This is a genomic window from Streptomyces sp. NPDC087901 (assembly GCF_044742205.1).
In the GTDB taxonomy this organism is placed as follows: domain Bacteria; phylum Actinomycetota; class Actinomycetes; order Streptomycetales; family Streptomycetaceae; genus Streptomyces.
On sequence record NZ_JBIUUC010000005.1, the window covers coordinates 510,882 to 625,649 of the forward strand.

Genomic DNA, 114,768 nt, shown 5'->3' on the forward strand with positions numbered 1-114,768 from the left:
GTTGATCGCGGTGACCCAGACGGAGCTGACGCCGATGGCCGGGAGCACGCTGTTGATGGAGGTGAGCAGGAGGGCGCCGAGGGCGGCGCCGTAGACGGTTCCGGAGCCTCCGGTGAAGGCGACGCCGCCGACGACGACGGCGCTGACCACGGTGAGTTCGTATCCGTTGCCGGTGGCGGAGTCGACGTTGCCGAAGCGGGCGAGGTAGAGGGCTCCCGCGAGGCCGGCGAGTGCGCCGCAGAGCACGTAGGCCGTCATGATCCGGGCCCGGACGGGAATGCCCGCGAGGCGGGCGGCCTCGGGGCTGGAACCGAGGGCGTAGAGGTCGCGCCCGCTGTGGTAGCTGCGCAGGTAGTAGGCGACGGCAGCCAGTACGACGATGGCGAGCAGAGCGAGATAGGGCAGCACCCAGATGCCGTCGTGGCCGAAGTCGACGAAACCGGCGGGCAGGGCGTCGGCGGTGATCTGGCGGGAGCCGACCCAGATCGAGTCGATGCCGCGGACGATGTAGAGCGTGCCCAGGGTGACGACGAGTGCGGGCACCTTGCCCAGGCTCACCAGGGCTCCGTTGAGGACACCGAAGAGCGCGCCGAGGCCGACGGCGAGCAGGACCGCGACCAGTGGATTGCCACCGTCCTGGAGATAAGTCCCGGCGGCGAAGGCGGAGATGCCGAGGACGGAGCCGACCGACAGGTCCACGTTGCGGGTGATCACCACCACCGCCTGGCCGACGGCGACCAGAACCAGAATGGTCGCGTTCAGCAGCAGGTCCTTGATGCCCTGCTCGGACAGGAACTCGGTGTTGGAGAGCTGGGTCACGCCGAGCATCACGACAAGCACGAGGGCCACGGCCAGCTCGCGGGCCTTGAACACCTTGTCGACGAGCCGTCGCGACGCGACGGACTCGGGTGCGGGCTTTGGCCGTACCGGGTCAGCAGTCATGGTCATGCTGCGGTCCTTCCTCGGTCGGCACGGCCGGTCGCCGCCGCCATCACTGTCTCCTCGGTCGCCTCGGACCTGGGGATCTCAGCGGTCAGCCTTCCTTCGTGCATCACGAGCACCCGGTCTGCCATGCCGAGAATCTCCGGGAGGTCGGAGGAGATCATCAGCACCGCGACCCCCTCGGCGGCCAGCGAGGAGAGCAGTCGGTGCACTTCGGCCTTGGTGCCGACGTCGATCCCGCGGGTCGGCTCATCCACGATCAGCACCTGCGGGGCGGTGGCCAGCCACTTGGCGAGGACGACCTTCTGCTGATTTCCGCCAGACAGCGTGCCGACGACATCGGCGAGCCTGGCGTACTTGACCTGCAGCTTGACCGCCCAGTCCACCGCACGACTGCGTTCGGCGGCACGGTTCATCAGACCGCCGCGTGTGGTTGTGGCGAAACCGGTCAGACCTATGTTCCGCTCGATGGACATGTCCATCACCAGGCCCTGGGCCCGGCGGTCCTCGGGTACGAGGGCGAGACCCGCGGCCATCGCCAAGCTCGGGGCGCCGGTTCGCAGTTTCCGGCCGAGGACCTCGACCTCGCCGCCGTCGAACCGGTCGACGCCGAACACGGCGCGGGCCACTTCACTGCGGCCGGCCCCGACGAGGCCCGCGAGGCCGACGATCTCGCCTCGCCGGACTTCGAAGGAGACGTCCGTGAACACACCCTCCCGGGTCAACCGGCGGACGCTGAGAGCCACTTCGCCGATCTCCGTGCTCTGCTTCGGATAGAGCTCGTCCAGGTCGCGGCCGACCATGCGACGTACGAGGTCGTCCTCGCTCAGGTCTTCGAGCGGCTCAGTGGAGATCCAGGCGCCGTCGCGCAAGGTCGTGACGCGCTGGCAGAGCGCGAAGATCTCCTCCAGGCGGTGGGAGATGAACAGCACTGCCGCACCCTCCGCACGAAGGGTCCTGACGACGCCGAACAGGCGGGCGACCTCGCTGCCGGTGAGGGCTGCGGTCGGCTCGTCCATGATCAGGACGCGCGCGTCGAAGGAGAGGGCCTTGGCGATCTCGACCAGCTGCTGGTCGGCGATCGACAGCCCGCGCGCCGGCTGATCGGGGTCGAGGTCGACGCCCAGGCGTTCGAACAGGTCGGCCGCGGCCTGCCGGACCGCACGGTGGTCCACCCGTCCGAGGGAGCGTCTCGGCTGCCGGCCCACGAAGATGTTCTCCGCGACGGACAGGTCCGGGAAGAGCGTCGGTTCCTGGTAGATCACAGCGACACCTGCGTCACGGGCGTCGGCCGGACCGTGGAACTCGACAGGCTCACCGTCCAGCAGAACCGTGCCCGTGTCGGGGCGGTGCACACCGGCGAGCGCCTTGATCAGGGTCGACTTGCCGGCGCCGTTCTCGCCCGCGAGGGCATGTGCCTCGCCGGCGTAAAGCCGCAGGGACACACCGCGCAACGCCCGGACGGCACCGAAGGACTTGCTCACCCCCTCCAGCGCGAGTACCGGAGTCGTCTCCGGTTCGGGGTGCGTCATGGCTGCTCTCCCGTGCTTGTGCCGAGCAGAGGGCTCGACATGAAATGTTTCAGTGGAGTTGCCGGGAAGCTAGCCCCGTCCCGACGAACACGTCAAGGGGTGTTCCGCCATGGACATCACGAAACATCGCCGGGCCGGAGAAAACGTTGTCATGCCTTACTGGAGTGCAGGGGCAAGGCCGTTGAGACAGCCCTCGCCCCAATGACGACACGATCCGGTAACACGCCCCTCGCCCGGTGGAAGCCCTTGACGACCCCGACGCCGACGGTTAACTTCACCTCACAGGATGAATCGATTCATCACACAGGCCGCTGATGCTCGGGGCGCCCGCACATCCCGCAATGGACATACCTGATGGCGCACCTGATGTCGCCACAGTGAAGGCCCCGCCCACCGGCATGCGGATCGAGGCCACTTACCGGGGCTACGAATTCCCTGGGCTACGAAAACGAACGAGCGGCCATGCGGTCGGCAGCGCGGCCGGGGAGGAACTCCCGGCCCGGAGCCGCCGCCTGTCACCGGCCGCCGCTCTGTCCATCAGCGGCCCACTCCCCCAGCAGGACTCCACACCGTGGCCGGGCGGAGGTCCGCCCGGGGACAAGGCGCGTGAGCTGACGCCGCGCACGCCGGAGCCCCGGGACACGAGGTCCCGGGGCCCAGGCATTGCCCTGATGAGGGACGCAGGGGGATCCGGCCCCCGGCCTTGCCCCTTATGTGGGCCCGCAGGGCTGTACGGGCAGAGCGGCCAGACGGCGGTGCAGATAGCCGCCGCCCCATGCCAGTTCATCCACCGGCACTACCGGGATCAGGCGGTGCCAGCGGCCGAGAATGCTGGTCAGGGCCACCGTGAGCTCCAGCCGGGCCAGCGCCGATCCGGGGCAGTAGTGCGGGCCCAGACCGAAGCTCAGGTGTCGGCTCGCGGTGTTCCGGTCCGGGTCCAGCGTCTCCGGGTCGGCATGGCAGCGCGGGTCGTGATTGGCCGCCACCACGGACAGCAGGACACCGCTGCCCGCCGGAACGACCGTCTCTCCGAACCGGATGTCCTCCAGAGCCACTCTCTTGGTGCTGAAGGGCCCCGGGGTGTCCCAGCGCAGCAGCTCGTCCACCGCGCGCGGGATCCGCCGCGGCTCGTCCCGCAGGGAACGCTGCACGTCCTGGTGGTCCAGCAGCGCCACCACGCTCATGCCGATCGCCTGCACCGTGCTGTCGAAGCCGGCCAGCAGCAGCATCGCCAGGAGTGAGGCCACTTCGTCCTCGCTCGCCCCGCCCTGCTCGCGCCATGCGGCGAGCACGCGGGAGACGACGTCGTCACCCGGAGCGGTACCACGGAGGGCCATCTTGCCGCGGACGAAGGCGTCGATACGGGCAACGCTCTCCTCGACCGTGGCAGCGGTGCAACCCGTCTTGTCCGCGAGGCACGCCACCGGCCCGTACAAAGCGGCTCGTTCCTCCTCCGGCACGTCGAAGACCTCGCACAGAGACCGGAAGGCGAGCGGGCGCGCGAAGGCGTCCATCAGCTCGACAGGCCCGTCGCCGCGGGCCGAGTCGGCCGCGTCGAGGAGTTCGGCGGCGGCTCCCTCGATCCGTTCGCGGTGGGCGGCCATGCGCGCCGGGGTCAGAGCCGGTGTCGCGAGGCGGCGGATCCGCGTGTGGTCGGGCGGGTCGTAGTTGACCAGCGTCAGGTCGAGTGCGCGTCTGCGCACGCCGGGGTCGGGAACGCGGCCGCCACTCAAAGAGAGCCGGGGATCCAGCAAGCCGGCCCGCACGTCCTCGGCCCGGGTCACGAGCCATGCCGTCCGTCCGGCCGGAGTCCTGACCCGGGCCACCGGGCAGGACTCCCGGAGCGCGGCCAGCGCCTCGGCCGGCCGGGCCAGGAACGCGGCCCCGAGCGGTTCCGGCAACGGCTCCTGACCTGCCGGAGCGGGCGCGCCGGCCGTGACGGCGGGTTCGGTGTCCATGCGAAGGCGTCCTCTCGCGGTCGCGGAGTGTGCTGCCGCCACGCTAGGAACGGCCGGTTGCCCCTCGGTTCGCGCCCGGTGCGATTGCGGTATGCCTCCGGCCCCGCCGCACCTGTTCACCCGCGCCCCGACCAGGCGGATTCACCGCGGGACAACCGGCGGCGAACCGGTCCCGAACCCCCTGCTCCTAGCTTCCTGGCGGTCGGCGCAGTGCCGCCGTCCGTCGTCCCGATCGCCCGTCGTATGGAGGACCATCATGGCCGAGAACGTCGAGCCCAACGAGACCCCCGCCGAGGACGCCCCCGAGGTGGTCGCGCACGTCGAGTCGCCTGTCGGCTGGTGCGGGATCCACCAGGAGGTGGCCGAAGAGCCCGAGGTGATCGCCCACTCCGAGGCGCCCGTCGGCTGGTGTGGTGTGCACCAGGAGGCGACCGAGACCGAGGAGCCCGAGGTGATCGCGCACTCCGAGGAGGGCGAGGACACCCCGTGGTGCGGCGTCCACCAGGAGCAGAACGCCTGATCCGGTCAACTGACCGGCCCTCCTCGGCCGCGGCGGCGCACGACGCCGCTGCGGCCGGGGGCGGCCGTCGGCCATCCCTCTTCTGCCACCGCCCCGACCCGGAGGTTGCCGTGCCCGGTACGCAGTCTGTCGCCGTCCCCACCGCCGGGGCCCGTCTGATCCGCGCCGACAGGGGGTGGTGGTTCCTGGGCGCCGGCGGATACGCGCTGATGCGGCCCGGCCAGGTGGAACCGGACGGCGCCCTGCGGCCCTCGGCCGAACGCTATCTGCGCGACGCGGGTCTCTACGACGCACGGCCCTACACCTCGTACTCGCTCACCGTCCTGACCAGCACGGACTGCAACCTCGGTTGTGGCTACTGCTTCCAGAACACCGCGCAGGATCCGAAGGGCGGCAGCCGGCCGCCGCGGATCCAGCACGCCCGCCTGACCCCCGAAGCCGTCGGACAGGTCCTGGACTTCACCCGCGAGCGCATGGACGCGGCGGGTATGGACCGGCTGGCGCTCCTGCTGTTCGGCGGCGAGCCGCTGCTCAACCCGCGGGGCTGCCGCGACCTGCTGACCCGAGCGGGGGAGCTGGGCACACTCACCGCGTCGATGACGTCCAACGGCACCCTGCTCACCCCGCTGATCGCCAAGGAGCTCAACGCGGCGGGCCTCGGTTCCGTCCAAGTGACCTTCGACGGCGACCGGGCCGACCACGACTCCATCCGGGTCAAGCGCTCCGGGGGCGGCACCTTCGACGTCATCGTCTCCAACATCGCGCGCGCCATCGAGAAGACCTCCCTGCGCTGGATGCTGCGGGTCAACGTCTCGCATCTCAACCGGAACGGCGTGGACGAACTGGTCGAACGCCTCGGCGCGCGCCTCGATCCGGCTCGCTGCGGCATCCACTTCGCACGCGTCGGCGATGTCGGCGTCGGCTATGCGAACAACCTGATGCACGAGGACGGCCTCGTCTCGGACTTCGTCCGCTGGCACGCCCGCGCGCTGGAGCTCGGCTTCACGGTGGCCCGTCCGCGCGCCCATGTCCCCTGCCAGGCCTGCTCCTTCAGCGACGGACAGTACGGCGCGGTCATCAACGCCGACGGCGTCCTCGCCAGTTGCTGGGAGACCGCGGGCAAGCCCGGGATGGAGGTCGGCACCGTCACCGACGGCTATCTGAGTGCCGAGCAGACGGAAGGCCGCTGGGTCAGCTGCCACGACCACTACCAGTACGACGAGGAGGCGGCCGTCCGCGCCACCTTCCAGGACCGGGTCGACGCCGGTGTCCTGGACTGCCTCAACGCCGTCGGACGGCTGGGATGAAGAGCGCCGGCATCCTGCGCACCAACCCCGACTTCCGCCGCTACTGGCTCAGTTCGACACTGTCCACCCTGGGATCGCAGCTGTCGCTGCTGGCCTTTCCCCTGCTCGTCCTGTCCATCGGCGGGGGCGCCGCGCAGGCCGGCACGGTGGCGACCTGCTCGATGGTGACCCGGACGCTGCTGCGCCTGCCTGCCGGTCATCTCGCCGACCGGTTCGACCGGCGGATGATCATGGTCGGGACCGATCTGGTGCGGCTGGTGGCGCTGGCCAGCATTCCGCTGGCGTCGGGAATGGGAGAGCTCGGCCAGGCACATCTGCTCTGTGTGGCGATCGTGGAGGGCACGGCCACCGCGCTCTTCTCACCCGCGGCCACGATCGCCGTGCGCGACGTGGTGCCGGAGAAGGACCTCACCGACGCGCTGAGCCGCAGTCAGACCGCCATGGCGTCGAGTTCGCTGATCGGGCCGTTCCTCGGCGGCTGGCTGTTCACCCTGGATCCGATCCTGCCGTTCGCGGTCGACGCGGCCTCCTACGGCGTGTCCGCCGTGCTGTTGCTGCGGATGGGTATCCGGCCCGCGCAGAAGGTCGCGGACAGCGAGCGCGACAACCGGCTCACGGCCGGGCTGCGTTGGCTCACGCACCAGCGGGCGCTGCTGGCCGCGCTGCTCTTCGCCGCGGGCATCAACATCGTCTCGGCGGCGGCACAGACGACCATGGTCGTCTCCCTGCGCCAGAGCGGCGCCGGGGGGACGGCGATCGGAGCGGTGATGGCCTGCGCGGGCATCGGGGGGCTCCTGGGCGCGGCCGCGGCACCGTGGCTGATCAAGAGGAACCCGGCCGGCCGGCTGTTCCTGCTCATCGGCGCCGTCTGGGCACTCGGCCTCGCCGTCTTCTCCGGGACCACGCACCCCTGGGTGATCGGTCCGGTGCTGGTCGTGGTCGTCTTCTTCAGCCCGCCGGCGGGCATCGTGGTCGGCCGCGCGATGCTGGTGCTCGCGCCCCGGGACCTTCTCGGCCGGGTCAGCACCGCGACCGGGCTGCTGATGGCCGGTCTCGCCTCCGCCGGACCGATCCTGGCAGGCTCCTTCGTGGATTCCATGGGAGGGAGCCGCACCTGGCTGATCCTGGCCGGCGCCGCCGCGGTGGTCACGGTGCTCTCGTCGGTGCCCCTGCTGCGCGAGACCAGCCTGGACGCCACCGCCACCGGCGACAGCGACAGCGACAGCGACAGCGACAGCAACAGCAACAGCGGCAGCGGCAGCGGCAGCGGCAGCGGCAGCGGCAGCGGCAGCGGCAGCGGCAGCGGCAGCGGCAGCGGCAGCGGGAAGAACGGCGGCGACCCGGACGGCGTTACGCCTTCCGAGCGGCCCGACCTCCCCTCCCCCGCCGGTGCGGGCCGCGCCGAGCGGACGACGGACGAATCGCCCACCGAGCGGGCGGCCCAGGGCGATGCCGGGCCTGCGGGGCTGGTCCGAACGCCTCCCGCACCGCACCGCGGGACCGGCGGCAGCTGACCTCACCCTTCTCCCTTGTCCGACGTGACCGTCCTCCCTGGAGCGCCGCGATGACCGTGTCCCCGCCCCGCGACACCGGGCCGACGCCGGCCCGGCACGCCTACCCCCCCGCCCCGCGCAGCGGAGGGGTGGACCTCGTGCACGGACGGCCGGTGGCGGACCCCTACCGCTGGCTGGAGAATCCGCAGGACCCCGCCACCGCCGCGTGGAGCGCCGCCCAGGACCTGCTCTACGCCGAGGAGGAGGCGCGCTGGCCCGGCCGGGAGGCGCTGCGCCGACGGATCACGACACTGCTCGCCGGCGGCGGCAGCGGCCCGCCGGTACCGCGCGGCGCGCGGGAGTTCCACCTGCACAGGGAACCCGGGCATGAAGTGGCGGTGCTCGCCGTCCGTGAGGGCGCCCGGACACGGGTGCTGCTCGACCCGCTGGTGGCCGACCCCTCGGGTACGACGGTGCTGGACGCCTGGGAGCCGTCGTGGGAGGGCGACCTGGTGGCCGTTCAGCTGTCATCGGGCGGCACGGAGCAGTCGGTGCTGCGCGTCCTCGACACGGCGACCGGCGAGGTGGTGGACGGACCGGTGGACCGGGTCCGCCGTTCCCCCGTGGCGTGGCTGCCGGGCGGCCGGGCCTTCTACTACGTGCGCCGGCTACCGCCGGAGGAGACTCCCGGCGGGGCGGGCCGCCACCGCCGGGTGTATCTGCACACGGTCGGTACCCCGGCCGGCCGGGATACGGAGATCTTCGGCGCGGGGCGGCCGGAGACCCAGTACTACACCGTGGCCACCTCACCCGACGGCCGGCTCCTGGTCGTCGGTGCCAGTGAGGGCACCGCGCCGCGCACCGACCTGTGGACCGCCGACCTGACCCGGACCGGCCCGGCCCGGCCCGGACTTCGCCGCTTTCAGCACGGCACCGACGCCCGTACAGCCGTCCGTCTCCGGCCGGGCGGCGGACCGCTGCTGCTCAGGACGACGGCCGGGGCCCCTCGCGGCCGGATCGCCGCAGCCCGCCCCGACGCCACGGGCCCCGGCCACTGGCGCACCGTGGTCGGCGAGCAACCCGGCACCGTGCTCCAGGACTTCGCCGTTCTGGACGGTCCGGCACTGGACCGGCCGCTGCTGGTGGTCGTACGGACCCGGCACGCGGTCGGCGAGATGACCCTCCACGACGCCCGGACCGGTGTCCTCACCGGGGTCGTCACCCTGCCGGGTCGGGGAACGGTGACCAAACTGACGGTACGTCAGAACCCGGGGCACGAGGTGTGGTTCGCGTACACCGACCACATCACGCCCACCGTCGTCCTTCGCTACGACGCCACCACCGGACGTCTGGGTCCCTGGCCGGGCGGGCCGCCGGCCGTGTCGCCGGCGGAGGGCGTGCGCGTCACCCAGGAGGTCGTGCGCTCCCGCGACGGCACCGAGGTACGCATGTTCGTGATGTCCCCCGAGGGCCGTCCCGACCGGCCGCGCCCCGCCGTTCTCAGCGGTTACGGAGGCTTCGGCGCCTCGATGACTCCGGGTTTCACTCCGCAGGCCGTGCCCTGGGTGCGCGCCGGCGGGGTGTACGCGGTGGCCTGCGTGCGCGGCGGGGGCGAGGAGGGTGAGGAGTGGCACCGGGCCGGACGGCGCGAGCACAAGCACAACACCTTCGACGACTTCGACGCCGCCGCCGATCATCTGCTCGGTACCGGATGGGCCGCACCGGGCCGGCTCGGCCTTCTCGGCAGCTCCAACGGCGGTCTGCTGGCCGCCGCCGCGCTGACGCGCCGGCCGGAGGCCTATGCGGCCGTCGTGTGCGCGGCGCCCCTGCTCGACATGGTGCGCTACGAACTGTCGGGGATGGGGGCGAGCTGGCGTGACGAGTACGGGAGTGCCGAGGACCCCGCCGATTTCGCGCGGCTGCTCTCCTACTCCCCGTACCACCGGGTGCGCGAAGGCGCGCGCTACCCGGCCGTGCTGCTGGCCGTTTTCGACGGCGACACGCGCGTCGACCCCGCGCACGCCCGGAAGATGTGCGCCGCCCTGCAGTGGGCCGGTTCGAGTGACGGCCCGGTGGTGCTGCGGACCGAGCGCGGCGTCGGGCACGGCACACGCGGCGCCTCGCGCAGCGCCCGCCTGTACGCGGACGTGATGGCCTTCCTCGCCCACCACCTGGGCCTCGATCCGACGAGGGACGTCCTGGGATGAACGTACTTCTGTGCCCGCTGAACGACCCGGGCTACCTGTACCCGGCCCTCGCGGTGGGCCGGGAACTGCGCCGCCGAAGCCACACGGTCCATGTCCTCGCCGGGCCGCCGGCCGCGGCCGCGGTCACCGCGGCGGGCATGGAGACGTCGGCCGTCCCGGACGGCACCGCGCTGTCGGTGGCCCACTGGACGGTCCGGGGCCCCGAGCAGTACACGGCGGTGGCGCAGGCGGTGCGGCGACTGCGGCCCGACGTCCTGGTCACCTCCGTGCTCTGCCACGGCGCCTTGGTGGCCGCCGAGGCCGCCGGGCTGCCGGTGGTGGTCATCGGCCTGGCGGCACACCTGTGGCCCTACCGCGCCGGGCCGGCGGACGAGTGCGGCCGCGCGTGGCGGCTGGCGGAGACCCTGAAGCATCATGCGGCGGTACGGGAGACGGCCGGTCTCGGCCCCCGGCGTGACCGGTTCCCGGACACTCCACTGCTCGGCACCGCATTCCTGTTGCGCGGCCACCCCGCCATGGAGGTACCCGACGCCGAACTGCCCCCGGCCGTACGGCATGTCGGTCCCTGTTGGTGGGAGCCGGAACCCCCGGCGGCTGAGCCGCTGCCGGAATCCGGGTCCCTGGCGTACGTCCATCTCGGCCGTACCTTCGGCGGCACCAGCCTCTGGCCGCGCCTCAACGCGGCCTTCACCTCGGGCACGCACCGCGCCGTCGTGGAACTGGGGCGGTCGGGTGCCTCCGAGGCCGCGGCGGACGCCGACCTGATCGTGGGGCGCCGCCCCTGGATGGGTCCGCTCGTGGAGCGGGCCGACCTCGTCCTGACCAATGCGACGTCCGCCCCCGTCCTGGCCGCACTTCTGCACGGCAAGCCTCTGCTCGTCGCGCCCAACGGCTCGGAACAGCAAGTCCTCGCCGCCGGCTGTCTGCGAGCGGGCGTCGCCCGCAGGTTCCCGGAGCGCGGTGCTCCCGCGCCGGAGCTGCGCGCCGCGGTCGACGACACCGCCCGCGATCCCGAGTTGCGAGCACGCGTGGCGGAGGTCGGCGGCCTGCTCGCCGACGGCAAGAGCGAGACGCGTGCCGCCGACGCCGTGGAATCGGCGGCACGCTGAACCCCGGCCGCGCCGGGGGCCGGTGGCCCCCGGCGCTCATCCCTCGTGCGGGCCCTGGGGCGGCATCCCGTCGAGCAGCACTTCCCGCAGCGCGGTCACGAGCTCCAGGCTCCGCAGGCGGACCGCCGCCGGTGCCTCTTCGCGCCGGCGTTCCGTGACGACCGCGAGGGCCGCTGCGGCCTGGCGGGCGAAGAGGGCGAGCAGATCGAGTTCGGAGAGGCTGGACCGGGACTGCTCCACGGGGTCGAGCACTTCGAGCACGCCGAGAACCCGGTCGCGGTGGGCCAGCGGCGCCGCCATCAGCGCGTCCGGCACATATCCGGTCGATTTCGCGACGTCCCGTGCGAACCTGCCCTGTTTCCTCAGGTCGTCCGCGACCATCGGCTCGCCCGAGACGAGCACCCAGCCCGCCAGCCCCCGGCCGGCGGGGAACCGGGAGCCCACGAGGGACTCCTCGCCCTCCCCGGCCACCGCCTGGAAGACCAGCTCGTCGGCGTCCTCGTCGTGCAGCAGGACGGAGCTGGCCGCCGCGCCGAAGATGGCGCGCGCGGTCTCGACGACGGACTGCAGCAGATCGCGCTCGGCGCTGCCGGCCTGAGTCGCGGGGCCCACGTCGGTGGCGGGGACGAGGCCGTGGAACTGGCTCATGATTCACCTCGGGTTTCGGGTTCGCCGATGCGTACGTTCGCGGCGGAGAGGTAGAGCGCGTGCTTGATCTGGAAGGGCGTCAGCTTCGGCCGGCTGCCGAGCAGCCGTGCGCACATCCCGCTGATGAAGGGGGTGGCGAAGCTGTTCCCCGTGGTGCGGATGGTCCTGCCGCCCGTCCAGGCCACCTGCACGTTCTGACCGGGTGCGAAGAACTCCACAGGTGGTGCGGGGTTGTAGAGGAAGAGCCCGGAGTCGTCCTCCCGGTGCGTACCGACCGAGATGACCGACGAGAACCGCCAGGGGAAGCTCTCCACCGGAGTGTTGTGGGCCGACGCCACCAGCGTGGTGCCGGTGAAGAATGCCTGGTCGGCCAGGGACCTCAGGGTTTCGAGGAACTTCGGACGGGTCGTGGACAGGCTGAGGTTGACCACGTCGAAGCCTTGGTCGACGGCCCAGCGCAGCCCCGTGAGCAGGGCGTCGCCGCTGCCGGTGAAGCCCTCGCCCAGCACCCGCACGCTGTACAGATCGCAGCCCGGTGCCACGCGCCGGACGATTCCGGCGCACGCCGTTCCGTGCCCGCAGCCGTCGCCGGTGCCGTCGGGCAGCGGACCGCTGTCGACGACCCGCAGGGTGCCGTCGGGAGCAGGCGCCACCTCGTAGGAGCCCTGGACCGTGCCGACCGAGGGATGACCGCACTCCACCCCGGTGTCGACCACACACACGCGAACGCCTCCGCCGTCCGACCACGCCGAGGGGTCGGCGGGCAGCGCCTGCACCGTGTCGGCGAACATCGTAAGGTCCTCGGGGGCACGGTCGCGCAGGCTCCAGGTGAGCCCCCCTGCCGTCCCGGTGGTCATGAGGTTCCGCCTTTCCGCCCGGCCGGGCGTTCGGTGCTCCGGGCCGCGGCCGCGCTGTCGTCGGCGAACACGGCCGCGCGGTCCGCACCGAGTTGGTGTCCCTTGATGGTGAAGTGCCGTTGCGCCCTACGCGCCTCCCGCGCAGCGTCGCCGGGGAGATCCAGTGTGCGCAGGGTGTGCGCGCGGTCGAGGGCCGCGGTGCCGCGGACGACCGGGGAGTCCGTGTCACCGGCCGCGGCGGTCGCCCGGTCCGCGCAGGCGCGTGCGGCCACCGGCTCCCCGGCGAGGGCGAGGGCGCGGGCCCGCAGCCCGTGGGCGTCGGCGGACTCCGCCGGGGGCAGGCCGGACTCCTGGGGGTCCGGCAGGGCCAGCGCCTGTCCCGGCTCCCCCCGGTCCAGCAGGATGCGGGCCCGCTCGCGGGCGATTCCGGGCAGCGCACCGGTGACGCCGAGTTCACGTCCGGCGCGGGCGGCCTCGTCCAGGAGGGCGAGCCGGCGTTCCGGCGTACCGGTCAGGGCCTCGACCTCGGCGGCGAACAGCGGGACGAACAGCGCGCTTTCGGCGTAGCCGAGGCCGCCGGCGAGCCGCGCCGCCTCGGCCAGCCGTTCGTGCGCCTCGTCGTGTCGGCCCTGGAGGGCCAGGAGTACGGCCAGGGGGCAGGCCAGGGTGGCCCGGACGGTCGGACGGCCGGCGCCGTGGGCCGTCAGCAGTTCCTGGCAGCGGGCGACGGCACGCGCGACCGGGGTCGGGCCCCGCCACAGGGAGATGCCGACCGCGCCGAGCGCCAGGGCCCGTTCGGGTTCGGCGTCGGCGCGGCCGGCGTGGTCCAGCGCCCGGCTCAGCAGTGCCTCGGCCTCGGCGTGCCGTCCGCGCCGCTGGCGGTCCTGGGCGATGCGGACGCAGGCACGGGCGATGCCCTGGTCGTCGCCCGCCACCGTGAACAGGGCGAGCGCGGCCTCGGCCACGTCGGCCGCGGACCCGTGCCGGGGGTCGAGGGCGGTCAGAGCGAGCCGGGCGTGGGCGGCACCCAGCCGGTCACCGGCCCGGTCCGCCGTGTCGAGGGCCCCTGCCAGGAGTTCCCGGCCGCGCACCGGCTCGCCGCGGGCGACCTTCGTCTCGCCGAGCCGGCGGGCGGCCTCGGCGGCGGCGGGCTCGCCGGGGGCGGCCAGGTCCAGGCCCTGGGTGAGAAGGTCGTCGGCCCACGGCAGGTCGGAGCGGGCCAGGGCGGCCGCGCCGGCCCGGGTGAGCAGTCCTGCGGCGCGCGCACGCAGCACGTCGGTGTCGTCGTCGTGTATCCCCAGTTCGGTGAGCAGGCGATGGGCGCGGGCCAGGTGGGTGCCGACGGCAGCCTCACCCGCCTCGTGCCGGACGAGCACGCGGGCGGCGTGTTCGTGACGCCGGGCGCGCACCTTCTTGGCCATCCCGCGGTACGCGGTCTCCTGCACCAGGGCGCTGCCGAACCGCAGCACGGGGCTCGCGGTCCGGGTGCGGCCCCCGGCCTCGATGAGCCGCCGTCGCACGAGGCCGCGCAGCAGAACGTCGGCGGAATCCGGGGGGCCCGAGTCCTCGGCGGTGGCCAGTTCGGCCAGATCGGCGCGGTGGAAGTCGCGTCCCAGGACGGCGGCCAGTTGCAGCAGGGTCCGCTCCTCGGGAGGCAGCGCGTCGATGCGGGCGCCGAGCAGGGCGTGCACGGTGAGCGGCAGGTCGTCGCACTCGGCAGCCATGGCGGTCAGGTGCTCCAGGTACAGCGGATTGCCTTCGGCCCGGTCGAGGGCGCCCTCCAGCACTCCCTGCCGGTGGGCCGCCACCTCGACCAGCTCACCGGCGAGGACGGCGGCCTCCTCCCGGGTGAGCGGGGTGAGCATGAGTGACGCGGAACGCATCCGGCCGCTGCCCCAGCCGGGGTGGGTCTCCAGCAGCTCGGGACGCGCGGCGCACACCAGGGCGACGGCCGAGCGGTCGAGTTCGTCCAGCAGCCGGTCCGCCATGTCGAGCAGCGGCGCCGATGCCCAGTGGCAGTCGTCCAGCACGAGCACTACGGGCCGCTCCCTGGCCAGTCCGTCCAGCAGGCAGGCCAGCGCCATGAGGGTGTCGTCAGTGGAGGGGCTGGGTGTCCCGTCCGCGAGCAGACCGGTCCGCAGCAGGCGCAACGCCTGCTCCGCCTCCGCCCGCTCGTGCGCCGGCAGCCCTGCGAGCGCGGCATCCTCCCCGACGGCGGCGAGCACCTGGCGTACCGCTTCGGCGAGTGGTGCGAGGGTGCCGGTCTCGCCGTACGGACGGCACCGGCCCTCACCGTACGCCGGGCAGTCCCTCAGCCATTCGCGCAGCAGGCGCGTCTTGCCGAGCCCCGCCTCGCCGTAGACGGTCACCAGATGCGAACGGGGATCCGCCGTCAACTTACGTAACATCAGGCGGAGTTCGGCCAGCTCCTGCTCACGGCCGATGAAGGGGGTGTCGAAGCGGCGCACCCGCTCCGGGTCGTCCTCGTGCAGGGCGACCAGGCGGCGGGCCGGGACGGGGGCGCCGACCCCTTTGAGGGACAGCGATCCGGCGGATTCGGTGACCGCCGAGGGCCCGGCCGCGCGCAGGGTGGCGGGGCCGATCAGGATCTCGCCCGCGCCGGCATGCTGTTCGAGCCGGGCGCCGATGTTGACCACCTCGCCGGAGACCATGGCCTGCCGGGCGCCGGGGTCGACGCTCACCACGACCTCGCCGGTGTTCACCCCGATGCGGACGGCGAGCCGCACCCCGTGCTCCCGCTCCAGCTCGGCGTTGAGTCCGTCGAGGCCGGTGACCATGGCGCGGGCGGCGGCCAGGGCACGGTGGGCGTCGTCCTCGTGTCGTACGGGAACACCGAAGACCGCCATCACGGCGTCACCGATGAACTTCTCCACCGTGCCGCCGTGTTCCTCGATCCGTGCCCGCATCAGCGCGAAGTACCGAAGCGTCACCGTGCGCAGCGTCTCCGGGTCGAGCCGGCCGGACAGGGCCGTGGACCCGACGAGGTCACAGAAGACCACGGTCACCACCCGCCGTTCCTCGGCCGTGGCGGAACCGGCCGCGGCGACGCAGGCGGTTCCGCACCGGGGGCAGAAGGCCGCGCCGTCCGGCGGCGGTTCGGGGCACCGGGGGCAGCTCATCCGTGCGATCCCGGTCATCAGAACAACGCTCCGCCGGCGATCTCGCTGTGCGCCTGCACCTCCGGCTCGGCGGCGTCCAGCCGCTCCTTCAGGCCCAGCAGCAGGGTCAGTTCCTCCGCGCTGAGGTCCTGGAGCACCTCCCGCTGCTCGGGAGAGAGACTGTGCAGTGGGAACCCGGCGTCCTCCAGCACACGGAGGCGGTCGCGATCCTGCGCGTGCTCATTCATGGAGGCTCCCCGATAGGGTTGATGCCGCGGCGATGCGGTCGAACAGCTCAGCGAGGGTGGTGACCGTGTGCAGCGCGCTGACCGCGACCAGAGAGTGCTGCGCGCGGTCCAGAGGCAGTCGGCCGATCAGCCGGTCGAGGTCGGCGCTGTGCCCGTCGTCGAGGTCCGCGTGGAGGCGTACGGTCTCGAAAGCGGCCTGCGGCAGCCCGGTCTCACGCGCCAGCCGGCCGGCGAGCCCCGGAGCCGGTGCGTTGCCCTCCAGCACCGCGATGTAGCCGAGCAGGGCCACGGGATGGCTGTGCTCGATCCAGTAGTACTGCGCTCCCACCAGAGCGGCGACGCAGGCCGGCGGGGCGGTGTCGGTCAGCTCTCCCGGCGCGGTCCCGGCTGCCGCGGCGTCGGTGAGCAGCCAGTCGTCGTGGCCCCGTTCCTGTTCGGCGTGCGCCCGCAGGTACCGGGCGAGATGCGGCGCCACGGGGTCGCGCGTCAGCAGCTCACATCGGTCGGCGGCCCGCTCCATCAGGGGAACGGAGGCGCGGATCACCTGGTGCATGGCCCGCAGGTAGTGCCGGTACCGGCCGGGGAGCCCGGCGTCGGAGCGCCATATGCGGGCGGCGGCGGACCGCAGTACGGGCTGCACGAGCGACAGTTCGAGTCGCAGGCCCGCGACAGCAGTGGGGCTCATGCGGGACTCACCTCGTCTTCGGGCCCGCCGAGCAGCACGAGTGGCGCGTACGGTTCGCTTCCGTACCGCCGCAACAGCGCCACCGCCCCCGCGTCGCGTTGGAGCCGGGCGCCGAGCGCGTCCATCGCGCCGGCCGCCGGCCGGGACCCGGCCCGTGCGGCGGCTTCCAGGGCCGCGGGCCGCCCGGCCAGGGCGCGGCAGTTCGCACAGGACCCGACCCCGGCGGTACGGATGGTGCGCAGCACGGGCGACTCCTGGCAGCGGCGCCGTATCCGCGTCCAGCCGTCCACGGCGATGTGTCCCAGGCGAAGGTGTTCCGGCATGGGGCGGGTGTCCACCACACGCTGGTTGCAGCAGGCCGTGACCGTGCCGTCGAAGGCCACCACCGGCCAGGCCGCCATAGCGCAGGGAGCCGGCGGTCCCCCGGCGCCGTCGAGCGGGACCTCCCGCGCGGCCGCCCAGGCCGCCGCCCGCCCCACCGGCCGGACGTGATTGACCAGTACGGCCGCCCGGTCCCGGAACTCGGCCCGTATGGACGCGGTGATGTCCGCGAGATAGGGATCGTCCGCCGCATTACCCACCACGTGAAAACTGACGCCGATTCCGCTTTCCATGATGCGATGGACCGCACGGAAGGCCGCCGCGCGCGGTACTTCACGTTCATGGAATACGTCGATGCTCGCCGAGAAATGGGAGACGTGCCGAAGTGCGCGCATGATGCGGGCGGGTATCCGCCCGTCGGTCGCGAAGAACATGCCACTGAGCACCGACGTCCGCGTTCCGGCCGACGCGGCGAGTGACGAGAGATCGCCCACGAGCGCGGGCCGCAGCAGGGGCTCACCACCCGTGAGCATGAGCACCTCCGGACGGTCCCCGGGGGTGAAGCCGCCCACGAAACGGCGCAGCGCCTCGGCCGGGGTGTCCTCACCCCGCGGCCCCGACGACGTGGAGCAGTGGGCGCAGCTGAGCGGGCAGCGCCTGGTGAGGGTGGCGAGCAGCCCGGCAGCCGGCACCGGCCGCAGTTCGATGATCTCCGCCAGTCGCATCGCGTCACCTCCGTCGGTCACCGGGACATGCGGCGCCAGGGTGCGTGGGAGCGGTTCGGTCGCGGTTGGCACCCGGTTCGGTGCCGGTACACGGCGCATCGCGGCCCGGTGGCGCGGGGCCCGCACACGGCCTGACGATTCGCCTGGATATGCACGCATGTTCACCGTTTGTCCCGGCGGGTGCGTTGCTGCATGCACCTTGAGCCACCCCCGGGCCCATAGCCCCGCCATCCGCTTGTGACCATGCTGTGAAGAACAGAGGGAATTCCATCGAATTCCCGACGTATTCACGGCTCCTCGCGGATTCGCTCACCCCCCCGACCGCTCCCCGGAGGCTTTCGTGCACGCAATTGTTCTCTTCTCCCGGAACTCCGACGACACCGGCTGGGGAAGGGGCTGAGAGAAAATGACCGATACCTTCACGGAACGCCGCAACGGGCCGGCGGATCCCGGGATTCCGCGAGAGCGCGCAGGCGCCGGCGGCACAGGCGTCCTCGCCCCTCTGCGTCTTTCCCTCCTCGGTCCGCTGCGAGCGTCCCGCAACGATCTGCCGTTGCCTCTCGGTCCGCTGAAGCAGCGCCTCGTTCTGGCGGTCCTGCTCACCCGTCCGAACACGCCCGTGTCGCTGGAGGAGCTGACCGACGCCGTCTGGCCGGACGATCCGCCCCGCACCGCCCGCAAGAACCTCCAGGTGTACGTCTCGGCACTCCGCCGGGTGCTCGACCCCGACGACCTCGGCCGGCTGCGCCACGGTCCCGGCGGTTACGTCCTGCACCTCACCGCGGACGAGTGCGACAGCCTGCGGTTCGAGGAACTGGCCCGGCGCGGCGACGCCGAGGCACGCGCGGGCACTCCGAGCCGCGCTGCCCGGCTCTACCGCCAGGCCCTGGACCTGTGGCGGCATGACCCCTTCAGCGATCTCGCCGCCCGCGCCGATGTGCTGCGTGCCGCTGTCGAGCGGCAGCACGCCCGTCGGCTGGCCGTCTACGAGGCGTGGGCGGAGGCGCAGCTGGAGACCGGCGAGCCGGCTCCGGTGGCCGACACCGTGGACGAGATGGTGAGCCGCCACCCGCTGCGGGAGCGGCTGCGCGCCGCCCAGCTCACCGCGCTCCACCAGGTCGGGCGCCGGACGGAGGCACTGGCCGCCTACGACGAGTGCCGCCAGCAGCTCTCCCGGGAACTGGGCCTGGAACCCGGTGCGGCGCTGCAGCACGCCTACCGCTCCTTGCTGGAGGACGCGGCCCCGCCCCGGCCACGCGGCGGCCCCACCGGCTCGCGGCTGCTCCCGCCGGACCTCGCCGACTTCACCGGGCGGGCGCGGGAGCTGGAGGCCGTCACCGCGCAACTGGGCCGTGAGGGCGGACCGCCGGTACTGCTCACCGGCCCGGCAGGCGTTGGCAAGACGGCCCTGGCCGTGCGCGTCGCGCACCACCTTGCCGCGCGCTACCCCGACGGCGTGGTCGCTACCCGGCTCTGCGCCGAGGACGGTTCCGCACGTCCGTGGACATCGGTACTGGCCGAGCTGGCCCGTTCCCTGGGCTGCACCGAGCGGTTTCCCACCGACCGGGAGGAGGCAGCCACCGCCTGGCGCTCCTGGCTGTCCGGGCGCCGGATCCTGCTGCTGCTGGACGATGTTCCCGACGCCGCCGCCCTCGGCCCGCTGCTGCCGCCGTCGGGCCCCACCGCCGCGCTGGTCACCTCCAGGAGCCGGCTGCCCTGTCTGGAATCCGCGCACCGGACCGAACTTCCGCCCCTGTCCGCCGAGGAGGCCCTGGACCTGCTCGGCGGAATCATCGGCAGGACCCGGCTGGCGGCGGAGTACCCCGCCGCCGCACGCATCGCCACCGCAACCGGGCTCCTCCCGTTCGCCCTGCGGGCGGGCGGGAACCGGCTGTCCGTACTGCGCCACATGCCGCTCGGGCAGTACGCGGACCGTCTCGAACACCCTTTGGAGGCCTTGGACGAACTCGCGGCCGGCAGCCTCGGGGTCCGGGCCCGTCTCGCAGGCGCCTGGGCCCGGCTGACCGTTCCCGCCCGCAGCACCCTCCATGCCCTGGCCGCACTGCCGGACCCGGCCTTCTCCCTGTCCACCGCCGCCCACGCCCTGGGCCTCGACGGACGGAACGCGCAGCGCGCCCTGGAGGACCTGATCGACGCCGGTGTCCTGGCTCCGCCGCCCGGTCCCGACGTGGCCGCGCACGCAGCGGCGGGAGAGGAGGCCGTTCACTACGAACTGCCTTGGCTGACCCTGCTGTTCGCGCGAGAACAGGCGGCAGGTCCGGGAATGCGGTGCTAGGGCCACGTCAGCCCGGGCGTGCCCGGCCCGCGGCGGAACCAGGATCCGCTCCCCGGACCGGCCCGGCTCGGTCCGGAGCCGGCCGCCCGGCTCCGGGCCGAGCCGGGCGCAGGAAGCCGGGGCGGCCCGTGCCGCAGCGGGCGCGAACGGCAGGCGGCCACAGGCCGTTCTCTCCGGTGCGGTGGTCAGGCGCCGCCCGCGGCCGCCGCGGCAGGACCGGAGGACTGGACACGCGCCAGATAGCCGGCCTGGAAGCGGCTGGCCGCCCCCAGCTGCTCCATGATCTCGGCGATGTGCTTGCGGCAGGTTCGCAGCGACATGCCCAGCCGCCGGGCCACCATCTCGTCCTTCATCCCCTCCGCGAGCAGCCGCACGATGGCCTGCTTCACCTCGTCCCGCGCCGAACTCTCCGTCCAGGCAGGGTGGTAGGGCTCGGCCAGCGACCAGGTGTGGTCGAAGGTCGCGCACAGGTACGCCACCGTGGACGGCTCGTGGATGACGATGGCCGCGTCCAGGTCGTCCTGGTGCGGGATGAACACCGTCTCCTCGTCGAAGGCGACCATGCGGCCGAACAGTTCACTCATCGTCCTGATCTCGGCCCCCTCGTCGGTCATCCGCCGCGCGTACTCCTGCGTGGGCAGGTGGTAGCGGGCGGTGTGCTGGTACAACGTGCGCATCCGCACGCCGCGGCGCAGCATGTCCCGGTCCCGGATGAACGCCTGCTCCAGCAGCGTCGGGGAGCGGCCGCCGCCGGGGTGGCAGGTGCGGACCTCCTGCCGGCACCGCATGGTCGCCTCGGTGATCATGCCCACGACAGTCTTCAGGTCGGTGACCTCCGTGAGTGGCGCACGCCCCTGCCACCGGCGCCGTCCCTCCGCATAGAACGGTGCCAGGAGAGCCAGCTCGCCCCGCAGTTGGTCGATCTCGGCGAGCTGCCTGCGCAGCCCCGCCTCCTTCGGCGCGACCAGCGCGGCGATGGCCGCGTCAGGGGCCACCGGCACCAGCCGGTCGGAATCCTCGGGCAGGTACCGCAGCAGCAGCAGTTCGGTCAGCGTCACCACCGCCGAGGCCGCGCAGCCCTCCGGCAGCCCCAGTTTCGCGCCGAGCGTCTTCGCGTCGCACGATCCCTGATCACTCACCCACCGGAACACCCGGACGGCGTCCTCGGACAACTGCGCGCCCGACGCCGTCCGCCCGGCCGCTCCACGCAGACCCGCTAACTTGCCGTCCTCACCTATGCCGCCCATCCAACCCCCTCATCAGCCAGATGGCTCCACTCTCACCCATACAGATGTCTATTGTTCAGATGCGCGGTAGATATTCCCAGACCCCTGGAAGGAATCACCGTGGAACGAACCAAAGGGGCAATCACCCTGCTCCTGGGACTCGTCACGCTCCTCCTCAGGGGCCGGGTTCGCTTCCGGCGGCACCGTGCCGGTGGCGACGCGGGCACGGCCCGCGAGGTACTCAACCAACCTCCGCGACCGGTACGGAGCGACGATGACGACACGCCGAGCGTGCCCACGCCGCACTGGTGACCGACCCATGTCCGACGGGTTCCACCCCCAAGATCACCCGTGTCCCCGGAAGCCTCGATGACGAAGGCCGGATGCCTGCGCGACGGGCAGGGCGGGGGTGAACACCCTGTCGTCGCGCGGAAGAGCACACAGCACACCGGCCCGCGGTGACTGCTGAGTAGCTGAGTACCCGTACTCACAACGCCATGGCCTCTGTTGGGGAGAATGGCGGGCATGACCCGACGCACCAGGACGGCCTCAGTCACCCTGCTCTGTGTCTTCGCTCTGGCGAGCTGCGGGAAGAGCGCGGATGAGCTCTTCTCCAATCTCAACGGCACCCAGTCGTCCGATGCTTCGGACCACCGGACACCTGCGGGCGACGCCACCCCCGTGAATGAACCCCCTCACTACGGCGACACCAGCCGGGCCACGCAGCCGGATCGCCCGAGTGCGGCGGACGAACGGCGCGCGCACGAGAAGGCCGAGGAGATCCGGTCGGCTCTTCAGGACCTCAGGCGTCAGAATCGGATTGAACCCGCTCAGGTCCGGCCGGTGCTCGCACGGCTGGCTTCCTCCGCCCACCTGGCCGTGGAGAAGCGGCCCGGCCGGAGCGGCCAGGATCCCGCCCGGGGCAGCGTGTACGGAATCTGGATCGGCAAGTCCGCCTGCCTCACTGGCGCCGTCACACAGGAGCGCGTCTGGACCGAGGTCAACGGCCATTTCCCGGAGACTGGCTGCCTGCCCCCGGCATCCACGCACTGAGGCCGGAACGAACTGACCAGCAGCCCGGACTCTCACGTTCTGCCACCTTGCGCACGCATCCGCGACGGCGGAGTCTTCGGCCCTGCGGTCATCCCCCTCGACCCGTCGGGAACAATGCGACCCCGCGTATCCCAACGGTTGTCGCGAACGCGCGTTGCCCCGACGATGGGCAGGAATGCCGCTACGGACGGGAGGGCGAGTTGACGGATCCCTGGGTGGCTCTGGCCGCCGACGCGAACCCCGGTGCCCGGCTCGGTGAACTGCGCCATGCGCACGAGGTGTTCACTTCCGAGGGGCGGCTGGAGACACCGGTACGCTCCGTGGTGGGCCAGTCGTGGCGGCGCTCCGCTCGGGCGCGGGTCAGCCCGGACGGGGCGGCATCGGTCGAGCTCTGCGCGAACGAACTCGGGACGTACCGGGACACGCACCCCCTGGCTCGTGTCATGCCGATGATCCGCGAACTCATGGGCGCCTACGCCATGGACGGCGAACATCTGCTCGCGGTCTGCGATGCGCACGGCAGGCTGCTGTGGGTCGAGGGGCATGCCCGGGCCCGTCGGCGCGCCGAGCGGATGAACTTCGTGGAAGGCGCCCGCTGGGCCGAGTCGGAGGCCGGGACGAACGCACCCGGCACGGCACTCGCGGTCGACCGCCCGGTCCAGGTGTTCGCCGCCGAGCACTTCCTCCGGCCGGTTCAGCAGTGGACGTGCGCGGCCGCCCCGCTGCACGACCCGCACACGGGCCGGGTGCTCGGTGCCGTCGACATCACCGGCGGGAACGGGCTCGCACATCCGCACAGCCTGGCGTTCGTACACGCTGTGGCGCGCGCCGCCGAGTCCCAGCTCGCACTCGTCGCGCCGGGGCCCGCCGGTGGATCGGCACAGCTCTCCGCGCTCGGAAGCGACGAAGCGCTCCTGGTCCAGGGCGGGCGCAAGATCCGGCTCAGCAGACGCCACAGCGAGATCCTGGTGACGCTCGCCCTCCATCCGGAGGGCCTCGGCGGTGACGAACTGCTGATCGAGCTGTACGAGGACGAGTCCGTCCCTCCGGTGACGTTGCGGGCCGAACTCGCCCGCCTGCGACGGCTTCTGGGACCCGAGCTGCTGCGCTCGCGCCCGTACCGGCTGGGCGCGCCGGTCGACGCGGACTTCGACGCCGTCGTACGCCGCCTGGAGTCCGGGGCGGTGGCGGCAGCGCTCGGCAACTATGCGGGCCCCCTGTTGCCGCGTTCGCAGGCACCGGCGGTCGTCCGGCTGCGGCGCCGGATCATCGGCCAGCTGCGGGCCGCGCTGATCGCGCGGGGGGATCCGGGGTTGCTCGCCGACTGGGCGTACAGCCCGTGGGGTGCGGATGACCTCCCTGTCTGGCGGGCACTCGCGGCTGCGGCGCCCCCGGAGCGGCGTGCGGCACTACTGGCCAGGGCCCGGGCGCTCGACGCGGAGCAGCGCGCGTAGTGCCGCTCGCGGGAGCTCAGGGGGCGGTCCGCGCAACGGCGTTGCAACGTCGTGCTGCCTAGCCTCACGCCGAGGGCCGTCCAACGGCGGGCGGCCCCGGATCCGGGAGGCCACAGAAATGACCCGTTACGCCGCGCCGGGCACCGAGGGCGCCATCGTCTCGTACGAGTCCCGCTACGACCACTGGATCGGTGGCGCCTACGTTCCGCCGGCCCGTGGTCAGTACTTCGAGAACCCGAGCCCCGTCAACGGCCGTCCCTTCACGGAAGTCGCACGCGGCACCGAGGCCGACGTCGAGCGCGCCCTGGACGCCGCCCATGCGGCGGCTCCTGTCTGGGGGGCCGTGTCCGCGGGTGACCGTGCGACCGTCCTCAACCGGATCGCCGACCGCATGGAGGAGCACCTGGAGGAGCTGGCGGTCGCCGAGAGCTGGGAGAACGGCAAGCCGGTTCGCGAGACGCTGGCTGCGGACATTCCGCTGGCCATCGACCACTTCCGGTACTTCGCGGGTGCGCTGCGCGCCCAGGAGGGCTCGCTCAGCGAGATCGACGAGGACACCGTCGCGTATCACTTCCACGAGCCGCTGGGTGTGGTGGCTCAGATCATTCCGTGGAACTTCCCCATCCTTATGGCCGTCTGGAAGCTCGCCCCCGCGTTGGCTGCCGGGAACGCGGTGGTCCTCAAGCCCGCCGAGCAGACCCCCGCATCGATCCATGTGTGGATGAGCCTGGTGGCGGATCTGCTTCCCCCCGGCGTCGTCAACATCCTCAACGGCTTCGGCGCCGAGGCGGGCAAGCCGCTCGCCTCCAGTCCGCGGGTCGCGAAGATCGCCTTCACCGGTGAGACCACGACGGGGCGCCTGATCATGCAGTACGCCTCGGAGAACCTCAAGCCCGTCACACTGGAGCTGGGTGGCAAGTCGCCGAACCTCTTCTTCGACGACGTATGGGCGCTGGACGACGACTTCCGCGACAAGGCGCTCGAGGGCTTCACGATGTTCGCCCTCAACTCGGGCGAAGTGTGCACCTGTCCGTCGCGGGCACTGATCCAGCGCGGACATTACAGCGAGTTCCTCGAAGCAGGTATCGCCCGTACCGAACAGATCGTGCCCGGGCACCCGCTGGACACCGACACGATGATCGGGGCGCAGGCCTCCGACGAACAGCTGAAGAAGATCCTTTCGTACCTCGAGATCGGACAGCAGGAGGGCGCGAAGATCCTGACCGGTGGTCAGCGCATCGAGCACGGCGGCGAGTTGGCGGGCGGCTATTACGTCCAGCCGACGATCTTCGAAGGTGACAACCGTATGCGGATCTTCCAGGAGGAGATCTTCGGCCCCGTGCTCGCCGTGACGTCCTTCTCGGACTTCGACGAAGGGATCAGGACGGCGAACGACACGCTGTACGGGCTCGGCGCGGGCGTATGGACCCGGGACACCAACACCGCCTACCGGGCAGGCCGGGCCATCAAGGCGGGCAGGGTCTGGACGAACTGCTACCACGCCTATCCTGCGCACGCCGCTTTCGGCGGATACAAGCAGTCGGGCATCGGCAGGGAGAACCACAAGATGATGCTGGAGCACTACCAGCAGACGAAGAACCTCCTGGTCTCGTACGCACCGAAGAAGCTCGGCTTCTTCTAATGCTCTGACCGCGTACCTTCGCCGGGTTGAGCGGGTGTGAGGCCATGGATGCCGGCTACCTGGCCTCACAGGTATCCACCTATGCTCGGCTCGTGCAGCCGCTTTCCGACAGCAGCAATCCACTGATCACGGCGTTCCCAGCCGAGCTTGCAAGCGACGCCGAGGCAGTTCTGGCGGTGATGCCCGATTCTCGGCTCCCGCCGCATGCCTCGTTCTCCGTCGCTGTAGAGGGCCAGCATGTTTTGATCCCCGGGCGCCTCTACAACGACGAGCCGCCAACTGACGTGGTGGCGTCGCTTTCGTCGCGCCAACGGCAGCTTCTGCACTGCCTGTACTCAAGGCACTGCGACGGAGTGGTCAGACAGCGTCACCTGGAGAAGGTCGCTGGTTCCACGGACCCGTGGGTCGTCCCCTTCGTCGTGCAGCTGGCTGGCGAGTACGTCTTGGAGATCCTGGTCGTCATCTGCGACGAGCTCCGTGATCTCGCCACGCCCGGCACCTGCGGCCACCTCGCTTACGGGCAGTTCATCGTGGACAACCCTGCGTTCTTCGCGCGCACTCAACGGCGGGTCGTGAGCTACTGGAGCAGCTACTACCGGGGCACCTACGCGATTTTTCAGGGCTACCCGGGGTGCACTCTCCTTGACCTCCTACGGTCCGCTGCCTCCGACAGGGCAGGGCATCCCTGGCCCAACCTCGCTCCAGCCGGCGCCAGGGTGGACGGCTACTGCTAACCGTGCACGAGCTCGTTGGCGGGGTGGGTGCTAGTGCGGGCAGAGGGCCTCAGGCCTCCTCCGCTCACCTTCAGGGGTGAAAGTGAAGGTCTCGCGGAAAGGGCCGTCGCCGAATCGCACCGCGAGGAGCAGCGGCTGCTCGTGTTCGGGCGGCCAGGAGTCGGTTCCCGGAGCGCTGCCGTTCCACAGGTGGAAGACCACCATCGGCTGCTCCGTGTCCTCGCTGAGGTAGCCGAGGGTCTTCCCGTACAGCGGGTTGTCCCCTCCCAACAGGACAGATGGGGGCCCGAACGCCGCAGTCACGTCCGGCCACGTGCGGTCCTTCCCGGCCCACGGCCGCACGGAACTCTTGAGAGCCTCGTACTCGGCGGGAGTGAGGAGGCGGTCTGATTCCAGCCAGCCGCATCGCTGTGCGAACTCCGCGTACACCGAGGCCATGCCGTCGTCGTAGCTGCGCCCCGGGATCAACTCCCGGTAAGCCCCGATCACACCGGTGGCCGTGAGGGTTCGGCTGTCAATCCAAGCCTGCCGCTGGAGGGCAAAAGCCTCGGGCCGACGCTCGACGAACAACAGATTTCTGATCAGAACGTGCAATGAGACCTCGCCTCCGAACGTCTCAGGGGAACGAAGGACGTGATTGAACTGATCAATGAGGTGGGCGTGTATCTCAGGGGCGGTTGCAAGGGAGTCGACAGAAGTCACTCCACAGTGTTTCGCACATGAGGGCCGACCGGCCGGCCCAGAGCTTCTTCACCCACATCGCGAGAAGTCGGCCAAGGCAGTGGGGCGTTGATCTCAGCAGCAGAGGGCCGCGAGGGGTGGCTGTGACCAGCACATTCGATACACGCCCCAACTTGGCTCTGTCGGTGATCTTCGAGTTGCCGAGATGAGGTGCCCAGGGTGTGCCAGGACTTCGGCCGGGGGATGTCGTGCTGATCGAGGTAGGTTCACGCACCAGGCCGGCCTCCTTCAGCCGGGCCAGGGCGATGCGGCGACCGAAGCCACCGCGCGACCGTCAGGCGGCGGGCTGCCGACCCTGGTTGTCGAGGTGGCAGCGGGCGGTCAGGCGTCAGGGTCGACTTCGGGGTGCGTGAACCGCACGGGCTTGCCCAGCGACCGGGCGTAGGCGATTTCGGCTCGGGTGCTGTCTCCGATGTAGTCGCCGACTACGAGCACCTCATCAGCGAGCCGGATCTTCGCCCGGTGCAGATGGTCGAGTCGAACCTTCAGCGCCTCGGCCTCGACAGGATCGGACCAAAGTTCGTGCGGCGACTTCATGTCACAGCCCGGTTTGACGACGATCCTTCCGGCTTTGGTCTCCCACAGATCGGCCTCGTTCATCTCGGTCATGAAGCGGGTGGAGCCGCAGATCACGACGATACGCGGGAGGCTCAGCAGCTTCTTCGCGTCGGCGAGTCTCTCCTCGGGGGTGCGCAGTTGCGGGTACGACACTGGTTCCTCCTGGTGGTGTGGTCCAAGGGGGGCCTGTGGAGACGAGAGCGAGGGCGTCCAAGATCGTTTTTTGACGAACGACGTGGACACCCTCGCGACAGCACTCTATGCGACGACCGACGACATACTGAGGGAGCATCCCGACCTGGCGCCGTGGAGCCCGCCGGTCGGTATTACGCCCCGCCTGAGCGATGCCGAACTGGTCACCCTCGCCACGATGCAGGCCATACTCGGCTACACCTCCGAGGCCAAATGGCTCCGCCGTGCCCGTGCCCGCCTGCTCCGTTTCCTCCCCTACCCGCCCCAGCAGCCCGGCTGCAACAAGCGGCTGGGCAAAGCCGCCGGTCTGATGCGAAGCGTCAACCGGATCCTGGCCACCACCACCTCGGCGTGGAGCGACGACGTATGGGTCGCGGACTCCACCCGGTGGAATGCGGCCGCTCCCGCGAGTCCGTCGAACGCTCCGACCTGACAGGCTGGGCCGAATACGGCTACTGCGCCAGCCACAGCCGCTGCTTCTGGGGCCTGCGCCTGCACCTGGTCTGCACCCCTCAGGGCCTGCCCATCGCCTTCGCCCTGACCGGGGCCAAGGCCGCCGAACGCAGCCCTGACCGGGGCCAAGGCCGACGAACGCGAGCTGTCCGAGCATGGAGTCCAGTTGCTGTGATCTGCCTGGCATCGGCGCCGGATCGAGGCTTTTCCGTACCGGAACTCGGTGGAGATCCGGTACAGCCTCTGACTCGACCATGACGGGCCTGCTCGCTCCGGGCGGCGTGGGTGTACACGAAGGCGGCCGGCCAGATCGGTGGGGGCAGGACTCGCCGGCCTCGTCCCGTAGGGAAGACTGATTCCATGAGAGACATCGTCTTCACACGCAGGAGCGGCTGGATCCCGAACGTGATCCGCGAGGACGGTGAGCTGAAGCTGACGCTCGGTGCCGGGGCCGACGCCAACCACGACCCTCGCACGTTCACGTTCTCGATCGGGGAAGCCCATCTTGCGGTGATCCAGGAGGACCTGGCCAGACACCTGCTGTTGTGGAGCGCGGTCCTTCCGCTGTGCGACGCCGCCGGAACCCGGGGCCGGCTCGACGAGAACGCTGCCGTCGCGCTCCTGGACCCGATCCTCCTCTCCGCGCCCGCGGACGTCGACGCGCTCTTCCAGCGCATCCGGTGGGACAAGGGCCGGCTCATCGCCCATGGAGCTGACATCCATCTGCTCGAGCGCGGTCAGGTCTGCGCGGCGATGCGCGCGGCGACAGAGACGTCCAATGGGAAACGAGCTCAGGAGTACCACGCGGACCGCCGTCGCGCGGAGCGCGGACAAGCACTCGGTCCACTCGACGCCGCGATTCTGAGGTACACGGGCCAGTACCTGCACGGCGCGACGGTTCCGAGGCGGAGGCCCGATGCCGTCGACCCCGCGCTGCTGCCCGAGGTCATGCGTGTGATCACCGCCGCGGAGCAGGCGTGCGCCGGGATGCGGATCGGCCGCGATCCGCGACGGGGAAAACGCGCCACGGACAAGCGCGCCTGGGACCGGATGGCGACGGCGGTCGACGCGGCCGTGCGCCGTTCACACCCCGAGCTCGTCGATGACGCGGTGCGTACCGTGAGCTTCCTGATGTGCTCGGAGGCCGCGGACCACTCCAGGAACACGCCCATGGAGGATGACGAGGAGGCTGCCGGCGACCTCGCCGAACTCGGCGAGAGCGCGAGGAAGACGATCCTGTCGTTCACCGACGACAAGGGCGTCGAGAAGAAGTGGCTCTCGGACAGTCCCCGCACTGCCACCGCGGAGTTCTGGGAGTTCGTCGGCGATCGCTCTGCCGCGGACAACGAAGTGTTCACCATCGAGGACGAGGAGATGGGCGAAGGAATCCAGCTCCACTTCTACGCGGACTCCATCACCCGGGTCACGACGGTGCACGAGGGTGAAGGCGGGTCGGATCCGGAGTACCGGGTCGAGTACAGCCTGGTCGACGGGATCGGCGGGTACCGGAAACTGGTGAGCACCTTCGTCCGCGGCGGCTGCGCCGCACTCGGACAGCACGGCTCCTGGATGTCGGATGCCGCAGAGTTCGAGCGCGCGCGCCGACGGCGCGACGCCGACTGACGAGCTCGTGCACGGTGAGCGGTGCCGAGCTCGTCAGGCCCAGCCGGAGCCCGCGCACGCACCGTCGGACGGACCCTGCGAAAGAGCGGCTACACAATTCCGCGCACCGGCCGACGCAGCCGGCTGACTCGGCCGGCTGACTCGGCCGCATCGCTCGACCGGGACCCGGTTGGGCGCTTCTGCTGGTTCTGGGCCGGCACCGTAGAACGACCAACGGACTCGTACTACATCCTCTTCAACAGTCGCACGCTCGATGAGACCGGTGAAGCCGGGACGAACTCCTGCAACCGGTGCAGTCCCTCGGCCTCACGGCCGTCGATGCTCAGCCAGGAGCGGCCAGCGGCAAGGTGTGGGTGTGCGGCCCGACGACCGCGGCCGGTCGAAGATGCACGTCATCCGTGACCGCGACGGGCTGCCGATCTCAGTGGGTGTCTCCGGCGCCAACCTTCACGACAGCCAGGCTCCCGTCTGCACAGGATGCCGCTCCGCGAACTGGTCGTACGGGTGAGGGTTGGGAACTGAAGGTGTTGAGGGGCAGAAGAAGGGAGGGCGGGCTGCCGAGGATCCCGCGGAGCATGGATCCGCAGTGAGCCCGCGCTCTGCCGTTTCCGGCCGGGGCGCAGGCCGACGCGCGCATGTTCATGCTGGGTGGTGACACCCTCCGGGCGCTCAAGGTGATCGTGGATACGACGGGCTACGACCTACGCCAAGCCCGGGACATCGTGTATGCGCTGGTCCGGGCACGAACTGCTTGCGCGCAGACCGGCCCCGGGGCATCCGCCTCCACCTCCACCGGCAGCACGCCCGACCCCATCCCGGGCTGCCAGTTCGGCACGCTCAGCACCCCGATGACCTGCCGCTCGGCCCCCGCATACGCCGAGGCCACCCGCTCTCCCGCAGGCGGCGCCCTGCGGCATCGACCGTCACCGCGGAAGTCTGCGGCGTCAGCTCCGCGCGCACCTCGGCGACCGTCTCCCGCGCGAGCCGCAGACGCGCCAACCCCAACTTGGCGGAAACCGCATCGAGTTCGACCTCGAACTCCTCCACCCGCACCCGGGCGGCCGCCTCGCGCGCCTCCAACTCCTTGAACAGCGAACCCATCAGCGACCCTCCTCCGCCACCACGGTGGAGACGAACAGCCCTGGGCACAGCCCCGATCAGCGATCTCCCAGCTCGACGACCGCACGAGATCCTGAGCGTGGGGCCACCCCAGGCCACCAGGACCCTATAGCGCCGACAGGAAGTCGAGGACACGCCGGGTGAGCAGTTCAGCTGCGGCTTGGTCGTAGGAGGGCAGCGAGGATTCCGCGAACAGGTGCTGCTTGCCGGAGTAGAGGAACAGCTCGGCACGCTCAGTGGCGGCGGTCAGCTCCTTGGCGGCGTCGAGGTCGCCTTCGTCGGCGAAGAACGGGTCGGCGTCCATCCCGTGCACCTGGACCGGGACGTCGGCAGGCCAGGCCTGGCCGAACTCGGACACGGGGAGGCAGGAGTAGATCAGCAGGGCGCCCTTGGCGCCGGCGCGGGTCTGGGCCAGGCGCTGGGCGGGCATGACGCCGAGGGAGAAGCCCGCATAGACCACCTCGTCACCGAGCAGCGCGGCAGCGGCGACCCCTCGCTCCATGATGGTGCCGAACCCCGTGCGGCTCGCGTAGCCGATGCCCTCCTCCAGGGTCTCGAAGGTGTGCCCCTCGTACAGGTCCGGTGCGTGGACGGTGTGGCCTGCCTGACGGAGCTGCGCCGCGAAGGCTTCGATACCGGAAGTCAGTCCCTGAGCGTGGTGAAACAGCACAACCTCGGCCATGGCCTGCCTGCTTTCGACTCGCTGAATGATCCAAGTTTCTCGAACGATCGGCGATGCTAGTCTAATTCGACTATGTCGAGCAACACTCCGGACTACGACCTCGACGAGACGATCGAGCTCACCACCGCCGAGCAGGTGCGGGCCATCAGCGACCCCCTGCGCACCACGATCCTTGGCCTCCTCCAGGAGCGTGCCGCGACGGTCACTGAGCTCGCCGCCGCCGTCAGACGCCCGAAGAGCACCGTCGCGCATCACGTCGGGGTCCTGGCCAAAGCCGGTCTGCTGCGCGTGGTACGGACGCGCCGGGTCCGCGCGATCGAGGAGCGCTACTACGGCCGCACCGCGCGGATGTTTTTCGTCGGGCTGGGCCGACAAGCAGTCGGCGGCGCTCTGCCCCCGGACTTCAACGACTTCGAGGTGGCAACGAAAGAATCAGCCGCGGCATACGAGCTCGGGCAGGTCCGCCAATTCATCCGTCGGGCCCGGATCTCCGAGGGGCAAGCCGCCGAGTTCTGGGAGCGCGTGGAGCAGGTGATCCACGAGTTCGACACGCTGCCGCGTTCCGGCGAGACGGTCTACGGGTTCACCGTCGGCGTGTATCCCATCCCTGACTACCCGACCCTGCCGCCGACCCAGGACGGCTGTTGAGCTTCACTCGAAACGAACCGCACCCATCTCAATTGATGAGCCCGAGGTAGCTGAGGCGGCCCCGCCCGGGCGATCGCCAGGGAAGTCGTCGTCACCGGAAATGGTCGAATCGCCGGCGTGCAGAGCCCCTTCGGGACCCTTCCCTCTCACGTCAGCGCACTCCGTGGGGACGGTACTGGACACTGATCCGCGGCCCCCGGGCATGGGTGGTCTTGGGAATCGCGTGCTGCCATGTGCGCTGGCACGACCCGCCCATGACGATCAGGTCGCCGTGGCCCAGCGGCCTGCGCACGGTGTCGCCCCCGCGGCACGGCCGCAGGACCAGATCACGCGGGGCGCCCAGGGAGAGGATCGCCACCATCGTGTCCTGGTGGGAGCCACGTCCGGTCAGGTCGCCGTGCCAGGCGACGCTGTCGCGCCCGTCCCGGTAGTAGCAGAGTCCTGCCGTCGTGAAGGGCTCCCCCAGCTCGTCGGCGTAGTGGGCGGAGAGCGCGTCGCGGGCCTCGTCCAGAACGGGGCTGGGCAGTGTGTTCTCGCCTCGGTAGAACGCGAGCAGCCGTGGCACGTCGACCGTCCGGTCGTACATCTGCCGCCGCTCCGCCCGCCAGGGCACCTCCTCGGCAAGCGAGGCGAAGAGCTCGTCGGCGCCGCTCAGCCAGCCCGGCAGCAGGTCGATCCAGGCCCCGTCGCCGAGGACCGTCCTGCGCAGCCCGGTGAGACGGCCCAGCTGCGGGCGGTCGGCCTGATCGAACAGAGAACCCTGGAGATGAACGGACATGAGAACCAGCTTAGCGCGAATAGAACACTTGTTCACTATTCTGATCGCCGCGAGGAAGTAACCGGGCCCGCGTTGTGGCAAGAATCGTGCGGCTCGATCTCACCTGTCCCTGGCTCGGCCGCCGGGGCAGGTGAGATCGACCGGTGCGCCTCAGCGGGTCCGGTAGTGCGCGTAGATCAGTCCGCTGTCGAACGCACGCTCCTGGACCAGTTCGAGATCGAGGCGCACGCCGTCGGGGAAGAACCGCTTGCCGCCGCCGACCACACTCGTGGTGATGAACAGGTGGTACTCGTCCACCAAGCCGGCCGCGATCGCCTGGGCCGCGAGGTTCGGGCCATCTACGGTGAGGTCGGAATCAGCCTCGGCCTTGAGCCTGCGCACCGCGTCCGGGTCGAAGGTCCGCTCGATCCTGGTCTTCGCGCTGGACACCGAATCAAGCGTCGTGGAGTAGACGATCTTCTCCGCGGCCTGCCAGTCGCGGGCGTACTGCAGGATGTGCGGCGGCTGGTCGGGCTCGGTGTGCGCGGTCTCCCAGTAGACCATCGTCTCGTACATCCGTCGGCCGTAGAGGTACGTGCCGACGGGGCGGAACAGGTCACCGATGAAGGTATGCACCTCCTGGTCGTCGGCCCCGGTGCCAAGGCCGCCACCCGCCGCCTCGGCGTAGCCGTCGAGCGAGGTGATCATCGAGTAGATGAGCTTTGCCATGCGTCTCCTTCGGGTACGAGCGCGCCTGCCTGCCGGCGGTCCTGCAGGCTGTGACCTCCGCACGGCCCGGAACTCGTCGATCGACCGGCCGGCCGGCCGGTTCCGGACGGAGCACACCTCGTCGGCGGGCTGCCCCCGCGCTTGGTCCGTCGAACAGAGGGACGGAGCAGATCAGAGGCGCCGACCTCGCGCCCCGTGTTGCCGGATGGAGCCGTCAGGGCGAATCTGGCGTCACTGGTCACGCTCGTCCACGGCGTCGACGTGGCTCGGTTCGCCCCGCGACTCAGGACGCCCACACGGAGAAAGCCCGAGGCATGGCCCAATGGCTGTCACCTGAAGAGGTCGACGCAGTGACCACCTGGCTCGATCTGGCCGGTGTCTTCATCTGCGGTGTGCTCGGCGGCGTCGTAGCAAGAAACGAAGGGCTGGACCTCTTCGGCTATCTGGTCGTGGGAACGGTTTCCGGACTGGGTGGCGGGCTGATCCGCGACACACTTCTCCAGCACGGCACCCCCGTAGCCCTGACGGACGCAGCCTATCTGCCGACCGCCTTCGCGGGTGCCCTGCTCGCCTTCGTCCTTTCGGTGAACCAGGACCAGTGGGCCCGAGCCTTCACGGCCCTGGACGCCGCTGTTATCGGCTTCTGGTCCGTGGCCGGCGCCCAGAAGACGCTGACGGCCGGCCTCGGCTGGCTGCCTGCCGTGCTCCTGGGGACCATCACAGCAGTAGGTGGCGGCGCCGTACGCGACCTGCTGTTGAGGCGCGTCCCGGAGGTCTTCGGCGGTAACGGCCTCTACGCCACCGTGGCCGTCGCCGTTTCCGGCGTCTACGTGCTGTGCGCGGACCTCAATCACGCCACCCTCGGCATCGTCTGCGGCGTCTTGTTGGCCATGGGTTTCCGGCTTCTCGCCCACCGACGGAGCTGGTACCTGCCCCAAGGACTCTCGCTGGAACCCGGAACCCTCCTGGCAGCCGCACGCACCCCCACGCGCCAATGGCACCCGCACGAAAGGCCAAACCCCATGTCAGCACCGTCAGACCGCATCCTCGCAGGACTTCCCGGCATCCGCCGAGCCACCGAAGACTTCTACAAGGACCTGCACGCCCACCCCGAACTCGGCAACCACGAACACCGCACCGCTTCACGGATCGCGGAACTTCTGCGGAGCGCCCAGTACGAGGTGACCGAGAACATCGGCACCACCGGCGTCGTGGGTGTCATGGCCAACGGCGACGGCCCGACGGTGCTCCTGCGCGCGGACATGGACGCGTTGCCCGTTCACGAGGCCACGGGGCTGCCGTACGCCTCCACCGCCACCGTGACGGGAGACGACGGACAGGAGCAGCCGGTCATGCATGCCTGCGGCCACGACGTCCACGTCACCTGCCTGCTGGCCTTCGCGCAGCTCATGGCCGATGCCAAGGACGCGTGGCAGGGCACCGTCATTGCGCTCTTCCAGCCCTCGGAGGAGAACGGCGACGGTGCGGACGCCATGGTGGACGGCGGCCTCGCCGGCCTCGTCCCCAAGCCGGACGTCGCGCTCGCTCAGCACGTGCTGGTCTACCCGGCGGGCTACGTGGGGGTGAGACAGGGGTCCTTCCTGTCGGCCGCCGACAGCCTGCGCGTCACCCTGTACGGACGCGGTGCCCATGGTTCCATGCCGCAGGCCGCCGTGGATCCCGTCGTCATGGCGGCGATGTGCGTGGTACGGCTGCAGACCATCGTCTCGCGCGAGGTCGCAGCCACCACACCCGCAGTGATCACTGTCGGCAGCATCAAGGCCGGCACCGGTCCCAACATCATTCCGGACAGCGCCGTCATCGAACTCAACGTCCGCACCTACGACGACGCCACCCGTAAGCAGGTACTCGACGCCATCGGGCGATGTGTCAACGCCGAGGCGACCGCGTCGAACGCGCCCAAGGCGCCTCTGATCGAGCGGCTCAACGCGTTCCCCCCGAAGGTCAACGACGCCGGTGTCGCCGACCGCCTCGACAAAGCATTCCGCGCGCACTTCGGCGACGGCGCGCACACCATCGACCTCCAGACCGCCAGCGAGGACTTCAGCCGCATCCCCGATACCCTGGGTGCCCCCTACGCCTACTGGGGAATCGGCGGCATCGAGCCCGACACCTACCGGAAAGCCTCGGAGCAGGGCACCATCGCGCAGGACATTCCTGTCAACCACTCGCCGTTCTTCGCACCCGTCATTCAACCCACTCTGGACACCGGCATCACCGCACTCACGGTCGCAGCCCTCGCCTGGCTCGGCAACGAGGGCGACTGAAACTGGCCCACCGGCTGATGACCGCGAGATGTGCACGCCGCCCTGCGTCATCGGGGCCCCGCTTTCCACGGTAGCGACGAGGCGGCCGACCAGGGAGGTCTGCGTCAGGGATCGGTGTGCTGAGCACGCGGTCCTCCCGCCGGCCCGGGGCATGCTGAATTCGGGCAGTGCTGCTCTTTCGGCTGTCCGCGAGGCGGGCTTGGCCGGCTAGTTCTTCGGGGACAGCTCGTAGCGCACCGTCTGGGCGTGGATGAGTCCGTCGCGGATGACGAAGGTGTCGACTCCGTGCGCTGCTTGGTTGATCGCGGAGTCGGCCTTCCATTCGAGGAAGAGGATGTCGCCGCCGAACAGGGTGGTGTCCATTGTCCAGTCGGCGTTCGGGAGGTCTTTGAACAGTTGGGTGAAGTTGGCTCGGGCGCCTTCCTTGCCGTGCTGTACGCCGACCGGGGTGATGATCACCGCGGCGTCGGCGAAGTTGGCGACGAGCCCGTCCAGGTCCTCGGCCATCAGTGCCGCACCGTGGCTGGCGTAGACCTCTTCGGGGGTACGGATGCGTGCTGATTCGTTCGTCATGTGGATCACTTCGCTTTCTGTTCTCGGGGGTCGCTGCGCCTGCGGCAAGGTGACCGGTCGGCGGACGCCTGCCGCCGTCAGGACTCGGTGGGTTTGGTGTCGGGGTCCACCGGAGGGACGCCTCGTGCGTCGAGCCAGGTCGCGAGGGCGGTGAGTGCGGCGGGAGCGATGCTGTGGCCGACAGGGTCGCGCCGTGCGGTGGCCGTTGCCCCAGACTGGGTGGTCAGGTAGTGCCAGGTGCGGTCGAGGAGTTCGCGGGGGATGACGCGGTCGTGTTCGCCTTGCGCGACGAAGACGGGCACGCCGGCCAGGTGCGCGGCGTCCGTCGGCACTCCCGCCTCGAAGGGCAGGGTGCCGTAGAGGATGGCGGCACCGGCGTACCTGGCGGGGTCGTCCAGCAGGAGGCCGCCGGCGAAGGCGGCGCCACCGCTGAACCCGATCAGGACTACCGGTCGTCCGGGCGGAGCAACGGTGTCGAGCCACTGCCGGAACCAGTCCATGGTGGCGCGCAGCGACTGTGGGACCGGGCGTCCGATGCCCCGGTTGGCGAACCAGGCGTATCCGCCGTTCTCGGCGATCGGAGCCCGTACGGCCGCGTACGAGAGCGAGTCGGGCAGGGCGTTGGCCAGGCCGATGATGTCGCCTTCGTGCGAGCCGCGGCCGTGCAGCAGTACGACCAGGGGGCTGTCGGCCTGGCCCCGGGTCACCACCACGGGGGCGGCGAACGCGGTCATGCGCCGCCCCCGGTGGCGAGAAGGGGTCCGGGTATCGGGGTGGTGGTGTTCATGGTCCGCCGCTTTCAGGAGGTCGGGCCGAGCAGCGCCCAGCCGGTCTGCCAGGCCCAGCCATTGCCGGCGTTGAGCGAGATGTTGAGGAAGGCCATCTCTTCGAGAGCGCGGGCCATGCGCAGGCCGCCGACATCGACGGGGCGGAAGCCCAGGGAGGTGAGGAGCCCGGCTACGGCGTTCTTGGCCTCGGTGTCGTCACCGGCGTAGAAGCCGGTGAGGCGCAGGTCCCCTTCGACGGGTGTTCCGAGACGGCCGGCGAAGATCGTGTTGAAGGCTTTGACCACAGGCACGCCGGGGAGGGTGCGCTGCAGGCTCTGCACCGCGGCGGTTTCTTCGATGTCGAGGTCGGTGTAGGTGTCGTTCAGCGGGTTGCTGGCGTCGACGACGATTTTTCCTGCGAGTGCGGGAGCAAGGTCGCGGGCGATGTCGACGACGGCATTTCCTGGCACGGCGAAGACGACGAGTTCGGCGTCGGCGACGGCGGCGGCGTTGTCCGCTGCTGCGTTCGCGCCGGTCGCGGCCGCGACCTGTGATGCCTTCTCCGCGCTGGTCGCGCTGATCGAGACGGTGTGCCCCGCCCGGACGGCGGCCGTGCTCAGGGCGGAGCCGACGTTCCCGGCTCCGATGATCGCGATGCGCATGACTTCCACCTCGATAGTTGACGTGTCAGATATTTCAACCGTAGCAAATTTATCTGACTAGTCAGGCTTTCGTCGTACGATGAGGGCATGCCTCCGCCTCTCTCGTCGATCGACGACCCGCTGATCACCACGTTCGGCCGCCTGCTGGAGGCGTCCAGCAAGCTGGAGCGCCGGCTGGGCGGGGCCCTGCAGGCGGGGACCGGGCTGCCGCACGTGTGGTTCGAGGTGCTCGTCCGCCTGGCCCGCTCCGAGGGAGGCCGGTTGACGATGGGCGCCCTGGCCGAGGACATCGCCCTCACCAGCGGCGGCATCACCCGGCTGATCAACCGAATAGCTGCGGCCGGCTACGTCGAGCGCCGCCCGTGCCCCGATGACCGGCGCGTGACCCACGCGGTCATCACCACTCAGGGTCGCGACGTCCTGGAGCGGGCCGCGTCGGTCCATGCGGGCAACCTGCGGGCGGTGTTCGCCGGTTTCGACGGACCGGAACTGGCATCCCTGGACGCGCTCCTGGACCGGCTGCGCGAGGCCGCATCACTGCCCGACTGAAACGGGAGCCCACCGCCAGCGGTGTCAGGCGTGGGCGATGAGGTCGTCGGCGAAGGCATGGGCCGGCTCGCGGGACAGGTCCAGCGATTCGAGGAACATCGCGCGCGCGGCGGCGCCGTGCCAGCCCGCCGGCAGCAGTTCGAGGGGCAGGTCGGGGTCGGCGAAGACGATCGGGCGGAAGTCGTGGATCAGGGAGACGCGCCCGGTGAGTGCCGCCTGCCCCACGGTGTCACCGGCGCGCAGGGCATCGAGGGCCCGGGCGTGCGCGGCGAGGAGGGCTTCGTAGTCACGGTCGAGGGCGGCCAGGTCCCAGGCGCGGGCGGCGATGCTCCGGTCGGCCGCCCGCCCGCCGGCGTCGGAGTGGAAGACGTCCAGCCGTACTGCGGGCTGGTCGGAGAAGGCGGACCGTACGGGTTCGGTCCGCTCGTGCGGGCTCAGCCAGAGCCCGGGGGACAGCGGGCCGAAGCCGTGGCGTACCAGCTTCTTGCGCAGGTGGTCGCGCAGGAGCCGGTCCGTCTCGGGGACCGAGTAGGCGATGAGGTGCCATCGGCCGCCCCATGGAGAAGGGGCGCGGCCGTAGATCCGGTCGCGGCGCTCGTCGAGCAGCTCCCAGCCGGCGTCGGTGAGGGAGTAGACGGTCTCCCTGCCCTCGCGGCGGGCCGCGAGCCAGCCCTCCTTGCGCATGCGGGCGACGACGACGCGGACCGTCGTGTCCGGTATCCCGAAGCACGCCAGAACCGCAACCAGCGCGCGCAGGCGTACTTCCCCGCCGCGGTGCCGCAGATAGTCGCCGAACAGCTCGAAGATCAGCTGCCGTGGCTTCATCCCGCATCTCCCGTACTTCTCGGCCGGACCACATCGGCCCGGCAGGGCGCTGTCACCTGCATTGTCCCGCACCACTGCTCGCGATGTGCCACTTATCCCACGGGCGTCGTACTATTGACACATGTTGGCCGGCGGCACACCACCCGCCCCCGGTCGCGCCCGCCGGGCACCACGGAAGAGGCCCACGGCCGCGGCTCACACACCAGCTCGTGAGAAGAGAACCATCATGTCCAGCACCGTCACCGCCACCACCACCGTCACCGCCGCCGTCGCCCGCACCACGGGCGCGCCGCTGACCATCGAGACCCTCGATCTGGACGCTCCCCGTCCCGGCGAGGTGCGGGTACGCATGGTCGCGACCGGGGTCTGCCACACCGACGCGATCGTGCGCGACGGCGTCTACCCCACCCCACTGCCCGCAGTTCTCGGGCATGAGGGCGCCGGTGTCGTCGAGGCGGTCGGCGAAGCCGTCACCACGGTCCGGCCCGGCGACCACGTCGTGCTGTCGGCCGCGTACTGCGGGCACTGCCGCCAGTGCCGTGCGGGCCGGGTGGCCTACTGCGAGAACCTCATGGCCGAGGACTTCGGCGGGCGCCGCGCCGACGGCTCCACCTCCCTCACCTCGCCCGAGGGCCCCGTCTCCTCGCACTTCTTCGGGCAGTCCTCCTTCGCCACGTACGCGAACGTCGTCGAGACCAGCGTCATCAAGGTCGACCCCGCCGCGCCGCTCGAAACGCTCGCCCCGCTCGGCTGCGGCCTCCAGACCGGTGCCGGCGCGGTACTGAACGAACTGCGCCCCGAAGCGGGTACCTCGCTCATCGTCTTCGGTGTCGGCGCCGTCGGCTCCGCCGCGATCATGGCGGCCCGCGTCGCCGGCTGCACCACCGTCATCGCAGCCGACCTGCACCCCTCCCGCCTGGAACTGGCCGAAGAGATCGGCGCCACGCACACCATCAACTCGGGGACCGCCGACGTCGCTGCCGAGATCGCCCGGATCACCGGCGGCGAAGGCGTCAACTACGCCCTGGACACCACCGCGGTCCCCGCCGTGCTGCGCCAGGCCGCCGAGTCCCTCGCCATCGGCGGAACCCTCGCCCTGGTCGGCGCCGCCAAGCCGGGCACCGAAGTCAACTTCGAGATCGGCGCCTCCCTGGTCAAGGGCTGGACCTTCAAGACCATCGTCCAGGGCAGCTCCGTGCCCCAGGTGTTCATCCCCCGCCTGGTCGAACTCTGGGAGCAGGGCCGGTTCCCCTTCGACAAGCTCATCCGCACCTACGCCCTCGACGACATCAACACCGCCTTCGCCGACTCCGCCAACGGATCGGCCGTGAAGCCCGTCGTCCTCTTCTGAACCCACCGCGGGGCCGCCCGCATCCGCGGGCGGCCCCGCCCCATGCCCCGCCGCGGTGCCGCGACCCGACGGCGCGGCGCGACCACACGGACCAGGCGCTCAAGAACACGGAAACCCATGCACACGGCACACATCAGTTCCACCCCGCCCGCCACGCGCCGGAACGAGCGTCCCCCCGCACCCACCCGTTGGTCGCGGGCGTCACGAGGCACGGCTCCGGCCGGACCCGGAGCCACTTTGACCGCGACCGTGCAGCAGGTGAGGCCGTGACAGCCGAGGCGTCGCAGGCCCCTCCGCCGCCGGGTGCATGCAGGACTCTGGCCGAAGCACTCTGGTTTCCTGCCGCGCTCTTCCTGGGTTTCCTCTTCTGCTTCGCCCCGGCGCTGCACTCCCCCACGCCCCATCACACGAAGATCGCGGTCGCAGGAGCCAAGACGCAGGCGATTGAGGGACTGCAGCGCCTGCATCCGGGGTGGTTCGACATCACGTCGGTCCCCGACGCGGCACAGGCCCGTCTAGCCGTGCATGACCGTGAGGCCGCCGCGGGCTTGGTGACGGGCGACGATGAGGTGCTGTACGTGGCCGGGGCGAACGGAGCGGTGCTCTCCCAGAAGCTCAGCACGGTCTTCACCACGCTCGCCGACGAGCACGGCCGGACGCTGACCGTCGTGGACGTCGCCCCGACCGCGCACGACGATCCGATGGGCACGTCCACGGTCTACCTCGGCATCGCCTGGAGCGTCCCGGGCTACATCCTGGCGACGACGCTGCTGCGCGCGACGGCCTTCGACCGGCGCCGCAAGTTCCTCGCCGTCCTCGGTGTCTCCGCCGCCTTCAGCATCGTCGGCTCATCCGTCGCCGGGGCGCTGGGCTACCTCCCCGTGTCACCATCCTCCCTGGGCATCGCCTTCCTGCTGACGACCGCGGTCGCCACCACGTCCTTGGGGCTGGCCCCCTTCACCCGGCAGTTCTTCCCCGCCGTCGGCATGGGCCTGTTCATCGTGCTGTCCATCCCCACCAGCGGCGGCCCCGCGCCCGCGCCCCTGCTGCCGGCCGTCTTCCAGTACGTGCACACCGTCATGCCCCTCGCCAACGCCGTCGACGCCCTGCGCGGGATCGTCTACTTCGGTGGCGCGGGAACTCTGAAGCCGAGCCTCGTCCTCTGCGCCTGGACCGCGGCCGGGGCCGTCCTTCTGGGAGTCGACGCGCTCCGGCACCGACGCCGCGACGCCCGAGAAGCCGCGGTCATGGAGCCGGAGGACGTCCCTGAGCTGCTCGGGGACGACCCAGCCCTGCACTTCCCCGGCCCCGCCGCGCTCCCGGCGCACGGTCACCACTTCGGGGACCGGGAACCGGACCTCGTCGGCACCGTGTACTTCGCCGGCCGCGGTTCGGTCCCTAACGCGGCGGTCATCGTCATCGACGGCCACGGGCGCCAGCTCGTTAGGACCGCGACCGACGAACACGGCCACTACGCGATAGCAGGCTTGCCCGAAGGACACCTCAGCGTCCTCGCAACGGCAGCCGGGCAGGCCCCCGCAGTCCAGCGGAAACACCTGCGGCCCGGAACGGTGGTGCGGGCCGACTTCACCCTGCTCGCGCCCCCGGTGCCCTCCGCACTCACCGTCCCCCGCACGTAGCGCCTGTCCTCTCCGGGCCCGGCCGCAGCGGGGCCCGGTCTGCGGCTTACGTCAGTCGGGGAGGTGGACCAGTACCCGTCCCCGGCCTCCGGCGTCGACCCGGTCGTGGGCGTCGGCGATCGCGCGCAATGGGTAGCGGTCGCCGACGTCGACGGTGAGCGCACCCACCGATGCGGCCGAGGTCAGGTCTCGGGCGGCCTGCCGCTTCGCCCCGGCCGGGAAATCGTCGCTCCCCAGCAGGCGCAGGGTGACGTTGTTGAACAGCATCGGCCAGAACGGGATCTCGGTGCGGTCGGCACGGGTGGCGTAGGCGGCCACGACGGCACCGACCGCTGTCACCGCGTTGTCGAGGTCGGCGTTGTCGGAGAGGGAGACCTCGATGACGCGGTCGACGCCCTGCGGCGCGTACGCACGGATCGCCCCGGCCGGATCGTCAATATCCAGGGCGACAGCGTGGGCGACGACGGCCGGGTCGATCAGGGCAAGGTCGGCCGTGCGGCGGACCGTGGCCAGGACGGTGGCACCGGCCCAGCGGGCGAGCTGCGCGGCCATGGAACCGACGCCACCCAGCACCCCGTGCACCAGCACCAGACTGCCGTCTACCGGCCCGTCGGCGAACACCGCCCGGTGCGCGGTGATCCCCGGGATGCCCATGCCCGCGCCGACCTCGTCGCCGACATGGTCCGGAAGCCGGACGGCCAGGTCCGCCGGGACCACGGTGTACTGCGCGGCCGTTCCGAACGGTCGGTAGGACTGGGCCCCGTAAACCCACACCCGCTCCCCGACACGGCGCGCGTCGACACCGGCGCCGACCATGTCGATCACACCGGCCGCATCACTGTGCGGCACCACCCTCGGATAGGGCATCGACGAGCCGAGCCAGCCGAGCCGCTTCTTGGTGTCCCCCGGGTTAACGCCCGACACCCGCACACGCACGCGCACCTCACCCGGGCCGGGACGCGGATCGGGCAGTTCACCGACCCGCAGAACATCCCCCGCAGCACCCTGCTCGTCGTACCACGACGCGATCACTTCGGCCTCCGTGCTGTCGAGTGTCCTTCGAGTGTGGAGCCGCCCGCACCGCTCCGCGCGTCGTCGCCGAGGACGTCCCGCAGCCAGGCCCTCTCCGCGCGGCTGGTGGCTCGGGCCGTGAGCATCATGCCCCGCCGGTAGGGATCCTCGACTTCCGCCGCCCGCAACGGGCGGTCGCCCTCGTAGAAGAAGCTCGCCGGCTGTTCCAGGAACTCAAGGCGCCGGCGCAGGACCGCGTGCTGGTCGGCGACGGACGGCAGCCGGGAGAGGAACGCGAGGATCGTCAGGAAGCGCGTGAAATCGGTGATCTCGTGATCGGCGGGCTCCCGCAGCCGGTCCAGCATCTGCGCGCGTCCGGCCTCGGTCAGGGACAGTACGTAGCGGGCCGAGCCGGCGTCCGGTGCGGGGTTCCGCTCCAGCAGCCCGGCCTTGGAGAGCCGGTTGATCGCCGGGTAGAGGCTGCCGTCGCTGACCGGCCGGGAGAACCCGGTGAGCCGTGCAACGCGACTCCGCAGTTCATGTCCGGGCAGAGGGCCTTCCGCCAGAAAGCCCAGGATCGCTAGTTCAAGCATGCTTACAGTCTCGCACATGAACATCGAAACGATGCATACATCGATTCGATGTTAGCGTGGATGGCGGCCTCCTCACCGAGGCCCCGTCGGTCCCCGTTCCGGGAACCGGCCCTTCACCTTTCGAGAGAAGACCCCGCATGTCCCCCGTCTCCGGAGTCCTCGCGACCCCGCCGCCCGACACACCCGTAGGCGTGGCGCCGCTGCCGCGGTCGTCGATGGCCGCCGCGGCCTTCTCGACTGTGGTCGAGTGGTACGACTTCACGCTCTACCTGTTCATGACCGCCGTGATGTCCCGGGTCTTCTTCGGGACGGGCCCCTCCTCCGTCCTCACCACGCTCGCCGTGTTCGCACTGGCCTACGTGATGCGTCCGCTCGGCGCACTGGCCTTCGCGCACCTGGGCGACCGCTTCGGACGGCGCAGGGTCCTGCTCGCCTCGATGGCCTGGATGACCGCGGCGATGCTCGCCACCGCCCTGCTGCCCACCCGCGACCAGATAGGCCCGACAGCCGGAGCACTGCTGCTGCTCCTGCGATGCGTCATGGGCTTCTCCGTGGGCGGCGAATACACCGGCGTCATGACCTACCTGGTGGAAGGAGCACCGCCCGCCCGCCGTGGCCTGGTGGCCTCCCTCGCCTCCGCCGCGAGCGAGATCGGCGCACTGCTCGCCGTCGGCGCGGCCGCCGTGACCACAGCGTCGATGAGCCGGCCCGCGCTCGACACCTGGGGCTGGCGCATCCCGTTCCTCTTCGGGGCCCTGCTCGCCGCCGGCACCCTGGCCGCACGCGCGACGATGCGCGAGTCCCCCGCCTTCGAACAGATCCGACAGGTCGGCGCCCCACCCTCCAGCCCGCTGCGCCGGATACTGCGGCTCCACCGCCCGGCCCTCTACCGGACGTTCGCCATCTCCGCCCTGGGCTCCATCACGTACTACGTCGGCATCACCTACGTACCGACCTACCTCACCACGACCGGCGGTTTCAGCGAAGGGGACGCCCTGTGGCTGTCGACCATCGCCTCGGCCGCGGTCATCACCATCACACCCCTGGCCGGAATGCTGGCTGACCGCGTCGGACGACGCCCCTCTCTCCTGCTTTTCGGTGCCCTTGCCCTCGCACTGCCGGTCGCGATGTTCGCGCTCATGAACAACGCCCACCACACCCGGGCCCTCGTCGGCGCCGTCACCCTCGCTCTCGTCGCGGGCGGAGTCAGCGCCGTGGGCGCTTCCGCCACACCCGAACAGTTCCCGGTGACCGGACGGCTCAGCGGACTGGCAGTGGGCACCGTGGCCACCACCGTCTTCGGAGGTCTCACCCCCTACCTGTCACAGACCCTGATCGACGCCACCGGCTGGAGCCTCGCGCCCGGAGCAATGGTCGCCCTCGTCGCACTCACTACTCTGCCCGTCCTTTGGCACCTCCCCGAGACAGCACCCAACCGGCAAACCGAGCGCGTACTGCACCGCCTCTGATGCCCGGCGCGTTCCAGATCGCATACGCACCCACCGACGCCATCTCCCCCGCACCCCGACCGGGCCACCCGAAACCAGCACGCAACTCCGTACCCAGCGGCCCGCGCCAAGCCGGATCGACCTCGGGCGCCGATTCCACGGAAGACCAGAACTGGGCATCTGGTTGGCGAACGGCGCCAACTCAGGTGGCTCAGTCACAACTCCCAGGCTGCGGCCGACCAGCACCGCGCCAGCGGCCCCGCAGGCCGACGGGGGTCAACATCTGTCACGTCCGTGTCATCAACAACGTCGACGCACCTCGACCACCGAGACCAAACCCGCGTGAACAGCGTCGAACTGGACCACGTGGACGCCAGAAGACGGTACTGCCTACCTGTGCCATGTTGTCGCGAGGGAAGGGCCCAGGATCAGGACTGGAGCGTCTTCCGGCCCGTCAAAGCGGTATTGCAGGGTGTTCGTAGTCGTCTCACTCACCCGACCACGCTCCCACGTCTCACATTTCTCTCACGACAGGGGTCGGATGACCGGTCAGACCACTCCAGACATCCGCCGCAGAACGAAGATCCTCAACGTCCGGCTTCACGTACCAGCGCTTCGTCGTCCTGACGTCGGCGTGCCCCGCCCACCGCGCGAGAAGGTGGTCAGGAACCCCATGGTTCGCCAGGTAGGTGAAGCAACTCGCACGGGCGTCGTACAAACGCACCCGCCGCAGCGCGTTACCGGCCATGACCTTGTACGCCTCCTCGCGCAACCGCCGCACCTCGAGCGGCGCCCCGAGCTCGTCCACCAGCACATACCCGCTGTCCTCGTACGCCTGCCCCGCAGCCGGCCTCTCGGCTGCTTGCCGGTCCTTGAAGCTCCTGAGGGCTTCTCCGACGGGATCGGGAAGTGGAAGGCTCCGCTCGCCGGCCAGCGACTTCGTGTCCTTCTCCACCACGGTCGTGTTCCCCATCAATGTGCGGGTGTTGGCAACGGCCAGGGTGGCTCGGTCCAGATCCAGATCTGCCCAGCGCATGCCGCACACCTCCGCCGGCCGCAGACCCATCAGCGAGAGGAGGAAGGGGGCGTACAGCCGGTGGTCCTTCACGGCAAGCACGAAGGCACGGACCTCCGCGCCACTCCAGGGCGCACCTCCGCCTTGGCCCGCCGCTCAGCCGTGCGTACCCTTCCGGGGGATCGTCACTTCCTGGGCGACATTCACCGCGACCAGGCGCCGTGCCACGGCCCGGTTGAGGGCCTCCTTCAGCCGCGTGAGGGACATCTCCACCGAGGTGACCCCCAACCCGGGCCCGGCCTTCGTGTCGCGTACCCGGCCCTCCCGAAGCGCCCACAGCATCCACGCCTCGACATCGCCCTCGGTGAGCTCCTGAAGCTGAAATCCGCCACGGCTCCGCTGCCAAGCACAGCCGAGTGCGAACACCCTCAATACTCAGGAAGATCCCCGGTTTCGGTAACCGGGGATCGTCTGCTACGTACCACCTCGCGAAGCGAGAGCTTGCCCGTCGCAGTCATGCCGACCGCCCTCGCGAGGGGCCACACGGAACCGCAGGCCCCGACACAATCCGGAACACCGACGATGCGGGCGACACTCCGCGTCGCCACTCCGCAATACGACGCTCAACCTCACCCACGCGTGTAGCTCAGCGCGGGTTCACTGCTACGCGCGGAACGGCGACCCGCCGGCTCTGCGGCACGCCTTGGGGCAGAACGTGACGCTCTGTGGCACCCCTCGGCGAAATTCGATCGGCTCAGCTGACGGTGACAAGGCGCTGTACAGACAAGCTGCGTGAGGACCGGCCGGCGTGGATGGTGTAGGAGCCGGGGGTGAGCTTCCAGGCGCCAGCAGTCCACACCGACAGGTCGCGGGCAGAAACGCTGAAGGTGACCCGCGTGCTTGCACCGGGAGCAAGCGTGACCTTGCGGAAGCCGATCAGTCGCCGTGGCTCGGCCTGGGCGCCGACAGGCAGCCCCGCGTAGAGCTGCACGACTTCGGTGCCTTCGCGGGTTCCGGAGTTGGTGAGGGTGACGGCTGCGGTGAGCGTTTTACTGCCTGTGCTGTAGGACGTTTCCAGGGAGCCGAGGTTGAAGGTGGTGTAGGAGAGGCCGTGGCCGAAGGGGAAGAGCGGGCTCTGGTTCTTCGCATCGTAGTAGCGGTAGCCGACCAGGTGACCTTCGCTGTGGGAGACGGCGGGGCCGTTGCCGGGGTAGGTGTCAGGTGTCGCGCCTGGTCCCTGGGACGCGGAAGCGGGGAAAGTGACCGGTAGACGGCCTGAGGGGTCGGCGTCTCCGAAAAGGATGGCGGCGAGGGCGGTTCCGGTGGCGCGTCCGGCGTACCAGAGCTGGACCACGGCTTCGACCTCGTTGATCCACGGCATGGCGACGGGACCGTCGGTGTTCAGGACGACGATGGTGCGGGGGTTGGCTGCGGCGACGTCGGCGATGAGCTTGTTCTGGTCTCCCGGCAGGTCGAGGGAGCCGTGGTCCATGTCCTCTCCCGCGACCCGGTTGACAACGACGACCGCGGCATCGCTGGTCCGTGCTGCGGCGACTGCATCCGGTATGAGGGACTTCGGCTGCCAGCCGAGGGTCAGGCCGCTGGTGCCGGTGTCGGCGGTGCTGTTGGTGTATTCGACGCTGATGTTCGCTGCCTGCCCGGCTGTGAGGTCGGTGGCGCCCTGGAGCGGGTAGTCGTACGGCCCGAGGAAGAACTGCCGGCTGTGACGCGAGCCCGAGATGACCGTCTTGCCGTTGATGATGAGCTTGGTGGTGCCTGCGGGCAGCAGCGAGAAGCGGTGCAGACCTGTGGCGCTCGGTGTGAGGGTGCCGCTCCAGCGAGCCGACCAGACCGCAGGCAGATCCGCCACTGGGGCACTGGTGAAGTCGATGCCGGCACTGACCTGTGTGGCGACGGGTGTGCCGGTCGGCTGGGTTCCGGCATAGAAGCTGCCTGTCAGCCCTGCTGCACCGGAGGAGGTGCGCAGCACCGTGGCCGGGACGGGGGTGAGGGGGAGGTCTCCGACGGATCCTGGCCGATAGGTGACGGTGACTGCGGCACCTGCCCGGTTCTTGATCGCCGCCAGCGGAGTGGACCAGGTCCCGGGGTTCACATAGGTGGAACCGGATACACCGGTCAAGGCGGTGGTGTCGGCCGCTCCGATCACCGCCAGTGACTTGATGGCGGAGGTCAGCGGGAGCGTCTGGCTGCGGTTGGTGAGCAGGACGGTCGAGTTGACGGCGAGATTGTGGGCGAGGTCCTGGTGCTCCTGGGTGCTGACGTTCGCTGCGGGCACCGGTAGGGGGTGGTCGAAGAGGCCGTTGACGAACATGGTGTTGAGGATGCGGAGGGCTGCGTCGTCCAGGCGGGAGGTGGGGACGCTGCCGTCCGTGAGGCCGCCGGTGGGAATCTTGACGCCGCCCGGGCCCAGTCCGCCGAGGTCCATGCCTGCCTTGACAGCTCCAACCGGGTCGTCGCCGGCCCAGAAGTCGGGAACGGTGTAGCCCTGAAGGCCGATGGTCTGCTTGAGGTCGTTGAAGAGGGCGGGGCTCTGGGTGGCGAACGTGCCGTTGATCTTGGGGTAGGCCATCATGACCGAGGTGACGGGCACGGCCTCGATGATGCGCTCGAAAGCGGCGTGGTAGATCTCGTGCAGCGCGCGGTCGGGGATTTGGGCGTCGACGAAGAAGCGGTTGACTTCCTGGGTATAGGCACTGAAGTGCTTGAGGGTGGCCACGACATGCTGTTCCTGGATGCGCCGGGTGAGCGCTGTGCCCAGCGTGCCGGACAGGTAGGGGTCCTCCCCCATACTTTCGGCCTGCCGGCCGAAGTGCCAGGTGCGGGCGGTGTCGACGGTGGGGCCCAGCAGGTTGTTGTAGCCCTTGGCGCGCCCTTCGGAGCCCAGTGCCTGCCCGAGCTGCCCGGCAAGTTCGGTGTCGAAGGTCGCGGCCTGTGCGAGGGGCACGGGAAACGCCGTCACGCCGGCCTCCCCGCGCAGTCCGGCCGAGGCGTCCACCATCGTCAGGGCTGGTATGCCGAGAGAACTCAGGGCGGCGAAGTCGCAGCGGATGAGGGCCTCCTTCTGCGCGACGGTCATCCTGGACAGGAGGGCGACGGCCCTGGTGTCCGGGGCCGCGGAGCGGCGCGACGCGGCGACGACCGGTGGGATGCCGGAGGCCAGGGCGGTGAAGACGGCGGCTGAGAGAAATGTTCGACGATTCATGGCGGCTCTTCCATGAGGAATCGGGCAGGACAAAAAAGCGCCTGGTGAGCGCAATGCAGTGGGGTGCTGCACATGAGGGAATCGGGGGCGATCCGGGCCGCGCTTCGGTGCGCGTGCACCGGCGACCTATCCATCCTGATAGGTCTATTCGGGCGCGGCACCGTCGATATCAGTGCGGTGCGGCCGGAGAGCAGTTTCTGGATCCGGGCGACCTAATTCTGCTGGGGCTGAGGGTTGAGTTCCAGTGGATCTGTGAAGGGTGCGATGGTGCCGACCTCCTGACGTTCGACCAGTTCCTTGATATTGGGCGCGCGCCGGATACAGGTGCCGCACTTGCCAGTCCGCATACACCTCGCCTGATCCTTGCGAACAACGCGTGACAGGTAGCGGGCAATGAATCTTTTGTCCGCAGCGGTTCCCCGAGCGATGGCGCCAGCTTTCCAAGGGGCGCCAGGGGGGCGAGGCCGACCGAGCAGTCAGGTGCTCAGCCGACCCCAGTCTGTCGAAGTGGGGATGCCGATAGGGATGGGCTCGCGAAATGCTTCAGCCAACGAAATGGAAACTATTACCTCTCACCCTTTCAGGTCAACCCTCGTGAAGCACTTACCTCAAGAATCTCACCCCCGGACAGACAAAATCCTTTCTCTTGAAATCGATTTGAATTTTCAACTGAATCGCGTGGACTCCCCTAATCCACCCTACGGATAGATGCCATCCATAGGGTGGATTAGGGAAGAGTTCGACGAGCCCGGAAACAGCAAAGCCGGCACGTTCGAGCGCGCGCCGGATTGCTGAAGCTGCCGAGTTATTACGCGTTCAGGCGACCTTCACCGCGAGTTCAGTCGTGTCGAGGACGTGCTCGCCCGGCCCCAGGGCGATCGGCGTGCAGCCGGGCAGTTCCGCGGTTGCCTCGCACCCCTCCGGTACAGCGATGTGGGCTGTCAGGCCCTCGGGGGTCTGTTCCCACGAAAGGGACGCCGTGCCGTACGGGGTCTCGTGGCGGGTGCGGGCCCACGTGATACCGCCCCCCGGACGCGGCCGGAAGACGATTTTTCGGTAGCCCGGTGCGGCGGCGGTGATTCCACCGACCACGCGGTGGAGCCAGTCGGCGACGGCGCCGAGGGCGTAGTGGTTGAAGGAGGTCATGCCCCCGGGGTTGAGGGTGCCGTCGGGACGGAGGCTGTCCCAGCGCTCCCAGATTGTCGTGGCGCCCATGGTCACGGTGTACAGCCAGGAGGGGCACTGGGTCTGTAGGAGCAGTCGGTAGGCGATGTCGAGGTGCCCGGTGTCCGTGAGGGCGTCGCAGATCAGCGGGGTGCCGACGAAGCCGGTGGCGATGCGGGCGCCGTCGTCGACGATCAATTGGGCCAGGCGGTCCCCGGCCGGCTTTCTCTGCTGCGGGGTCAGCAGGTCGAAGGAGAGCGCGACGGCGTAGGCGGTGGGGCTGTCGCTCGTCATGTGTCCCGAGGGGAGCAGGTACCGGCGGCGGAAGGCATCGGCCACCTCGTCGGCCAGGGCGCTGTAGCGCTGGGCGTCCGTGCCGTCTCCCAACGCGGCGGCCGTCAGGGCGAGGTGGCGGGCGGAGTGGGCGAAGTAGGCGGTGGCGACGAGATAGCGGTCGGTGCGACCAGCGGCCGGATCGTCGGGTGGTGCGGCCGGGTCGAGCCAGTCCCCCAGCTGGAAGCCCGTGTCCCATAGGCGGGTCGGGCCGGCCAGGCCGTCCACGAGGTCGACCCATGCCTTGGCCATGGGGTAGTGCCGGCGCAGGAGGTCCAGGTCCCCGAAGCGCCGGTAGAGCGTCCACGGTGTGAGCGTGGCCACGTCCCCCCAGGCGGCACCCGGGTGGATCGGCGTCCACATCGGCTCGCCGGGGATGACGGGTACGTACCAGGGGATGGTGCCGTCGGGCAGTTGCTCCAGGCCGACATCGGTGAGCCAGGAGTCGAGCATGCCGGAGCAGTCGTACAGGTAGCTCGCGGTGGGGGCGAAGACTTGGATGTCACCGGTCCAGCCGAGGCGCTCGTCGCGCTGTGGGCAGTCGGTGGGAATGTCCACGAAGTTGCCGCGCATGCTCCACACGACGTTCTCGTGGAGGCGGTTGACCAGCGGGTCGCTGCACTCGAACCAGCCGGTGCGCCGCATGTCGGTGTGGTACACGCGGGCGGTCACCATCTCGGCGGTCAGGTCTGCCGCCCAGCCGCTGACTTCTGCGTAGCGGAAGCCGTGGAGAGTGAAGCGTGGTTCCCAGGTGAGAGGTCCCCGTCCGGTGAGGATCAGAGTGTCCTCGGCGTACGCCTCGCGCAACGGCCGTGTGGCCAGTCCCCCCTTCTCCAGGACTTCGGCGTGCCGGAGGGTGATGGCGGTGCCGGCCGGGCCGTCAAGGGTGACTCGCAGCCGGCCCACCAGGTTCTGGCCGAAGTCGAGCAGATGGCGATCATCGCCGGTGCGGGTCATGGTGACCGGGGTGATGTCCTCGGTGCAGCGCACCGGGGGTCCCTGCGGGGCGACGAGAGTACCCATGTCGCGACTGCCGGTACGGACAGGCGTCCACTTCCCCGCGGCGACGCCGGACGGGGTGGCCCAGTCGGGATCGTGCAGTCGGGCGTCGAACGTCTCGCCCTCGTACAGTCCGCTGGTCAGGATCGGCCCGGGCGCGGCGCTCCAGGTCCGGTCCGTGGCGATCGTGACCGTGGTGCCGTCGTCGTACGTCACCTCCAGCTGGGCGATGAGGGATTGGTCGGTGCCGTAGATATTGCGGGTGCCGCCGTCGAAACCGTACTTGCCGCGGTACCAGCCGTCGCCGAGCCATGCGCCGATGGTGTTGGCGCCTTCGGAGAGGTGGCTGGTGACGTCGTGCGTGCGGTAGCGCAGACGGTGCGGGTAGACGGTCCAGCCCGGAGCCAGGGTCTCGTCGCCGACACGGCGTCCGTTGATCTCGGCCTCGTACAGGCCGTGTGCGGTGATGTAGAGACGGGCGTGTGCCACCGTCCGGTCGGTCCGGAAGTCCTTGCGGACGCGGGCCGGGCGGCGGGCGGCCTCGGGGTCCTCGGGCCAGTCGGCGCCCACCGGGACTGCCTGCCAGTCGGCGGCGTCGAGCAGGCCCGCCTCGACCACGCTCGGGGGGCTCCAGCGCGAGGGCTCGCTCGCCCCCGTCGTCCAGACGCGGACGCGGACGGTCGCATGTTCGCGGGAGTTCAGCGGATCACCTGGCCAGGCCACAAGCACCTGGTCTGGTGCGGCTATGCGACCGGTACGGTCGGTGCGGCCGGCTCGGGCGACTTCGAGTTCGTACGCCTCCTGGGGCCCGCCGCCTGCCGGCAGCGTCCACGTCAGACGGGGGGTGGGGACGCCTATGCCGAGGCCGTCCGGAAGGTGCTCGAAGGACACCGGGCAGGGCTGAGGGGGGAGCAAGGAAAGCCTTTCTTCACGTGCGCGGGAGCGGGGCGAGCGGGCTGCGGGCAGCCGGTCTCAGCCCTTGACCGCTCCCGAGGTCAGGCCCTTCATGACCTTCTGGTTGAGGAAGAGGTAGATCAGGAGGGTGCCGAAGACGTTGATGCAGATCGCGGCGAACAGCGGCCCGTACTGTGTGGCACCGAAGTCACCGGTGAAGTTGAGCAGACCGACCTGAATGGTGCGCAGGTCCTGGTTGTTGGTGAAGGTCAGCGCGATGAGCAGGTCGTTCCAGATGAAGAAGAACTGCACCAGGCCGACGGTGAGCAGGGCGTTGCGGACCATGGGCACGCTGATGGTCCAGAAGGCGCGCAGGATTCCTGCGCCGTCGATGGCGGCCGCTTCGAACAGTTCGCGGGGAACGGTCCGGTAGTACGTGGCCATCATGAAGACGGTCAGGGGCAGACCCGTGCCGGTGTAGGTGAGGGTCAACGGCCACAGCGTGCCGGACAGGCCGGTCTGGTAGTACACCGTGAACAGCGGCAGGAGGATCATCTGCGGGGGCACCATCATGCCTGCGAGGAAGACCAGCAGGGTGAGGCTGCGGCCCTTCCACACCATGATCTGCAGAGCGAATCCCGCGGCCGTGCCCAGGAGCAGCATGAGCGCCAGGGCGGGCAGGACTGCGAGGACGCTGTTCTGGACGTACAGCCCGAGATGGCCGGTGGTCCATGCCTCGGTGTAGTTGCCCCACTCCCATGTAGTGGGCAGGCTCCAGGTGGAGTTGTTGAGGTAGTCGTCGTTGGACTTCAGGGACGTCAGGAGCATCCAGATCAGCGGGTAGATCTCGACGACCAGCAGCAGGGTGACGACGATCTTCACCCACAGCCGGCGTGGTGCCCGGGCCCGCCGGGCCGGACCGGCGGCAGTGGACGGTCCTCGGCCCCAGCGGCCTGCGGAGGTCTTCACCGGTGTGTCGATGGCCATGAACTCAGCCCTCCGTGATGTCGCGCCGTGAGACGCGGTAGACGGCCAGGCTCACCAGCAGGCACACCACGGTCAGCAGCAGGGCGATGGTGCTGCCGTATCCGTAGTCGCTGTAGGTGAACGACGTCTGGAACATGTACAGGGTCAGTGGGGTGGTGCCGCTGCCCGGCCCGCCGTTGGTGAGGGCGACGACGGAGTCGAAGACCTTGAGCGTCCCGTTGATGCTGAAGATCAGCGACGACATCAGTACGGGCAGGGACAGCGGCAGCACGATGTGCCGGATCAGCCGCAGCCCCGACGCTCCGTCCAGACGCGCCGATTCGAGGACTTCGTCGGGGATGTCGACCAGGCCCGCGAAGAGCAGGACAGCGTAGAAGCCCATGGAGCGCCAGATGTCCATGACGATCAGAACCCAGAACGCGCTGCCCGCGCTGCCGAAGAAGTCGATGGAGTCGAGTCCGACCGCGTTGAGCAGGGAGTTGACCGGGCCTGTCTGCGGGGCGACCTGGAAGAACTTCTGGAAGAGCAGGCCCACCGCGACTGTGGGCAGCACGACCGGGAAGAAGGCCAGCGTGCGGATCAGCGCGGAGGACTTCTTGAGGAAGAAGACGTACAGCAGGGCCAGGAGGTAGCCGGCAACGACCTGGCCGACCGTGACGAGCGCCGCGTATTTGAGGGTGAACCACAGTGCGTCGCGGACGGCCGGGTCGTCGAACAGACGGGAGAAGTTGGCGACCCCGTTGCCGGTGAATCCCTCGATGGTGTTGCCCTTGGTGAAGGAGTACCCGAGGGACCAGACGATGGGGACCAGCATGATCAGTGAGTAGACGAGAAGGGCGGGGCCGAGCAGGATCGCGATGGCCCTGCGGTCACCGAGTACGCGGTGCATGGATGGTGTCCACTTCGTTTCCGTTGAAGAGACCGTCGGGACGGAGCCGGGGGCGGTCCGTGCGGGGAGGCCCCGGCCGCCCCCGGTGGGTCACTTGGCGGTCAGCGCGTCCTGGACGGTCTGCATGAACGCCTCGGGCTTCATGCTCCCGGTGACCAGGCCGGCCGCGTTGGTCTGGCTGACGGTGGTGGCCTTGGTGCTGAACAGGGCCTCGAACCACAGGACGTTCTGCTTCGACCCACTGATCGTCTTGCGCACCTGCGTGGTGACGTCGTTGGCGTCCATCACCTCGGTGTTCACCTTGAAACCGGAGATGGAACCGTGGTCCTTGAGCGCGGTGCTGCCGTAGTTCTTGGCGATGCAGGAGACCCAGTCACCGGTCTTCTCGTCGAAGGACTTCGCACCGAGCGTGATGCCGAGGCCGACGTTGGAGGGGTACTGGTCAATGGAACCCTTGCCGCCGGACACGGCGGGGAACGGCATGAAGCCGACGTTCTCCGCACCGACCTTGTTCTGCTTCTCGTCCGAGATGTTCGCCAGTGCCCAGTTGCCCATGTAGAACATGGCGGCCTTGCCGTTGAGGAACTGGTTCATCGCGGTGTCGTAGTCGATGGAACCGACGCCCTTGCCGAAGTAGCCCTTCTTGCCGAGGCCGGCGATCTCCTCGGCGGCCTTCACGTACTCCGGGTCGGTCAGCTTCGCCTTGCCGTCGGCAACCTTCTGAAGGGCGTCGGGCCCCAGGCTGCGGTAGAGGTAGGTGCTCAGCAGGCGGGTGACGGGCCACCCCTGCTGTCCGGAGGCGGAGAACGGCTGAACGTTCTTGGCGTCCAGCTTCGCCGCGGCAGCCACCAACTCGTCCCAGGTCCCCGGAATGGCTATGGCGCTCTCCTGGAAGAGCTTCTTGTTGTAGAAGATGCCCTCGATGTTGTACTCGTACGGCAGCACCTGCAGCTTGCCGCCGTACAGCGCCTTGATCGTGGAGACGGCGGCCGGCTCCAGTTGATCGAGAACGCCGAGAGACTTGAGCTCCTTCGCCAGGTCAGCCACCTTGCCCGACTTCGCCAACTGCTGAGTGAGCGCAGGGGCGTTGCCTGCGGCGAACTGCACCGGCAGCGCATCCTGGCCAGCCAGCAGCTGCAGCTTCTGATCGAGGCTCGTCTGCGGCACGGTCTCCACCTTCAGCGGCAGAGCGTCGTTCGCCGCCTTGCACGCGCCCTTGGACATGGTGGTCAGGGCGGTCTTCACGGTGGTGTTCTCAGTGACGCTCAGGTAGCTGAACTCTTTGGGTGCGGCCGAGGAACCGGAGCCGCTACCGCCGCAGGCGGTGGTGACCAGTGCCAGTGAGGCAGTGGCGGCCGTGAGCAGGCTCAGACGCGCACGACGGGCGTGGGGCATGCGAAGGGACACGGAGACTCCCGGAGGTCTTTGAGAGAAGGGGCGAGGAACGACGAGCGGCGCTGAGGGAGGGAAGCGAGCCCAACCGCGCAGACAGTTGTGTGTAACGTTCTCCACCACGAAGTGGGCAACACCCTGCACCGCTCGCAGGTATCCGTCAAGACACAGAGCCGTAACACCAATGCCCAACCCTGTAGCCTTGCAGCCATCCAGAGGTCATTATGTAGACCGTTACACTCACACTTACGAAATCTGGAGTACTGGCGATGGGCGGGGCCGAACCCAAGCAGAACAAGCGCGTGACCATCACCGACGTCGCCCGGCACGCCGGCGTGTCCGTCGCCGCGGTCTCCAAGGTGCTGCGCAACGCCTACGGCGTGAGCCCCGGCATGCAGGAGAAGGTGCGGGCGGCCATCGCCGAACTGGACTACCGGCCGCAGGCGGCGGCACGCGGGATGCGGGGGCGGACGTACACGATCGGCGTGCTCCTGGACAACGTCCGTAACGCCTTCTTCGCGGACATCCTCGACGGCATCCAGGAGGAGCTCCGCACCAGCGAGTACACCGTGCTGATCGGCGCGGCCGGCTTCGACCCCGACGAACAGGCGAAAACCATCCGTTCCATGGTCGACCGCCAGATGGACGGCTTGATCCTCATCGCTCCGGGCACCTCGCGCGCCGAGGTGCTGGCAACGGCGGCGTCCACGCCGACCGTCGTCATCGGTCACCACGACGCAACCGACACCCACGACTCGGTGGTCGACGCGGACGACATCGGCGCGGGCCTGGTGGTGGACCATCTGGTGGCACTCGGACACCGGGACATCGCCCTCGTCGCGGCCCCCGGTACCAAGGCCAATCAGTGGAAGCGCACACCGGAGGTCGTCCTGGCGGGCGGCTACCGCGCGGCCATGGAACGGCACGGCCTCACCGAGCACGTGCGGGTTCACCACGCCGCGTACTCCGACGAGGGCGGCTTCAAGGCCGGAATGACCCTGCTGACCATGGAACGACCGCCGACCGCCGTCATGACAGGTGCCGATGTCGCAGCCCTGGGCATCTACCGGGCGGCCCACGAACTGGGCCTTCGCATCCCCGAGGACCTCTCGCTCGTCGGCTACAACAACACCGCTCTCGCCGCCCTGGCCACCGTCCAGCTCAGCAGCGTCGATCAGGCGGGACACACCATGGGCTCCACCGCCGCCCGCATGCTCATCGAGCGCGTGGAGGGCAGGCGGGACCGGTCCATGCAGACGACGATGACCCCACGCCTCGTGCAACGCAGCACCACCGCAGCCCCCGTGAGCCCTTGAACCATGGCCCACCAACTGCCCACAACCATTCCTCTCGTGAACACACCGGCACATGGGCTGGACACAAGGACGGCTCGAGACGGCAGGGCGCGTCGCAAGGTGGGTGTCAAGGACGTTGCGCGCGAGGCCGGTGTGTCGCTCGGCACCGTCTCGAACGTCCTCAACCACCCGGAGGTCGTCGCCGAGGCCACCCGCAGGCGCGTCCTCGACGTGATCGGCTCGATCGGATACGTACGCGCCCAAGGCGCACAGCAGGTGGACGGTCTGGCCTCCCGTGTCATCGCCGTCCTGGGGCTGAACGGGGCGGATCCGTATTTCACGGCGCTGGCCACCGGCGTCGAGCAGGCCGCACGCGAGGCCGACCTCGGCGTCATGGTGTGCACCGGCGCCCGCGAGGCGGCGGCGGACGGTCGGCACCTCGCCCTGATCGCCGCGCACCGGATCCGCGGAACCGTGCTGGTTTCGGGCGACGGAGCAGTCCGAACCGCGGCTGCGTTGCGTCGGCATGCGCTGCCCTTCGTCATGGCCGACCAATACGCGCTCGAACCGGCTGCGTGCTCCGTGGGAATCGATGATGTCGCCGGGGGTCACGCGGCAGTCCGTCACCTGCTCGGGCAAGGGCACCGGTCTGTTGTGCACGTCGGCGGTCCCTACGAGCTCGCGCCGATGCGGGACCGGCGCACAGGTGCACGCCGCGCCATCGGCCGGGCCGGGCTCCCCTCGGACTCCCTGCATGAGCTCTCGTGCCCAGCCCTGACGGTGGGCGCGGGCAAAGACGCCGGTCAGCGCATCCTCGGCCTGGCGGAACGGCCGACCGCCGTGTTCTGCGCCGACGATCTGCTCGCTCTCGGAGTGATGCAGGCCCTGTACGAGGCCGGACTGAGGGTGCCTGGCGACATCGCGTTGGTCGGCTACGGCGACCTCGACTTCGCAGCGTCCGCCGTCGTGCCGCTGACCACGGTGCGGCGGCCGGTCGTCGCCATGGGGCGGCAGGCCGGCCGCCTGCTCATCGAGGACACGGCGCACAACGCCGTTCACGGGCATGTCCACGTCGTCCTGCAGCCGGAACTGGTTGTGCGCCGGTCCACCTTGGCAGCGCCGGCGCGGTGACCTCGGTGGTCAGGGCCGTTCGGGAACATGGTGCAGCGGGGCAGCGGCCGGCGTCCGGTGGGCGAGGAGAAGGGGCGCACCCGCGAGAAGCAGGGTGGCCAGGCCGAGCGCTCCGACGGCCGAGCTCAGGTCTCCGAGAGCTTCCTTGCCTCCGAGGAGGATCAGTGGGCAGGCGAACTCGCCCAGGAAGAACGCCGAGGTCCACAACCCGGTGCCGCGTCCCCGGTCGGCGAAATCGAGACGGGACATGGCCAGCGTCAGGAGGGACGGCAGCAGCAGGCCGGTGCCCACGCAGTTCACCACGGCACCGACGATCAGCAGGGGAAGGCTGTCGCTCATCGCCATCAGGAGGAACCCAGCGGCACACAGCAGAAAGACAATGGGCAAATGGTGCCGTGGTCGGCCGGTGAGGCGGGTGAAGAGCACCGAACCGAGGACGGTGGCCGCACTCGCGACCGCGGTGACGGCACCGATGCCGCCGGTGGAGTCGACGCCCAGGCCATCGAGGAGAAAGGACATCTCCACAGGCACGGTGTAGAAGACGACAGCACCGAATGCGGTCAGTAGGCAAAGGCCGGCCATACGGCGTATCGGAAAGGGCCGCTTGTCCGCCGTGGAGGCGTTCGGCTCGATCTCCATCGCTGATGAAGCCAGTGGTGCCGGCAGTACGCGAGCCATGGCGGGAGCGAGGAGCAGTCCGATTCCGTACATCCAGAACGGCGCCTGCCAGCCGGCCCCTCCAAGGGCCCCTCCGAGCACGAAGAAGACGGTGGCGGATGCTGAGGCGCACATGGTCTGCAGCGCGAGGTAGCGGTCGCGCACGCGCCCCGTGTAGTAGTCACCGATCAGCGTCGTGCAAGCGGTCATGATCGCCGCCTCGGCCACACCCACCAGCACGCGGCTGGCGAGAATGCCGTAAAGAGAGTCCACCCACAACGGAACTGTGCCGAACAACGCGTACAGGACCGTCGCCACGATCAGCAGGCGCTTGCGGCCGAGACGGTCGACGACGACACCGGCAAAGGGAGCCAGCAGGGCCAGCGACAGCGCGGGAACGGTCAGCACCAGGGGCACCAGGGCCTCGCTGCCGGCGACACCCTCGAAGTGCTCCTGCATGCGAGGCAGAACCGGTGCGAGCAGCACAGCGCCCAGAACAGGCAGGCAACTGCCGGCCATGAGGAGAGCAGCAGGTAGTTTCCCCTGCGTATCCGGGAAGTCGTGGGCGTCGGAGGGCGGGGTGACGGGAGCGGGCATGGCGGCACTCCAGAGCGGGAGGCGGGAAGGGAGATGCGCGTGGCAAAAGATCCGTCGGTCGACGACGTCGGCGCACGGCATAGGGATGTGCCACGACTATGCGGCCCCCTGGGTGCCCTGCCCAGCCCTGCCGCGATCCGATTTTCGGATGCCTCGGATCCACTGAGCGGATACCGCCGGTCCAGGTCGTCCGCTCCCGCCGGCTCTCAGGACGGCTGCGGCGTGTCGTGCCCGTCGGCCATGCGTCGGCCGACCCGGGCCGCCGTTTCGCGTAGCCAGATGTGTGCGGCGTCGTGCGTGTGGACGGGGTGCCACCACATTGCCTCGCGCAGCGGCACCGCTTCGTAGGGCGGTTCCAGTACCCGTACGGCAGCGAGGGGCGTCATCAGGTGGGCGAAGCGGGCCTGGATCAGGGCGATGCGCCGGGTGCCGGCGACCAGCAGCGGCAGCAGTTGGAAGCTGTCGACGGAGACCTCCACGCGCGGTTCGACGCCGAGCATGCCGAGTTGCCGTACGGCCGGGGCGTCGTAGGTGCGCTGGTAGGTGACCCATGGCAGCCGGGCCAGGTCCTGGCGGGTGAGCCGGTCCTCGACACTCGGGTGATCGTCGGCGACGAGGAAGACCCACCTGTCCTGGTAGAGCTCGGTGGCGGGGAAGTCACTGACGACTCCGTGCGGCATGAGCAGGCCGTCGGTGGTGCTCAGCAGCGTGGCCGTGTCATCGACGATGGTGGTCGGGGGCTGGGTGAAGCGCAGGCGGATGCCGGGAGCCTCCTCATGCACGACCCGGGCGAGCTCGGTACCGAACACGGCGACGGCGTAGTCGGAGGCGATGAGCTTGAATTCGCGGCTCTCACTCACCGGGTCGAAGTCGGCCTGACTGGCGAACAGGCGCTCCAGCACGTCATAGGCGGTCGCGGTGCGGTCGAGGAGAACCTGCCCGAGCGCTGTGAGTTCGTAGTGGCCGCCGACCCGGGCGAGCAAGTCGTCGTCGAAGTGGCGGCGCAGTCGGGCCAGGGCGGCACTCATGGCCGGTTGGCTGAGCCCGACGCGCTGTCCGGCGCGCGTGACGTTGCGCTCCTCCAGCAGAGAACGCAGCGCGACGACGAGGTTGAGGTCCAGACGGGACAGGTTCACGGGCGTTCCCTTTGCGATAAGGCGCCTACCAGCGCGAATAAACACAATGGATGACTGTGATCCACAGAATCGATTTCCATGATTGCCGGTGGCAGGTTCAGATTAGTCACATCGCAATCAGGAGGACATGTCTGTGAAACCTGCACCCGCGTCCGCGCTCTTCGCCGGACCGTTCGCCCTCGCCACGCTCTCGGCCCCGAACGGACCCGCGTTCCCCGCACTCGTCACACCCGACGCCCAGGTGGTCGAACTGCGAGCCGCGTTCGACGACGACCGGTTGGCCATCCGGAGCCTTCTTGAGAACTGGGAGGCCGCCCTCCCCCGGCTGGAAGCACTGGCCGAGGACGGCGGACAGCAGCGAAAGCCGCTGGCGGACTACCAGGTGCACGCCCCCGTCGAGCCCCGCCAGATCTTCCAGTCGGGTGCGAACTACCGGCAGCACGTCATCGACCTGCACGTCGCGCACCGCGCCCCGAACGACGCCCGTTCCGAGGAGGAGCGGCGCGCGGAGGCGGCGGAGATCATGGACCGCCGGGCGGCCGAGGACCTGCCGTATGTGTTCATCGGGCTGCCGAGCGCGATCACCGGTCCGTATGACGACGTAGTGCTCCCCTCGTGGGCCGAGAAGCCGGACTGGGAGCTGGAGTTGGCCGCCGTCATCGGGCGGCCCGCCTACCAGGTGTCCGCCGAGGAGGCACTGGACCACGTCGCCGGCTACACCATCGCCAACGACCTCACCGATCGCACCACGGTCTTCCGCCGGGACATGCCGCAGATCGGCACGGACTGGCTGCGCAGCAAGAACGCCCCTGGTTTCACTCCGCTCGGCCCCTGGATCGTGCCTGCCGCGTCGGTCGCCGACCCGGACGATCTGCAGGTGACGCTGAAGCTGAACGGCGAGACCATGCAGGACGAGTCCACCAAGGACATGATCTTCAACGTCGCGCGGGTGGTGGCCTACGTCTCGCAGACCACACAACTCCTTCCCGGTGACGTGGTGCTGACGGGCAGCCCGGCCGGAAACGGCATGCACTGGGGCCGGCTGCTGCGCGACGGTGACGTCATGGAGGGCACGGTCACCGGGCTCGGCGTCCAGCGCACCCGTTGCGTCGCGGAGGAGGCATCGTGAGCCTCGACCGCACTGACCCCGAGGGCTCGATCGCTGCGGCCGCCAAGGCGTACAGCAACTGGGGCCGCTGGGGTGAGGACGATGTGCTCGGCACCCTGAACTTCCTCGACGAGGCCAAACGTCGCGAGGGGGCCGCCCTGATCCGGCGGGGTGTCAGCTTCTCCCTCTCCCAGCGCTTCGACATGGACGGCCCGCAGAAGGGCTGGCGCCGACGCACCAACCCAGTGCACACGATGCTCGACACCGGCACCGACGCCGTCCTCACCGGGCAGGGTTTCCCGCACGGCATCGGTGGCGCCGACGACGTCATCGCGATGCCGCTGCAGTGCTCCACCCAGTGGGACGGGCTTGGCCACATCTTCGACCACGGCAAGGCGTGGAACGGCCGCCCGGCGGAGAAAGTCGTCACCTCCGAAGGCGACCTGGTCACCGGCATCGAGCACATGGCACCGCACGTCGCAGGCCGCGGAGTGCTCCTCGACGTCGGCCGGGTCATCGGTGAGAACGGCGAACTGCCCGACGGGTTCGCGATCACTGCGGAGCACCTGACGGCCACGGCAGACGCCCAGGGCGTCGGTGTGGGCCGCGGCGACATCGTCCTGGTGCGTACCGGACAGCTGGCACGGGTCCGCCGCGACGGCTGGGGCGAGTACGCCGGCGGACCGGCTCCCGGCCTGTCCTTCACCGCGGCCGGCTGGCTGCACAGCACGGAGGTCGCCGCGATCGCCACCGACACCTGGGGCTTCGAGGTGCGGCCCAACGAGTTCGAGAACGCCTTCCAGCCGTTGCACCAGGTCGCCATCCCCAACATGGGCCTGCTCATCGGGGAGATGTGGGACCCGGACGCGCTCGCCGAGGACTGCGCCGCGGACGGCGTGTACGACTTCTGGCTCACCGCCGCCCCCCTGCCGATCACCGGCGCGGTCGGCAGCCCGGTCAACCCGATCGCCGTCAAGTAATCAGCGGAACAAGGGAGTTCCCCATGAGAAACGACCGTACGGTCCTGGTGATCGGCGGCGGCGCGGCCGGCAACGCCCTCACCGTCCTGCTGCGCCGCGCCGGCCTCGACGTGGACCTGATCGAAGCGAAGGACGACTGGAACGCCACGGCGGGTTCCGGCATCACGCTCCAGGGCAACGCCCTGCGCGTACTGCGTGAACTGGGCGTGTGGGAGCAGGTGCAGGCATCGGGCTACGGATTCGGCTCGGTGGGCATCACCGCCCCCGACGGCACCGTCCTGCACGCCCAGGACGACATCCGCAGCGGAGGCGACGACCTGCCGGCCACCGTCGGCATGCAGCGCCCACAGCTGCAGCAGATCCTCATCGACGCGGTGCGCGCGAGCGGAGCCCACGTCCGCCTGGGCGCCAAGGCCACCGACTTCGACCAGGACGACGACGGCGTCACCGTGCGCTTCAGCGACGGCTCCGAGGGCCGCTACGGTCTGGTGGTCGCCGCCGACGGCCTCGGCTCCGCCACCCGCGCCGCGATCGGCATCACGGCGAAGCCGGAGCCGACCGGCATGGCCATCTGGCGCATCGCCGCCCCTCGCCCAGCTGGTCTCACCCGTACCGATCTCGCCTACGGCGGCCCTGCCTACATCGCCGGCTACTGCCCCACCAGCGACACCACGCTCTACGCATACGTCGTCGAGGCCAACCGCGACCGGGCCTCCATCCCGCCGGAGACCTACGCCGACGAGATGCGCCGACTGACCTCCGCGTACGGCGGATTCTGGCCGGAGATCACCGCGACCATCACGGATCCCGGGCAGGTCAACTACACCTGGTTCGACCGCATGCTCGTCGAGGGCTCCTGGCACCGCGGCCGCATCGTGCTCATCGGCGACGCCGCGCACTGCTGCCCGCCCACCCTCGCCCAGGGCGCCGCCCTGTCCCTGGAGGACGCCTGGGTCCTCGCCCAGATGCTGACCGAGGCCGGCACCTGGGACGACGCGCTGCTCCAGGCGTATTACGAGCGCCGCATCACCCGCGTCCAGCCGGTCGTGGAGGCGTCCGTCCAGATCGGACAGTGGCAGCTCGACGGAGTCCGCGACGCCGACGTGCCCGGCCTGATGGGCCGCACCATGACGATGCTCCGGGAGCTGCCGTGACCTCCCCGACCGTGGACGTCCACGCCCACGTCCTGCTCCCCGAGATCGAGGCGCTCGTCGCCGGTATGCCCGGACACGCCGAGGCCAAGGCGCTGGACGCCCGACGCAACGGGCCCGACGCCCTTGCCATCAGCGGCCCCATGGTCCGCGCACGCATCCCGCAGATGACCGACGTCACCGCACGCCTCGCGGCGATGGACGCCCAGGGTGTTGACGTCCAACTGGTCAGCCCCTCCCCCTCGCACTACCACTACTGGGCGGACCGCGACACGGCCGAGAAGGTCTACCGGCTCGCCAACGAGGCCACCGCCGCACACTGCGCCCAGGCGCCGGACCGGCTGCGCGGGCTGGGACTCGTACCCCTTCAGCACCCGGATCTCATGGTGCGCGCCCTCGACCATGCCCTCGACCAGGGACTGGCCGGCGTGGAGATCTCCAGCCACGCACCGGGGCGCGAGCTGTCCGACCCTGCGTACGAACCGTTCTGGTCACGAGCCCAGGAGACGGGTGCGATTCTCTTCCTGCATCCCTTCGGGTGCACGCTCGACGAACGTCTGGACCAGTGGTACCTGTCCAACACAGTCGGCCAGCCCACCGAGAACGCCGTGGCCCTCTCGCACCTGATCTTCTCCGGGGCACTGGACAGACACCCCAGCCTGAAGCTGATCGCCGCCCACGGCGGCGGTTACCTGCCCACCCACATCGGCCGGTCCGACCACGCCTGGTCGGCACGCTCCGACGCCGGCGCGGGGTGCGCGCACCTGCCCAGCAGCTACCTCAGGCGGATCTACTTCGACTCCCTTGTCCACGACCCGCGGGTGCTGGGCTCACTGATCGAGGCCGCGGGTGCGGACCGGGTCCTGCTCGGCTCGGACTTCCCCTTCGACATGGGATCCGAGGATCCGGTCGGCGCGCTGCGCGCCGCACGACTGCCCGAGACCGACTTCGACGCGGTACGCGGCGCGAACGCCGCCGCCCTGCTGCGACTCACCTGACCTCAACGAGGAGGAACACCATGAACGCACGCCTGCTCACCCACCTTCGGCACGTCGACCTCGCGGTGCCCGACTACGACAAGCAGCTCGAGTTCTACGCCGGGGTGTGGGGCCTGACCAAGGTCGCCGAGGACTCCGGAATCTCGTTCCTCGCTGCCGAGGGCTCCCCCGAGCAGTACGTCGTACGGCTGCGCCAGGCCGAGGAGAAGCGCCTCGACCTCGTCTCCTACGGAGCCGCGAACCCGGCCGACGTGGACACCCTCGCCGAGCGGCTGCTGGCCGGCGGCGTGGAGCTGATCAGCCGGCCCGGGAAGGTGGACACCCCGGGCGGTGGGTACGGCTTCCGCTTCTTCGACGTCGACGGCCGCACGATCGAGGTCTCCGCGGATGTCGACGTACGGCAGCACCGGAAGATCGAGGAGAAGGAGGCGATCCCGGTCAAGCTGTCCCACGTCGTCCTCAACTCCCCGGACCTGAACCGCACTCGGGAGTGGTACGAGCGTCACCTCGGCTTCGCGCTCTCCGACACGCTCAGCTCGCCGCACATGGGCGAGGTCATGCACTTCATGCGGATCAGCAACCAGCACCACTCGATGGCCATCGCCCAGGGGCCGCACACCGCCCTGCACCACGTCTCGTTCGAGATGCGCGGCATCGACGAGTACATGCGCGGATCCGGCCGCGTCATGCGCGCCGGGTTCAAGAAGATCTGGGGCCCCGGCCGGCACATGGCGGGCGACAACACCTTCACGTACTTCCTCGACCCCCACGGCAACACCGTCGAATACACGACGGAGCTGGAGAACCTCGACGAGGACACCTGGCACCCCCACGTCTACGACTTCTCCCAGCCCGAGGTCGCCGACCAGTGGGGCACCGCCAACGCGATGAACGAGATCGTCGCCAAGGAGTCATTCAACGACCCCGACCGCGGCGTGTTCATCGCCCCGCCCGTCTGACCGGGTCGGCTCCTGGGGTGCGGCGGCACGGTCTCTGCCCGACGCGCCGTCGCGCCCCCGGAGCCGGGCACACTCGTTCACGTCGCTCCGGCCGGCCCCGCTCGGTTCGCCGGCATGCAGTGGACCACAGCAGCTTGCGGCTCCGCCCGGTCAGCCGCCCGCCGGAGCCGCATCACGACGGTCCACGGCCTCATGCGCACTCCCCTGACCCGACCCGACCCCACTCCGCCGGAGCCGCACCATGCGTTTCGCCTCTTACGAACATCAGCACCGCCACCGGGTGGCCGTCGTGGAAGAGGACGGCACGCTCTTCCCCCTGCCCGATGTCACGTCTCTGACCGCGCTGCTCGCGCAGACCGACGGCCTCCCCGGACTGCTCGCCGCGGGTGCGGCGGCAACCGACGTACCGGCCGGGCCTCATGTGTCCCAGGTCAGGCTGCTTCCTCCGCTCCAGCCCACCTCGGTACGCGACTTCGTCACCTTCGAGGAGCACGTAGAAGGCGTGCGTCGAACGGTCGACGGCGTGGCTGGTGTGCCGGAGCAGTGGTATGCGGCACCGACGTTCTACTTCACCAACCCGCACGCGATCTACGGCCCCCGGGACGGGATCCCGGTGCCGCCCGGCTCCGCTGTGCTCGACTTCGAACTCGAAGTGGGCGCCGTCATCGGCCGCGAGGGCCGCGACCTCACCCCGGAACAAGCCCGCGACCACATCGTCGGCTACACCGTCTTCAACGACTGGTCCGCACGCGACCTGCAGTCCGCCGAGATGAAGGTCGGCCTCGGCCCCTGCAAGGGCAAGGACACCGCGACCACACTCGGCCCCTACCTCGTGACCGCCGACGAGCTGGAGCCCCACCGCGACGCCGAAGGCTTCCTGCGGCTGGCCCTCACCGCAAAGATCAACGGGGAGACCATCGGCGAGGACCTGCTGTCCAACATGAGTTGGACCTTCGAGGAGATGACCGCCTACGCCTCCCGCGGCACCCGCGTCGTCCCGGGCGACGTCCTCGGCTCGGGCACCTGCGGCAACGGCGGCTGCCTCGCTGAACTCTGGGGCCTGCACGGCAAGCAGATCCCGCCCCCGTTGCAGCCCGGCGACACCGTCAGCCTGACCGTCGAGGGCATCGGCACGCTCACCAACACCGTGATTTCCGGTGTTGAGCCGCTGGCCCTGCCTGCCGGCCGGCGCCGTAGCCGGGAGCGGCCGTGACCGACCAGCCATCCATGAAGCTTCTCGGCAAGGTGATCGTCGTCACCGGCGCAGCGCGCGGCCAGGGCGCAGCCGAGGCCGCAGCCCTCGCCCGCGAGGGCGCCCACGTCATCGCAACAGATGTCGAACCCGCGCGCGGGTGCCGTGGTCTTGACGTCACCAGCGAGGAGGACTGGGCCGGTCTCGCCGCCGAACTGCTGGAGACCCACGGGCAGGTGCACGGCCTGGTCAACAATGCAGGCATCACCTGGCGCGCACGCGTCGGCGACGTGCGCCCAGCCGACATGGCACGCGTCCACGCGGTCAACGTCACCGGCCCGCTCCTGGGCATCCAGCACCTCACGCCCTTGATGCCCCGGGGCTCCTCCATCGTGAACGTCGGCTCGTCCGCGGCCCTCACCGCCCATTACCCGGTCGCCTACACGACGAGCAAGTGGGCACTGCGCGGCCTCTCGAAGGCCGCAGCGCTGGAGCTCGGCCCCCGCGGTATCCGGGTCAACATGATCCATCCCGGTTACATCGAGACCGAGATGACCGCCTCCGCCGCCCCGGCCTTCCGCGAGACCAACATCCGCGAGACCCCGCTGGGGCGCACCGGAAGCGTCGACGAGGTGGCCCCCCTGGTGGTCTTCCTCATGTCCGACGAGTCATCGTTCATCAGCGGAGCCGAGATACCCGTCGATGGCGGCCTCACCGCGCACGGCGGCGTCAAGTCCATATCTGACGTGCTTCGCCCCGAGTCCGCGGTGTGAAACTACTCGAAGGCAAGGTGGCTCTGCTTTCCAGCACCGCGCGAGGCCAGGGCTGGGCAGCAGGTCTGCGATTCGCCGCCGAAGGCGTGCTGGTCGTCAGAGGCGCCTGATCCACGAGGAGGCCGTCGAGACCCAGCGGCTCATCGCCCGGAAGGGCGGCACTGCTTTCGTCCTCAGCCCTTTGGACCTTGCCTACGAGGGCTCAGTCCGCGCCTGGGCCGAAGAGGCCGTGGACGCGTTCGGCGAGATCGACATCGTCTACGCCAACGCTGGTGCCGTCCGCGTCAGTCTCGCCGTCGGCGGCGGCCGGTCCACCGTCCTGCACGGCGCCATCACACAGAAGGAATCACACACGTGAACAAAGTCAGTGGCAGCGCCGCCGAGGCGGTCGCAGACATCCCCGCCGGTGCCTCACTGGCCGTCGGCGGTTTCGGACTCTCCGGCATTCCCGATGTGCTCATCGACGCCCTGCACAAGCAAGGGGCCAGCGGCCTGAATGTCGTTTCCAATAATTGCGGAGTGGACGGCCGCGGCCTCGGCATCCTGCTCGCCGCAGGACGCATCTCCCGTGTAACCGGCTCCTACGTGGGCGAGAACAAGGAGTTCGCCCGGCAGTACCTCAGCGGAGAGCTGGAGGTGGAGCTGACCCCGCAGGGCACGCTCGCCGAACGCCTGCGGGCCGGTGGCGCCGGGATACCCGCCTTTTACACGCCTGCCGGCGTCGGTACCCAGGTGGCGGAGGGCGGCCTGCCCTGGCGCTACGCGCACGACGGCACGGTTGCCGTCGCCTCGCCGCCCAAGGAAACCCGGGACTTCTCCGGGCGCACGTACCTTCTGGAGCACGGCATCGCCACCGACTTCGCCCTCGTCCGAGCATGGCGGGGCGACCGGCACGGCAACCTCGTATTCCGCCGGGCTGCGGCCAACTTCAACCCCCTCGCGGCCATGGCCGGCCGCGTCACCATTGCTGAAGTCGAGGAACTCGTCGAACCCGGCGAGCTGGCCCCCGACGAGGTCCACCTGCCTGGCATCTACGTGCAGAGGGTTGTGGAGCTCACCCCCGAGCAGGCCGCCGACAAGCACATCGAGAAGAGGACGGTGGGCAACTGATGCCCTGGACCCGAGAACAGATGGCCTCCCGCGCAGCCGGGGAACTCGCTGACGGCTCCTACGTCAATCTGGGCATCGGCCTCCCCACTCTCATCCCCGGCTATCTCCCGCCCGGGGTGCACGTCGTGCTCCACTCCGAGAACGGCATCCTCGGCACCGGTCCTTATCCCACCGAGGACCAGGTGGACGCGGACCTCATCAACGCCGGGAAGGAAACTGTCACCGTCCTGCCCGGTGCATCCTTCTTCGACTCCGCACTCTCCTTCGGCATGATCCGCGGGGGTCACATCGACACCGCCGTTCTCGGCGCCATGCAGGTGTCGGCCCGAGGCGACCTCGCCAACTGGATGATCCCCGGCAAGATGGTCAAGGGCATGGGCGGCGCCATGGACCTTGTCCACGGCGCCCGGCGCGTCATCGTCCTCATGGAGCACACTGCCAAGGACGGCAGCCCAAAAATCATGGAGGAGTGCGCCTTGCCCCTCACCGGTCGGCAGTGTGTGCACCGCATCATCACCGACCTCGGCGTCCTGGACGTCACCGACCGCGGCTTCGCCCTCGTCGAAACAGCCCCGGGCGTAACGTTCGCGGACATCACCACGCGCACCGCCGCTCCCGTTTACGCGGACAGTCACACGGCCGCATGCTGATCGCACAGACCTGACGTCCCGTCTTCCCTGCTGGCCTTTCCCCCTGAACCGTTGACACCTGGGTAACACCCTCACAATATAGTCAGTACACCAATGATTGATGTACTGATGATGCACTGATCATTTGCGCGCGTCTCGCGCTTCCCCTCGGTGTCCTCCACTTCCCTGACCAAGGAGGCCATATGTCCGTGACCCCTGTTGCACTCCGCATCGCCGTGGTCGGCGGTGGTATCGGCGGCATGGCCGCCGCGCTGTCGATCGCCCGTGCCGGTCACCACGTGACTCTCCTCGAACGAGCTGCCCAGTTCGGGGAGATCGGAGCCGGCCTGCAGCTCGCACCGAACGCCTCACAGGCCCTCGAAGAACTGGGGGTGCTCGATGCAGTCCAGCGCACTGCGGTCGCACCGCCCCGGCTCGTGATGATGGACGCCCTGAGCGGCGAGCAGGTCACCTCTCTCGATCTGCGCAGCTCTGCGTACACCGAACGCTTCACACATCCCTACCTCGTCACCCACCGCACGGACCTGCACGCAGCCCTCCTTGCCGCCTGCCGGGAACACCCCGCCGTCACGCTGCGCACCGGACACACCGTCACGCACGCCGAACAGGATGAATCCGCCGTACACCTCCATTTCGCCGGGACGGCGCCGAGGCTCACGGCCGACGCCGTCGTGGCGGCGGACGGTCTGCACTCGCGGCTGCGTCAGGCCCTGGTCGGCGACGAAGAGCCGGTCTGCTCCCGCTACGTAGCCTTCCGCGGGGCCCTTCCCGCCGACAGGATGACCGGCCGGATGTCGCAGCACGCCGCCTCTGATGCCGTCATGGTCTGGGCAGGGCCTCGCATGCACCTGGTGCAGTACCCGGTACGGCGTGGCGAGCTCTACAACCAGGTCGCCGTGTTCGAGAGCGACCACTACACACCGGACTCGGACGACTGGGGCACTGAGGCCGAGCTCGAAGAACGCTTCGCCGGAACATGCCAGAGCGTGCGCGACGCCCTGCCTCTGATAGCACGCGACCGGCGCTGGCCCCTGTACGACCGCCTGCCCATCGACAACTGGGTCCACGGCAGGATCGCCCTGCTCGGTGACGCCGCACACCCGATGCTGCAGTACCTGGCCCAGGGAGCCTGCCAGGCACTGGAAGACGCCGTCGCACTCGGGCAGTCCTTCGGCCGGTTCACGGACCCTGCGGACGCCTTCGCCGCCTACGCCGATCAGCGCCGCGAGCGCGCCGCACGGATCCAGACCAACGCCCGGCGCTTCGGCGAGATCTGCCACCTGGAAGGCATGGGCGCCACCCTGCGCAACCAGCTCTTCGCGTCACGTGCCCCCGAGGACTTCGACGACGTCTCCTGGGTGTGGACACCTGCCCCTGCCGCCGTCCCCACCCCGTGATCCCGCACTCGTAGGAGGACACCATGACGACCGATGAACTTGCTTACAAGGCACTGGAGGGACTCGGGGCGGCTCCGCTCTGGCGCTTCTACGGCAACCTGTTCCCCGCAGAGCCGAAGAGCCGCGCCGTGCCCTACCGATGGAGCTGGCAGGAGCTGCGGCCTCACCTGCTGCACTTCTCCAGGACCCTGTCCCTGGAGGAGGCCGAACGCCGGGTCCTCATGCTCGTCAACCCCGGCCTGAGCGACCCCCCGGCCACGGTCAACACTCTCTATGCGGGCCTGCAGATCATCCTGCCGGGCGAGACTGCCCACGCCCACAGGCACACCTCCAACGCCTTCCGCTTCATCCTCGAAGGAAGTGGCGCGTGGACGACGGTCAACGGCGAGCGTGTCTTCATGGCCCCAGGTGATCTGCTGCTGACTCCGGGATGGCACTGGCACGATCACACCCATGAGGGTGACGCGCCGATGATCTGGCTCGACGCTCTCGACTACCCGCTGGTCAACGCTCTGGAGGCCGGCTTCTACGAGAAGTTCCACCAGCGCCTCCAACCGGTCACCCGAGCCGATGACGCCGGCAGCAGGCAGTTCCTCCACGGCCGGCTCAACCCCGTCTGGCTCTCCCAGGACGGGCCCAACTCCCCCGTGACCCGCTACACCTGGCAGGAGACCGAGCGGTCACTGGAAGGCATCGCTGACACCGCCGAAGGGAGCGACGTCGACGGCATCGTCCTGGAGTACACCAACCCGTGGACGGGCGGCCCGGTCATGCCCACCATCGGCTGCCGCATCCAACGCCTGCGCCCCGGCTTCCAGGGAGCCGGCCGCCGGCACACCGCATCCACCATCTTCAACGTCGTACGCGGCGAGGGCGCCACGATCGTGGACGGCGTGCGTCTGGACTGGTCCGAGCACGACACCTTCGCGGTTCCCGGCTGGGCCTCCTACCGCCACCTGAACGCCTCCACCTCGGACGATGCCGTCCTGTTCTCGTACAGCGACGAGCCCGTCATGCGCTCGCTCGGCCTCTACCGCACCGAGAGCGCCGATCCCGGCGCCTGATCCACCACACCCGACACTTCACAAGGAGGCCACGATGCGCCTGGCCCTGTTCAACCAAGGACGCCTCGGAATCGTCGACGGCGACCACCTCGTCGACGTGACCGAACAACTCGCCCAAGGCAGCACCCCCGGTGCGGCCGGACCACTGCACCAGCACATCGAAGCCCTCGCCCGCGGCGGCGCGGTGGATGTCGACGTATCCAACTGCGCACGCGTCCCGCTCAGCGATGCGGTCCTGGAATCCCCGCTGCCCCGCCCCGGAAAGGTCGTCGGCGCTCCGGTCAACTACCTCGACCACAAGGCGGAGATGGAGTACACCACCTCGGTCGCCGACCTCGGTGTCTTCCTGAAAGCCAACTCCTCGGTCATCGGACCGGGCCAGGACATCGTCCTGCCCTACACGGACAAGCGCACTGACCAGGAGGGCGAATTGGGCGTCGTCATCGGGCGCACCGCCACTCACGTCGACGCAGCCGACGCACTCGACTACGTCTTCGGGTACACCTGCGTACTGGACATCACCGTCCGCTCCGGCGAAGACCGCTCCACACGCAAGTCGTTCGACACGTTCACACCGATCGGACCCTGGATCGTCACCGCCGACGAGATACCCGACCCCGACTCCCTCGATCTACGCTGCGATGTCGGCGGCACCACCCGGCAGCGCACCAACACAGCCGACCTGATCTTCGGGGTGGCAGACCTGATCGCCTACACCTCGTCCGTGATGACGCTCCACCCCGGCGACATCATCGCGACCGGCACACCGGCAGGCGTGGGACCACTCAGCCACGGGGACCGTGTCGTGCTGGAGATCGAGCAGGTCGGCCGTCTGGAAGTGGGGGTCGACGGCTCACGGGCCACCCCCTACGACCAGCGCCCCGGGCGTCGGCCCCGCTGACGGACAAGTCGCACCCAAGGTGGTGTCGCGCACTCTCTAGACTCCATCAGACCGGCTGCCTCCCTGCCGGCACCACCTCGACGACGGACGGAGCGCCGTGGCACGCGCACTGGAGCTGCCCAACTACATCGGCCATCTGATCCGGCGTGCCGAACAGGTGCACACAGCCCTCTGGGCCCAGCACGTGTCCAGGGAGATCACTTCCCAGAAGTTCGCCATCCTCAACGCCCTCAGCCGGGACCCGGGCATCGACCAGCGGACTCTCGCACACCTCACCTCACTGGACCGTTCTACCGTCAACCATATGATCCGCCGCCTGACCGACCAGCACTACGTGAGCCAGGTGCGCGACGAGGAAGACCTCAGGCGAACCCTGCTGAGCCTCACCGACGAGGGTGCCGAACTGCTCGACGCCCTGATCGCTCCAGCAGAACGGATCAACGAACTGCTCCTCGGATCACTACCCGCGGGTGAACGGGCACTGGCCGTCGACATCCTCAGCAGACTCGCCTCGCTGGACGAGGAGTCCCTCTCCGGCAAAGCATGAGACCTGGACGAGCATCCTTCAGATGCCACCCGTCCCGTGGTCCGACTTCTACCTCCCGCTCGCTGAGGAACAGTGAATGCAGGACTGTCGCACCCCGGTCGAGGAAGGAGTCACACGCCTTGGCTCACGACCGCCCCACAATCACAGCCCCAGCGAGCCGACCGTCCGAGCAACAGCCCTCACCACCCACAGGTACGGGTCCCGTCATCGGCCGCGCCCTGCAAATCCTCGGCGCATTCAACGCCGATCATGCGAACCTGTCTCTCAGGTGCCAGCAGGGTTCATGCAGCCAGGGCTGCGGCCGGAGTCATGATGATCTCGTACTCAACGGGACAATCGGGCCAGGCGTCTCTGACGCCGGCGTCGGTGGCAGCCCTCCACAGAACCTCGTTCTCCTGCTCCACCAGCCGGATGCACCTGCGGGCCACGCGCAGCTCAGCCAACTCACTTGACGCTGTCGCGGGCCTGGCGCCCTCATCCATGTCGGTGCGGCGCAGTCACTTCGGCAGCGTGATCGGGTGGACGCGAAGTCGGCGGCGATCTGCTCCGGAGTGACGCAGGGCTCGCGGTTGGGCGCGACCCGCACGATGTCCTCGCGCAACCCCTTCGGATACGGCTTGGTCGCTGCAGCATCCTTCCAGGCCGCCTCTCAGCGAGCCAGGTCAGGTGTCACCCAACTCTGCAAACGGTGCACAGCTACGGAAGAGTTCGGCTTTGCCCGGTCCGGCCAGTTCCTCCCGCAAGGCGGTCGGCAGTGATGAGGACGGCCTTGCGTTGGCCGATGGCCTGCGTGCGGGCTTTCGCGGAGGATGCCTTCATGAATTTGTACATTCTTGCGATCCCGCAGCATGATCCAATCGTCGGTGTCAACGTTGATGGCGGTTTGGCCAACCGCCGCCCACGGCCTCTGTTCCGCACCGGAGCGGGCGGGAATTCGCCCCACCGACGGCGTCCGGGCGACCCACAACCTGGCGGAGGAAGGCCCCTGGATCAGCCGCGTCGCGAAGCTGCGCAAGCAGCGTGGCGGGCGACCAGGTATCCGAAGGTGAGCCCTGAACCGATTTGACATCCCGCGCCCGGATATTCCGCTCCCATGACGGAGTTCGCATCGTTGCCGCATGCGTACAGGCCGGGGACCGGCTGGCCGTGTTCGCCGATGACCTGGGCTTCGGGGCCGATCCTGAGCCCGCGGGAGGTTGCCAAAGGCGTCGGAACCACGGCGACGGCGCAGAAGGGTGCTCGTTCGATCGGGCCGAGGTTGACGTTCGGTCCATGGGCGGGGTCGCCGTACTGATGCCCGAAGGCGTGCCGGCCCTTGCCGAATTCCGGGATCGCGCTGGTGCCGGTGCCCCGGGATCCAGGCCGTTCCGGCGGAGAGGGCGGTGGTGCCGCCGAGCCATTCGGTCTTCTCCAGAACGAGCACGTCGAGTCCCTCCTGGGCTCCGACGGCTGCCGCTCCCAGTCCGCTGGCCCCGGAGCCAAGGACGAGGAGGTCCACCCGCTGGTCCCAGGAGTCGCTCATCGTGCAGTTCCTTTCGAAGTACTGGGGTCGGCTGCCCTGCGAGGGAGAATCTTCCGGGGCGGCAGGGCCGGTGACCGGCCAGGTGGGGAGGTCTCTGAGAGAGATGCGGTACGCCTCGGCCAATGTTCATTGCGCATCTTCCGGGTCCAGGTCCCAGATGGGCTCGATCCTCGTGCGGTGCGGAGGTATCAGGCAGGCATGTGCTCAGCACACGACGGGGCGGGCAGCGGCGACGCTTCCAACTCCGGCGAGGGCCTGTCCGGCGGATCCTCGTGGAGCAGCCCGCGGCGTCTGGTGCGTGCTGTCGGCGTGCGCCCGGATCGCCCTCGTACTGGACGTACTTGGGTGATCCGGGCGTACGGCGAGAGTGCGTGCCAGGCGTTGCGGGCCCGCGAAGATCCGCCGGACAGGCCCTGGACGCGTCCGCGTCCCTGACGGGCCCGTTGCTTCCGGAGGAAGCCGGGGGAGGGCCCGGCCGTCCGGCTTCCTTGACCAGCCGCTCGCCCCAGCGGCTGGTCAAGGCTTGCCCGGACCGGAGGTGCATTCCGCGGAAACAACGCCTCGGATTTGGCCCGCCTACAGCCCGAGGTAGATCTGCCGGACGCGCTCGTCGTGCGCGAGCTCCTCGGACGTGCCGGACATGGCCACTGAGCCGTTCTCCATCACCAGGCAGTGGCTGGTGACCCCGAACGTCAGCTTGGCGTTCTGCTCAACGAGCAGGAGACCGAGCCCTTCGCTCCGCAGGCGGACGAGGATGTCCAGGACGCTCTCGATCAGCTTCGGTGAGAGGCCCATGGAGGGTTCGTCCAGCAGGAGGAGCCTCGGCCTGGACATGAGGGCCCGGCCGATGGCCAGCATCTGTTGCTGACCTCCTGACAGGTCGCCGGCGGCCCGGCTGCGGAAGTCCCGCAGGATGGGGAAGAGTTCGTACACGTGGGCGAGGGTGTCGCGTGTTTCGCCCTTCCATGACCGGCTGTAGGCGCCGAGCAGCAGGTTCTTCTCGACGGAGAGTCCGGGGAATACGTGTCGGCCCTCGGGGACGTAGCCCACCCCGTGCCGGACCATGTCCCGAGCCCGTACCTTGCTGAGATCGGTGTCGCCGAGGGTGATCCGGCCGCTGCTGCGCGGGACAAGCCCCATGAGCGCCTTGAGTGTGGACGTCTTGCCGGCACCGTTGGATCCGATGATTCCCATGGACTCGCCCGGGGCGACGCTCAGTGCCACCGATCTGACGGCGCAGACTCCCCCGTAATGAACGGTCAGGTCGGTGACTGCGAGGCTGTCGGTGCCCGTGCCGGCTGCGGAGGGCTCGGCGGCGGCGGTGGTCATCACGGAACCTCCGGTGCGGCGTGAACGGGTATGTCGGTCGGCGCCGAGTCGCCGAGGTATGCCTCGATGACTTCGGGGGTCGCCGCCACTTCGGCGGGGGACCCTTCCGCGATGACGCTGCCTGCCGCGAGGACGGTGATCCGTTCGCACAGGGACATGACGAGTCCCATGTTGTGCTCGATGAGGACAACGGTGATGCCCTGGTCGCGGATGGATCGGACGATCGAGGAGAGCTGTCCGACCTCCTCACCGTTCAGACCGGCCGCCGGCTCGTCCAGGAGAAGCAGGCTGGGCCGTCCCGCCATGGCTCTCGCTATCTCGATCCGTCGCTGGATGCCGTACGGGAGGGACTGCGGATGGGCGTCGGCGAAGGCCGTGAGCCCATACTCCTTCAGGATGCGGTCCGCCTCCGCCTGGAGTCGGTGTTCGTTGGAGAGGACACCGACGGGCCACACGGCGTACTGCCAGACCGTGCTCGTGCGGGACCGGTCGAGGACGACAAGGATGTTCTCGCGGACCGTCATCTGGGAGAAGAGACGCAGATTCTGGAACGTGCGCGCCATTCCTGCCAGGGACAGTTGGTACGGGCGGGCCCGGCTGATGTCGCGGCCGACGCCGGAGACCTGACCGGCGGAGGGCCGGTACAGCCCGCTGATCACGTTGAACAGGGTTGTTTTGCCGGACCCGTTGGGGCCGACGATGCCGCGGATCTCTCCCCGTTCCACTGTCAGGGTGACGTCGTTGAGCGCGGTCAGCGCCCCGAACCGCTTGGTGAGGTGGCTGATCTCCAAGGCCGGCCCGCTGTCAGCTCCGCTACCGGGCATCTGCTTAGCGGGGACGACCTCGGGCAGGTAGGGGCCCAGCTCGGCGGAGCGCACGTCGTCGCTCTTCCTGCGGCGGCTGATGGCTTCCCGGACACGTTCGGGGATCCCGGCGAGTCCGGTGGGAGCGAAGACGACCATCAGGACGACGACGATCCCGTACCCGAGCTGCGCGTAGACGGCGAAGTCCACGAGGGCCTCACGGATCAGCACAAGGCCGACCGCTCCGACGACGCAGCCGATGAGGCTGCGCCGGCCTCCGATGATGACCATGGCCAGCAGCAGGAACATGTTGCTGAGGCTGAAGGTCTCGGGGGCGACGTACCGGATGAGACCGGCGTACAGAATGCCCGCCGCCCCTCCGTACACGCTGGCGAGCGTGAACGCGGTCATCCGCAGCAGAGGGATCTCCGCACCCATGGCACCGGCCGCCAGGGCGTCGTCCCGCATGGCTCGGAGTCTGCGTCCGAGCCGGGTGCGCACGACGAAGGTGCCGAAGGCGAGGGCCAGCCCGAAGACCACGATCTCCAGGTAGTAGTAGAGGTACTCGTCGGCGAGGTCGATCCCGAAGAGCGGCGGCACGGGGATCCCGGAGATGCCGTCCGCTCCCCCGGTGATCTCCGCGTTAGTGATCCAGTTGACGAATCCCAGTGCCAGGCCGAGCGTGACGATGCCGAGGTAGTGGGACTGCATCCGCAGCGCCGGCAACCCGACGAGGAGTCCCACCAGGACAGTGGCTGCCAGCCCGACGATCGCCGCGGTCCAGAAGCCGAAGCCGGAATGCGTGGTCAGGATGGCCGTCGTGTACGCGCCGACTCCGAAGAAGGCGACCTGGGCGAGGTTGATCTGGCCCGCGACGCCCATGACGAGCCCCATGCCGATGGCAAGGAGCGCGAAGATGATCGCGATGTCGACCACGTGGATCGAGTAGCTGTTCAGGCCGTACGGGAGCAGGTAGGCGGCTACGCACCCCAGCAGGATGAGCGCCGGCTTGGATTTGAGGATGCTCATGCCCGGCTCACCGTCCTTTCACCGAAGATGCCTGTGGGCCGGATCATGATGGCCACGGTGAAGACCAGGAAGGTGACCAGGACCGAGTAGCCCTGGAAGTGGTCGCCGGCGTAGGAGTCCAGGACTCCGATGGCCAGGCCGCCGACCACCGCTCCGGGGATGCTGCCGAACCCACCGAGCATGGCGGCCGCGAAGCCCTTCACGCCGAGGGCGCCCCCCAGGGTGGCGTCGACGTAGAGCATGGGTCCGGCGAGGCTGCCGGCCAGCGCCGCGAGGCCGGCTCCGATGGCGAAGGCCAGGGCGTTGCTCCGGCCGACGTGGATGCCGACAGCGGTGGCGGCCTCGTGGTCCATGGCCACTGCCTGCATCGCGGCTCCGGGCTTGGTGCGCTGAAGGAACATGGTGAGCAGGACTACGGCTATGGCGGTGACCGCGATGACCATCAGGTCGTAGGTGCGGATGCGGATCCCCATGACATCGATGGGACCGGAAGTGATCGGCGAGGGCATGGCTCGTCCGGTGGTTCCCCAGATGAGGGTGGCGGCTGCCTGGAGGACGGTTCCGAATCCGATGGTGCCGATCAGCATCAGGTCGAAGTCCTTGTGCTCCAGCGGGCGCAGGACCCGCTCGATGACCAGACCGATGATGCCCGTGACGACGATGGAGATGACCGTGGCCGCTATGAACGGCATGTGGGTGGTGAGGTAGAACGTGGAGGCGGCGTAGGCGCCGATCATGGCGACGTCGGCGTGGGCGAAGTTGACCAGGCCCATGGTGCGGTAGACGACGGAGAATCCGACAGCGATCAGTGCGTAGATCGCTCCGAGGCTGAGACCTCCGACGAGAGTTTGCAGGGTGACTTGCATGGTGGCTCCCTGATGCCGGTGCGGAGCCCGGCTCTCGGCTCGACGGGCTGGTTACTGAGCTGCGGAGAGCTTTCCGTCCTTGATGATGCCGATGGTGGTCTTGAAGATGCCGACGCCGGTCTCGTCGTAGGCGAAGTTGCCGAGCAGGCCGTTGTACTTGGTGGCCCGGATCTCGTCGGCGAGCTTCTTGCCGGTGGCGCCGCCGCTGTTCTTCAGTGCGGTGAGCACGATGTTGGTGCCGTCGTACGCCTTGGCCCCGTGGAGTTCGGCGTCCTTGCCGTACTTGGCCTTGTAGGCCGTGGCGAAGGCCCGGCTGGCGTCGCTGATCTCGTTGCTCAGGTAGGGCGAGCTGACGATCGTGCCCTCGGCGTTCGTGGCGCCGGCGGTGTCGATGAAGACCGGGGTGCCTTGCGGGGCCGCTCCGGCGAACGGGGCGGTGATGCCGAGGTCGCGGGACTGCTTCACGATGAGGCCGGCTTCGACTTCTTCCGAGCCGATGAAGATGGCGTCGGGCTTGGCCTGGCGGATCCGTGAGAGGGAGGCGCTGAAGTCCTTCTGGTCGGTGGTGACGACCTGGTCGGTGACCGGGGTGATGCCCGCTTCCTTGAGCGCGGCGGTGAAGGCGTCGTGCTCGCCCTTGCCGTATGAGCCGTTGTTGGAGATCATCGCGATCTTCTTGAACTTCTTGGTCTTGACCAGGTAGTCGGCCAGTGTGGAGTCGTAGGTGGTGCTTGTGGGGCCGTTGAGGAAGAGGAAGGGGCTCTTCACGTCGACGAGTGCGGTGGCCTGGCCGGAGGTGATGTTGGGTATCTCCGCCTGCTTGAGGATGGGCGCCATGGCCACGGTGACGGCGCTCTCGGCGGTGCCGATCATCGCGACGTAGTTCCCGCTGTCCAGCTTGCGCGCGATGTTGGTACCGGTGGTCGGGTCGCCTTGGTCGTCGAAGACCGTCAGCTCGATCTTGCGGCCCTCGATGCCGCCCTTCTTGTTCCACTCCTCGACGGCGAGCTTGGCTCCCTTGGCCTCCCAGTCGCCCAGCGAGGCGAGCTGTCCGCTCTGCGCGTCCACCACGGCGAGCTTGATGGGACCGCTGCTGTCCGCGTCGTCGGAGGAGGAGTCACCGGGGGCGCTGCACGCGGTCGCGGCGAGGAGAACACCCAGCGCGATGGCTGGAGCGGTGACGATGTGACGGTTTCTTGCACGCATGGGAATCATCCTTCGTCCTGAAACTTGCCCTGGTAGATGTCGTTGATGTTCCAGTGACCGGGCGTGGGGACCGGCTCGTTGACCATGGGGATGTCGATGACGGCAGGCCGTCGTCGCTCTACTGCCGTGGCGAGCACCTTCGCCAGTTCCTCGGCGGTGGACACCTCGTAGCCGTCGGCTCCGCAGGACCTGCCGTACGCGGCGAAGTCAGGGCTGTAGGACTCACCGTCCGGGCCGGTGAAGTCGCACCCGTACCCGCGACCGTAGTTGGAGCGCTGAAGGTCGGAGATGGTGCCGTGGGCGCGGTTGTTCATCACGGCGAAGATCACGGGGAGACCCTGTTCCACGGCCATCGGGACGGCCGGCAGCTGGGCGCTCATCCCGCCGTCGCCGATGAGGGCGACCACGGTGCGCTGCGGCTGTGCCATCTGCACGCCCACCGCGGCGGCTGGGCCGAAGCCCATGGTGGAGGCTCCGCCGGGGGTGATAAAACGGCCCTCGGGCGGCAGGTCGTAGGACTGGGCGACGCCGTTCTTGTTCCAGCCGACGTCGGTCACCAGGATCGCGTCGGCGGGGAGGTTCGCCCGCAGGTCGGCGAGGATGCGCTGGGGCCGCAGCGGGAAGTTGTCGCTGGCCCCGTTCTCGTCGGCGGTGCTGAAGAGTTCGGCACGGCTGGTGGCGATGGTCTCGCGCAGACCCGGCCTGCGCGTGGGCTCCGGCTGAAGAGCGCGCACGGCCGCTTCGATGGCGCGTACGGAGTGGCCGACGTCGGCTACCGCTCCGATCTCCACGGGGTAGTTGCGGCCGATCTCGGCCGGGTCGATGTCGATCTGGATGAGCTTGCTCGGTGGGAAGTTCCAGGTGTAGGCGGCTTCCCAGGAGCTGGCGTCGGTCTCCGCGAAGCGGGTGGCGAGGGCCAGCACCACATCGGCGTCCTTGGTGTGGGCGTGTGTGGAGTCCAGGCCCCAGAAACCGGGCATGCCGAGCAGCAGGGGGTGCCGGTCGGGGATGGCACCCTTGCCCATGAGGGAGTGGGCGAGGGGGATGTCGAGGTGGTCGGCCAGCGCGAGCAGCGCCTGCTTGGCGTCGGGGGTGCGCAGTCCGCCGCCGAAGTAGATGAGCGGGCGTTCGGCGTCGATCAGGGCCCGGGCGATGCGCTCGGCGGTCTCCTCGGTGAGTCCGGGGAGCGCGCTGTCGGGTATGGCGTGCGATCCGGGGGCGTACGGCTCGACCTGGCGCGAGAAGAGGTCCATGGGGACGTTGACGAGCACGGCGCCGGGCCGGCCGGAGGTCGCGGTCCAGAAGGCGCGTTCCAGTGTCCGGGGCAGGTCGGCGGTGCGCTGGACGGGCCAGGCGCGCTTACAGAAAGGCCGGTAGATCGCGGTCTGGTCGGCGTCCGCGTGGAGGTTGACCTCCTGGTGCGGGTGACGGCCGTAATAGTAGGAGGGGATGTCTCCGGAGATGACTATGAGCGGGACGGAGTCCATAGCGGCCGTGGCAACGCCGGTGACCGCGTTCATCATGCCGGGGCCGACGTGGGTGAGCAGGACGCCGGGCTTTCCGGAGGCGCGAGCGTAGCCGTCGGCCGCGTGCGCGGCCGCCTGTTCGTGCCGGGCGATCACGAAGTGGACGGTGCTGGGGCCGAGGGCGTCGAGGAGGGCGATGTTGGTGTGCCCGCAGGTGCCGAATACGTACTCGACGCCGTACGACTCTAGTTGGGTGACGAGGGCTTCAGCAGCGGTAACTGTGGTCACTGGTTCTCTTTCGTGAGGTCGTGGCGATCGCCCCAGATGGACAGGCCGCGGAGCATCAGGGTTTTGACGACGGTGTAGTCGTCGATCAGCCAGCGCGGCGACTCGCGTCCGAACCCGGAGTCCTTGACCCCGCCGAACGGGATGTGGTCCAGGCGGTAGTTCGACGTGCCGTTGACGATGAGCCCGCCCACCTCCAGACGGCGCCAGGCGGTGAAGATGCGGTTGATGTCATGGGTGTAGAGGCCGGCCTGCAGTCCGTAGCGGCTGGCGTTGCACTCGCCGATGACCGTGTCGAAATCGTCGTAGGGCATCACGGCGACGAGTGCGCCGAAGACCTCGTGGACGACGACCGAGGCATTGGCAGGCGGGCCGGCGATGATCGTCGGGGTCGCGGTGGCTCCGTCACGCGTACCGCCTCGCAGCACCGTGGCGCCGAGGTCCTTGGCTTCGGCCGACCAGCGGACCACTCGTTCTGCCGCGTCCTCGTCGACCATGGATCCGATGTCAGTCAGCGGGTCCATGGGGTCGCCGATGACCAGGGTGTCGACCGCGGCGGCAAAGGCGTCGAGGAAGTCGGCGTAGCGGCTGCGGTGCACATAGACGCGCTGGACGGAGATGCAGCTCTGCCCGGAGTTGCTGTACCCGGTGCGCGCCGCGGTCTTGGCTGCTGCCTCGATGTCGGCGTCCTCGCACACAATGGTGGCGGCGTTGCCACCGAGTTCGAGGGCCAGTCGCTTCGCGCCGGCGGCGCGTGCGACGGCCGCTCCGGTGGCGGCGCTGCCGGTGAAGCTGATGACGTCGACCTCGGTGGCCGCGCACAGCGCGGCGCCGACGTCTCCCCCGCCGTGCAGCAGCTGAACCGCCTGCCAGGGCATACCGCTCTCCAGGAGCAGGGCCACTACGGCTGCCGAGATGCCGGGCGCCTGCGGCGGAGCCTTCACGAGGGTGGTGTTGCCCGCAGCGAACGAGGCGCCGAGCTTGTGCGCCAACAGGTTCGCGGGAGCGTTGAACGGGGTGATGGCCAGGGCCACTCCGGCGGGAGCGCGGTAGGTGAAGGCGCTGTTGCCGACACCGGTGTTCCAGCCCGCGACCGGCAGGGTCTCCCCGTCGATGCGCCGGGCCTCGGCTGCGCAGACCTCGAAGGTCGAGGCGACCCGCTCGATTTCGACGCGGCTGTCCTTGACCGGCTTCCCCAGCTCCAGAGCGAGCAGTTCAGCCAGTTGGTCGCGGTGGGCCAGCGCGGCCACCGAGGCGCGCTGCAGGATCTCGGCCCGCGCCGCCGGGGCGAGCGTCGCGACCTTGGGGGCGCACTTCCGGGCGTCCGCCACGGCCCGGTCGATCTCGGCGGGCAGCGCAGTGGGAGCCCGGCTGACGGTGCGCCGCAGGTAAGGGCCGTTTCGTTCCGAGGCCGCTCCGTCACTGGACCATTTACCCGCCAGGAAGGACGGTGCGTCGACGACATCCGCATCGGCAACAGATTTGAGGATGACTTCCAGCATCACTTCTCCAGACAAGCCATCTAGCGGTTCTCGTAGACCGCCTTGTGGACTGGCGTGTAACGTACGGGCGCCGGTTGGGCTTGGCAATAGCCCGCACGAAAGAAGTTGAATACTCAGGTTTCGCACCGAATCGGCGCCCCCGTAGACACGATGTCGTCCGGGTGTATCCCCTGACAGGCACTACAGCACAGACCCTACAAAGGAGGAATCATGGATTCCGATCAAGGACCGGGCGGCGTACGCAGCGTGCGCAGGGCCCTGGACATCCTGTCGCTGCTGACCGAGGAGCAGCCCGTCGTCTCCCTCAAGACGATGGTGGAGGCGACCGGCTTGGCCAAGACCACGGTGATCAGGCTGGTGCAGACACTGGAGGGATACGGGCTGCTGTGGTCCACGGACGCGGGATTTGCGGCGGGTCCCGGCCTGTGGCGTTGGGCGCATCTCGCTCACCGGAGCTGGGAGTTGCCCCCGGAGACGATCAAGGTGCTGCGGGAGCTGGCGGACCGGCGCGGTGAGACCGCCAATGTGATGATCAGGCGCGATGTCCACCGCGTCTGTGTCGCGCAGCAGGAGAGCCCTCAGCCGCTGCGCCATGTGGTGCGGGTGGGCGATGAACTGCCGCTGTGGGCGGGCGCTTCGTCCAAGGTGTTGTTGAGCGGCGCGAGCGACGCGTTGCTGCACCGGATCGCGCTGGCCTCACCCCATGGCAAACCGCACGCCGAGCGCCTGCGGGAGTGGGCGGATCAGGTCGCCGAGCAGGGATACGCGGTGAGCCACGGCGAGCGCGACGTCGGCCTCACGGCCGTTGCCGTGCCGCTCGCCACCTCGTCCGGTGTGGTCGTTGCGGCGCTCTCCCTCAGCGGACCGAGTGCCCGGATCACGCAGGATGCGATCGACGAGTTCGCCGAGGACCTGATTCAGGTTGCCGCGCAGATCATGTCGCAAGGCTTCGATCACCCTCTGGGCCCGCGGGGCTGACCACCATGCCAGAAGGCGGCACCGTGAGACGGCGCCGTGTAAGGAGACAACGTCCATGGATGTGCGACCGCTCGACGACATAAGAGTTCTGGACCTGACCAACGTCCTGGCAGGGCCGTACTGCAGTTACCACCTCATGCTCCTCGGGGCGGAGGTCATCAAGATCGAGCGCCCCGGCCAGGGCGACCTGGCTCGTAACCTCGGCCCCGACGCCGACCTGAACCGTGCTGGCATCGGAGCTTCCTTTCTGGCGCAGAACGCCGGCAAGAAGTCGGTGGAGCTCGATCTCAAGGAACCGGTCGACCGCGAAGTCTTCGAGGAGATGCTCGCAGGCGCCGACGTGCTGCTTGAGAACTTCCGGGCCGGAGTCCTCTCCCGGATGGGTTACGACCAGGAACGGCTCGACCGGATCAATCCTCGGCTGATCTGCTGTTCCATCTCCGGCTTCGGCCAGAGCGGTCCGATGAGTGACGCACCGGCGTACGACCAGATCATCCAGGGGCTCTCCGGGATGATGAGCGTGACGGGTACCGCTGACACCGCCCCGCTGCGGGTTGGGTTCCCGGTGTGCGACACCACCGGCGGACTGTCCGCAGCGCTCGCCATCAGCGCGGCGCTGCTGCATCGGGAACGCACGGGGCAGGGCAGCCGACTGGACGTCTCCATGCTGGAGACGTCCCTGTCGGCCATGGGATGGGCCGTTTCGAACTACATGGTCAGCGGGGTCCCCCCGGAGCCGATGGGCGACCAGAACGCGACCGCCGCACCCTCCGGCACCTTCCGCACGGCGGACGGCCCCTTGAACATCGCCGCCAACCAGCAGCGCCAGTTCGAAACACTGTGCCGACTGGTCGGCGCGCCTGAGCTCCTCACCGATCCCCGCTTCATCGAACGCGAGAGCCGCAAGGCCCACCGGGCGGAACTCAACACCGCCCTCAACCACGCACTCTCACAACGCCCGGCAGCGGAATGGGAGCAGCTGCTGACCGCCGCCGGCGTGCCCGCGGCCCGCGTCCTCACCGTCCCCCAGGCACTCTCCCAACCTCAGTTGCGGCACCGGGGGTTCATCGCCGAACTCCGCCGCCCCGACGCCTCGGGCACCGCACTGCCCGTACTGGGAAGCGGGGTCCTCTTCGACGGAGAAGCCTTCCTGCCCCGGACACCACCCCCACTGCTGGGTGAACACAACCATGAACGGGACGAGCTCGCATCGCGCTGGTCCGCCACCGCCACCGTCACGAAGGAGGCAACAGGCTCATGAGCACATCCGCGTCCACATCCGCCCACGATGAAGCGGCACAGTGGTGGGCCACCGCCGTCAGCCACATCGAACCCGGTTCCATCGAACTGCGGGACCGGCCCGTGCAGGATCTGATCGGCTCGGTCGGCCTCGTGGACACCCTGTGGCTCCTGCTGCGCGGGGCTCTCCCGTCACCGCGCCAGTCCGCCCTGCTGGAAGCCGCCCTCGTGGCGGGCGTGGACCACGGGCCTCAAGCTCCGTCGATCGCTGCCGCACGCATGGCAGCGACCTGTGGCGTGGGGCTCAACAACGCGATCGCCACCGGAGTCAACATGCTCGGTGACGTCCACGGCGGAGCCGGCCAGCAGTGCGTGGAAATGCTTGAGGAAATACGCACCCTGAACTCGCAAGGCCTGGACTGGGATAGGGCCGCCACCGAGGTCATGGCGCAGCGCCAGGCACGTTCCCGCTACCTGCCGGGCTTCGGCCACCGTTTCCATCCCGTCGATCCCCGCCGCGATCCGCTTCTGAGGCTGACGGAGGAAGCCGTGGCCGCCGGGGTCGTCGCGGGCGACCACCTGCAGGCCGCCCTGGCCGTCGAACGCGCCCTGCGGCAGCGCCGCGCCGGCGCCCGTCCCGTACCGATGAACATCGACGGCGCCACCGCCGTCATCTACGCCGAGCTCGGTTTCCCTGCCCCTCTGGCCAGGGGCCTGTTCGTCATCAGCCGGTCGGTGGGCATCCTGGCCCACGCGTGGGAGGAGACCGGGCAGGGCCGCCGGAACAAGGGCCCCATCCCCCGATCCATCCTGCCCGCCCGCCTGAACCCCCTCGATCCTCCTGCCGCCGAGGAATCCGCGTCGTGACCCTTGTCAGGCCGCTGCCACGTCCTTAACGTATGGAAGCGCCACTCGGCGACCATCATGCGGGCCTAGTGAACCGCACAGCGGACCAAGATCCGCTTCTCACTCTCTCTTACCCTCGCCGCCCACCGGACCATCAGGTGGACCGGAATTCGGCAGGGTCATGCCACGAAAGAGGGTTCATGGACAGACGCAGTTTTCTCGCCACAGCCGCGGCCGGCACGACAGCGGGTATCGCTGTTCTCAACTCCCCCGCCCAGGCAGCTGAATCACGCACGGGCACGCTGGCAACGCCCGTCCCCAGGCAGGCGTTCGAGGCGACAGCGAAGAACTTCCCCAAGGCCGGGGGCAACCTCGCCAACCAGAACTACTCATCCCTGAAGAAGATCACCCCGCGCAACGTCAAGCAGCTCGGCGGGGCCTGGCACATCAACCTGGAGGGCGGCGACACCGGCCGCGCCCAGCAGTGCGCCGTCGTCGCACAGGACGGCGTGCTCTACATCGCCACCACGCAGCAGAACATCTTCGCGGTCAACGGGCGTACCGGCGCCGTCAAATGGAAGACGAGCGTCGGCACCGAGACCACCAACATGCGCGGCGTGGCTCTCGGTGAAGGGCTTGCCTTCACCATCTCCGGCGCGAACATCATCTACGCCCTGGACCAGCGGACCGGCGCGGTCGTGTGGACCAGGGAGATGCTCATCGAGGACCAGGGCGACCCCGGCTGCGACCCCGCCAGCGGCCAGTGCGGCGGTAGCAAGGGCAGCCTCGCCGGAGCAGTCGTCTACTGGGACGGCCTGATCTACGTCGGCACGCAGGGCAGCACCGCGGGCGCCCGTGGCCGCGGCTACGCCCTGAACGCAGCGACCGGCGAAGTTGTCTGGACGTTCTGGGGAACCCCCGGCCCCGGCGAGTTCGGCCACGACACCTGGGAGGGCGACACTTGGAAGACCGGTGGCGCGGTGTGCTGGATCCACCCCGCCGTCGACCCCGAACTGGGCCTCGTCTACTGGACGTTCGGCAACCCGTATCCGCGCACCGACGGCTCCACCCGGGGCGGCGACAACCTCTTCGCGAACTGCCTGGTGGCCATCGACGCCAAGACCGGGAAGCGGCGCTGGCACTTCCAGTCCGTACATCACGACATCTGGGACTACGACGGCGTCATGTCTCCGGTGCTGGCGGACATCCAGATCAAGGGCCGCAAGCGCAAGGTCGTCGTCTACGGCAGCAAGACCGGCATGTACTACATCCTGGACCGTGCGACCGGAGACCCCGTCCACGGCATGGAGGAGCGGCCGGTACCGCAGCACGCGCTCCAGAAGACCTCACCCACCCAGCCCTTCCCGGGCGGTGAGCCGTTCGTGGAGACCGAGCCGCGGATCGACAAGGCAACCCGCCCGGTGCCCTTCTACGCCACCGGCGGCGTCTTCGAGGTCCACTGGGACCGGCCCACCATCCTGTACCCAGGGGCAGGCGGCGGCGCGGACTGGTCCTCCCCGTCCTTCAGCCACCGCACGGGACTGGTCTACGTCGGCTACGGGCTGATCAACTCCGCGTACTCCAACACCCACGGCGGCCGGGTCAACACCGCCCGCCCGCTCGGCGAGTACTTCGCCGGCGGCGTCGTGGCCGTCGATCCCCGCACCAACACGGTCTCCTGGCGACAGGAGGGCGACTGGTCGCTCGCCCACGGCAACGGCGTCCTCAGCACCGCGAGCGGCGTGCTCTTCCAGGGGCGTCCCGACGGTGTCCTGACCGCCCTGGACGACTCCAACGGCGAGGAGCTGTGGACCTGGCAGTGCGGCGCGGGCGTCAACACCAGCCCCATGACGTACGAGGTCGACGGTGAGCAGTACGTGGCCGTACTGGCCGGCGGAAACGGTCTGCCCTACCCGGACATCCCGCGCGGCGACCACCTGTGGGCCTTCAAGGTCGGCGGCAAGGTCGGACCCGCCCCCGCGCCCACTCCCCCGTCCAAGCGCAATCAGATCCGCTCGGCAGCCGTCACCGGCGCAACTGCCGGCAACACGATCACGCTGGGACGCGTCTGGGACAGCGCGAAGAACGCGCCGGGGACCACCGAGAACCTGGTGTCACAGAACGCCATGTCCCCTCAGCACCTCGCCATCGCCCGAGGCACGACGGTGACCTTCACCAACCCGGCGGCGAACACGTCGGCGCACGGGGCTGTCGCCTTCTTCGAGGCCGAGTTCGACACCGGACTGCTGATGCCGGGCGACTCGTACACGTACACCTTCAACACGCCCGGCGAGTTCTTCTACAACGACCCGATCTCCCCGCAGAGCACCGGAAAGATCGTCGTCTCCTAACAGCCGGCTCCCGCACAGTCCCCTCTCGCCGGGCGCCCCGGCCGGGAGCCGTGCCCGCCCGGCCACCGGTCGCCGCACCAGAACACCGTCGCAGGGCCCCCGCGACACGGCCAATCCGCTGTGGATCGCGCCAGCAGGGGCGGATGACCCAACCAGCGCCCACACCGACCCGGTGAGCGATGCGCCCTGCCCCATGACGCCTCACCTCTCTCCGGCGTGCCGTTCTCCCGGTACGTCACCTACAAGAGAAGGAAACACACTCATGTCAGGAAGAACGCTCCGAGCGAGAGCTCTGAGCACACGCTCGGCGGTCCTCGCCACCCTGGGGATGGCGTTCGCCATGGTGGTGGCGCTCATCGCCACCGGCACCCTCAGCGTCGCCCACGGACGAATCGGGACCGGCGCCAAGGAACTGGGCGATCCGGACTACGGCGTCTGCCGCGGCCTCGATCCCGACTGCTACCACGACTGGGGAAACTTCGACCCGGCCAAGGGCTACAAGGTCCTTCTGTACACCCGTACAGCGGGTCCCCGGCACGCGAACCTCGGTCCCGCCCTGGCCACTGGCCTCAACCCGCCGCTCACCGACGCGAACGTGGTCCAGAAGGCCATGATCAAGCTCGGTGAGACCGGAGGCTTCCAGGTCGACTACACCGAGGATGTCACCCAACTGGCCTCCCCCAACACCCTGTTCAAGTACAACGCCGTGGTCTTCTTCTCCACCAGCCGCGACGCGCTGGACGACGCCGCCCAGACGTCACTGCGACAGTACATCCGCGGCGGCGGCGGCTTCGTCGGCATCCACAACGCCTTCGGCACCGAGTACAACTGGCCTTGGTACGAGGGATTGCTGGGCAACGCCAACTTCTACGACCACGGAGCGTCCCAGCCCGGCACCGTGCAGACCGTCGAACGCAAGGACGTCTCCACCAAAGAGCTGCCGGTTCGGTGGAACTTCACCGACGAGTGGTACAACCTCGTGCCCGCCCCCACCAAGGTGCGCGTGCTCGCCAAGGTCGACGAGAGCACCCTCGCCAAGGGAGTGGCCGGCAACTACAACCACCCCGGGCACGGTGACAACCACGCGGTGGCCTGGTGCCAGTACTACGACGGCGGCAAGTCCTGGGTCACCACCCTGGGCCACGATGCCAAGGAATTCACCACGGACGGCTCCTTCGCCGGCGCCGCCGAGTTCCAGAAGCTGATCGTCGGCGGCATCCAGTCGGTCTCCGGCATCAAGCCCTTCTGCAAGTAGCCCCGGGACCCGAGCCAGGCGCTACCGGCTTCACCCGTCGCCGGCAACCGTTGGATCTACCCCTTCCCACCTCTTGCAACCGCTCCCAGCCATGTCTAGCGTATGAGTGAACCGCCTGACGGGACGATAGAACCGCACAACGGATTCCCGAATGGTCCTCGACCCACTTGCCGCAAGGACTCTCCCGCTCTCTGCGGCGCCCGGCATTCCGCCCGGCATTCCGCCCGGCAGAGCACCTCACCCCCTCACCGATCGCACCTCATCCGAAGGGATTTCGACCATGCTTGAACCCAGCGCATCCACCCCGCAGGACCAGGCCACGTCCAGCACCACACCCGTGGTCACCTGGTCCTCGCCGGACTTCACGGTCATCGAGACCGGCATGGAAGTCACCGCCTACTACCTCAACGACCTCTAGCAGACACCCTCATGCTGTTGCTCACGCTGGGCACGGCAGCAGGTGGAGGAGTTCCCCAGTGGAACTGCGCGTGCCCCGGTTGCTCCGGGGCACGCGCGCACCCCGACCGTCGCCGCAGCCACGACTCCCTCGCCGTTTTCAGCGGCGGCCAGTCCTCCTGGTTCCTCATCAACGCCGGTCCAGACATCACGGACCATTTGGAGGCGCACGCCGAACTCCGCCCCGGGGCAGGCAGCGAGCGCACCCCCGTGGTCCGGATCCTGCTCACCGACGCCGAACTCGACCACACACTGGGCCTTCTGAGGCTGCGCGAGGCCCACCGCCTCGAGATCTTCGCCACCGCGCCCGTCCGGCAGGCCCTGCGCGAACGCCTGGCCCTGGACTCCGTCCTCACCCCGTACGCCACTATCACCTGGCACGATCTGCCCCCTTCCGGGCAGACTCCGACAGTGGCCGCCGGGATTGAAGTGTCCGCCGTCCCCCTGTCAACCAAACGTCCCCGGTATGCCGCCGACGCCGTGGAGGACGACACCTGGGTAGTCGCCGTCCGGCTCCATGACCCCACCACCGGCACAACAGCCCTCTACGCGCCGGCACTCGCGGCCTGGACCGAGGACTTCGCCAATGAGGCTGCCGGAGCCGACTGCGTCTTCGTCGACGGGACGTTCTGGGACGACGATGAACCCAAGCGTCTAGGCATCTCCGCCCGGACCTCCACCGGCATGGGACATCTGCCGATCGACGGCCCGGGCGGCACGGCCGGGCGGCTGGCACAGCTACCCGGGCGCTGCCTCTACACCCACCTCAACAACACGAACCCGCTGGTCGATCCCTTCGCCCCGCAACACGGCGTGCTTGCCGGGCTAGGGCTCGAAGTGGCACAGGACGGCATGGTGATCGAACTATGACAACCGCTCCCGCACGCCTGACACGGGCTGCGACACCCACCGCACGGCCGTGCAACAGCCCTTTGCCGGCTGACGCGTTCGAGCATGAACTGCGGGAGCTCGCACGCAGCCGCTACCACGACACCCATCCGTTCAACGTGCGGATGCACCAGGGCGGGCTCAGCCCTGCTGAACTCCGCACTTGGGTCGTCAACCGCTTCCACTACCAGCGCAGCATCCCGGTGAAGGACGCGCTGATCCTCGCCAAACTGCCCGAGCCGGCAATGCGCCGGTCCTGGCTGCGCAGGATCCAGGACCACGACGGCCTCGCGGAAGGCGAAGGCGGCATCGAGCGCTGGCTGCGGCTCGGCGAGGCGGTCGGCGTCGACCGCGCGGAAATGGAATCGGGCGAGTCCGTCCTGCCCGGGGTGCGTTTCGCGGTCGACGGGTACGTGAACTTCTGCCGACTGAGCCCCGTTATGGAGGCCGTGGCGTCCTCGCTCACGGAACTGTGCGCGCCGAACATCATGCTGACCCGCTTGGAAACCTTCCCCATCCACTACCCGTGGATCGAGGAACCGGGCCTCGCCTATTTCCGCAGCAGGGTTCCGCAGGGACGCCGCGACGGAGTGGAAGCTCTGACCTGGGTCACCGCCTGGGCGCGGACCCGTTCCGAACAGCTTGCCGCGCTGTCGGCGCTTTCCTTCAAGTGCGACATTCTGTGGTCGCTGCTGGACGCCGTGGAACACGGGAGCCGGCCGGGGAGCTCACGATGACCACCCCCGATCCGAACCACTGGTGCCCGCGACCGGCACCCGCCGTGCTCATGCGGCACGACCGGGCGCGCGGCAATCACGTCCTGCTGATGCCTGAGCGGGTCGTCGTGCTGACAGGCAGCGCCCGCCACGTGGTGGAACTGTGCGACGGCACGCGAACGGTCGCCCGGATAACCGAGGAACTTCGGGCGCACTTTCCCGAAGCCCCTGTCGACGCGGAAGTGGGTCCGTTCGTCGAACGGATGCGCAAGGAAGGCTGGATCCGGTGACGATCGCACCCCCCTGGGGTCTCCTCGCAGAGCTGACGCATGCTTGTCCGCTGCACTGCGGTTACTGTTCCAACCCGCTGGAGCTGACCCGTCGTTCCCGCGAGATGACTGCCGGGCACTGGGTGGACGTATTCCGGCAGGCCGCGGAGCTGGGCGTTCTACAGACCCATCTCTCCGGCGGCGAGCCACTGCTCCGCAAGGATCTCGAAGCCATCGTCACCGGTGCTGAGGAATCCGGCATCTATACCCAGCTGGTCACCAGCGGTTCAGGACTCACCGCGGATCGCCTCAGTTCCTTGGCCGGCGCGGGACTGCGCAGTGTCCAGCTTTCGGTCCAGCACGCCGACCCGGCCGCCTCGGACCGCATCGCGGGCAGCCGGGCGTTCGCCGCGAAGGAATCCGCGGCGGCACTCGTCACCGCAGCCGGGCTGCCCCTGGGCGTCAACGCCGTACTGCACCGACACAACCTGGACGCCGTCGACGGTCTGGTGGAGCTCGCCCTGCGCTGGGGAGCGGACCGGGTCGAACTCGCCAACACCCAGTTCTACGGATGGGGCCTCCTCAACAGGGAGGCATTGATGCCGGGTCGTGACCAGCTCGCCCGTGCGGTGGAGTCCGTCAACCGATGGCGCGAGCGGCTGGACGGCAGCCTGGAAATTGTCTGGGTCGCGCCGGACTACTTCGACGGAGTGGCCAAACCCTGCATGGGAGGGTGGGGAGCGGTCTCCCTCACCGTGACCCCCGACGGCACGGCCCTGCCGTGTCCTGCCGCAGCCACCCTGCCCGGCCTCGACCCGGTCAACGTCAAGGATCACCCCTTGCGCTGGATCTGGGAGGAGTCCAAAGCGTTCAACCTCTACCGGGGCACCGACTGGATGCCCTCGCCGTGCCGGTCCTGCGAACGACGCGACCAGGACTTCGGCGGGTGCCGCTGCCAGGCTTTCGCCCTCACCGGCGACCCCACGCGCACCGACCCGGCCTGCTCCCTCTCCCCCGACCACACGGCACTGACGGCCCTCACCCACTCCGCTCCCGGCGAACTGACCGATGTGGTCCCCCGCCGTCCGACCACCGGTCCGCGACCCGCCTCCCACGCCTGACCTCTGACGAGCCCGCACCGGGCCGGGCGGTGCGTCGGCTGTGATCACGGTCTGTTCGCCGGGGAGCCGGGTACGCACATCGATCAAGCCGGCGGATCACGTGGCTGACGCCCGATGTGTTCCCCGAACCCGTAGCCGGGTGCTCCCCCTTGTGGCACAGGTGGCATCAGACTGCGTTCTCAGCTCTTGCTCGTCACCAGCCACAGCCGCCGGTTGCGAAGCACAAGTTGGTCTCTTTCGACCGCCTGTTGGCCGACCTCACCCACCTCCGCCATCGGCGCAATGCACGAACCTGCCAGCTCGGGGTCGACCGCTCCACCGTCACACGCGCAACCGGTGAGCTGCATCCGCAGCCCGCAGGAACTTCGGCTTGGACAGGCTGCACCGGCCGACGACGACGTGGAACCGGAGAGCTCATGCGTGCTGCCGCCACCGGGGGCGACTATCTGCCGGCGGCGACTACATCCATCTGGCGAACACCACGTAGAGGCCGGCTCGCGACCCTATTTAGAGGGCACTGGTCTTCCGTCGACCCACTCATGTGGCCGGTCCAGTCACGTCTGCTTCTGAGCGTGTTGAGCGGTCAGGCGCACATGGGCGCTCTGCTCGCCGAAGCCCGCATAGTCATTGTCGCGCTGGACGACTTCGAAGAAGACGTCCCCAATGGTCCTGGTGTAGAAGTGGCGGAACTGGCCGTGCTCGTCACAGTCGTAGAGGATTCCCAGCACACGGTAAGTCTGGAGTTCACCGGGGCCGAAGACGTAGCGCGCTCCGAGATCGTCGTAGTAGTTGTCCGGAACCGGCAGAAGATGCCCCGTGACTCCGATCCGCCGCGCGGCCGCGACGATGTCGTCGGTGGCCAGGGCGATGTGCTGGGACGCGCGGGCGGAAGCGCTTGGCGCCGGGTCGATGCTCAGCGCGATCCGCACCGAATCGTCCTGGTTGCTGACAGCCCGGCTGCGCCGCAGGCCGTACGGGTCGGAAACATCGACGCCATCGTGCGGCCGGAGCCCGACCACGCTGCGGTAGAAGAGGAGCGCTTCGTCGTACTGGTGCCACGGCTGCGTGAGCGCAACATGATCGACACCCGTGATGAGCCCGGAATGCGGCGCAGAGCCCGCTATGGGGGCGAAGTCGTCGAGCCAGTCGGGCAGACCCTGCCGGCCGGACGCGCAGAAGAACAGCTCGGTTCCGTCCGGGGCTGCCACCGTCTCAAGCAGAACATCCGTGCGAGCGCGACGGCGCGGCAGAACCGGCGCGCCAAGAGACTCGGCCCGCTTGGCTGCAGCCCCAGGGTCGGGTGACTCGAGGCCGATGGCCGCGAGCCGCGGCCCGCTGCCGCCGGTGGCGGGCTCGGTGTTCACCAGGACACGCGCAGCGCCCTGCTCCCAGAGGTCGACGGGCTTGGACAGGTGCTTTCCGGTACGGGAGAATCCCAGCGCCTGGAGCAGGACGGTGACCGGCTCCGTATCCATGGTGACCAACTCGGCAAAGGCGATTCCGGTGGGCTCAACGGCGCCGGGAAGTTGCAGTACTCCGGCACCCTCCTGCAACGCGGTGAGAGAACGCCTGGCGTCGATGGCGGTGCGGCCGGAGTCAGCCTGACGGAAGACGTCGTTGAACACTTCCAGCGAGAGCGGGCCGTCGTATCCGGACCGGACCACGGACCGGACGAATTCCGCCAGGTCGAAGTCGCCTTGGCCGGGGAAGCACCGGTGATGCCGGCTCCATTGCAGGACGTCCATACCCATGAGCGGGGCGTCGGCGAGCTGAACGAAGAAGATCTTCTCGCCGGGGATCGCGGCGAAGCCTGCCGGGTCCGAACCACGGGCCAGGATATGGAAGCTGTCGAGACAGACTCCGAGAGCGGGGTGGTCCGCTGCCTCGACGATGCGCCAGGCATGGTCGTACGTGTTGACGTGGCGCCCCCACGCAAGTGCCTCGTAGGCGACGCGGATCCCGTACTCGTCCGCCAGCTCGGCCAGTTCGCGCAGCTGCGCTGCGGCCAGGGCGTCATCGTCGCGGGCGTGTGCGGAGACGTTGGAGCAGGCCAGCACGGTGTCGACGCCGAGTCGACGCATGACACGGAACTTGTGCTCCGCCCGGCGCATGCTTCGGGCGAATGAGTCGGCGGAGAGTCCGTCGACGTCCCGCATCGGCTGGTAGAGGAAGAGTTCGAGGCCCAGGTCCGCCGCTCGTTCCCTGATCTGTTCGGGGCTGAGCGGACTGCCCAGCAGGTCGTTCTCGAAGATCTCCACACCGTCGAACCCGGCACGGGCCACGGCGTTGAGCTTCTCTGTCAGCGTTCCACTGACAGAGACGGTGGCGATGGACGTACGCATCGTGATCCTTCTTCTGGCTTCAGCTGGCTGGAGGGACCCTTGTGAGGTCGGTGACGTCGGCGAGCATGCGTTCCACATCGGGTTCGCGTCGGGTGAAGAACCGGAAGGCGTCCGCGGCCTGCAACGCGACCATTCCCGATCCGTCCAGCGTGGTGCAGCCCAGTGCGCGCGCCTCGGCGAGCAGCCGTGTCTCCAGCGGCCGGTAGACGACTTCGGCCACCCATATCCCCGGGTGGAGCAGTTCGGGGGCGAACGGCGTCCCGGGATGCGCGCTCATCCCGGTCGGGGTGGCGTGCACAAGGCCGTCGCAGCGGGCCAGTTCACGGGCGAGATCCCGCGAGCCGCCGGCGACCACCCGTTCCGTGCGGAAGATGGCGTTCAACGAGGCCGCGAGGGACCGGGCCCGCGACTCGTCGGTGTCGATCAGGGTCAGGCGTCCGGTGCCCAGAGTGAGCATGGCGTGGGCGACGGCCGCACCCGCCCCACCAGCTCCCAGCTGGACCACGTGCGAGGTGGGCGCACCGGGCAGTCCCCGGGCGAACGCCGCGCCGAATCCAGTGACGTCGGTGTTGTGCCCCGTGGCCCGCCCGTCCTGGAAGACGATGGTGTTCACGGCGCCGAGCGCCTCCGCTTGCGGGTCGAGGGCGTCCAGGTGCGGGATGACGGTCTGCTTGCACGGGTGGGTGATGTTGAGCCCGTCGTACCCGAGATCGCGGGCCGCTCTCACGAGGTCGCCCACCTTCTCAGGACCGACGCCCAGAGCATCCAGGTCCAGGATCTTGTACAGGTAACGCAGGCCCTGCCGGTCCGCCTCGCGCTCGTGCAGAGCGGGGCTGAGCGACGTGGTGATGCCCGCGCCGATCAGCCCCACCAGGTACGTCCCCGCCGTCACCGCGATCCCCCGCCGAGCAACGTTGCGAGACGCATCAACGCGAAGACGTACCCGTCCGTGCCCGCCCCGCAGATCACGGCGGCCGCCACCCCCGACACGTAGCTGTGGTGACGGAACTCCTCACGGCGGTGAATGTTCGTCAGGTGCACCTCCATGACCGGACGTTCCACCGCCGCAAGAGCATCGCGGATGGCAACCGACGTGTGGCTGTAGGCACCTGGGTTGATCACAATCCCGGCGAACCCGGTGCGCGCCTCATGGATGGCGTCGACAAGGGCGCCCTCGTGGTTGCTCTGTCTGCAGTCGGCTTCCAGACCGTGGGCGGCCGCGGTCTCCTGGCAGAGCTTCTCCACATCGGCGAGTGTGTCGCTGCCGTAGAGGGCCGGCTCACGGGTGCCGAGCAGATTGAGGTTGGGCCCGTTGAGAACGAGTACCCTCCCGATCGCCCGCGCAGTGGTCCGGTCCATCACACCTCCAGTAATGTACGAACTAGTACGTTACTTATAGCAAGAGCGAGCCACGTCGAGAAGCCCTCGCACCGAAAGATCCAGGCACTGGCTTGCTCCTACAATCACGGGACACCCACGACGCACCGGAGGAGCCAGGGCATGCCCAACGCCCAGAAGCCAGCGCCCGCAGAGCGTCAGCGCGACGCGGCCCGCACCCGGGCGGAGATCCTCGCGGTAGCGACCCGGGAATTCGCCCGGGATGGTTTTGCAGGCGCACGGGTCGACAAGATCGCCGACGTGACCCGCACCACTAAACGGATGATCTACTACTACTTCGGCGGCAAGGAACAGCTCTTCACAGCGGTGCTCGAAGCCGCTTACTCGGAGATCCGTCAGCTGGAAGGGGACCTGGACGTCGAACATCTCGATCCCGTCGCCGCCACCCGCCGACTGGTCGAGCTGACCTTCGACCACCACGAGGCACACCCCGACTTCATCCGGCTCGTCAGCATCGAGAACATCCACGAGGCAGAACACATCATCGGCTCCGAGAAGTTGAGCCGACTGGGCTCCCCGGCGACCGACGTACTCCAGCGCATCCTTGAGTCAGGACGGAAGGCGGGGCTCTTCCACGCGGAGGTCGACGCCATCGACGTACACGCGATGATCAGCTCGTTCTGCTTCTTCCGCGTGTCGAACCGCCACACATTCGGCGCGCTCTTCGCGCGCGACCTGGTCGCCCCTGACAGCAGGGACCACTACCGGAACATGCTCGCGGACATGATCTGCGCCTACCTCACATCGCCGCCCGTACACAGCGACACAGAGGAGCTGGCGTAGCGCCGCACATGTGCCGCCCGTAGCTCCACACGCCCAGACCGAGAACGGATTGAGCTGGGAAAAGCCGAACCGGTTCACCTCGTGCCATCAGCCGATGAGGTGAGCCGGGTGCTCCGGATCGGACGCCGGCGGCCTCGGAAGGGTCCGCGCCGGCGCCCGCCGCCGAAGTGAGTGACTCCCTCATCCCCAACCGACGCCATATGCCGATCTACTGCGAAGCGCGACACGCTGGAGGCGAAGCAAGGCGCTCGCACGGGAGCCGCGGTCGAGCGGAGCACAGCGCCGGGCCCGGCCACTCGGCCGGTGTGCCGTCACGGTGGCCCCGGCCGTCTCTCTGAGTTCGATAGAGCAGCTCGGAGAACGGGTCGTCGTCGATGACCCAGATTCGGTCCGGCAGCTTCGTGAACCGGGCCGGGTGCTGCACCAAGACCGCCGGGTCGAGGGCCCGGGCTCTCTCCCGGCGGTTCCGCATGGGTATCTCCGGCGGGGACGCCTCGGCCCAGAGTGCGTCCTGGAGCTGGTTACGGGGCGCAGCGTTGACGTCCTGCGCCTGCAGGAAGGGGCCCGCTGGCGGGAGGAGATCACGGTCCGGTTCCTGGGCGAGGCTGCGCTCGACCCGCTCGCGCTTTGCCCCTTCGTCGATCGGCGACATGCTGAGAACAGAGAAAGTCTCGTCAGCGTCTTGTGTGTGTTCCGGTCGCCGAGCGAGGCAGTGATGCCACCCAGCATCCGGCGAAGTGCCGCTCGTTCTCCGTCCTTAGCTCATTCGCCCCTGATCGCAGGCCGTGGGCCGTCCGTCACTGGTTCGACGAGCGCACCAGCTGCAAGCACTACCACTGCCTGAAGGTTCCTTCTTGCCCTGCACGGCACCGGCTGGATGGTGCTGGGGTCACGGGACTGGGCAGAGTGGCCGGCTTCCTCACCGGCTCGGCCTCACTCCCCGTGGTCGCCACGTCGCGCCAGCCGGTGGTCCTCGTGCGGTCACAGGGCGCCACAGAACTGTCATCGCAGGGTGAGGCGCCCGGCGACGCCGGGTCGGGCATCGTCCTCGGACTCGACATCCGTCATCCGTGCGACCCGCTCATCGCCTTCCTTCGGCGAAGCCTCGCGCACGGGCGCGGAGGTCCGGGTCGTGCACAGCTGGTCCCAGTCGGCCGCGTACGGATATGCGGCGATCATGGACCCGGGCATCGGCGTCGAACTCGAGCAACGGGTGGCGGAAGGGCTGGCAGACATGATCCGGCCCTGGCGGTCCAGATTCACGGAGGTCACCGTGACGGAGAAGACCGTGAACGGACCGGCAGCGGCTGAGCTGATCCACGCTTCGGAGGATGCCGCCCTTCTTGTCGTCGGACGCCGCAGCCGGGGTATCCCCACAGGGCCCCGGCTCGGCCACGTGGCCCAAGCGGCGATCCATCACAGCGGCGCACCGGTCGCAGTCGTCCCGCACCAGTGAGCGCGCTCGGACAAGTGCTGGGCATCGAGGTGCGCTCACCTCGGACTCAGCTGTCGTCGCCCGGAGCACCGTGCACGATGATCTTGCGACCGGTGACGCGTCGGGGCGAGAGCAGCATGACGTGCTCGCGCCCCTCCCCCGCCCACGGTGTCGAGTAGGCCGACTCCCTGAGCCGGCGAGCGACTTCCTCATCCGCCACCACATGAACGGGCCCGACGAGCAGCACACTCCACCCTCTGCTGAAGGCGTCGTCGATGTGATCTGCCTCGAAGGCGATCTCTGTGCCGTCGGCGGCGGCGAGCGGGGAGTTCTCAGCAGTGCCGAACATGACCTCGCCGTCCAGCACCTGGTAGTTCAGCGGCAGCACGACCGGCCCGTCTCCGCCGGCCAGTGCCACCCTCCCCACGCCGTGATCGCCGAGCAGGACCCAGGAATCCGCTTCGTCGAGTTCCACCATTCGGGCTTGCTCGGCCGCTTTGCCAAGCCCTGCCGGCAGATCCCCGGTGGCGCCTGTCAGCTCCTCGACGGTTGTTTCGAGGGCGTTGGCCAGCCGCAGCAGAAACCCGATGCCAGGCGTCGCCGAGGAGTGCTCCTCCACGTACTCGATGTAGCCGGGCGCCGCAGCTGCGCGCAACGCGACATCCTGCCTGGACAGGCCCAGCTGCTTACGACGCGTGGCGACACGTCGACCGATGTCACCTCTCGCCGAACGCGGTTGTGAGGGCATCCTCGGAGCTCCCTGTCCATCGACACGTCGTACGAGCCAACGCTAGCGAGACTCGGAGCCCGGCGCAGGGCGGGACTGCCCCCATGCCTCCACCGGGCGCGGGTGGTGGCTGGACTGCAGGGAGCTGAGGGAGCCGAGAAGACGACGCGCTAGAGCTCGCTCTGCGCCGCGCGCAACGCCTGGGAACAGCACAGAGGAAGAGCAGGACAGCTCGTTTCCCATCGCCCTGCGGCTATGGCTCCGTCGAACGCGGCTGAGTGTTCGGGATGCGCGAGGTGAAGAACAGTGCGAGGAGAGCAGCGAAGGCGAGGATGGCCAGTGCGGCGCGCAGACCGTCGATCCTGGCGTCCTTGTTCGCGTCATGTGCGGCTTGAGCCACGGCCGAGCTCGTGCCCGCTTCGTCCAGGGCGGACTCGAGCTGGGCATCCGACAAGAACGGCACGCCGCTTTGCAGTTCGACCGTCGCCTGACTCTTGACCTCGCTCGGGACTGCCCGGTTCTGGTCCACGCTGGTGAGGAAGGAGGTCGTCATCGCCGCGATCATGATCGACCCGGCGAGCGCCGTACCGATCGAGGCGCCGAGGTTGGTAACGGCGTTCTGGACGCCGCCGACCTCCGCACTCCGTGCTTCAGGCACTGCGGACACGGTGACCGACCCGAGCTGGGATGCCAGCGCGCCCATGCCGAGGCCGATCAGCAGGAGTGGGATGGTGACGATTTCCGCACTGGCATCCGCGTCGAGCGCGGCCATCAGGACCAGCGCGCCGGCGAGCAAGGCGAGGGTCCCGAGCCGCACCACCCGCCGCGGTGAGACGTCCGGGAGGAAGCGGGGGATCAGGATGGCTGCCGCCAGCAGAGTCACGGAGAGCGGCAGAATGCGGGCGCCGGTCTTGAGCGCGGACAGGCCCAGTGCGACGGACAGATAGAGGGGTACGACGAAGAAGACGCCCATCTGAACGAGGTACTGGAAGAAGAACATGGTCAGTCCTCCGGTGAGCTGCTTGTTGTGCAGCATCCCCGGGTCGACGAGTGGCTCCCTGCGCCGCTCCGCCATGCCGGCCTCCCAGCGGAGGAAGAGCCAGATCAGCAGCAGACCGGCCAGCATCAGCCACACGACCAGTGAAACCCCGAGCCACGAGGGCTCGTCGGGCTTCGGCTGGAACCAGCCCCATTCGTCCGAGCGGAGCACTCCGTAGACGAAGACCCCGAGTCCGAGCGCCGACAGCCCGGCGCCGACAAGATCGATGCGAGGACGCTCACCGACCGGCGCGTCGGCGATACGGCCGGCGAGCACCAGGATGCCGATCACCACCACGACTTCCCCGGCGAAGACCCAGCGCCAGGAGAAGTACGTGGTCGCGACGCCGCCGATCAGCGGCCCGACCGCGATCGCCACAGCCCCGGCAGCAGCGACGAGACCGTAGGCGGCGGGACGACGCTCGGTGGCAAAGTTGCTGGCCACGAGCGCCACGATCGCAGGCAGGATGAGGGCTGCTCCCATTCCTTCGAGGAAGGACCAGCCGAGCAACAGCACGGTCAGGTTCGGTGCGAGCGCCGTGGTGAGGGAGCCGCATCCGTAGATGGCGCAGCCCATCATGAACGCGCGTTTGCGGCCGATCAGTGCCCCGACCTTGCCGCCGGGAATCATGAACATCGCCATCACGAGGGTGTAGGCCGTGATGGCACCCTGGACACCTGTCACCGTCGTACCCACGTCTTCCGCGACCGTCGCGATCGAGACGTTCATGACCGAGCTGTCGAGCGCCATCAGGAACTGCCCGGCCGCGAGTGTCAGCAGGACGATGCGGGCCGTTGACGACGTCTTGGGAGTGCCTGCCCGGGGTGCCATGCGCGCATCGTCCCAGCCACCCCCGAAAGGACACCCCGACCCGCCCTGCAGGTCAGCCGGCTGGCGGAATCCCCGTCGCCCGGATGTCGATCTCCGTCATGCCGCCGAAGCTCGCATCGACCAGGGCATGCCGGACGGCCTGCTGAACCCTTCAGTGAGCCGGCGCGCCATCACGTCGATCACGGCCCAGCGCACCCTGCGAAGCCTCAGGGCTCAGATCACGTGCAGCAAGGGCCTTCGCACCCGGGCCGACGGCGATGTCGACAGCCCGTCTCGGAAGCCCGATCTTCCGGTCGAGTTCGGCCAGGCGCACCCGCAAGCCGTCACACAGGTCTGCTGCAGCCTCCACCCACGAGCCGGTCATGGCCGTGAGGGTTTCGGCATCGCCGAGCAGCATCCGCACTTGCCGCCATGTGCGCTCCTCAACCGGCTCTGTCTCCGGGTACGGACAGGAGCAAGAGGGTTGGCCACCGTATGCCTGGCTCCGCCCTTGGCACCGGTACGCCTTGGCGCCGCGGATCGTTCCCCCGCCCCGTCCGAGAGCCGGGCTCGACCGGCTGGTTTTTTGCGGACAGGTCGTACCGCACCGTCTGGCACTGGGTGGTCAGGTAGAGCCAGGTGCGGGCCCCGAGACCGCGGCCGGCCGATGACGGCCCGTCCTCCGACCCGCCGGCGTCCCGGCCGTGACCTTCTGGTGGACATCGTCGTTCCGCTCGGCGTCGGCCGCGACCGGATGACAGGGCGCATCTCGTAGGGGATGACGCGCACGACGCGCAGGCTCTCAACGAGTCACCTTTGGTCAAGATCACCCCAGCACCGGAGCAGTCCCGGCCGACGCACATTTGGACACACCGCTGCTGGTGGGAGGCACGTGGCACCTGCGAGACCGAAACTGCATCCCGTCGGCCGGACAAGCACGATCTCGTGGACTGCTCTATTCGCCGGCACGGTGATGCTCGGCGTTGATGCGCTGAGCTTCCTCGAGCTGGTCTTCCAGGATGACGATGCGGCAGGCGGCCTCGATGGGGGTGCCTTGGTCGACGAGTTCGCGGGCGCGGGCCGCGATGCGCAGCTGGTAGCGGGAGTAGCGGCGGTGGCCGCCCGCGGAGCGCAGCGGGGTGATCAGGCGGGCTTCGCCGATGGCGCGGAGGAAACTCTGGGTGGTATTGAGCATCTCGGCGGCCCGGCCCATGGTGTAGGCGGGGTAGTCATCATCATCGAGACGGCCGAACGAGTCGTCTGCTGTCATCTGTACCTTCCTGTGGAACACGCGTCGGAGGGGCCCGGGTGCCATTTGGCACCCGGGCCCCGAAGGAACTGCTACACCATCAGCCGGCCTTGATCGGCTACGCCGGCTCTGTGTTTCCGCATACCTGCCGGGAAGAGGTCCGGGGGTTGCGGGGATCGCGGTTGCTTGACCGGAGACCACCTCACTATCGATGTCCTGCGGTACCCGGGCTCAACAATCCGCCCGGGCGATCCAGATGGCGCCTGGCTCCTCCGTTCTTCCCTCGGGTGATCAACTGCGAACTATGGGAACTGCTTTCGGTACTGCTGGCCATGCGAACTACTCGTGGCTTAATCGAGCGCCACGTTCCGGCAGCCAGCCCCGTCACCCGTCCTGCGTCTGCTCTGGCTTAGAACCCCACTGCCGAACTTCCCGGTACGCGCGCCGCAGTCTGACGCCTTTACCGAGGGACCACTGGTACTGCAACTGCACTTGCGTACGGCGACACTGCTCACGGTGGCCCCTGATCACTGCGGGCCACCCGGTCCGGGGTCAGCCCCGTCGCCCTTTCTGCAAATACTTGGCTTCGGAACTCCACCACCGCACCGACCTGCACTTACGCGTACTACTTCCCGGCAGTTCATCTCTGCCGGGCCGCTCGATCTCTTGGCTACGGGCAAAACACTAACCCCAGCGCGACCCGCATGTCTACCTCCGCCATGGCAGATTTCTTACATGGACTGACAGTGATGTCCTGCGGTGCGCATTACCTGGAAACTGCACTGAGCGCATCCGCCGGGAGGTGTGAGGGGCTCGCAGAGCGGGCAGGCGGGGTGTCACGTCACAAGCGGTACAACCGATCACAGGTGGGATGTACGCGTATGAGCAGTACGACGACAATCAGCGTCTCTTCCACGCCCCCGTACCAGCCGTGGGCCAGGGCGACAACGCGGCCTGTATCGGCCGGGCTCGCCAGGTCACCCGTGCCTTCACCGCCCGCCTCACCCCGGTATCCGACCCAGACAGGGCGGACACGCTCCATAGCTGCAGCATGCTCAAGGTGCCGCCGGGGCCAGCACGACGATCTGGTGAGGAGCAGGACGTCGGGAGTCTGTTGAGGGGCGTCACCGGGGTCGGGTGGGGTGGTTCCTCGGCTGGGGCGCTGCGGGGCTGGTGGGCGGGCAGAAGCCCTCTTAACTTTTGGAGGCTGTGGTGGCGTGTGATCGGCTTGGACTGGCTGAAGTGCTGGCTGCGGCAGAGGATGCCGCGCCGGTGGACTCGCTTGATGTTGTGGCCCGCAATCTGCGTGCTCGGTTCGGCGCGCGGTACGTGTCGTTCCTGTTCGTCGACGTGGTCGGCAGGCGTCTGTTGCGGGTGAACGACACCGCAGGCGCCTCACAGGGTCACCGAGCTGAGAGAGTCCCCCTTGCCGGCAGTGGCATATACGACAAGGTTCTGCGCGCCCAGAGGCCGGTGCGGGTGGAGGAGGGCGGGCAGGGGCAGCGGGTTCTTGCGCCGGTGACCAACCGCGGGGACACCATCGGCGTGCTGGAGCTGTTCCTCGACGTCGTGACCGAGGACGTGTTGGAGCAGGTCGAGGAGGCCGCGCACGCGCTGGCGTACATCATCGTCACCGACCGTCGCTTCACCGACCTCTACCACTGGGGCAATCGCACCACGGCGGTCAGCCTGGCGGCGGAGATCCAGCGCCAGCTCCTCCCCTCCGCCCCCTCGTGCGAGGCGGCGGAGTTCGCCCTCGCCGGAGCCCTGGTTCCGGCCTCGGACATCGCCGGAGACACCTACGACTACAGCCTCGACAGCAACGCTCTGCACCTGTCCGTCACCGACGCCATGGGCCACGACGTCAATGCCTCACTCATCGCTACCCTCGTCGTGAACGCCTCCCGCGGCGCACGCCGCGCCGGAGCGGATCTTGCCGAACAGGCCCGCCAGATGCATCAGGCCCTCCTCGACCACGGGCGGCACACCTTCGCCACCGGGCAGCTGCTGCGCATCTCCCTCGACGGGAGCCTCGCCCAGCTTGTCAACGCCGGCCACCCCGGGCCCCTCCGGCTGCGCGACGGCACGGTCGAGGAGCTGGGCCTGGCCGTCGACATGCCTTTCGGCTTCACCTCGCAGGGTCCCTACCAGGTACAGGACATCGACCTGCGCCCCGGTGACCGTCTCGTGCTGCACACAGACGGCATGCAGGAACGCGAAGCGCAGACGGTCGACCTGCCCGGCCTCCTGGTCCAGACCGCCGCTGAGCACCCACGCGAGGTCGTCCGCACTCTGGTAGCCGCAGTTGCCGACGCCTACGGCGACCGACCGCCCAAGGACGACGCAACCGTCCTGTGCCTCGACTGGCAAGGCCCCGCAGCAGAACCTGCCGATCGGGCGCCCTGAGCCCGCTCGGGCTCTCTCAGATGGCGGTACAGGCGAGCACGCTGCCACGTTCACGGACACGGGGGCTGGGTGGCGAAGTCGAAGAGTCTGCGCAGCGGTGTGACGCCGCCGAGGGAGGACGCCCCTCGTGCTGGGAAGTGCACCACTCGAACGACGATGCTTCGGGCGGCGAGTGGGGCGAGTAGCCAGCGATATTTACGGAACCCCCGAGATGTCGTGCGGGATGACGCCTCCCTGAACTTTCACGCTCCGGGGGTCACGCAGGGTTTCCCGGGCCGAATTCCAGGAGGAGCAGCGCGGAGTCGTCGTTCGGGGCGCTCCCGGTGAACGCGGCCACGTCGGCACGCAGCCGGCGAAGAGCTGTTTCCGGACGGCCTTCAGCGAACAGTGGCCCCGCCCGCTCGGCCACTGGGTAGAAGCGGCCGGTGCCGTCCCTGGCCTCGCTGAGCCCGTCGGTGTAGAAGAGGATCCGGTCGCCTGCGTGAAGAGTCGATCGTGTGACCCCTTCTTGCTGGGGGTCCGCTCCCGCAAGGGCGGTGAGTCCGAAAGGTGGAAGGGACACACTCGGTTCGATCAGCTCGGCCCGCCCGTCGGTGGTCACCAGCAGCGGAGCGGGGTGACCCTGGTTGAGCACCACGAGGTGTCCGGCGTCGCTGACCTGAGCGAGGAGGCCGGTCACGAACCGTTCGCCGTCGGTGCTGCGGTCCAGAGCGGTCTCGATGCGGCGGGCGATCTCCGTCAGCTCCACCGCGTCGGGAGCGGCCTCCCGGAACGCGGCCAGCACCACGGCCGCGCAGCGTACGGTTCCGAGCCCCTTGCCCTGGACATCGGCAATTACTACACGGCCCCCCGAGAAGAGGCCACCGCCTTGTACAGGTCCCCTCCGACGCGGGTGGCCCGACTCGCAGAGACATACGAAGCAGCGAGTCGGGCGGGGCCGATCATCGGCGGCACAGGGGCGAAGAGCACGTCCTCCAAGGTGTTGGCGACCTCCTGCACATCCACGAGGCGGCGTTCCGCCCTGACCCTGACCCACGCCGCGTATGACGCGGCCAACGTGACGTACAGGATGGCGATCAGCGCGACGTACATCCGGGCGTAGCCCAGACGGCCCGAACTCGCCGCCACTGCGACGCAAACGGCCATCGCGACCACGCCCACCGCCGGGACGAGACGTACAGGTCCACGCGCTGCGGCGAGAGCCGGGCCAGCCGCGTAGACCGGCAGCAGGTTGAACTGGGCACCCGTGGCTACGTCCACGACGAGGGCGATCCCCATGACCACCAGCGGCAGTGCGGCCGGTACGGCCATGGCTGTTCTGAACAGGCGAAACGGCACAACCATCTCCCGCACTCACCGATCCAGGTACCTAGATCAGCATACGAAGGTACGGAGGAACACACGAGCCGAAGCGTGGGCCCGGCCCACAGTCTGCGGGCAGGCCCCTCGAACGATCCGTCGGGACCAGGGCTGGCCGCACACGAGAGCCCGCGGGGCCTGGGCCGAGACCGGTGCCCCGGGCAAGCCCCCGGACGTGTCCGGGCCCGGGCACGCCGGGCGTGGGGAGCCGGGCTCAGGCTCCCCACGGCTTCCTGGCGTTCACGGCCACCGGTTCCTTCTACCCAGCTCGATGTCGTGACTCATCCGCTCAGCCAACGGGCTACCCGCCGTGTGATCACCCGGCTCAGCCAACTCGGCTGCGGCGTCAGCCTCAATTCGATGGAGACCGGGGCCTGCCCCAGCAGCGGACGGCCACAACGACACCCGGGACGCGCAGGTGCGCTGCAGGTCGGCACCCAAGACGCCGAAGCACACGAAGCCACAGGCACGATCAGGCAGTTGAGCGTTCAGACACTGGACGAACTGCGGTACATGGTCAGCGTCCTGCGCGCCTCCTGCGGCAACGCCGCACAACTGACTCCGCAACCTTCGCCGGCGGACCTCCGACGTCTGGTGGACCACAGCGGGATCGAGGCGGAGCTGATGACCGACCTCCCCGAGGGTCTCCCGCCCATGCATCCGTCGCCAGCGCGAAAGGGCAGCCTGCAAGCCGGTCTCGACATCCCGGCCACATCATTCGTCGAGATCCTCCAGCCCCAGCCAGGAGGGCTCCGGGGCAAGGCAGTTCACACGCGCCGGTCCTCGCCGGCCGATATGAAGTGGGAAAGCCTCAGCATCTTTCGGAGAGAGTAGACCCACCACATCGCCGATAAGCCGGACGTCAGGGTGCAGTGGCCAAAGGATCACCGTTGCCTGTCAAGTGGATGTGTTCAGGTTGAGGCGGGCGGCGCGCGTTGGGCGCCCCCGGCTACGCGCGGGGCAATTCAATGGTCCTTTCCATGGATGGCGCGGGGCGTGCGGAAGCTGAGCGATGCTGCCCATCGGCGGCCTGCCCCTGCCAGAGGCACGGCAGGGGCAGGCCGTGAGACGGGTCCGTGCAGATCCTGGTGCTGGTTTCATCCCTTCACAGCGCCGGTGAGACCGCCGACGATCTTCTTCTCGAAGATCGAGAAGAAGATCAGTGCGGGCAGCATGGCGAGTGAGGTGAACGCGAGGACTTTCGCTGTGTCCGAGGAGTACTGCGAGGAGAACGCCTGGACGCCGAGCGGCAGGGTGAAGTTCGCGTCCGAGTTGAGGATGTACAGGGGCAGGACGTAGTTGTTCCAGCTGCCGATGAACGCGAGGACACCGACTGTCACTACACCGGGTAGCGACAGCGGGATCACCATACGGAAGAAGAATCCGAGTCGGCTTGCACCGTCGATCGCGGCGGCCTCCTCGATCTCGTGGGGAATGGCTCTGAGGAACGGCACCAGGATGATGACGGTCGTCGGCAGGCCGAAGGCGATCTGCGGGACGATGATGCCGAACAGGTTGTCGACGAGGCCCATGTTCTTGATGACGAGGTACAGCGGGGTGATCGCGATGACCATCGGGAACATCAGGCCGGCGGCGAACAGGGAATACATCGCGCCCTTGAGCTTGAAGTCGTAGCGCGCGATCACGAAGCTCACCATCAGGCCGAGGACGACGATACCGACGGTGCTCACGAGCGCGACGATGGTGGAGTTTGCGAATTCACCCCAGAACGTCCTCGACGTCAGGACGTCGGTGTAGTTGCTGAGGACCCAAGGGTGCGGCAGAGCGGCCGGGCTCGTGGTGAACTGCGAGTTGGTGCGGAATCCGCCGAGCACGATGTAGAGGACCGGTGCTATACAGACCCCGATGAAGAGCAGCGCGATGAAGTAGGTGAAGGGGTTCCCCCACTTCTGCGGTTTGTCGCGATTGTTGCGACGGTCGATGGGCGTGTTCGGCTCCGCGTCGGAGGAGAACCAGGAGTTGGCGGTCGTCGCGCTCATCAGGCGGCTCCTTCGGTGACGGCGCCCTGGAGGTCGCGGCGCAGGACGAATCGCTGGTAGATCAGCGCGACGATGAGCGAGATCAGGAACATCACGACCGCGATGGCGCTGCCGTAGCCGAAGTTGCCCGCGTTACGGCCCTGGGCAACCATGTAGATCGCCATGGTCGAGGTGCCCGCGGTGCCCGCGACGTACGGCCCCCAGATGATGTAGACGAGATCGAACAGCTGCAGCGAGCCGATGATCGACAGGAATACCCAGATGCGGATCGTCGGCCCCAGCAGCGGCAGCGTGATGCGGCGCTGGATCTGCCAGTAGGAGGCGCCGTCGATCCGAGCGGCCTCGAACAGTTCGTCGGGGATCGACTGCAGGCCGGCGAGCATCAGAATCACCGCAAAACCAACGTACTTCCACGAGATGATGCCCATCAGCGTCCAGATGGCCAGCTTCGGGTCGGAGAGCCAATCGGCCTGCAGGAAGCCCAGGCCGATGTGCTGCAGGAGATCGTTGACAGCACCGTTCGTCTGGAGCATCAGACTCCAGCCGGTGCCGACGATGACCTCGGAGACGACGTAGGGAACGAAGATCAGGACGCGGATGAACGAGCGGCCACGGATCTTCTGGTTGAGCAGGAGCGCGAGGACGATCGCCAGCGGGCCCTGGATGACCAGGGAGAGCACCAGGATCAGGAAGGTGTGCCACAGAACTTGCTGGAACGCGGGGTCGGTGAGGATCAGCTTGTAGTTGTCCAGGCCGACCCAGTCGGTGGGCGGCCCGTAGCCCTTCCACCGGTAGAAGCCGTAGAACGCAGCCAGCGCCACCGGGAAGATCACAAACGTCAGGAACATGATGATCGCCGGCCCGGACAGGACCGCGATCTCGAGTCGCATCTTGGCACGACCGCGGCGGCGCGCAGCCGCTTGCGGCGAAGTCGGGGACGCGGACTTGGCCGCGCCCCCGACTCCAGGCGTGCCCTGCGACTGGCGGCCGGTGGCCGTGTCAGTACCCAGGGTGTTGCTCATCGTCCGCGTACTCAGCCCTTCGCAGCAGCAGCGTTGGTGTCCTTGGCTATGTCGGCTGCGGTGCCCTTGCCGGCCATCAGGTTCACGACGGCGGTGTTCATGGCGTTGCCGACGTTCTGGCCGTACATGGTGTCAAGGAACATCACGGAGTAGGCGGCCTTGTTGAATGCCTGCAGTGCCGAGACGTTGTAGGGGTCGGTGACGACCTCCTGGGCGTCCTTGTTCACCGGGATCGCGTAGAAAGCCTTGGCAAAGGCCCTCTGCTGATCCTTGGTCACCAGGAACTCGAGGAAGCCATGGGCCTCCTTCGGCGCGTTCTTGGACAGCGAGAATCCGTCGAGGCCGCCCATGATCGCGGTCGGGTCGCCTTGGCCGCCGGCCACGGCAGGGAAGGGGAACCAGCCCAGGTCAGGGAGCTGCTTCTTGTTCGGGGTCAAGCCGGCGATCACCCCGGGGTTCCAGTTTCCCATGAGCTCCATGGCCGCCTTGTGGTTCGCGAGCATGCCCGCCGACGACCCGGCGCCCTGCTGCGACGAGTTCGTCAGGAAACCCTTCTGGAAGGGCTTGACCTTCAGGAACGAAGCAAGGTCGTCGCCGGCCTTGGTCCAGCACGGATCGGTGAACTCGAGTGACTTTGCAGCCTCCTGCAGGGTGTTCCGGCTGCACTCGCGCAGGGCGAAGTTGTAGTACCAGTGCGCGGCCGGCCAGGCGTCCTTGGCACCGACCGCGATCGGCGCGACGTTGATCGCCTTCAGCTTCGCGACAGCGTCCTCGAGTTCGTCCATCGTCGTCGGGGTCGAGGTGATGCCGGCCTTGTTGAACAGGTCCTTGCTGTAGTAGATGCCCTCGGGCTGCGTGTCGACCGGCATCGCGTAGACCTTGCCGTCGATCGAATAGCCTTCGACAGCTGGTGCGCCCGCGTTCGCCTTGTCAGTGGCGGTGAGGTTCAGTGCCTGGACCTGGCCGGCATCGACCATGGCCTGCATCTTGCCGCCACCGCGCTGCAGGAAGATGTCCGGCGCGGAGCCCGAGTTGAGGGCGGTCTGCAGTTTGCCGTCGAGGTCCTCGTTCTGGATCGCCTGGATCTTGATCGTGACACTCGGGTGCAGGGCGTGGTAGGCCTTCGCGGCGGCCTGCCAGTACTCCTCACCGGGCCCGGGCTGCGCGTTCTCCCAGACGGTCAGCGTGACCTTGCCATCGGACGAACCGCCGCCGCTGTCGGCGCTGCCGCCGCCGGCGCAGCCGGTGGCAGCGAGTGCGATGCCCAAGCCGATCGCGACAGCCCTCGCGCTGCGCAATTCCCTCGTCATGGTGAAAGCTCCCTGATCTGTCGTCATAAGCCCAATGAATGCGAACAGTTGGCGAAATTGACGACCCTCTGAGTACCGTGAGTTTCGTACGTGCGGCTGATCCAGGTGTGCAGGCGTCAGGTCGTCCGTGGCGACAGTGAGGGTCGGTCCCATGCGCGGATTCGCGACGATCAATGCAACCCGTACTTCCCGGCTCCCGGCATGCGGGTGTGAACGTGCCAGGTGGACGGGTGTGACCGTACGGAGTCGCCTCCGTTACGGGGAGGTCTCAATCGCTCGAGAGTATGCGCTCGGCGCAGAGCGGCAGTCAATGACTTGTTTCCGAAAGTTCTTCGAAACTTACGAGTAACTGCCAAGGGTGGCAACCGAAACATTTCGACGCCCTCCGGCGATCGCGCCCGTCCGGTTGCGGTCCCCGCCGATCGATCCCTCGAGGCCTTGCAGTACAGGCCGTCAGGTTCTCCCGCTGCGCGATGGTGCTCTCCACGAGCAGCGCAGCGTTTGTAGTTGCACGTCCTCGCCGGTTTGTTCCGGTTCGGGTCCTGGTGCCGCCACAACGTCTCGTCGTCCACCGCCGTGAGGCGTGGCCCGCAAGCTGCCGCCGAAGTATGCGAACCTCTCGACGGAAAGTAGTTTGTCTCAAAACTACCTCCCTGATGTAGGGGGTTCCAGATGTCGATCGCGATCGCCGATGCCGGCATCGGCGTGCTTGCCGCGGGTCTGAGCCTGCATGAGGCAGGACACCGTGATGTGCGCGTGTTCGAGCGGGTTGCTGACGTGCGGCCACTTGGAGTGGGCATCAACCTGCTCCCGTCCGCTGTGCGCGAGCTGACGCCCACCGGTAGGTACGACAGCAGCCATGGTTCACCGGCTCGGTCGCGACATACGGGCCTTCCCCCGGTTTGCGGCCGGTCACCGAATCGGCACCCAGGTCACCTCAGGCGCGCACCCGCGTTACGCCCGCAACCCCGGCACCGGCGAACCCGCCATCACGGCCACGGTCACCGTGCATGCCCAGCAGGAGATCTCCCACGGCACTGCCCGTCCCTCCCGGATGGACCTGCCGGTGTGGGCCTCATGACCACCGCGGCTGCCATCCCCTACCGGCTGGAAGTGCGCCAACCAGCCTCGGTCAAAGGGCTGTTCCGCAATACCTGGCGGGCGCACAACGACAGCTACGGCACCTCGGCGCGTTGCCGGAACACTCGAATACATTCAGTATGTGGACGTCCCTCCGCCGTGCGATGCACAGCATCTGACGCCGCGCGCTGATCCACCAGGGAGTACGGGCAGCCCTGGACTCGCTCCACGGCGCCCGCCGACTCGAAGGGAACACATTCTGTGCGCACATACGACAACCCTGTGATCAGCGGGTTCCATCCCGATCCGAGCGTGTGCCGGGTCGGTGACGACTACTACCTGGTGTGCTCCAGCTTCGAGTATTTCCCAGGGCTGCCGCTCTTCCACAGCAAGGACCTCGTGCACTGGGAGCACATCGGCAATGCTCTCGACCGGCCCGAGCAACTGCCGCTGCCTCTGCCCGGAACCAAGGCGTCCGGCGGCCTCTACGCCCCCACGATCCGCCACCACGACGGCCGTTACTGGATCATCAACACCAATACAGACGGCGGCGGCAACTTCGTTGTCTCGGCCGAGCGGCCCGAGGGGCCGTGGAGCGACCCGGTGTGGATCGACCTGCCCGGGATCGACCCCGATCTGGCGTGGGAGAAGGACGGCACCTGCTGGTGCGCCTTCTCCGGGCCCGAAGGCGGCATCAACATGGCCAGGATCGACCCGGTCAAGGGGGAAGTGCTGGAGGGGCCTTTTGCCACGTGGTCCGGCACCGGCCTCAAGTTTCCCGAGGCACCGCACCTCTACCGCATCGTCGACTGGTGGTACCTGCTGATCGCAGAAGGCGGTACCGAACGCGGCCACAGCGTGTCCATCGCCCGTGGCCGCTCGCCGCGCGGCCCTTGGGAAGGCGCACCCGCCAACCCCCTGCTGTCGCACAGCGGTACCGTCCGCTCCATCCAGAACACCGGCCACGCCGACCTCGTGGAGGCTCCCGACGGCAGTTGGTGGATGGTGCTGCTCGGCGTCCGGCCCCGCGGCTTCACTCCCGACGTGCACGTGCTCGGCCGCGAGACGTTCCTGACCCCCGTGGAATGGGACGAGGACGGCTGGCCCGTCGTCGCGCCCGTTCCCGAGAGCCACCCAGCCCCCGGCGGTGCCTGGCACCCAGTTCCGTCCCTGCCCGTCCGCAACGACTTCGACGAGTCCGCTCTCGCGCCGTACTGGGTCTCGCCGTTCACCCGCCCGGAAGGTTCCTGGTCGCTCACCGAGCGCCCTGGCTGGCTGGCCCTGAGCGCCACCGGCACCACCCTCGACCGCCCCGGGTACACCTTCGTCGGCCGCCGCCAGCAACACCACGACTGCCGCGTCACCGCTGCGATCGACCCGGGTACGGGACGCGGCGGCCTCAGCGTGCGCCTGGATGAGGCCCACCACTACGAACTGGAGGTCGGAAACGGAGAGGCCAGCGTCGTCGCCCGGATCGGTCCACTGCGCCAAACCGTGGCCAGCCGACCGATCCCGTCCTGGCCGCTGACCCTCACCATTGCGATCCGGACGTCCGACCTTGTGCCCGCGTCGCCCGAACTCACCGATGGCGGGACCACCGGCCCCGACACCATCGCCTTCTGGCTCGGCAATCCCGACACCGCGGACGCCCAGCAACTCGCCGAACTGGACGGGCGCTACCTGTCCGCCGAGGTCGCCTGCGGCTTCACCGGCCGCGTTATCGGCATGTACGCCACCGAGGGCGCGGTCGCCTTCGACTGGTTCGAGTATGCCCCGGCCTCGGCGTCCTCCGCTTGACGCTCGGCCTTCGGCCGCGTGGGACACCCGCGTCCCTGCGGGTGCCGCACGCGGCAT

99 protein-coding genes and 4 pseudogenes (1 of these 103 cut by a window edge) are annotated in these 114,768 nt (G+C 69.0%); 52 read left to right on the top strand and 51 right to left on the bottom strand.

What is annotated here, in order from left to right; genetic code table 11:
- The 3 genes from ACIOEW_RS19395 to ACIOEW_RS19405 all read right to left on the bottom strand — a co-directional run.
- Positions 1–948: the 5' portion of an ABC transporter permease gene (locus tag ACIOEW_RS19395; protein ID WP_362550652.1), read on the bottom strand. 108 nt of this gene lie to the left of the window's left edge; the window shows 948 of its 1,056 coding nt (coding positions 1–948); its start codon is at positions 946–948; its stop codon lies beyond the left edge, outside the window.
- Entirely contained in the window at positions 945–2,474 is a 1,530-nt protein-coding gene (locus tag ACIOEW_RS19400) for a sugar ABC transporter ATP-binding protein (protein WP_401964850.1), read from the bottom strand. Before ACIOEW_RS19400 ends, ACIOEW_RS19395 begins: the two co-directional genes overlap by 4 nt.
- 710 nt (positions 2,475–3,184) lie before the next feature.
- The gene (locus tag ACIOEW_RS19405) at positions 3,185–4,432 is read right to left on the bottom strand and encodes a cytochrome P450 (protein WP_401964851.1); all 1,248 of its coding nucleotides are present in this window, start codon (positions 4,430–4,432) and stop codon (positions 3,185–3,187) included.
- A gap of 256 nt (positions 4,433–4,688) precedes the next feature.
- On the opposite strand from ACIOEW_RS19405, the gene ACIOEW_RS19410 reads away from it, so the two are divergent.
- From ACIOEW_RS19410 to ACIOEW_RS19430, 5 genes are all read left to right on the top strand, one after another.
- Entirely contained in the window at positions 4,689–4,952 is a 264-nt protein-coding gene (locus ACIOEW_RS19410; RefSeq protein ID WP_362550661.1) for a hypothetical protein, read from the top strand.
- A 110-nt stretch (positions 4,953–5,062) separates the two neighbouring features.
- The gene (locus ACIOEW_RS19415) at positions 5,063–6,259 is read left to right on the top strand and encodes a radical SAM protein (protein WP_362550664.1); all 1,197 of its coding nucleotides are present in this window, start codon (positions 5,063–5,065) and stop codon (positions 6,257–6,259) included.
- Complete coding sequence (locus ACIOEW_RS19420; RefSeq protein ID WP_401964853.1) at positions 6,256–7,773, top strand: MFS transporter; 1,518 nt, start codon at positions 6,256–6,258, stop codon at positions 7,771–7,773. Before ACIOEW_RS19415 ends, ACIOEW_RS19420 begins: the two co-directional genes overlap by 4 nt.
- A gap of 50 nt (positions 7,774–7,823) precedes the next feature.
- The gene (locus ACIOEW_RS19425; RefSeq protein ID WP_401964854.1) at positions 7,824–9,959 is read left to right on the top strand and encodes a prolyl oligopeptidase family protein; all 2,136 of its coding nucleotides are present in this window, start codon (positions 7,824–7,826) and stop codon (positions 9,957–9,959) included.
- The gene (locus ACIOEW_RS19430) at positions 9,956–11,068 is read left to right on the top strand and encodes a glycosyltransferase (RefSeq protein ID WP_401964856.1); all 1,113 of its coding nucleotides are present in this window, start codon (positions 9,956–9,958) and stop codon (positions 11,066–11,068) included. Before ACIOEW_RS19425 ends, ACIOEW_RS19430 begins: the two co-directional genes overlap by 4 nt.
- Before the next feature lie 36 nt (positions 11,069–11,104).
- Here the strand turns inward: ACIOEW_RS19430 and ACIOEW_RS19435 are convergent, their stop codons facing one another.
- Genes ACIOEW_RS19435 through ACIOEW_RS19460 form a run of 6 tightly spaced genes read right to left on the bottom strand, consistent with a single transcriptional unit; the run spans position 11,105 to position 17,671 of the window.
- On the bottom strand, positions 11,105–11,716 hold the full coding sequence (locus ACIOEW_RS19435; RefSeq protein WP_401964857.1) for a GAF domain-containing protein: 612 nt from the start codon (positions 11,714–11,716) through the stop codon (positions 11,105–11,107).
- The gene (locus ACIOEW_RS19440) at positions 11,713–12,573 is read right to left on the bottom strand and encodes a S8 family serine peptidase (protein WP_362550678.1); all 861 of its coding nucleotides are present in this window, start codon (positions 12,571–12,573) and stop codon (positions 11,713–11,715) included. The genes ACIOEW_RS19435 and ACIOEW_RS19440 overlap by 4 nt, the downstream gene beginning before the upstream one ends.
- On the bottom strand, positions 12,570–15,731 hold the full coding sequence (locus ACIOEW_RS19445) for an AAA family ATPase (RefSeq protein WP_401964858.1): 3,162 nt from the start codon (positions 15,729–15,731) through the stop codon (positions 12,570–12,572). The genes ACIOEW_RS19440 and ACIOEW_RS19445 overlap by 4 nt, the downstream gene beginning before the upstream one ends.
- Positions 15,731–15,940, bottom strand: a complete 210-nt coding sequence (locus ACIOEW_RS19450) for an aroma-sacti cluster domain-containing protein (RefSeq protein ID WP_362550684.1) — start codon at positions 15,938–15,940, stop codon at positions 15,731–15,733. Before ACIOEW_RS19450 ends, ACIOEW_RS19445 begins: the two co-directional genes overlap by 1 nt.
- Positions 15,933–16,625: an iron-containing redox enzyme family protein gene (locus tag ACIOEW_RS19455; RefSeq protein WP_401964860.1), complete on the bottom strand. Its 693-nt coding sequence runs from the start codon at positions 16,623–16,625 to the stop codon at positions 15,933–15,935. Before ACIOEW_RS19455 ends, ACIOEW_RS19450 begins: the two co-directional genes overlap by 8 nt.
- The gene (locus ACIOEW_RS19460) at positions 16,622–17,671 is read right to left on the bottom strand and encodes a radical SAM protein (protein WP_401964978.1); all 1,050 of its coding nucleotides are present in this window, start codon (positions 17,669–17,671) and stop codon (positions 16,622–16,624) included. Before ACIOEW_RS19460 ends, ACIOEW_RS19455 begins: the two co-directional genes overlap by 4 nt.
- A gap of 406 nt (positions 17,672–18,077) precedes the next feature.
- On the opposite strand from ACIOEW_RS19460, the gene ACIOEW_RS19465 reads away from it, so the two are divergent.
- Positions 18,078–19,967: a BTAD domain-containing putative transcriptional regulator gene (locus tag ACIOEW_RS19465; RefSeq protein WP_401964861.1), complete on the top strand. Its 1,890-nt coding sequence runs from the start codon at positions 18,078–18,080 to the stop codon at positions 19,965–19,967.
- 185 nt (positions 19,968–20,152) lie between these two features.
- On the opposite strand, the gene ACIOEW_RS19470 is transcribed toward ACIOEW_RS19465, so the two are convergent.
- Positions 20,153–21,106, bottom strand: coding sequence for a LuxR C-terminal-related transcriptional regulator (locus ACIOEW_RS19470; RefSeq protein WP_362554566.1), 954 nt, complete (start codon positions 21,104–21,106; stop codon positions 20,153–20,155).
- Positions 21,107–21,718: 612 nt separating this feature from the next.
- On the opposite strand from ACIOEW_RS19470, the gene ACIOEW_RS19475 reads away from it, so the two are divergent.
- The 4 genes from ACIOEW_RS19475 to ACIOEW_RS19490 all read left to right on the top strand — a co-directional run bounded on the left by ACIOEW_RS19475 (position 21,719) and on the right by ACIOEW_RS19490 (position 26,076).
- Entirely contained in the window at positions 21,719–22,246 is a 528-nt protein-coding gene (locus ACIOEW_RS19475) for a hypothetical protein (protein WP_362554564.1), read from the top strand.
- Between the two features lie 200 nt (positions 22,247–22,446).
- The gene (locus tag ACIOEW_RS19480; RefSeq protein ID WP_362554562.1) at positions 22,447–23,700 is read left to right on the top strand and encodes a GAF domain-containing protein; all 1,254 of its coding nucleotides are present in this window, start codon (positions 22,447–22,449) and stop codon (positions 23,698–23,700) included.
- 118 nt (positions 23,701–23,818) lie between these two features.
- The gene (locus tag ACIOEW_RS19485) at positions 23,819–25,342 is read left to right on the top strand and encodes an aldehyde dehydrogenase family protein (RefSeq protein ID WP_362554560.1); all 1,524 of its coding nucleotides are present in this window, start codon (positions 23,819–23,821) and stop codon (positions 25,340–25,342) included.
- 92 nt (positions 25,343–25,434) lie between these two features.
- Entirely contained in the window at positions 25,435–26,076 is a 642-nt protein-coding gene (locus ACIOEW_RS19490; protein WP_362554575.1) for a hypothetical protein, read from the top strand.
- 30 nt (positions 26,077–26,106) lie between these two features.
- Here the strand turns inward: ACIOEW_RS19490 and ACIOEW_RS19495 are convergent, their stop codons facing one another.
- Both ACIOEW_RS19495 and ACIOEW_RS19500 read right to left on the bottom strand, forming a co-directional pair.
- Positions 26,107–26,778, bottom strand: coding sequence for a hypothetical protein (locus ACIOEW_RS19495; protein ID WP_362554558.1), 672 nt, complete (start codon positions 26,776–26,778; stop codon positions 26,107–26,109).
- 360 nt (positions 26,779–27,138) lie between these two features.
- Positions 27,139–27,528, bottom strand: coding sequence for a hypothetical protein (locus ACIOEW_RS19500; RefSeq protein ID WP_401964862.1), 390 nt, complete (start codon positions 27,526–27,528; stop codon positions 27,139–27,141).
- A gap of 70 nt (positions 27,529–27,598) precedes the next feature.
- On the opposite strand from ACIOEW_RS19500, the pseudogene ACIOEW_RS19505 reads away from it, so the two are divergent.
- Positions 27,599–28,131: pseudogene (locus ACIOEW_RS19505) on the top strand (IS982 family transposase); the annotation flags it as partial.
- A 249-nt stretch (positions 28,132–28,380) separates the two neighbouring features.
- The gene (locus ACIOEW_RS19510) at positions 28,381–29,643 is read left to right on the top strand and encodes a DUF6357 family protein (RefSeq protein ID WP_401964863.1); all 1,263 of its coding nucleotides are present in this window, start codon (positions 28,381–28,383) and stop codon (positions 29,641–29,643) included.
- Positions 29,644–30,480: 837 nt separating this feature from the next.
- On the opposite strand, the gene ACIOEW_RS19515 is transcribed toward ACIOEW_RS19510, so the two are convergent.
- Both ACIOEW_RS19515 and ACIOEW_RS19520 read right to left on the bottom strand, forming a co-directional pair.
- Positions 30,481–30,744 carry a hypothetical protein gene (locus ACIOEW_RS19515; RefSeq protein ID WP_401964864.1) on the bottom strand — a complete coding sequence of 88 codons (264 nt, stop codon included), beginning with the start codon at positions 30,742–30,744 and terminating at the stop codon, positions 30,481–30,483.
- Positions 30,745–30,868: 124 nt separating this feature from the next.
- Complete coding sequence (locus tag ACIOEW_RS19520) at positions 30,869–31,444, bottom strand: dienelactone hydrolase family protein (RefSeq protein WP_401964866.1); 576 nt, start codon at positions 31,442–31,444, stop codon at positions 30,869–30,871.
- Between the two features lie 72 nt (positions 31,445–31,516).
- Here ACIOEW_RS19520 and ACIOEW_RS19525 point away from each other — a divergent pair, with 72 nt between their 5' ends.
- A complete protein-coding gene (locus ACIOEW_RS19525) occupies positions 31,517–32,092 on the top strand; it encodes a winged helix-turn-helix domain-containing protein (protein ID WP_362554548.1) in 576 nt (191 codons plus the stop codon).
- A 151-nt stretch (positions 32,093–32,243) separates the two neighbouring features.
- Here ACIOEW_RS19525 and ACIOEW_RS19530 read toward each other — a convergent pair whose 3' ends face one another.
- Positions 32,244–32,870, bottom strand: coding sequence for an alpha-ketoglutarate-dependent dioxygenase AlkB (locus tag ACIOEW_RS19530; RefSeq protein ID WP_362554546.1), 627 nt, complete (start codon positions 32,868–32,870; stop codon positions 32,244–32,246).
- Between the two features lie 150 nt (positions 32,871–33,020).
- A complete protein-coding gene (locus ACIOEW_RS19535; protein ID WP_401964867.1) occupies positions 33,021–33,578 on the bottom strand; it encodes a dihydrofolate reductase family protein in 558 nt (185 codons plus the stop codon).
- Positions 33,579–33,892: 314 nt separating this feature from the next.
- Between ACIOEW_RS19535 and ACIOEW_RS19540 the strand changes: the two are divergent.
- Positions 33,893–34,360 (top strand): annotated as a pseudogene (locus tag ACIOEW_RS19540) (trimeric intracellular cation channel family protein); the annotation flags it as partial.
- Between the two features lie 240 nt (positions 34,361–34,600).
- A complete protein-coding gene (locus tag ACIOEW_RS19545) occupies positions 34,601–35,866 on the top strand; it encodes an amidohydrolase (protein ID WP_401964979.1) in 1,266 nt (421 codons plus the stop codon).
- A gap of 207 nt (positions 35,867–36,073) precedes the next feature.
- Here ACIOEW_RS19545 and ACIOEW_RS19550 read toward each other — a convergent pair whose 3' ends face one another.
- From ACIOEW_RS19550 to ACIOEW_RS19560, 3 genes are all read right to left on the bottom strand, one after another.
- On the bottom strand, positions 36,074–36,439 hold the full coding sequence (locus ACIOEW_RS19550) for a nuclear transport factor 2 family protein (protein WP_401964869.1): 366 nt from the start codon (positions 36,437–36,439) through the stop codon (positions 36,074–36,076).
- A 77-nt stretch (positions 36,440–36,516) separates the two neighbouring features.
- On the bottom strand, positions 36,517–37,173 hold the full coding sequence (locus ACIOEW_RS19555) for a phospholipase (RefSeq protein WP_362554540.1): 657 nt from the start codon (positions 37,171–37,173) through the stop codon (positions 36,517–36,519).
- Between the two features lie 65 nt (positions 37,174–37,238).
- Entirely contained in the window at positions 37,239–37,901 is a 663-nt protein-coding gene (locus ACIOEW_RS19560) for an NADPH-dependent F420 reductase (protein ID WP_401964981.1), read from the bottom strand.
- Between the two features lie 54 nt (positions 37,902–37,955).
- Here ACIOEW_RS19560 and ACIOEW_RS19565 point away from each other — a divergent pair, with 54 nt between their 5' ends.
- The gene (locus ACIOEW_RS19565) at positions 37,956–38,417 is read left to right on the top strand and encodes a MarR family winged helix-turn-helix transcriptional regulator (RefSeq protein WP_401964870.1); all 462 of its coding nucleotides are present in this window, start codon (positions 37,956–37,958) and stop codon (positions 38,415–38,417) included.
- A gap of 24 nt (positions 38,418–38,441) precedes the next feature.
- On the opposite strand, the gene ACIOEW_RS19570 is transcribed toward ACIOEW_RS19565, so the two are convergent.
- Positions 38,442–39,242 carry a PaaX family transcriptional regulator C-terminal domain-containing protein gene (locus ACIOEW_RS19570; protein ID WP_401964871.1) on the bottom strand — a complete coding sequence of 267 codons (801 nt, stop codon included), beginning with the start codon at positions 39,240–39,242 and terminating at the stop codon, positions 38,442–38,444.
- A gap of 226 nt (positions 39,243–39,468) precedes the next feature.
- On the opposite strand from ACIOEW_RS19570, the gene ACIOEW_RS19575 reads away from it, so the two are divergent.
- Both ACIOEW_RS19575 and ACIOEW_RS19580 read left to right on the top strand, forming a co-directional pair.
- A complete protein-coding gene (locus tag ACIOEW_RS19575; RefSeq protein WP_401964873.1) occupies positions 39,469–40,593 on the top strand; it encodes an NAD(P)-dependent alcohol dehydrogenase in 1,125 nt (374 codons plus the stop codon).
- A gap of 266 nt (positions 40,594–40,859) precedes the next feature.
- The gene (locus tag ACIOEW_RS19580) at positions 40,860–42,233 is read left to right on the top strand and encodes a carboxypeptidase regulatory-like domain-containing protein (protein ID WP_401964874.1); all 1,374 of its coding nucleotides are present in this window, start codon (positions 40,860–40,862) and stop codon (positions 42,231–42,233) included.
- Positions 42,234–42,284: 51 nt separating this feature from the next.
- Here ACIOEW_RS19580 and ACIOEW_RS19585 read toward each other — a convergent pair whose 3' ends face one another.
- Together ACIOEW_RS19585 and ACIOEW_RS19590 are read right to left on the bottom strand one after the other, a co-directional pair.
- On the bottom strand, positions 42,285–43,265 hold the full coding sequence (locus ACIOEW_RS19585) for an NADPH:quinone reductase (RefSeq protein WP_401964875.1): 981 nt from the start codon (positions 43,263–43,265) through the stop codon (positions 42,285–42,287).
- The gene (locus ACIOEW_RS19590; RefSeq protein ID WP_401964876.1) at positions 43,262–43,837 is read right to left on the bottom strand and encodes a PadR family transcriptional regulator; all 576 of its coding nucleotides are present in this window, start codon (positions 43,835–43,837) and stop codon (positions 43,262–43,264) included. The genes ACIOEW_RS19585 and ACIOEW_RS19590 overlap by 4 nt, the downstream gene beginning before the upstream one ends.
- 137 nt (positions 43,838–43,974) lie before the next feature.
- On the opposite strand from ACIOEW_RS19590, the gene ACIOEW_RS19595 reads away from it, so the two are divergent.
- Positions 43,975–45,306, top strand: coding sequence for an MFS transporter (locus ACIOEW_RS19595; protein ID WP_401964878.1), 1,332 nt, complete (start codon positions 43,975–43,977; stop codon positions 45,304–45,306).
- A 493-nt stretch (positions 45,307–45,799) separates the two neighbouring features.
- Here ACIOEW_RS19595 and ACIOEW_RS19600 read toward each other — a convergent pair whose 3' ends face one another.
- The 3 genes from ACIOEW_RS19600 to ACIOEW_RS19610 all read right to left on the bottom strand — a co-directional run bounded on the left by ACIOEW_RS19600 (position 45,800) and on the right by ACIOEW_RS19610 (position 49,523).
- Entirely contained in the window at positions 45,800–46,402 is a 603-nt protein-coding gene (locus ACIOEW_RS19600) for a site-specific integrase (RefSeq protein WP_401964880.1), read from the bottom strand.
- A 54-nt stretch (positions 46,403–46,456) separates the two neighbouring features.
- Positions 46,457–46,732 carry a hypothetical protein gene (locus tag ACIOEW_RS19605; protein WP_401964882.1) on the bottom strand — a complete coding sequence of 92 codons (276 nt, stop codon included), beginning with the start codon at positions 46,730–46,732 and terminating at the stop codon, positions 46,457–46,459.
- A gap of 322 nt (positions 46,733–47,054) precedes the next feature.
- Positions 47,055–49,523 carry a glycoside hydrolase family 3 protein gene (locus ACIOEW_RS19610; RefSeq protein WP_401964883.1) on the bottom strand — a complete coding sequence of 823 codons (2,469 nt, stop codon included), beginning with the start codon at positions 49,521–49,523 and terminating at the stop codon, positions 47,055–47,057.
- Between ACIOEW_RS19610 and ACIOEW_RS19615 the strand changes: the two genes are divergently transcribed.
- Positions 49,508–49,903 carry a hypothetical protein gene (locus ACIOEW_RS19615; RefSeq protein WP_401964884.1) on the top strand — a complete coding sequence of 132 codons (396 nt, stop codon included), beginning with the start codon at positions 49,508–49,510 and terminating at the stop codon, positions 49,901–49,903. The two genes, ACIOEW_RS19610 and ACIOEW_RS19615, sit on opposite strands and share 16 nt — an antisense overlap.
- A gap of 436 nt (positions 49,904–50,339) precedes the next feature.
- Here the strand turns inward: ACIOEW_RS19615 and ACIOEW_RS19620 are convergent, their stop codons facing one another.
- From ACIOEW_RS19620 to ACIOEW_RS19635, 4 genes are all read right to left on the bottom strand, one after another.
- Positions 50,340–52,910, bottom strand: coding sequence for a family 78 glycoside hydrolase catalytic domain (locus ACIOEW_RS19620; protein WP_362554515.1), 2,571 nt, complete (start codon positions 52,908–52,910; stop codon positions 50,340–50,342).
- Positions 52,911–52,991: 81 nt separating this feature from the next.
- Positions 52,992–53,900: a carbohydrate ABC transporter permease gene (locus tag ACIOEW_RS19625; protein WP_401964886.1), complete on the bottom strand. Its 909-nt coding sequence runs from the start codon at positions 53,898–53,900 to the stop codon at positions 52,992–52,994.
- Positions 53,901–53,904: 4 nt separating this feature from the next.
- The gene (locus ACIOEW_RS19630; RefSeq protein ID WP_362554511.1) at positions 53,905–54,789 is read right to left on the bottom strand and encodes a sugar ABC transporter permease; all 885 of its coding nucleotides are present in this window, start codon (positions 54,787–54,789) and stop codon (positions 53,905–53,907) included.
- 90 nt (positions 54,790–54,879) lie between these two features.
- Positions 54,880–56,196: an extracellular solute-binding protein gene (locus tag ACIOEW_RS19635; protein ID WP_362554509.1), complete on the bottom strand. Its 1,317-nt coding sequence runs from the start codon at positions 56,194–56,196 to the stop codon at positions 54,880–54,882.
- Positions 56,197–56,450: 254 nt separating this feature from the next.
- Between ACIOEW_RS19635 and ACIOEW_RS19640 the strand changes: the two genes are divergently transcribed.
- Both ACIOEW_RS19640 and ACIOEW_RS19645 read left to right on the top strand, forming a co-directional pair.
- Positions 56,451–57,497, top strand: a complete 1,047-nt coding sequence (locus tag ACIOEW_RS19640) for a LacI family DNA-binding transcriptional regulator (protein ID WP_362554507.1) — start codon at positions 56,451–56,453, stop codon at positions 57,495–57,497.
- A gap of 99 nt (positions 57,498–57,596) precedes the next feature.
- Entirely contained in the window at positions 57,597–58,607 is a 1,011-nt protein-coding gene (locus tag ACIOEW_RS19645) for a LacI family DNA-binding transcriptional regulator (RefSeq protein WP_362554505.1), read from the top strand.
- Between the two features lie 9 nt (positions 58,608–58,616).
- On the opposite strand, the gene ACIOEW_RS19650 is transcribed toward ACIOEW_RS19645, so the two are convergent.
- Positions 58,617–59,861 carry an MFS transporter gene (locus tag ACIOEW_RS19650; RefSeq protein WP_362554503.1) on the bottom strand — a complete coding sequence of 415 codons (1,245 nt, stop codon included), beginning with the start codon at positions 59,859–59,861 and terminating at the stop codon, positions 58,617–58,619.
- Positions 59,862–60,067: 206 nt separating this feature from the next.
- Positions 60,068–60,997, bottom strand: coding sequence for a LysR family transcriptional regulator (locus ACIOEW_RS19655; RefSeq protein ID WP_362554501.1), 930 nt, complete (start codon positions 60,995–60,997; stop codon positions 60,068–60,070).
- A gap of 127 nt (positions 60,998–61,124) precedes the next feature.
- On the opposite strand from ACIOEW_RS19655, the gene ACIOEW_RS19660 reads away from it, so the two are divergent.
- From ACIOEW_RS19660 to ACIOEW_RS19725, 14 genes are all read left to right on the top strand, one after another.
- Positions 61,125–62,126: a fumarylacetoacetate hydrolase family protein gene (locus ACIOEW_RS19660; RefSeq protein ID WP_362554499.1), complete on the top strand. Its 1,002-nt coding sequence runs from the start codon at positions 61,125–61,127 to the stop codon at positions 62,124–62,126.
- Positions 62,123–63,085, top strand: a complete 963-nt coding sequence (locus ACIOEW_RS19665) for a cyclase family protein (protein ID WP_362554497.1) — start codon at positions 62,123–62,125, stop codon at positions 63,083–63,085. The genes ACIOEW_RS19660 and ACIOEW_RS19665 overlap by 4 nt, the downstream gene beginning before the upstream one ends.
- 23 nt (positions 63,086–63,108) lie before the next feature.
- Positions 63,109–64,239, top strand: coding sequence for an FAD-dependent oxidoreductase (locus ACIOEW_RS19670; protein WP_362554495.1), 1,131 nt, complete (start codon positions 63,109–63,111; stop codon positions 64,237–64,239).
- Entirely contained in the window at positions 64,236–65,234 is a 999-nt protein-coding gene (locus ACIOEW_RS19675; protein ID WP_362554493.1) for an amidohydrolase family protein, read from the top strand. Before ACIOEW_RS19670 ends, ACIOEW_RS19675 begins: the two co-directional genes overlap by 4 nt.
- Positions 65,235–65,254: 20 nt before the next feature.
- A complete protein-coding gene (locus ACIOEW_RS19680) occupies positions 65,255–66,193 on the top strand; it encodes a VOC family protein (RefSeq protein ID WP_362554491.1) in 939 nt (312 codons plus the stop codon).
- Between the two features lie 241 nt (positions 66,194–66,434).
- Entirely contained in the window at positions 66,435–67,406 is a 972-nt protein-coding gene (locus ACIOEW_RS19685) for a fumarylacetoacetate hydrolase family protein (RefSeq protein ID WP_362554489.1), read from the top strand.
- A 14-nt stretch (positions 67,407–67,420) separates the two neighbouring features.
- Complete coding sequence (locus ACIOEW_RS19690) at positions 67,421–68,158, top strand: SDR family oxidoreductase (RefSeq protein ID WP_362554571.1); 738 nt, start codon at positions 67,421–67,423, stop codon at positions 68,156–68,158.
- A gap of 181 nt (positions 68,159–68,339) precedes the next feature.
- A complete protein-coding gene (locus ACIOEW_RS19695; RefSeq protein ID WP_362554488.1) occupies positions 68,340–68,516 on the top strand; it encodes a hypothetical protein in 177 nt (58 codons plus the stop codon).
- The gene (locus ACIOEW_RS19700) at positions 68,513–69,268 is read left to right on the top strand and encodes a CoA transferase subunit A (protein WP_362554486.1); all 756 of its coding nucleotides are present in this window, start codon (positions 68,513–68,515) and stop codon (positions 69,266–69,268) included. The genes ACIOEW_RS19695 and ACIOEW_RS19700 overlap by 4 nt, the downstream gene beginning before the upstream one ends.
- Complete coding sequence (locus ACIOEW_RS19705) at positions 69,268–69,918, top strand: CoA transferase subunit B (protein ID WP_362554485.1); 651 nt, start codon at positions 69,268–69,270, stop codon at positions 69,916–69,918. The genes ACIOEW_RS19700 and ACIOEW_RS19705 overlap by 1 nt, the downstream gene beginning before the upstream one ends.
- Positions 69,919–70,106: 188 nt before the next feature.
- Positions 70,107–71,315 carry an FAD-dependent monooxygenase gene (locus ACIOEW_RS19710; RefSeq protein WP_362554483.1) on the top strand — a complete coding sequence of 403 codons (1,209 nt, stop codon included), beginning with the start codon at positions 70,107–70,109 and terminating at the stop codon, positions 71,313–71,315.
- Between the two features lie 23 nt (positions 71,316–71,338).
- The gene (locus tag ACIOEW_RS19715; RefSeq protein WP_362554481.1) at positions 71,339–72,379 is read left to right on the top strand and encodes a cupin domain-containing protein; all 1,041 of its coding nucleotides are present in this window, start codon (positions 71,339–71,341) and stop codon (positions 72,377–72,379) included.
- Positions 72,380–72,413: 34 nt separating this feature from the next.
- On the top strand, positions 72,414–73,280 hold the full coding sequence (locus ACIOEW_RS19720; protein ID WP_285571951.1) for a fumarylacetoacetate hydrolase family protein: 867 nt from the start codon (positions 72,414–72,416) through the stop codon (positions 73,278–73,280).
- A 97-nt stretch (positions 73,281–73,377) separates the two neighbouring features.
- Positions 73,378–73,827 (top strand): MarR family transcriptional regulator, encoded by a 450-nt coding sequence (locus ACIOEW_RS19725; RefSeq protein ID WP_362554479.1) that lies wholly within the window; start codon positions 73,378–73,380, stop codon positions 73,825–73,827.
- 990 nt (positions 73,828–74,817) lie between these two features.
- Here the strand turns inward: ACIOEW_RS19725 and ACIOEW_RS19730 are convergent.
- The 8 genes and pseudogenes from ACIOEW_RS19730 to ACIOEW_RS19765 form a co-directional block, all read right to left on the bottom strand.
- Entirely contained in the window at positions 74,818–75,159 is a 342-nt protein-coding gene (locus ACIOEW_RS19730; RefSeq protein ID WP_362554567.1) for an FAD-binding protein, read from the bottom strand.
- Positions 75,122–75,349: pseudogene (locus ACIOEW_RS19735) on the bottom strand (FAD-dependent oxidoreductase); the annotation flags it as partial. The pseudogene ACIOEW_RS19735 and the gene ACIOEW_RS19730, both read right to left, overlap by 38 nt.
- Before the next feature lie 576 nt (positions 75,350–75,925).
- Positions 75,926–76,678: an ABC transporter ATP-binding protein gene (locus tag ACIOEW_RS19740; RefSeq protein WP_362554477.1), complete on the bottom strand. Its 753-nt coding sequence runs from the start codon at positions 76,676–76,678 to the stop codon at positions 75,926–75,928.
- Positions 76,678–78,510 carry a branched-chain amino acid ABC transporter ATP-binding protein/permease gene (locus ACIOEW_RS19745; protein WP_362554475.1) on the bottom strand — a complete coding sequence of 611 codons (1,833 nt, stop codon included), beginning with the start codon at positions 78,508–78,510 and terminating at the stop codon, positions 76,678–76,680. Before ACIOEW_RS19745 ends, ACIOEW_RS19740 begins: the two co-directional genes overlap by 1 nt.
- On the bottom strand, positions 78,507–79,376 hold the full coding sequence (locus ACIOEW_RS19750; RefSeq protein WP_362554473.1) for a branched-chain amino acid ABC transporter permease: 870 nt from the start codon (positions 79,374–79,376) through the stop codon (positions 78,507–78,509). The genes ACIOEW_RS19745 and ACIOEW_RS19750 overlap by 4 nt, the downstream gene beginning before the upstream one ends.
- 51 nt (positions 79,377–79,427) lie before the next feature.
- Positions 79,428–80,582, bottom strand: a complete 1,155-nt coding sequence (locus ACIOEW_RS19755; protein ID WP_401964893.1) for an ABC transporter substrate-binding protein — start codon at positions 80,580–80,582, stop codon at positions 79,428–79,430.
- 5 nt (positions 80,583–80,587) lie between these two features.
- Positions 80,588–82,336, bottom strand: coding sequence for a thiamine pyrophosphate-binding protein (locus tag ACIOEW_RS19760; protein WP_401964895.1), 1,749 nt, complete (start codon positions 82,334–82,336; stop codon positions 80,588–80,590).
- Complete coding sequence (locus ACIOEW_RS19765) at positions 82,333–83,835, bottom strand: aldehyde dehydrogenase family protein (RefSeq protein WP_401964896.1); 1,503 nt, start codon at positions 83,833–83,835, stop codon at positions 82,333–82,335. Before ACIOEW_RS19765 ends, ACIOEW_RS19760 begins: the two co-directional genes overlap by 4 nt.
- A 210-nt stretch (positions 83,836–84,045) precedes the next feature.
- On the opposite strand from ACIOEW_RS19765, the gene ACIOEW_RS19770 reads away from it, so the two are divergent.
- From ACIOEW_RS19770 to pqqE, 10 genes are all read left to right on the top strand, one after another.
- A complete protein-coding gene (locus tag ACIOEW_RS19770; RefSeq protein ID WP_362554465.1) occupies positions 84,046–84,813 on the top strand; it encodes an IclR family transcriptional regulator in 768 nt (255 codons plus the stop codon).
- A 55-nt stretch (positions 84,814–84,868) separates the two neighbouring features.
- Complete coding sequence (locus ACIOEW_RS19775) at positions 84,869–86,074, top strand: CaiB/BaiF CoA transferase family protein (RefSeq protein ID WP_401964898.1); 1,206 nt, start codon at positions 84,869–84,871, stop codon at positions 86,072–86,074.
- The gene (locus ACIOEW_RS19780; RefSeq protein WP_401964899.1) at positions 86,071–86,919 is read left to right on the top strand and encodes a citryl-CoA lyase; all 849 of its coding nucleotides are present in this window, start codon (positions 86,071–86,073) and stop codon (positions 86,917–86,919) included. Before ACIOEW_RS19775 ends, ACIOEW_RS19780 begins: the two co-directional genes overlap by 4 nt.
- 179 nt (positions 86,920–87,098) lie before the next feature.
- Positions 87,099–89,249 (top strand): PQQ-binding-like beta-propeller repeat protein, encoded by a 2,151-nt coding sequence (locus tag ACIOEW_RS19785; protein WP_362554459.1) that lies wholly within the window; start codon positions 87,099–87,101, stop codon positions 89,247–89,249.
- A gap of 262 nt (positions 89,250–89,511) precedes the next feature.
- On the top strand, positions 89,512–90,504 hold the full coding sequence (locus ACIOEW_RS19790) for a ThuA domain-containing protein (protein WP_401964901.1): 993 nt from the start codon (positions 89,512–89,514) through the stop codon (positions 90,502–90,504).
- A gap of 280 nt (positions 90,505–90,784) precedes the next feature.
- The gene (gene pqqA, locus ACIOEW_RS19795; protein WP_362554455.1) at positions 90,785–90,922 is read left to right on the top strand and encodes a pyrroloquinoline quinone precursor peptide PqqA; all 138 of its coding nucleotides are present in this window, start codon (positions 90,785–90,787) and stop codon (positions 90,920–90,922) included.
- Positions 90,923–90,933: 11 nt separating this feature from the next.
- Positions 90,934–91,830, top strand: a complete 897-nt coding sequence (gene pqqB, locus ACIOEW_RS19800; protein WP_362554453.1) for a pyrroloquinoline quinone biosynthesis protein PqqB — start codon at positions 90,934–90,936, stop codon at positions 91,828–91,830.
- Positions 91,827–92,585: a pyrroloquinoline-quinone synthase PqqC gene (pqqC, locus tag ACIOEW_RS19805; protein ID WP_401964902.1), complete on the top strand. Its 759-nt coding sequence runs from the start codon at positions 91,827–91,829 to the stop codon at positions 92,583–92,585. The genes pqqB and pqqC overlap by 4 nt, the downstream gene beginning before the upstream one ends.
- Positions 92,582–92,854, top strand: coding sequence for a pyrroloquinoline quinone biosynthesis peptide chaperone PqqD (gene pqqD / locus ACIOEW_RS19810; RefSeq protein ID WP_362554449.1), 273 nt, complete (start codon positions 92,582–92,584; stop codon positions 92,852–92,854). Before pqqC ends, pqqD begins: the two co-directional genes overlap by 4 nt.
- Positions 92,851–93,954, top strand: a complete 1,104-nt coding sequence (gene pqqE, locus ACIOEW_RS19815) for a pyrroloquinoline quinone biosynthesis protein PqqE (RefSeq protein WP_362554447.1) — start codon at positions 92,851–92,853, stop codon at positions 93,952–93,954. Before pqqD ends, pqqE begins: the two co-directional genes overlap by 4 nt.
- A 554-nt stretch (positions 93,955–94,508) precedes the next feature.
- Here pqqE and ACIOEW_RS19820 read toward each other — a convergent pair.
- The 3 genes from ACIOEW_RS19820 to aroQ are packed head-to-tail and all read right to left on the bottom strand — an operon-like array spanning position 94,509 to position 97,655.
- Positions 94,509–96,296: a bifunctional sugar phosphate isomerase/epimerase/4-hydroxyphenylpyruvate dioxygenase family protein gene (locus ACIOEW_RS19820; RefSeq protein ID WP_401964904.1), complete on the bottom strand. Its 1,788-nt coding sequence runs from the start codon at positions 96,294–96,296 to the stop codon at positions 94,509–94,511.
- A 19-nt stretch (positions 96,297–96,315) separates the two neighbouring features.
- Positions 96,316–97,188, bottom strand: coding sequence for a shikimate dehydrogenase (locus ACIOEW_RS19825; RefSeq protein ID WP_362554443.1), 873 nt, complete (start codon positions 97,186–97,188; stop codon positions 96,316–96,318).
- Positions 97,185–97,655, bottom strand: a complete 471-nt coding sequence (aroQ, locus tag ACIOEW_RS19830; RefSeq protein WP_362554442.1) for a type II 3-dehydroquinate dehydratase — start codon at positions 97,653–97,655, stop codon at positions 97,185–97,187. Before aroQ ends, ACIOEW_RS19825 begins: the two co-directional genes overlap by 4 nt.
- 141 nt (positions 97,656–97,796) lie before the next feature.
- On the opposite strand from aroQ, the gene ACIOEW_RS19835 reads away from it, so the two are divergent.
- Positions 97,797–98,477: a TetR/AcrR family transcriptional regulator gene (locus ACIOEW_RS19835; RefSeq protein ID WP_401964907.1), complete on the top strand. Its 681-nt coding sequence runs from the start codon at positions 97,797–97,799 to the stop codon at positions 98,475–98,477.
- Between the two features lie 1,132 nt (positions 98,478–99,609).
- Complete coding sequence (locus tag ACIOEW_RS19840; RefSeq protein WP_401964908.1) at positions 99,610–99,933, top strand: universal stress protein; 324 nt, start codon at positions 99,610–99,612, stop codon at positions 99,931–99,933.
- Positions 99,934–99,979: 46 nt separating this feature from the next.
- Here the strand turns inward: ACIOEW_RS19840 and ACIOEW_RS19845 are convergent, their stop codons facing one another.
- From ACIOEW_RS19845 to ACIOEW_RS19860, 4 genes are all read right to left on the bottom strand, one after another.
- The gene (locus ACIOEW_RS19845; protein ID WP_401964910.1) at positions 99,980–100,660 is read right to left on the bottom strand and encodes a helix-turn-helix domain-containing protein; all 681 of its coding nucleotides are present in this window, start codon (positions 100,658–100,660) and stop codon (positions 99,980–99,982) included.
- A gap of 232 nt (positions 100,661–100,892) precedes the next feature.
- Complete coding sequence (locus ACIOEW_RS19850; protein ID WP_401964911.1) at positions 100,893–102,509, bottom strand: MFS transporter; 1,617 nt, start codon at positions 102,507–102,509, stop codon at positions 100,893–100,895.
- A gap of 151 nt (positions 102,510–102,660) precedes the next feature.
- Positions 102,661–102,912 (bottom strand): hypothetical protein, encoded by a 252-nt coding sequence (locus tag ACIOEW_RS19855; RefSeq protein ID WP_362554433.1) that lies wholly within the window; start codon positions 102,910–102,912, stop codon positions 102,661–102,663.
- A 531-nt stretch (positions 102,913–103,443) separates the two neighbouring features.
- The gene (locus ACIOEW_RS19860) at positions 103,444–103,758 is read right to left on the bottom strand and encodes a MerR family transcriptional regulator (protein ID WP_285566651.1); all 315 of its coding nucleotides are present in this window, start codon (positions 103,756–103,758) and stop codon (positions 103,444–103,446) included.
- Between the two features lie 1,191 nt (positions 103,759–104,949).
- Between ACIOEW_RS19860 and ACIOEW_RS19865 the strand changes: the two genes are divergently transcribed.
- Entirely contained in the window at positions 104,950–106,143 is a 1,194-nt protein-coding gene (locus ACIOEW_RS19865; RefSeq protein WP_362555441.1) for a GAF domain-containing SpoIIE family protein phosphatase, read from the top strand.
- Between the two features lie 256 nt (positions 106,144–106,399).
- Here ACIOEW_RS19865 and ACIOEW_RS19870 read toward each other — a convergent pair whose 3' ends face one another.
- On the bottom strand, positions 106,400–106,930 hold the full coding sequence (locus tag ACIOEW_RS19870) for a PP2C family protein-serine/threonine phosphatase (protein ID WP_401964913.1): 531 nt from the start codon (positions 106,928–106,930) through the stop codon (positions 106,400–106,402).
- A gap of 50 nt (positions 106,931–106,980) precedes the next feature.
- Positions 106,981–107,481, bottom strand: coding sequence for a hypothetical protein (locus ACIOEW_RS19875; protein WP_401964914.1), 501 nt, complete (start codon positions 107,479–107,481; stop codon positions 106,981–106,983).
- A gap of 432 nt (positions 107,482–107,913) precedes the next feature.
- Between ACIOEW_RS19875 and ACIOEW_RS19880 the strand changes: the two are divergent.
- Positions 107,914–108,156, top strand: a pseudogene (locus ACIOEW_RS19880) (two-component sensor histidine kinase); the annotation flags it as partial.
- Positions 108,157–108,599: 443 nt separating this feature from the next.
- On the opposite strand, the gene ACIOEW_RS19885 reads toward ACIOEW_RS19880, so the two are convergent.
- From ACIOEW_RS19885 to ACIOEW_RS19895, 3 genes are all read right to left on the bottom strand, one after another.
- On the bottom strand, positions 108,600–109,502 hold the full coding sequence (locus tag ACIOEW_RS19885; protein WP_362555447.1) for a carbohydrate ABC transporter permease: 903 nt from the start codon (positions 109,500–109,502) through the stop codon (positions 108,600–108,602).
- Positions 109,502–110,392, bottom strand: a complete 891-nt coding sequence (locus ACIOEW_RS19890) for a carbohydrate ABC transporter permease (RefSeq protein WP_401964916.1) — start codon at positions 110,390–110,392, stop codon at positions 109,502–109,504. Before ACIOEW_RS19890 ends, ACIOEW_RS19885 begins: the two co-directional genes overlap by 1 nt.
- A gap of 143 nt (positions 110,393–110,535) precedes the next feature.
- Positions 110,536–111,987: an extracellular solute-binding protein gene (locus tag ACIOEW_RS19895; protein ID WP_401964917.1), complete on the bottom strand. Its 1,452-nt coding sequence runs from the start codon at positions 111,985–111,987 to the stop codon at positions 110,536–110,538.
- 706 nt (positions 111,988–112,693) lie between these two features.
- Between ACIOEW_RS19895 and ACIOEW_RS19900 the strand changes: the two genes are divergently transcribed.
- Positions 112,694–112,915 (top strand): hypothetical protein, encoded by a 222-nt coding sequence (locus ACIOEW_RS19900; protein WP_401964919.1) that lies wholly within the window; start codon positions 112,694–112,696, stop codon positions 112,913–112,915.
- Positions 112,916–113,175: 260 nt separating this feature from the next.
- Positions 113,176–114,711: a glycoside hydrolase family 43 protein gene (locus ACIOEW_RS19905; RefSeq protein WP_401964920.1), complete on the top strand. Its 1,536-nt coding sequence runs from the start codon at positions 113,176–113,178 to the stop codon at positions 114,709–114,711.
- Positions 114,712–114,768: the final 57 nt, after the last annotated feature.

Bases quoted from the DNA above. Each gene is read 5' to 3' on its own strand.
- ACIOEW_RS19400 (WP_401964850.1), bottom strand. From the start codon at position 2,474: ATGACGCACCCCGAACCGGAGACGACTCCGGTACTCGCGCTGGAGGGG.
- ACIOEW_RS19405 (WP_401964851.1), bottom strand. From the start codon at position 4,432: ATGGACACCGAACCCGCCGTCACGGCCGGCGCGCCCGCTCCGGCAGGT.
- ACIOEW_RS19410 (WP_362550661.1), top strand. From the start codon at position 4,689: ATGGCCGAGAACGTCGAGCCCAACGAGACCCCCGCCGAGGACGCCCCC.
- ACIOEW_RS19420 (WP_401964853.1), top strand. From the start codon at position 6,256: ATGAAGAGCGCCGGCATCCTGCGCACCAACCCCGACTTCCGCCGCTAC.
- ACIOEW_RS19425 (WP_401964854.1), top strand. From the start codon at position 7,824: ATGACCGTGTCCCCGCCCCGCGACACCGGGCCGACGCCGGCCCGGCAC.
- ACIOEW_RS19430 (WP_401964856.1), top strand. From the start codon at position 9,956: ATGAACGTACTTCTGTGCCCGCTGAACGACCCGGGCTACCTGTACCCG.
- ACIOEW_RS19435 (WP_401964857.1), bottom strand. From the start codon at position 11,716: ATGAGCCAGTTCCACGGCCTCGTCCCCGCCACCGACGTGGGCCCCGCG.
- ACIOEW_RS19440 (WP_362550678.1), bottom strand. From the start codon at position 12,573: ATGACCACCGGGACGGCAGGGGGGCTCACCTGGAGCCTGCGCGACCGT.
- ACIOEW_RS19445 (WP_401964858.1), bottom strand. From the start codon at position 15,731: ATGACCGGGATCGCACGGATGAGCTGCCCCCGGTGCCCCGAACCGCCG.
- ACIOEW_RS19450 (WP_362550684.1), bottom strand. From the start codon at position 15,940: ATGAATGAGCACGCGCAGGATCGCGACCGCCTCCGTGTGCTGGAGGAC.
- ACIOEW_RS19455 (WP_401964860.1), bottom strand. From the start codon at position 16,625: ATGAGCCCCACTGCTGTCGCGGGCCTGCGACTCGAACTGTCGCTCGTG.
- ACIOEW_RS19460 (WP_401964978.1), bottom strand. From the start codon at position 17,671: ATGCGACTGGCGGAGATCATCGAACTGCGGCCGGTGCCGGCTGCCGGG.
- ACIOEW_RS19465 (WP_401964861.1), top strand. From the start codon at position 18,078: ATGACCGATACCTTCACGGAACGCCGCAACGGGCCGGCGGATCCCGGG.
- ACIOEW_RS19475 (WP_362554564.1), top strand. From the start codon at position 21,719: ATGACCCGACGCACCAGGACGGCCTCAGTCACCCTGCTCTGTGTCTTC.
- ACIOEW_RS19485 (WP_362554560.1), top strand. From the start codon at position 23,819: ATGACCCGTTACGCCGCGCCGGGCACCGAGGGCGCCATCGTCTCGTAC.
- ACIOEW_RS19510 (WP_401964863.1), top strand. From the start codon at position 28,381: ATGAGAGACATCGTCTTCACACGCAGGAGCGGCTGGATCCCGAACGTG.
- ACIOEW_RS19515 (WP_401964864.1), bottom strand. From the start codon at position 30,744: ATGGGTTCGCTGTTCAAGGAGTTGGAGGCGCGCGAGGCGGCCGCCCGG.
- ACIOEW_RS19520 (WP_401964866.1), bottom strand. From the start codon at position 31,444: ATGGCCGAGGTTGTGCTGTTTCACCACGCTCAGGGACTGACTTCCGGT.
- ACIOEW_RS19525 (WP_362554548.1), top strand. From the start codon at position 31,517: ATGTCGAGCAACACTCCGGACTACGACCTCGACGAGACGATCGAGCTC.
- ACIOEW_RS19530 (WP_362554546.1), bottom strand. From the start codon at position 32,870: ATGTCCGTTCATCTCCAGGGTTCTCTGTTCGATCAGGCCGACCGCCCG.
- ACIOEW_RS19535 (WP_401964867.1), bottom strand. From the start codon at position 33,578: ATGGCAAAGCTCATCTACTCGATGATCACCTCGCTCGACGGCTACGCC.
- ACIOEW_RS19545 (WP_401964979.1), top strand. From the start codon at position 34,601: ATGTCAGCACCGTCAGACCGCATCCTCGCAGGACTTCCCGGCATCCGC.
- ACIOEW_RS19550 (WP_401964869.1), bottom strand. From the start codon at position 36,439: ATGACGAACGAATCAGCACGCATCCGTACCCCCGAAGAGGTCTACGCC.
- ACIOEW_RS19555 (WP_362554540.1), bottom strand. From the start codon at position 37,173: ATGACCGCGTTCGCCGCCCCCGTGGTGGTGACCCGGGGCCAGGCCGAC.
- ACIOEW_RS19565 (WP_401964870.1), top strand. From the start codon at position 37,956: ATGCCTCCGCCTCTCTCGTCGATCGACGACCCGCTGATCACCACGTTC.
- ACIOEW_RS19570 (WP_401964871.1), bottom strand. From the start codon at position 39,242: ATGAAGCCACGGCAGCTGATCTTCGAGCTGTTCGGCGACTATCTGCGG.
- ACIOEW_RS19575 (WP_401964873.1), top strand. From the start codon at position 39,469: ATGTCCAGCACCGTCACCGCCACCACCACCGTCACCGCCGCCGTCGCC.
- ACIOEW_RS19590 (WP_401964876.1), bottom strand. From the start codon at position 43,837: ATGCTTGAACTAGCGATCCTGGGCTTTCTGGCGGAAGGCCCTCTGCCC.
- ACIOEW_RS19595 (WP_401964878.1), top strand. From the start codon at position 43,975: ATGTCCCCCGTCTCCGGAGTCCTCGCGACCCCGCCGCCCGACACACCC.
- ACIOEW_RS19615 (WP_401964884.1), top strand. From the start codon at position 49,508: ATGTTCGACGATTCATGGCGGCTCTTCCATGAGGAATCGGGCAGGACA.
- ACIOEW_RS19610 (WP_401964883.1), bottom strand. From the start codon at position 49,523: ATGAATCGTCGAACATTTCTCTCAGCCGCCGTCTTCACCGCCCTGGCC.
- ACIOEW_RS19625 (WP_401964886.1), bottom strand. From the start codon at position 53,900: ATGGCCATCGACACACCGGTGAAGACCTCCGCAGGCCGCTGGGGCCGA.
- ACIOEW_RS19630 (WP_362554511.1), bottom strand. From the start codon at position 54,789: ATGCACCGCGTACTCGGTGACCGCAGGGCCATCGCGATCCTGCTCGGC.
- ACIOEW_RS19640 (WP_362554507.1), top strand. From the start codon at position 56,451: ATGGGCGGGGCCGAACCCAAGCAGAACAAGCGCGTGACCATCACCGAC.
- ACIOEW_RS19650 (WP_362554503.1), bottom strand. From the start codon at position 59,861: ATGCCCGCTCCCGTCACCCCGCCCTCCGACGCCCACGACTTCCCGGAT.
- ACIOEW_RS19660 (WP_362554499.1), top strand. From the start codon at position 61,125: ATGTCTGTGAAACCTGCACCCGCGTCCGCGCTCTTCGCCGGACCGTTC.
- ACIOEW_RS19670 (WP_362554495.1), top strand. From the start codon at position 63,109: ATGAGAAACGACCGTACGGTCCTGGTGATCGGCGGCGGCGCGGCCGGC.
- ACIOEW_RS19680 (WP_362554491.1), top strand. From the start codon at position 65,255: ATGAACGCACGCCTGCTCACCCACCTTCGGCACGTCGACCTCGCGGTG.
- ACIOEW_RS19685 (WP_362554489.1), top strand. From the start codon at position 66,435: ATGCGTTTCGCCTCTTACGAACATCAGCACCGCCACCGGGTGGCCGTC.
- ACIOEW_RS19690 (WP_362554571.1), top strand. From the start codon at position 67,421: ATGAAGCTTCTCGGCAAGGTGATCGTCGTCACCGGCGCAGCGCGCGGC.
- ACIOEW_RS19705 (WP_362554485.1), top strand. From the start codon at position 69,268: ATGCCCTGGACCCGAGAACAGATGGCCTCCCGCGCAGCCGGGGAACTC.
- ACIOEW_RS19715 (WP_362554481.1), top strand. From the start codon at position 71,339: ATGACGACCGATGAACTTGCTTACAAGGCACTGGAGGGACTCGGGGCG.
- ACIOEW_RS19720 (WP_285571951.1), top strand. From the start codon at position 72,414: ATGCGCCTGGCCCTGTTCAACCAAGGACGCCTCGGAATCGTCGACGGC.
- ACIOEW_RS19740 (WP_362554477.1), bottom strand. From the start codon at position 76,678: ATGACCACCGCCGCCGCCGAGCCCTCCGCAGCCGGCACGGGCACCGAC.
- ACIOEW_RS19745 (WP_362554475.1), bottom strand. From the start codon at position 78,510: ATGAGCATCCTCAAATCCAAGCCGGCGCTCATCCTGCTGGGGTGCGTA.
- ACIOEW_RS19750 (WP_362554473.1), bottom strand. From the start codon at position 79,376: ATGCAAGTCACCCTGCAAACTCTCGTCGGAGGTCTCAGCCTCGGAGCG.
- ACIOEW_RS19755 (WP_401964893.1), bottom strand. From the start codon at position 80,582: ATGCGTGCAAGAAACCGTCACATCGTCACCGCTCCAGCCATCGCGCTG.
- ACIOEW_RS19765 (WP_401964896.1), bottom strand. From the start codon at position 83,835: ATGCTGGAAGTCATCCTCAAATCTGTTGCCGATGCGGATGTCGTCGAC.
- ACIOEW_RS19770 (WP_362554465.1), top strand. From the start codon at position 84,046: ATGGATTCCGATCAAGGACCGGGCGGCGTACGCAGCGTGCGCAGGGCC.
- ACIOEW_RS19775 (WP_401964898.1), top strand. From the start codon at position 84,869: ATGGATGTGCGACCGCTCGACGACATAAGAGTTCTGGACCTGACCAAC.
- ACIOEW_RS19780 (WP_401964899.1), top strand. From the start codon at position 86,071: ATGAGCACATCCGCGTCCACATCCGCCCACGATGAAGCGGCACAGTGG.
- ACIOEW_RS19785 (WP_362554459.1), top strand. From the start codon at position 87,099: ATGGACAGACGCAGTTTTCTCGCCACAGCCGCGGCCGGCACGACAGCG.
- ACIOEW_RS19790 (WP_401964901.1), top strand. From the start codon at position 89,512: ATGTCAGGAAGAACGCTCCGAGCGAGAGCTCTGAGCACACGCTCGGCG.
- pqqA (WP_362554455.1), top strand. From the start codon at position 90,785: ATGCTTGAACCCAGCGCATCCACCCCGCAGGACCAGGCCACGTCCAGC.
- pqqB (WP_362554453.1), top strand. From the start codon at position 90,934: ATGCTGTTGCTCACGCTGGGCACGGCAGCAGGTGGAGGAGTTCCCCAG.
- pqqC (WP_401964902.1), top strand. From the start codon at position 91,827: ATGACAACCGCTCCCGCACGCCTGACACGGGCTGCGACACCCACCGCA.
- pqqD (WP_362554449.1), top strand. From the start codon at position 92,582: ATGACCACCCCCGATCCGAACCACTGGTGCCCGCGACCGGCACCCGCC.
- ACIOEW_RS19820 (WP_401964904.1), bottom strand. From the start codon at position 96,296: ATGCGTACGTCCATCGCCACCGTCTCTGTCAGTGGAACGCTGACAGAG.
- aroQ (WP_362554442.1), bottom strand. From the start codon at position 97,655: ATGGACCGGACCACTGCGCGGGCGATCGGGAGGGTACTCGTTCTCAAC.
- ACIOEW_RS19835 (WP_401964907.1), top strand. From the start codon at position 97,797: ATGCCCAACGCCCAGAAGCCAGCGCCCGCAGAGCGTCAGCGCGACGCG.
- ACIOEW_RS19845 (WP_401964910.1), bottom strand. From the start codon at position 100,660: ATGCCCTCACAACCGCGTTCGGCGAGAGGTGACATCGGTCGACGTGTC.
- ACIOEW_RS19850 (WP_401964911.1), bottom strand. From the start codon at position 102,509: ATGGCACCCCGGGCAGGCACTCCCAAGACGTCGTCAACGGCCCGCATC.
- ACIOEW_RS19860 (WP_285566651.1), bottom strand. From the start codon at position 103,758: ATGACAGCAGACGACTCGTTCGGCCGTCTCGATGATGATGACTACCCC.
- ACIOEW_RS19885 (WP_362555447.1), bottom strand. From the start codon at position 109,502: ATGAGCGCGACGACCGCCAACTCCTGGTTCTCCTCCGACGCGGAGCCG.
- ACIOEW_RS19890 (WP_401964916.1), bottom strand. From the start codon at position 110,392: ATGCGACTCGAGATCGCGGTCCTGTCCGGGCCGGCGATCATCATGTTC.
- ACIOEW_RS19895 (WP_401964917.1), bottom strand. From the start codon at position 111,987: ATGGGACCGACCCTCACTGTCGCCACGGACGACCTGACGCCTGCACAC.
- ACIOEW_RS19900 (WP_401964919.1), top strand. From the start codon at position 112,694: ATGGTTCACCGGCTCGGTCGCGACATACGGGCCTTCCCCCGGTTTGCG.